General features: G+C 37.5%; 115 protein-coding genes, 3 pseudogenes and 1 riboswitch (1 of these 119 cut by a window edge). Of the genes and pseudogenes, 84 read left to right on the forward strand and 34 right to left on the reverse strand.

Annotated features, from left to right (window positions below; all coding sequences use genetic code 11):
- The 6 genes and pseudogenes from ACIQAA_RS26165 to ACIQAA_RS26190 form a co-directional block, all read left to right on the forward strand.
- A pseudogene (locus ACIQAA_RS26165) lies at positions 1 to 929 on the forward strand (collagen-like triple helix repeat-containing protein); the annotation flags it as partial.
- Positions 930 to 1,508: 579 nt separating this feature from the next.
- The gene (locus ACIQAA_RS26170; RefSeq protein ID WP_402625691.1) at positions 1,509 to 4,712 is read left to right on the forward strand and encodes a glycosyltransferase; all 3,204 of its coding nucleotides are present in this window, start codon (positions 1,509 to 1,511) and stop codon (positions 4,710 to 4,712) included.
- A gap of 94 nt (positions 4,713 to 4,806) precedes the next feature.
- Positions 4,807 to 5,487: a methyltransferase domain-containing protein gene (locus tag ACIQAA_RS26175; protein ID WP_402625692.1), complete on the forward strand. Its 681-nt coding sequence runs from the start codon at positions 4,807 to 4,809 to the stop codon at positions 5,485 to 5,487.
- A gap of 106 nt (positions 5,488 to 5,593) precedes the next feature.
- Positions 5,594 to 6,382, forward strand: coding sequence for a hypothetical protein (locus tag ACIQAA_RS26180; protein ID WP_402625694.1), 789 nt, complete (start codon positions 5,594 to 5,596; stop codon positions 6,380 to 6,382).
- 866 nt (positions 6,383 to 7,248) lie between these two features.
- Positions 7,249 to 7,593, forward strand: coding sequence for a lmo0954 family membrane protein (locus ACIQAA_RS26185; RefSeq protein WP_402625696.1), 345 nt, complete (start codon positions 7,249 to 7,251; stop codon positions 7,591 to 7,593).
- 22 nt (positions 7,594 to 7,615) lie between these two features.
- Positions 7,616 to 8,242 (forward strand): PspA/IM30 family protein, encoded by a 627-nt coding sequence (locus ACIQAA_RS26190; RefSeq protein WP_402625697.1) that lies wholly within the window; start codon positions 7,616 to 7,618, stop codon positions 8,240 to 8,242.
- A gap of 50 nt (positions 8,243 to 8,292) precedes the next feature.
- Here the strand turns inward: ACIQAA_RS26190 and ACIQAA_RS26195 are convergent, their stop codons facing one another.
- Positions 8,293 to 8,838 (reverse strand): NADPH-dependent FMN reductase, encoded by a 546-nt coding sequence (locus ACIQAA_RS26195; protein WP_402625698.1) that lies wholly within the window; start codon positions 8,836 to 8,838, stop codon positions 8,293 to 8,295.
- A 206-nt stretch (positions 8,839 to 9,044) separates the two neighbouring features.
- Here ACIQAA_RS26195 and trpB point away from each other — a divergent pair, with 206 nt between their 5' ends.
- The 4 genes and pseudogenes from trpB to ACIQAA_RS26215 all read left to right on the forward strand — a co-directional run.
- Complete coding sequence (gene trpB / locus ACIQAA_RS26200) at positions 9,045 to 10,214, forward strand: tryptophan synthase subunit beta (RefSeq protein WP_402625700.1); 1,170 nt, start codon at positions 9,045 to 9,047, stop codon at positions 10,212 to 10,214.
- A 145-nt stretch (positions 10,215 to 10,359) separates the two neighbouring features.
- Complete coding sequence (locus tag ACIQAA_RS26205; RefSeq protein WP_402625701.1) at positions 10,360 to 12,042, forward strand: ABC1 kinase family protein; 1,683 nt, start codon at positions 10,360 to 10,362, stop codon at positions 12,040 to 12,042.
- A 135-nt stretch (positions 12,043 to 12,177) separates the two neighbouring features.
- Entirely contained in the window at positions 12,178 to 12,792 is a 615-nt protein-coding gene (locus tag ACIQAA_RS26210) for a YitT family protein (protein WP_402625703.1), read from the forward strand.
- Between the two features lie 159 nt (positions 12,793 to 12,951).
- A pseudogene (locus tag ACIQAA_RS26215) lies at positions 12,952 to 13,107 on the forward strand (SDR family NAD(P)-dependent oxidoreductase); the annotation flags it as partial.
- A gap of 37 nt (positions 13,108 to 13,144) precedes the next feature.
- Here the strand turns inward: ACIQAA_RS26215 and ACIQAA_RS26220 are convergent.
- Positions 13,145 to 13,948 carry an alpha/beta fold hydrolase gene (locus tag ACIQAA_RS26220; protein WP_402625704.1) on the reverse strand — a complete coding sequence of 268 codons (804 nt, stop codon included), beginning with the start codon at positions 13,946 to 13,948 and terminating at the stop codon, positions 13,145 to 13,147.
- Between the two features lie 231 nt (positions 13,949 to 14,179).
- On the opposite strand from ACIQAA_RS26220, the gene ACIQAA_RS26225 reads away from it, so the two are divergent.
- Genes ACIQAA_RS26225 through ACIQAA_RS26240 form a run of 4 tightly spaced genes read left to right on the forward strand, consistent with a single transcriptional unit; the run spans position 14,180 to position 16,924 of the window.
- Positions 14,180 to 14,620, forward strand: coding sequence for a hypothetical protein (locus ACIQAA_RS26225; RefSeq protein ID WP_402625705.1), 441 nt, complete (start codon positions 14,180 to 14,182; stop codon positions 14,618 to 14,620).
- 19 nt (positions 14,621 to 14,639) lie between these two features.
- Positions 14,640 to 15,242, forward strand: a complete 603-nt coding sequence (locus ACIQAA_RS26230; RefSeq protein WP_402625707.1) for a hypothetical protein — start codon at positions 14,640 to 14,642, stop codon at positions 15,240 to 15,242.
- Between the two features lie 19 nt (positions 15,243 to 15,261).
- Entirely contained in the window at positions 15,262 to 15,828 is a 567-nt protein-coding gene (locus ACIQAA_RS26235) for a polyhydroxyalkanoate biosynthesis repressor PhaR (protein ID WP_402625709.1), read from the forward strand.
- Positions 15,829 to 15,850: 22 nt separating this feature from the next.
- Complete coding sequence (locus tag ACIQAA_RS26240) at positions 15,851 to 16,924, forward strand: alpha/beta fold hydrolase (RefSeq protein WP_402625710.1); 1,074 nt, start codon at positions 15,851 to 15,853, stop codon at positions 16,922 to 16,924.
- Positions 16,925 to 16,993: 69 nt separating this feature from the next.
- On the opposite strand, the gene ACIQAA_RS26245 is transcribed toward ACIQAA_RS26240, so the two are convergent.
- The 5 genes from ACIQAA_RS26245 to ACIQAA_RS26265 all read right to left on the reverse strand — a co-directional run bounded on the left by ACIQAA_RS26245 (position 16,994) and on the right by ACIQAA_RS26265 (position 21,527).
- Positions 16,994 to 17,788, reverse strand: coding sequence for an alpha/beta fold hydrolase (locus ACIQAA_RS26245; protein ID WP_402625712.1), 795 nt, complete (start codon positions 17,786 to 17,788; stop codon positions 16,994 to 16,996).
- 185 nt (positions 17,789 to 17,973) lie between these two features.
- The gene (locus ACIQAA_RS26250; RefSeq protein ID WP_402625713.1) at positions 17,974 to 18,525 is read right to left on the reverse strand and encodes a PepSY domain-containing protein; all 552 of its coding nucleotides are present in this window, start codon (positions 18,523 to 18,525) and stop codon (positions 17,974 to 17,976) included.
- A 121-nt stretch (positions 18,526 to 18,646) separates the two neighbouring features.
- On the reverse strand, positions 18,647 to 19,387 hold the full coding sequence (locus ACIQAA_RS26255; protein ID WP_402625715.1) for a PepSY domain-containing protein: 741 nt from the start codon (positions 19,385 to 19,387) through the stop codon (positions 18,647 to 18,649).
- Positions 19,388 to 19,455: 68 nt separating this feature from the next.
- Positions 19,456 to 20,817, reverse strand: a complete 1,362-nt coding sequence (locus ACIQAA_RS26260; protein WP_402625717.1) for a sensor histidine kinase — start codon at positions 20,815 to 20,817, stop codon at positions 19,456 to 19,458.
- The gene (locus ACIQAA_RS26265) at positions 20,814 to 21,527 is read right to left on the reverse strand and encodes a response regulator transcription factor (protein ID WP_402625719.1); all 714 of its coding nucleotides are present in this window, start codon (positions 21,525 to 21,527) and stop codon (positions 20,814 to 20,816) included. The genes ACIQAA_RS26260 and ACIQAA_RS26265 overlap by 4 nt, the downstream gene beginning before the upstream one ends.
- Positions 21,528 to 21,787: 260 nt before the next feature.
- Between ACIQAA_RS26265 and ACIQAA_RS26270 the strand changes: the two genes are divergently transcribed.
- Together ACIQAA_RS26270 and ACIQAA_RS26275 are read left to right on the forward strand one after the other, a co-directional pair.
- On the forward strand, positions 21,788 to 22,702 hold the full coding sequence (locus ACIQAA_RS26270) for an ABC transporter ATP-binding protein (protein WP_402625720.1): 915 nt from the start codon (positions 21,788 to 21,790) through the stop codon (positions 22,700 to 22,702).
- Positions 22,695 to 23,537, forward strand: coding sequence for an ABC transporter permease subunit (locus ACIQAA_RS26275; RefSeq protein WP_402625722.1), 843 nt, complete (start codon positions 22,695 to 22,697; stop codon positions 23,535 to 23,537). The genes ACIQAA_RS26270 and ACIQAA_RS26275 overlap by 8 nt, the downstream gene beginning before the upstream one ends.
- Positions 23,538 to 23,596: 59 nt before the next feature.
- Here the strand turns inward: ACIQAA_RS26275 and ACIQAA_RS26280 are convergent, their stop codons facing one another.
- From ACIQAA_RS26280 to ACIQAA_RS26300, 5 genes are read right to left on the reverse strand one after another with little or no spacing between them, the layout of a single operon-like run.
- Positions 23,597 to 24,283: a response regulator transcription factor gene (locus ACIQAA_RS26280; RefSeq protein ID WP_402625724.1), complete on the reverse strand. Its 687-nt coding sequence runs from the start codon at positions 24,281 to 24,283 to the stop codon at positions 23,597 to 23,599.
- Positions 24,280 to 25,752 carry a sensor histidine kinase gene (locus ACIQAA_RS26285; protein ID WP_402625725.1) on the reverse strand — a complete coding sequence of 491 codons (1,473 nt, stop codon included), beginning with the start codon at positions 25,750 to 25,752 and terminating at the stop codon, positions 24,280 to 24,282. The genes ACIQAA_RS26280 and ACIQAA_RS26285 overlap by 4 nt, the downstream gene beginning before the upstream one ends.
- Before the next feature lie 17 nt (positions 25,753 to 25,769).
- A complete protein-coding gene (locus tag ACIQAA_RS26290) occupies positions 25,770 to 26,507 on the reverse strand; it encodes an ABC transporter permease (RefSeq protein ID WP_402625727.1) in 738 nt (245 codons plus the stop codon).
- Positions 26,504 to 27,208 carry an ABC transporter ATP-binding protein gene (locus tag ACIQAA_RS26295; protein ID WP_402625729.1) on the reverse strand — a complete coding sequence of 235 codons (705 nt, stop codon included), beginning with the start codon at positions 27,206 to 27,208 and terminating at the stop codon, positions 26,504 to 26,506. Before ACIQAA_RS26295 ends, ACIQAA_RS26290 begins: the two co-directional genes overlap by 4 nt.
- Before the next feature lie 36 nt (positions 27,209 to 27,244).
- Positions 27,245 to 28,090 (reverse strand): hypothetical protein, encoded by an 846-nt coding sequence (locus ACIQAA_RS26300; RefSeq protein ID WP_402625731.1) that lies wholly within the window; start codon positions 28,088 to 28,090, stop codon positions 27,245 to 27,247.
- Between the two features lie 188 nt (positions 28,091 to 28,278).
- On the opposite strand from ACIQAA_RS26300, the gene ACIQAA_RS26305 reads away from it, so the two are divergent.
- Positions 28,279 to 28,473, forward strand: coding sequence for an IDEAL domain-containing protein (locus tag ACIQAA_RS26305; RefSeq protein WP_402625732.1), 195 nt, complete (start codon positions 28,279 to 28,281; stop codon positions 28,471 to 28,473).
- Positions 28,474 to 28,618: 145 nt separating this feature from the next.
- On the forward strand, positions 28,619 to 29,203 hold the full coding sequence (gene pabA / locus ACIQAA_RS26310; RefSeq protein ID WP_402625734.1) for an aminodeoxychorismate/anthranilate synthase component II: 585 nt from the start codon (positions 28,619 to 28,621) through the stop codon (positions 29,201 to 29,203).
- Positions 29,204 to 29,256: 53 nt separating this feature from the next.
- Here pabA and ACIQAA_RS26315 read toward each other — a convergent pair whose 3' ends face one another.
- The gene (locus ACIQAA_RS26315) at positions 29,257 to 29,838 is read right to left on the reverse strand and encodes a hypothetical protein (protein WP_402625736.1); all 582 of its coding nucleotides are present in this window, start codon (positions 29,836 to 29,838) and stop codon (positions 29,257 to 29,259) included.
- Positions 29,839 to 30,138: 300 nt separating this feature from the next.
- On the opposite strand from ACIQAA_RS26315, the gene ACIQAA_RS26320 reads away from it, so the two are divergent.
- On the forward strand, positions 30,139 to 30,741 hold the full coding sequence (locus ACIQAA_RS26320; protein WP_402625738.1) for a hypothetical protein: 603 nt from the start codon (positions 30,139 to 30,141) through the stop codon (positions 30,739 to 30,741).
- Positions 30,742 to 30,764: 23 nt separating this feature from the next.
- Here the strand turns inward: ACIQAA_RS26320 and ACIQAA_RS26325 are convergent, their stop codons facing one another.
- Complete coding sequence (locus ACIQAA_RS26325) at positions 30,765 to 31,409, reverse strand: YczE/YyaS/YitT family protein (protein WP_402625740.1); 645 nt, start codon at positions 31,407 to 31,409, stop codon at positions 30,765 to 30,767.
- A 166-nt stretch (positions 31,410 to 31,575) separates the two neighbouring features.
- Between ACIQAA_RS26325 and ACIQAA_RS26330 the strand changes: the two genes are divergently transcribed.
- From ACIQAA_RS26330 to ACIQAA_RS26360, 7 genes and pseudogenes are all read left to right on the forward strand, one after another.
- On the forward strand, positions 31,576 to 32,751 hold the full coding sequence (locus tag ACIQAA_RS26330; protein ID WP_402625742.1) for an LL-diaminopimelate aminotransferase: 1,176 nt from the start codon (positions 31,576 to 31,578) through the stop codon (positions 32,749 to 32,751).
- Positions 32,752 to 33,049: 298 nt separating this feature from the next.
- The gene (locus ACIQAA_RS26335; RefSeq protein WP_402625744.1) at positions 33,050 to 33,499 is read left to right on the forward strand and encodes an SRPBCC family protein; all 450 of its coding nucleotides are present in this window, start codon (positions 33,050 to 33,052) and stop codon (positions 33,497 to 33,499) included.
- Positions 33,500 to 33,637: 138 nt separating this feature from the next.
- Complete coding sequence (gene ppc / locus ACIQAA_RS26340; RefSeq protein WP_402625745.1) at positions 33,638 to 36,400, forward strand: phosphoenolpyruvate carboxylase; 2,763 nt, start codon at positions 33,638 to 33,640, stop codon at positions 36,398 to 36,400.
- Between the two features lie 241 nt (positions 36,401 to 36,641).
- Positions 36,642 to 39,241, forward strand: a pseudogene (gene adhE, locus ACIQAA_RS26345) (bifunctional acetaldehyde-CoA/alcohol dehydrogenase).
- A gap of 327 nt (positions 39,242 to 39,568) precedes the next feature.
- Entirely contained in the window at positions 39,569 to 40,828 is a 1,260-nt protein-coding gene (locus ACIQAA_RS26350; protein ID WP_402625746.1) for an AMP-binding protein, read from the forward strand.
- A gap of 135 nt (positions 40,829 to 40,963) precedes the next feature.
- Entirely contained in the window at positions 40,964 to 41,647 is a 684-nt protein-coding gene (locus ACIQAA_RS26355; RefSeq protein ID WP_402625747.1) for a hypothetical protein, read from the forward strand.
- Positions 41,648 to 41,665: 18 nt separating this feature from the next.
- Positions 41,666 to 42,241: a hypothetical protein gene (locus ACIQAA_RS26360; RefSeq protein ID WP_402625749.1), complete on the forward strand. Its 576-nt coding sequence runs from the start codon at positions 41,666 to 41,668 to the stop codon at positions 42,239 to 42,241.
- 52 nt (positions 42,242 to 42,293) lie between these two features.
- Here ACIQAA_RS26360 and ACIQAA_RS26365 read toward each other — a convergent pair whose 3' ends face one another.
- The gene (locus ACIQAA_RS26365) at positions 42,294 to 43,076 is read right to left on the reverse strand and encodes an alpha/beta fold hydrolase (RefSeq protein ID WP_402625750.1); all 783 of its coding nucleotides are present in this window, start codon (positions 43,074 to 43,076) and stop codon (positions 42,294 to 42,296) included.
- Between the two features lie 150 nt (positions 43,077 to 43,226).
- Here ACIQAA_RS26365 and phaQ point away from each other — a divergent pair, with 150 nt between their 5' ends.
- The 8 genes from phaQ to ACIQAA_RS26405 all read left to right on the forward strand — a co-directional run bounded on the left by phaQ (position 43,227) and on the right by ACIQAA_RS26405 (position 49,366).
- Positions 43,227 to 43,664: a poly-beta-hydroxybutyrate-responsive repressor gene (gene phaQ / locus ACIQAA_RS26370; protein WP_179598122.1), complete on the forward strand. Its 438-nt coding sequence runs from the start codon at positions 43,227 to 43,229 to the stop codon at positions 43,662 to 43,664.
- Positions 43,645 to 44,259, forward strand: coding sequence for a hypothetical protein (locus ACIQAA_RS26375; protein WP_402625752.1), 615 nt, complete (start codon positions 43,645 to 43,647; stop codon positions 44,257 to 44,259). The genes phaQ and ACIQAA_RS26375 overlap by 20 nt, the downstream gene beginning before the upstream one ends.
- Before the next feature lie 585 nt (positions 44,260 to 44,844).
- Positions 44,845 to 46,011, forward strand: a complete 1,167-nt coding sequence (locus tag ACIQAA_RS26380) for a C40 family peptidase (RefSeq protein WP_402625754.1) — start codon at positions 44,845 to 44,847, stop codon at positions 46,009 to 46,011.
- A 144-nt stretch (positions 46,012 to 46,155) separates the two neighbouring features.
- Positions 46,156 to 46,989, forward strand: a complete 834-nt coding sequence (locus tag ACIQAA_RS26385) for an undecaprenyl-diphosphate phosphatase (protein ID WP_402625755.1) — start codon at positions 46,156 to 46,158, stop codon at positions 46,987 to 46,989.
- A gap of 329 nt (positions 46,990 to 47,318) precedes the next feature.
- Positions 47,319 to 48,539, forward strand: coding sequence for an ATP-grasp domain-containing protein (locus ACIQAA_RS26390; protein ID WP_402625757.1), 1,221 nt, complete (start codon positions 47,319 to 47,321; stop codon positions 48,537 to 48,539).
- Positions 48,540 to 48,560: 21 nt separating this feature from the next.
- Positions 48,561 to 48,983, forward strand: a complete 423-nt coding sequence (locus ACIQAA_RS26395) for a CotY/CotZ family spore coat protein (RefSeq protein ID WP_402625759.1) — start codon at positions 48,561 to 48,563, stop codon at positions 48,981 to 48,983.
- Between the two features lie 125 nt (positions 48,984 to 49,108).
- A complete protein-coding gene (locus ACIQAA_RS26400) occupies positions 49,109 to 49,213 on the forward strand; it encodes a YjcZ family sporulation protein (RefSeq protein WP_283864294.1) in 105 nt (34 codons plus the stop codon).
- Positions 49,214 to 49,234: 21 nt separating this feature from the next.
- A complete protein-coding gene (locus tag ACIQAA_RS26405) occupies positions 49,235 to 49,366 on the forward strand; it encodes a YjcZ family sporulation protein (protein WP_221820539.1) in 132 nt (43 codons plus the stop codon).
- A 35-nt stretch (positions 49,367 to 49,401) separates the two neighbouring features.
- Here the strand turns inward: ACIQAA_RS26405 and ACIQAA_RS26410 are convergent, their stop codons facing one another.
- Both ACIQAA_RS26410 and ACIQAA_RS26415 read right to left on the reverse strand, forming a co-directional pair.
- Positions 49,402 to 49,809 (reverse strand): YkvA family protein, encoded by a 408-nt coding sequence (locus ACIQAA_RS26410; protein WP_402625761.1) that lies wholly within the window; start codon positions 49,807 to 49,809, stop codon positions 49,402 to 49,404.
- Positions 49,810 to 49,869: 60 nt separating this feature from the next.
- Positions 49,870 to 51,606, reverse strand: coding sequence for an AAA family ATPase (locus tag ACIQAA_RS26415; RefSeq protein ID WP_402625762.1), 1,737 nt, complete (start codon positions 51,604 to 51,606; stop codon positions 49,870 to 49,872).
- Between the two features lie 184 nt (positions 51,607 to 51,790).
- Here ACIQAA_RS26415 and ACIQAA_RS26420 point away from each other — a divergent pair, with 184 nt between their 5' ends.
- The 6 genes from ACIQAA_RS26420 (at position 51,791) to ACIQAA_RS26445 (ending at position 58,101) form a co-directional block, all read left to right on the forward strand.
- Entirely contained in the window at positions 51,791 to 53,371 is a 1,581-nt protein-coding gene (locus tag ACIQAA_RS26420; protein WP_402625764.1) for a peptide chain release factor 3, read from the forward strand.
- Positions 53,372 to 53,505: 134 nt separating this feature from the next.
- The gene (locus tag ACIQAA_RS26425) at positions 53,506 to 54,495 is read left to right on the forward strand and encodes an SDR family oxidoreductase (protein WP_402625766.1); all 990 of its coding nucleotides are present in this window, start codon (positions 53,506 to 53,508) and stop codon (positions 54,493 to 54,495) included.
- 217 nt (positions 54,496 to 54,712) lie between these two features.
- Positions 54,713 to 55,171 carry a hypothetical protein gene (locus tag ACIQAA_RS26430; RefSeq protein WP_402625767.1) on the forward strand — a complete coding sequence of 153 codons (459 nt, stop codon included), beginning with the start codon at positions 54,713 to 54,715 and terminating at the stop codon, positions 55,169 to 55,171.
- A 126-nt stretch (positions 55,172 to 55,297) separates the two neighbouring features.
- The gene (locus ACIQAA_RS26435; RefSeq protein WP_402625769.1) at positions 55,298 to 56,221 is read left to right on the forward strand and encodes a DUF5667 domain-containing protein; all 924 of its coding nucleotides are present in this window, start codon (positions 55,298 to 55,300) and stop codon (positions 56,219 to 56,221) included.
- A 129-nt stretch (positions 56,222 to 56,350) separates the two neighbouring features.
- Positions 56,351 to 57,097 carry an RNA polymerase sigma factor SigI gene (sigI, locus tag ACIQAA_RS26440; RefSeq protein WP_402625771.1) on the forward strand — a complete coding sequence of 249 codons (747 nt, stop codon included), beginning with the start codon at positions 56,351 to 56,353 and terminating at the stop codon, positions 57,095 to 57,097.
- 14 nt (positions 57,098 to 57,111) lie between these two features.
- Entirely contained in the window at positions 57,112 to 58,101 is a 990-nt protein-coding gene (locus tag ACIQAA_RS26445; RefSeq protein ID WP_402625772.1) for an anti-sigma factor domain-containing protein, read from the forward strand.
- A gap of 44 nt (positions 58,102 to 58,145) precedes the next feature.
- On the opposite strand, the gene ACIQAA_RS26450 is transcribed toward ACIQAA_RS26445, so the two are convergent.
- Together ACIQAA_RS26450 and ACIQAA_RS26455 are read right to left on the reverse strand one after the other, a co-directional pair.
- Positions 58,146 to 58,343 (reverse strand): alpha/beta-type small acid-soluble spore protein, encoded by a 198-nt coding sequence (locus ACIQAA_RS26450; RefSeq protein ID WP_090763659.1) that lies wholly within the window; start codon positions 58,341 to 58,343, stop codon positions 58,146 to 58,148.
- Positions 58,344 to 58,459: 116 nt separating this feature from the next.
- Positions 58,460 to 58,810 (reverse strand): DUF3905 domain-containing protein, encoded by a 351-nt coding sequence (locus ACIQAA_RS26455; protein ID WP_402625773.1) that lies wholly within the window; start codon positions 58,808 to 58,810, stop codon positions 58,460 to 58,462.
- Between the two features lie 129 nt (positions 58,811 to 58,939).
- On the opposite strand from ACIQAA_RS26455, the gene ACIQAA_RS26460 reads away from it, so the two are divergent.
- Both ACIQAA_RS26460 and ACIQAA_RS26465 read left to right on the forward strand, forming a co-directional pair.
- A complete protein-coding gene (locus ACIQAA_RS26460; protein WP_179597547.1) occupies positions 58,940 to 59,101 on the forward strand; it encodes a hypothetical protein in 162 nt (53 codons plus the stop codon).
- Entirely contained in the window at positions 59,101 to 59,235 is a 135-nt protein-coding gene (locus tag ACIQAA_RS26465) for a hypothetical protein (RefSeq protein ID WP_402625774.1), read from the forward strand. Before ACIQAA_RS26460 ends, ACIQAA_RS26465 begins: the two co-directional genes overlap by 1 nt.
- A gap of 25 nt (positions 59,236 to 59,260) precedes the next feature.
- Here ACIQAA_RS26465 and ACIQAA_RS26470 read toward each other — a convergent pair whose 3' ends face one another.
- On the reverse strand, positions 59,261 to 61,003 hold the full coding sequence (locus ACIQAA_RS26470; protein WP_402625776.1) for a B12-binding domain-containing radical SAM protein: 1,743 nt from the start codon (positions 61,001 to 61,003) through the stop codon (positions 59,261 to 59,263).
- A 300-nt stretch (positions 61,004 to 61,303) separates the two neighbouring features.
- Between ACIQAA_RS26470 and ACIQAA_RS26475 the strand changes: the two genes are divergently transcribed.
- The 3 genes from ACIQAA_RS26475 (at position 61,304) to ACIQAA_RS26485 (ending at position 66,255) form a co-directional block, all read left to right on the forward strand.
- Positions 61,304 to 62,317 (forward strand): 2-oxoacid:acceptor oxidoreductase family protein, encoded by a 1,014-nt coding sequence (locus ACIQAA_RS26475; RefSeq protein WP_402625777.1) that lies wholly within the window; start codon positions 61,304 to 61,306, stop codon positions 62,315 to 62,317.
- Positions 62,317 to 64,611, forward strand: coding sequence for a thiamine pyrophosphate-dependent enzyme (locus tag ACIQAA_RS26480; protein ID WP_402625779.1), 2,295 nt, complete (start codon positions 62,317 to 62,319; stop codon positions 64,609 to 64,611). The genes ACIQAA_RS26475 and ACIQAA_RS26480 overlap by 1 nt, the downstream gene beginning before the upstream one ends.
- A gap of 588 nt (positions 64,612 to 65,199) precedes the next feature.
- Positions 65,200 to 66,255, forward strand: a complete 1,056-nt coding sequence (locus tag ACIQAA_RS26485; protein ID WP_402625781.1) for a PAS domain-containing sensor histidine kinase — start codon at positions 65,200 to 65,202, stop codon at positions 66,253 to 66,255.
- A gap of 37 nt (positions 66,256 to 66,292) precedes the next feature.
- On the opposite strand, the gene ACIQAA_RS26490 is transcribed toward ACIQAA_RS26485, so the two are convergent.
- On the reverse strand, positions 66,293 to 67,075 hold the full coding sequence (locus ACIQAA_RS26490) for a carbon-nitrogen family hydrolase (protein ID WP_402625783.1): 783 nt from the start codon (positions 67,073 to 67,075) through the stop codon (positions 66,293 to 66,295).
- A gap of 116 nt (positions 67,076 to 67,191) precedes the next feature.
- Here ACIQAA_RS26490 and ACIQAA_RS26495 point away from each other — a divergent pair, with 116 nt between their 5' ends.
- The 6 genes from ACIQAA_RS26495 (at position 67,192) to ACIQAA_RS26520 (ending at position 72,192) form a co-directional block, all read left to right on the forward strand.
- The gene (locus tag ACIQAA_RS26495) at positions 67,192 to 68,370 is read left to right on the forward strand and encodes a pyridoxal phosphate-dependent aminotransferase (protein ID WP_402625784.1); all 1,179 of its coding nucleotides are present in this window, start codon (positions 67,192 to 67,194) and stop codon (positions 68,368 to 68,370) included.
- 78 nt (positions 68,371 to 68,448) lie between these two features.
- A riboswitch (SAM riboswitch) is annotated at positions 68,449 to 68,557 on the forward strand.
- Between the two features lie 74 nt (positions 68,558 to 68,631).
- Positions 68,632 to 69,834 carry a 2,3-diketo-5-methylthiopentyl-1-phosphate enolase gene (mtnW, locus tag ACIQAA_RS26500; protein WP_402625786.1) on the forward strand — a complete coding sequence of 401 codons (1,203 nt, stop codon included), beginning with the start codon at positions 68,632 to 68,634 and terminating at the stop codon, positions 69,832 to 69,834.
- The gene (locus ACIQAA_RS26505; RefSeq protein WP_402625787.1) at positions 69,835 to 70,506 is read left to right on the forward strand and encodes a 2-hydroxy-3-keto-5-methylthiopentenyl-1-phosphate phosphatase; all 672 of its coding nucleotides are present in this window, start codon (positions 69,835 to 69,837) and stop codon (positions 70,504 to 70,506) included.
- Positions 70,500 to 71,129, forward strand: a complete 630-nt coding sequence (locus tag ACIQAA_RS26510) for a methylthioribulose 1-phosphate dehydratase (RefSeq protein WP_402625789.1) — start codon at positions 70,500 to 70,502, stop codon at positions 71,127 to 71,129. Before ACIQAA_RS26505 ends, ACIQAA_RS26510 begins: the two co-directional genes overlap by 7 nt.
- A 26-nt stretch (positions 71,130 to 71,155) precedes the next feature.
- Entirely contained in the window at positions 71,156 to 71,689 is a 534-nt protein-coding gene (locus tag ACIQAA_RS26515) for a 1,2-dihydroxy-3-keto-5-methylthiopentene dioxygenase (protein WP_402625791.1), read from the forward strand.
- 266 nt (positions 71,690 to 71,955) lie between these two features.
- Positions 71,956 to 72,192 (forward strand): aspartyl-phosphate phosphatase Spo0E family protein, encoded by a 237-nt coding sequence (locus ACIQAA_RS26520; protein WP_402625792.1) that lies wholly within the window; start codon positions 71,956 to 71,958, stop codon positions 72,190 to 72,192.
- 14 nt (positions 72,193 to 72,206) lie between these two features.
- On the opposite strand, the gene ACIQAA_RS26525 is transcribed toward ACIQAA_RS26520, so the two are convergent.
- Entirely contained in the window at positions 72,207 to 72,938 is a 732-nt protein-coding gene (locus tag ACIQAA_RS26525) for a ZIP family metal transporter (protein ID WP_402625794.1), read from the reverse strand.
- A 345-nt stretch (positions 72,939 to 73,283) separates the two neighbouring features.
- Here ACIQAA_RS26525 and ACIQAA_RS26530 point away from each other — a divergent pair, with 345 nt between their 5' ends.
- Genes ACIQAA_RS26530 through ACIQAA_RS26545 form a run of 4 tightly spaced genes read left to right on the forward strand, consistent with a single transcriptional unit; the run spans position 73,284 to position 76,741 of the window.
- The gene (locus tag ACIQAA_RS26530; protein ID WP_402625861.1) at positions 73,284 to 74,111 is read left to right on the forward strand and encodes an electron transfer flavoprotein subunit beta/FixA family protein; all 828 of its coding nucleotides are present in this window, start codon (positions 73,284 to 73,286) and stop codon (positions 74,109 to 74,111) included.
- A gap of 26 nt (positions 74,112 to 74,137) precedes the next feature.
- Entirely contained in the window at positions 74,138 to 75,178 is a 1,041-nt protein-coding gene (locus ACIQAA_RS26535) for an electron transfer flavoprotein subunit alpha/FixB family protein (RefSeq protein ID WP_402625796.1), read from the forward strand.
- Complete coding sequence (locus ACIQAA_RS26540) at positions 75,162 to 76,457, forward strand: FAD-dependent oxidoreductase (RefSeq protein WP_402625798.1); 1,296 nt, start codon at positions 75,162 to 75,164, stop codon at positions 76,455 to 76,457. The genes ACIQAA_RS26535 and ACIQAA_RS26540 overlap by 17 nt, the downstream gene beginning before the upstream one ends.
- Positions 76,457 to 76,741 carry a 4Fe-4S dicluster domain-containing protein gene (locus tag ACIQAA_RS26545; RefSeq protein WP_132085730.1) on the forward strand — a complete coding sequence of 95 codons (285 nt, stop codon included), beginning with the start codon at positions 76,457 to 76,459 and terminating at the stop codon, positions 76,739 to 76,741. Before ACIQAA_RS26540 ends, ACIQAA_RS26545 begins: the two co-directional genes overlap by 1 nt.
- A 139-nt stretch (positions 76,742 to 76,880) precedes the next feature.
- Here ACIQAA_RS26545 and ACIQAA_RS26550 read toward each other — a convergent pair whose 3' ends face one another.
- Positions 76,881 to 77,228 (reverse strand): hypothetical protein, encoded by a 348-nt coding sequence (locus ACIQAA_RS26550; RefSeq protein ID WP_402625801.1) that lies wholly within the window; start codon positions 77,226 to 77,228, stop codon positions 76,881 to 76,883.
- A 332-nt stretch (positions 77,229 to 77,560) separates the two neighbouring features.
- Positions 77,561 to 78,793: an MFS transporter gene (locus ACIQAA_RS26555; RefSeq protein ID WP_402625802.1), complete on the reverse strand. Its 1,233-nt coding sequence runs from the start codon at positions 78,791 to 78,793 to the stop codon at positions 77,561 to 77,563.
- 149 nt (positions 78,794 to 78,942) lie between these two features.
- Here ACIQAA_RS26555 and ACIQAA_RS26560 point away from each other — a divergent pair, with 149 nt between their 5' ends.
- From ACIQAA_RS26560 to ACIQAA_RS26570, 3 genes are all read left to right on the forward strand, one after another.
- Complete coding sequence (locus tag ACIQAA_RS26560; RefSeq protein WP_402625803.1) at positions 78,943 to 79,932, forward strand: phosphotransferase enzyme family protein; 990 nt, start codon at positions 78,943 to 78,945, stop codon at positions 79,930 to 79,932.
- A 117-nt stretch (positions 79,933 to 80,049) separates the two neighbouring features.
- Complete coding sequence (locus ACIQAA_RS26565; RefSeq protein WP_063251524.1) at positions 80,050 to 80,490, forward strand: MarR family winged helix-turn-helix transcriptional regulator; 441 nt, start codon at positions 80,050 to 80,052, stop codon at positions 80,488 to 80,490.
- A 98-nt stretch (positions 80,491 to 80,588) separates the two neighbouring features.
- Positions 80,589 to 82,283, forward strand: a complete 1,695-nt coding sequence (locus ACIQAA_RS26570; RefSeq protein WP_402625805.1) for a M3 family oligoendopeptidase — start codon at positions 80,589 to 80,591, stop codon at positions 82,281 to 82,283.
- 43 nt (positions 82,284 to 82,326) lie between these two features.
- Here the strand turns inward: ACIQAA_RS26570 and ACIQAA_RS26575 are convergent, their stop codons facing one another.
- Positions 82,327 to 84,486 (reverse strand): ATP-dependent Clp protease ATP-binding subunit, encoded by a 2,160-nt coding sequence (locus tag ACIQAA_RS26575; RefSeq protein WP_402625806.1) that lies wholly within the window; start codon positions 84,484 to 84,486, stop codon positions 82,327 to 82,329.
- Positions 84,487 to 84,692: 206 nt separating this feature from the next.
- Here ACIQAA_RS26575 and ACIQAA_RS26580 point away from each other — a divergent pair, with 206 nt between their 5' ends.
- Positions 84,693 to 85,745 (forward strand): YkvI family membrane protein, encoded by a 1,053-nt coding sequence (locus ACIQAA_RS26580; protein ID WP_402625808.1) that lies wholly within the window; start codon positions 84,693 to 84,695, stop codon positions 85,743 to 85,745.
- Positions 85,746 to 85,787: 42 nt separating this feature from the next.
- Here the strand turns inward: ACIQAA_RS26580 and ACIQAA_RS26585 are convergent, their stop codons facing one another.
- On the reverse strand, positions 85,788 to 86,399 hold the full coding sequence (locus ACIQAA_RS26585) for a CPBP family intramembrane glutamic endopeptidase (protein WP_402625810.1): 612 nt from the start codon (positions 86,397 to 86,399) through the stop codon (positions 85,788 to 85,790).
- A 151-nt stretch (positions 86,400 to 86,550) separates the two neighbouring features.
- Here ACIQAA_RS26585 and ACIQAA_RS26590 point away from each other — a divergent pair, with 151 nt between their 5' ends.
- Complete coding sequence (locus ACIQAA_RS26590; protein WP_257029191.1) at positions 86,551 to 86,670, forward strand: DUF6254 family protein; 120 nt, start codon at positions 86,551 to 86,553, stop codon at positions 86,668 to 86,670.
- Between the two features lie 219 nt (positions 86,671 to 86,889).
- Here ACIQAA_RS26590 and ACIQAA_RS26595 read toward each other — a convergent pair whose 3' ends face one another.
- On the reverse strand, positions 86,890 to 87,078 hold the full coding sequence (locus ACIQAA_RS26595; RefSeq protein ID WP_063251529.1) for a YkvS family protein: 189 nt from the start codon (positions 87,076 to 87,078) through the stop codon (positions 86,890 to 86,892).
- 229 nt (positions 87,079 to 87,307) lie between these two features.
- Between ACIQAA_RS26595 and ACIQAA_RS26600 the strand changes: the two genes are divergently transcribed.
- The 9 genes from ACIQAA_RS26600 to ACIQAA_RS26640 all read left to right on the forward strand — a co-directional run bounded on the left by ACIQAA_RS26600 (position 87,308) and on the right by ACIQAA_RS26640 (position 95,769).
- Positions 87,308 to 87,502, forward strand: coding sequence for a hypothetical protein (locus ACIQAA_RS26600; protein WP_307196560.1), 195 nt, complete (start codon positions 87,308 to 87,310; stop codon positions 87,500 to 87,502).
- Positions 87,503 to 87,567: 65 nt separating this feature from the next.
- Complete coding sequence (gene glpK / locus ACIQAA_RS26605) at positions 87,568 to 89,058, forward strand: glycerol kinase GlpK (protein ID WP_402625812.1); 1,491 nt, start codon at positions 87,568 to 87,570, stop codon at positions 89,056 to 89,058.
- A gap of 50 nt (positions 89,059 to 89,108) precedes the next feature.
- Entirely contained in the window at positions 89,109 to 90,755 is a 1,647-nt protein-coding gene (locus tag ACIQAA_RS26610; RefSeq protein ID WP_402625813.1) for a glycerol-3-phosphate dehydrogenase/oxidase, read from the forward strand.
- A gap of 293 nt (positions 90,756 to 91,048) precedes the next feature.
- Positions 91,049 to 91,315, forward strand: a complete 267-nt coding sequence (locus tag ACIQAA_RS26615) for a phosphocarrier protein HPr (protein ID WP_402625815.1) — start codon at positions 91,049 to 91,051, stop codon at positions 91,313 to 91,315.
- On the forward strand, positions 91,315 to 93,027 hold the full coding sequence (gene ptsP / locus ACIQAA_RS26620) for a phosphoenolpyruvate--protein phosphotransferase (protein ID WP_402625817.1): 1,713 nt from the start codon (positions 91,315 to 91,317) through the stop codon (positions 93,025 to 93,027). Before ACIQAA_RS26615 ends, ptsP begins: the two co-directional genes overlap by 1 nt.
- Positions 93,028 to 93,139: 112 nt before the next feature.
- On the forward strand, positions 93,140 to 93,925 hold the full coding sequence (locus tag ACIQAA_RS26625) for an SDR family oxidoreductase (RefSeq protein WP_402625819.1): 786 nt from the start codon (positions 93,140 to 93,142) through the stop codon (positions 93,923 to 93,925).
- Positions 93,926 to 94,013: 88 nt separating this feature from the next.
- Positions 94,014 to 94,487, forward strand: a complete 474-nt coding sequence (locus tag ACIQAA_RS26630) for a hypothetical protein (RefSeq protein WP_402625821.1) — start codon at positions 94,014 to 94,016, stop codon at positions 94,485 to 94,487.
- A gap of 156 nt (positions 94,488 to 94,643) precedes the next feature.
- Positions 94,644 to 95,522, forward strand: a complete 879-nt coding sequence (locus tag ACIQAA_RS26635; RefSeq protein WP_402625822.1) for an NAD(P)-dependent oxidoreductase — start codon at positions 94,644 to 94,646, stop codon at positions 95,520 to 95,522.
- A 67-nt stretch (positions 95,523 to 95,589) separates the two neighbouring features.
- Complete coding sequence (locus tag ACIQAA_RS26640) at positions 95,590 to 95,769, forward strand: hypothetical protein (RefSeq protein ID WP_283864333.1); 180 nt, start codon at positions 95,590 to 95,592, stop codon at positions 95,767 to 95,769.
- A gap of 34 nt (positions 95,770 to 95,803) precedes the next feature.
- Here ACIQAA_RS26640 and ACIQAA_RS26645 read toward each other — a convergent pair whose 3' ends face one another.
- The 4 genes from ACIQAA_RS26645 to ACIQAA_RS26660 all read right to left on the reverse strand — a co-directional run bounded on the left by ACIQAA_RS26645 (position 95,804) and on the right by ACIQAA_RS26660 (position 99,693).
- A complete protein-coding gene (locus ACIQAA_RS26645; protein WP_402625824.1) occupies positions 95,804 to 96,958 on the reverse strand; it encodes an aminotransferase A in 1,155 nt (384 codons plus the stop codon).
- 144 nt (positions 96,959 to 97,102) lie between these two features.
- Positions 97,103 to 97,579 (reverse strand): YkyB family protein, encoded by a 477-nt coding sequence (locus ACIQAA_RS26650; protein WP_402625826.1) that lies wholly within the window; start codon positions 97,577 to 97,579, stop codon positions 97,103 to 97,105.
- A 131-nt stretch (positions 97,580 to 97,710) separates the two neighbouring features.
- Positions 97,711 to 98,586 (reverse strand): metallophosphoesterase, encoded by an 876-nt coding sequence (locus ACIQAA_RS26655; protein ID WP_402625828.1) that lies wholly within the window; start codon positions 98,584 to 98,586, stop codon positions 97,711 to 97,713.
- A gap of 318 nt (positions 98,587 to 98,904) precedes the next feature.
- Complete coding sequence (locus ACIQAA_RS26660) at positions 98,905 to 99,693, reverse strand: C39 family peptidase (protein ID WP_402625830.1); 789 nt, start codon at positions 99,691 to 99,693, stop codon at positions 98,905 to 98,907.
- 157 nt (positions 99,694 to 99,850) lie between these two features.
- Between ACIQAA_RS26660 and ACIQAA_RS26665 the strand changes: the two genes are divergently transcribed.
- From ACIQAA_RS26665 to ACIQAA_RS26725, 13 genes are all read left to right on the forward strand, one after another.
- Positions 99,851 to 101,062, forward strand: a complete 1,212-nt coding sequence (locus ACIQAA_RS26665; protein WP_402625831.1) for an EAL domain-containing protein — start codon at positions 99,851 to 99,853, stop codon at positions 101,060 to 101,062.
- A 67-nt stretch (positions 101,063 to 101,129) separates the two neighbouring features.
- Positions 101,130 to 101,366: a hypothetical protein gene (locus ACIQAA_RS26670; protein WP_402625833.1), complete on the forward strand. Its 237-nt coding sequence runs from the start codon at positions 101,130 to 101,132 to the stop codon at positions 101,364 to 101,366.
- A 187-nt stretch (positions 101,367 to 101,553) separates the two neighbouring features.
- A complete protein-coding gene (locus tag ACIQAA_RS26675; protein WP_402625835.1) occupies positions 101,554 to 102,048 on the forward strand; it encodes a DUF3993 domain-containing protein in 495 nt (164 codons plus the stop codon).
- A gap of 180 nt (positions 102,049 to 102,228) precedes the next feature.
- The gene (locus tag ACIQAA_RS26680) at positions 102,229 to 102,465 is read left to right on the forward strand and encodes a YkuJ family protein (protein ID WP_045515459.1); all 237 of its coding nucleotides are present in this window, start codon (positions 102,229 to 102,231) and stop codon (positions 102,463 to 102,465) included.
- Between the two features lie 148 nt (positions 102,466 to 102,613).
- On the forward strand, positions 102,614 to 103,066 hold the full coding sequence (cbpB, locus tag ACIQAA_RS26685; protein WP_402625837.1) for a cyclic-di-AMP-binding protein CbpB: 453 nt from the start codon (positions 102,614 to 102,616) through the stop codon (positions 103,064 to 103,066).
- A 52-nt stretch (positions 103,067 to 103,118) separates the two neighbouring features.
- Positions 103,119 to 104,627 carry an MDR family MFS transporter gene (locus ACIQAA_RS26690; RefSeq protein WP_402625839.1) on the forward strand — a complete coding sequence of 503 codons (1,509 nt, stop codon included), beginning with the start codon at positions 103,119 to 103,121 and terminating at the stop codon, positions 104,625 to 104,627.
- A gap of 113 nt (positions 104,628 to 104,740) precedes the next feature.
- A complete protein-coding gene (locus ACIQAA_RS26695; RefSeq protein ID WP_402625841.1) occupies positions 104,741 to 105,625 on the forward strand; it encodes a transcriptional regulator CcpC in 885 nt (294 codons plus the stop codon).
- A 72-nt stretch (positions 105,626 to 105,697) separates the two neighbouring features.
- A complete protein-coding gene (dapD, locus tag ACIQAA_RS26700) occupies positions 105,698 to 106,408 on the forward strand; it encodes a 2,3,4,5-tetrahydropyridine-2,6-dicarboxylate N-acetyltransferase (protein WP_307196544.1) in 711 nt (236 codons plus the stop codon).
- A gap of 62 nt (positions 106,409 to 106,470) precedes the next feature.
- The gene (locus ACIQAA_RS26705; RefSeq protein WP_402625843.1) at positions 106,471 to 107,589 is read left to right on the forward strand and encodes an N-acetyldiaminopimelate deacetylase; all 1,119 of its coding nucleotides are present in this window, start codon (positions 106,471 to 106,473) and stop codon (positions 107,587 to 107,589) included.
- 157 nt (positions 107,590 to 107,746) lie between these two features.
- Positions 107,747 to 108,295: a peroxiredoxin gene (locus ACIQAA_RS26710; RefSeq protein WP_179158453.1), complete on the forward strand. Its 549-nt coding sequence runs from the start codon at positions 107,747 to 107,749 to the stop codon at positions 108,293 to 108,295.
- Between the two features lie 65 nt (positions 108,296 to 108,360).
- On the forward strand, positions 108,361 to 108,816 hold the full coding sequence (locus ACIQAA_RS26715) for a TlpA family protein disulfide reductase (protein ID WP_402625844.1): 456 nt from the start codon (positions 108,361 to 108,363) through the stop codon (positions 108,814 to 108,816).
- Positions 108,817 to 108,924: 108 nt separating this feature from the next.
- Positions 108,925 to 109,830 (forward strand): DUF4349 domain-containing protein, encoded by a 906-nt coding sequence (locus ACIQAA_RS26720; RefSeq protein ID WP_402625845.1) that lies wholly within the window; start codon positions 108,925 to 108,927, stop codon positions 109,828 to 109,830.
- Positions 109,831 to 109,901: 71 nt separating this feature from the next.
- On the forward strand, positions 109,902 to 110,561 hold the full coding sequence (locus ACIQAA_RS26725; RefSeq protein ID WP_402625847.1) for a potassium channel family protein: 660 nt from the start codon (positions 109,902 to 109,904) through the stop codon (positions 110,559 to 110,561).
- Positions 110,562 to 110,597: 36 nt separating this feature from the next.
- Here ACIQAA_RS26725 and rnjA read toward each other — a convergent pair whose 3' ends face one another.
- Together rnjA and ACIQAA_RS26735 are read right to left on the reverse strand one after the other, a co-directional pair.
- Positions 110,598 to 112,265 (reverse strand): ribonuclease J1, encoded by a 1,668-nt coding sequence (rnjA, locus tag ACIQAA_RS26730; protein ID WP_402625849.1) that lies wholly within the window; start codon positions 112,263 to 112,265, stop codon positions 110,598 to 110,600.
- 6 nt (positions 112,266 to 112,271) lie between these two features.
- Positions 112,272 to 112,481 carry a DNA-dependent RNA polymerase subunit epsilon gene (locus tag ACIQAA_RS26735; protein ID WP_402625850.1) on the reverse strand — a complete coding sequence of 70 codons (210 nt, stop codon included), beginning with the start codon at positions 112,479 to 112,481 and terminating at the stop codon, positions 112,272 to 112,274.
- Between the two features lie 531 nt (positions 112,482 to 113,012).
- On the opposite strand from ACIQAA_RS26735, the gene ACIQAA_RS26740 reads away from it, so the two are divergent.
- Entirely contained in the window at positions 113,013 to 113,783 is a 771-nt protein-coding gene (locus ACIQAA_RS26740) for a Cof-type HAD-IIB family hydrolase (RefSeq protein WP_402625851.1), read from the forward strand.
- Positions 113,784 to 113,824: 41 nt separating this feature from the next.
- On the opposite strand, the gene def is transcribed toward ACIQAA_RS26740, so the two are convergent.
- Positions 113,825 to 114,379, reverse strand: a complete 555-nt coding sequence (gene def / locus ACIQAA_RS26745) for a peptide deformylase (protein WP_402625853.1) — start codon at positions 114,377 to 114,379, stop codon at positions 113,825 to 113,827.
- Positions 114,380 to 114,835: 456 nt separating this feature from the next.
- Here def and ACIQAA_RS26750 point away from each other — a divergent pair, with 456 nt between their 5' ends.
- Positions 114,836 to 115,343, forward strand: the 5' portion of a protein-coding gene (locus ACIQAA_RS26750) for a YkyA family protein (protein WP_402625855.1). The gene runs 158 nt beyond the window's last position; the window shows 508 of its 666 coding nt (coding positions 1-508); its start codon is at positions 114,836 to 114,838; the stop codon falls past the right edge of the window.

Below are 115,343 nucleotides of genomic sequence, written 5' to 3' on the forward strand. Positions count from 1 at the left end.
CAACGGGCCCAACAGGACCGACAGGCCCAACAGGAGCAACGGGTCCAACAGGACCGACGGGCCCAACAGGACCGACAGGCCCAACAGGAGCAACGGGTCCAACAGGACCAACAGGAGCAACGGGTCCAACAGGACCGACGGGACCAACAGGACCAACGGGGCCAACAGGACCAACAGGACCGACGGGCCCAACAGGAGCAACGGGCCCAACAGGACCAACAGGGCCAACAGGCCCAACAGGACCAACGGGTCCAACAGGACCAACAGGGCCAACAGGCCCAACAGGACCAACAGGAGCTACCGGGCCAACAGGACCAACAGGAGCTACCGGGCCAACAGGCCCAACAGGACCAACAGGCCCAACGGGGCCAACAGGACCGACGGGCCCAACAGGACCGACAGGCCCAACAGGCCCAACAGGAGCAACGGGCCCAACAGGCCCAACAGGCCCAACAGGAGCAACGGGTCCAACAGGACCGACGGGACCTACCGGGCCAACAGGACCAACCGGAGTAACTGGAGCAACAGGAGCAGGTTCACAAGTATTTTTTACAGAGGTTGCAGGTCCAGTTATTCTCGCAACAGATGGTACAGAAACGTCAATTGGTATATTAAATGTACCAACAACTACTGGCCAAAGCATAAAAGTAGACTATGCGATATCGATTGACGTTGTAACAATGGCTAACTCAAATTTCACTTTTCAAATAAGACTTTATCGAAACGGTGTCTTGATGGATACGCGATCAGTTCAAAGAAATATTACTGTAGCAACAACTTCAAGATTTCCAGTTGCATCGACTAATGTTAATATTGCTGCTATAACTGGAACGACACAATATGAAATTAGAATTGCTTTTACAACAGCAAACAATGTAACTTCAGCTAGTGCCGTAAATTTAGATTTAAACGCAATACGTTTTCCTTAATAACCTTAACCTTTTTTCAAAATAGGATGTTCCATTTTCGAAGAATAGATATCCACCGCCTATTTTTGATCGGAATAGAACAACCTAAGTTTACTCTTATTATTCGGGTTTGAAGAGAGGGGCCAATAGGGCCGACGGGACCAACAGGCCAACAAGTTAAATAACACTAGTGGTTCCAATTTTAGGTTATGGTAAATAAAGTTTGCGAATTTCAAAGAAATAGAGAGATCTTTGTTTGACTTATTAGTTTAACCGAGATCAACATAAAATACTATGTAAGCTTCTCTTTAAAACTTCTTAATTAATCATCCCTTTAAATTGTTAATACAATTTTTTGTTTTTACTAAGTTCTCAGACTATATACAAACATGTCCAATTAAATGCTAATTCTTTTTGAAAGCCTGTTTTAAAATCCAGTCTTTTTGACTGGATTTCTTTCTACATATAAGCTTTAAGGTATACTTTTTCCAAAGAATCGTGTTCTTAACTAACAAGTCATCTAGATGAGAAACTTCAATAAAGACGAGAGAATCATATAATTTCAACCACTTGCTTTTATGGTGGAAAGGAGTTTGGTCTATGGAAACGAGTATAATCATTCTAACCCACAATCAATTGGATCTAACAAAACGCTGCCTAAAAAGCATACGACAATATACACCAGAAAAATATGAGCTGATCGTCGTAGATAATGCATCTACAGATGGAACGGTTGAGTATTTAAAAGACCAACCGGATGTGAAAGCGATTTTTAATAAGGAGAATCTTGGTTTTCCGAAAGGATGCAACCATGGGGTAGAAGCCTCGCTTGGTGACAACATTCTCTTTTTGAATAACGATACGGTCGTAACGGAAAATTGGTTAGGGAATATGCTTCGGGTACTCTACAGCGCTGAAAAAGTAGGGATGGTGGGGCCGATTAGCAATTATTGCGGATATCCGCAGCAAATTAACGTCCCCTATCAGGATGTTAGCGAACTAGATGATTTCGCCAAGGAATATTGTCTGAAGAACAAAGGACTTTCGATGCCTTATCCTCGTTTGACAGGATTTTGTTTATTAGTGAAAAAACGTGTGCTGGACAAAATTGGGTTATTCGACGAACGGTTTGGTTTAGGGAATTTTGAAGATGATGATTTATGTCTCCGTGCCAGAATGCAAGGTTTTGAGCTTATGATTGCTATGGATTCCTATGTACATCATGAAGGTCATGCCACGTTTAACCAGAATACTGAGCTAAACTTGGATCAATTACTGAATAAAAATCGGGAGAAAGCTCGAGAAAAGTGGGGAAAAGACATTTACTCGCTACTCTTTCAACAAGAACATCCTATTACAATTAGCTTATGTATGATTGTTAAAAATGAAGAAGATACAATTGCCTGTTGCCTGGACTCTGTAAAGGATATCGTTGATGAAATCATAATTGTTGACACGGGATCTACCGATCGTACGAAAGAAATTGTCAGAACTTATACAGACTTTATTTTTGACTTTGAATGGATTGATGATTTTTCAGCAGCGCGTAATTTTTCGTTCAGTAAAGCGACCAAAGACTATATTCTTTGGTTAGATGCCGATGATGTAATTTTAGAAGAAGATCAGAACAAGCTTCTAAATTTAAAAAGTACCCTTAATCCGTCTGTGGATTCGATAACGATGCTATACCATTTGGGCTTAGATGAGTCGGATAACCCCGTTCTAAGCTATAGGCGCAATAGGCTTGTAAAAAGGATCAAAAACTTTCAGTGGCACGGGGCGGTTCATGAGTACCTTGAGGTCGGCGGTTATATTATAAACAGCGATGTTATTGTTACACATAAAGGCATTCATCATGATTCAACACGAAATTTACGAATTTACGAGGACCGCTTGGCCAAAGGCGAAAAGTTTACTCCGCGAGATTTATATTATTATGCGAACGAACTTCTGGATCATGAACAATACGAAAAGGCTATTGAATACTACTTGAAATTTTTGAATTCCAACAAGGGATGGGTAGAAGATAATATTTCTGCCTGTGGGAAATTAGCGGATATATATTATCAACTGGGGGACGATGCCAAAGAAAGAGAATATGCATTTAAGTCGTTTGAATATGGTGTTCCTCGAGCAGAATTTTGCTGTAGGATTGGCTATCAATTTATAGGGAAGAATGATTACCATTCAGCCATCTTTTGGTACAAAATAGCCACTGAATTAGAAAAACCGAAAGATAACTGGGGATTTTTTAACGAAGCTTGCTGGACATGGCTGCCACAGATCCAGCTTAGTATTTGTTACTTCCATTTAAACGAATATGAGAAAGCATATTTTCACAATGAAATAGCTCGAAGCTATAGTCCTAATGATGAAAACGTATTGCATAACAAACAGTTTTTCGAGAATTTATTAAAAAAAAAACATGAAGATATACCCATTAATATTGAAAATGAAAAGAATGGTAAGAAAATGTGTTTTATTTCGTGTATAACAGACCCGGTAAAATATCGGGAATCATTATCTTATATCCGGTCTTTAACTGTTCCAGAAGGATATGAAATCGAATTTAGGTCGCTGGAAAATGCTGAAGGTATCGCTTCAGGATATCAGCAGATGATGAACGCCAGCGATGCGAAATATAAAGTATATCTTCATCAAGATGTTTTTATCATTAACAAAAATTTTCTGGTTGACATCCTCTCAATGTTTTCAAAATATCCTTTACTAGGAATGATCGGTGTAGTCGGTGCAAAAACCATTCCTAAAAGCTGTATATGGAGGGACAGCGTAGAAAAGTATGGAAAAGTATACGAGAGTAAAACGGGTCAAATGGAGCTTCTATCTTTATGTGATATAAAATCAGATTACGAGAGTGTTCTTACGATTGACGGACTAATCATGGTTACACAATATGATCTTCCGTGGAGAGAAGATATTTTAAAAGGATGGCATTTTTACGATCTTTCCCAATCCCTTGAATATCTTAAAGCAGGGTATGAGGTCGGAGTCCCTAAACAAGTAAGGCCATGGTGCCTTCATGACTGTGGAGTTAGAAACATGCATTATGGATATGAAGAATCTAGAAAAAGATTCTATAACCAATACAGCAAATGGTTAAACACTGAATTAGAGAGTAAATGGATTTTTCATACACCTGAATTTGAATTTGAAAAAAATCATCAGTATATTGCTCAGGAATCTGCTTGGGTTGGTCATCGACGTTTTGCCTATGATTTGGTAAGGTTTATGAAGCCTACAACTATTGTAGAATTAGGAACTCATTGGGGAGTTTCCTATTTTAGTTTTCTTCAAGCTGTAAAAGATGAAGGAATGAACACGATGTGTTATGCGGTAGATACGTGGGAAGGAGACCCGCATGCGGGCTTTTACGACAATTCGGTATACCAAATCGTTTCCGAAATTACTGATCAATATTATCCCGCGAATTCTTCCTTAACCCGATGTAAGTTTGATGAAGCACTGAGTAGGTTTGATGATGATTCGATCGACTTACTTCATATTGATGGCTATCACACCTATGAGGCTGTTTCTCATGATTTTAAAACTTGGCTGCCAAAATTAGCCGAACGAGGTGTAATCCTGTTCCATGATATTGCTGTTCAGCGTGATGACTTTGGGGTCCATCTATTTTGGGAACAACTGAAAAATCAATATCCATTTATTGAATTCAAGCATTCATACGGTTTAGGGGTATTGTTTCCAAAAGGATATCACCAAGACTTTCTCCACGTATTTTCAATAAAAAATGTTCTGCAAGATACTTATAAACACTCTTTTTAGGATCAGAGTATCAAACTATTACATGACTGTCTTAATGCCTCTATATTTAATGAATTTGTGTATTTTCTTAGGTACTTGTAGAAGGAGGATTAATATGGAGCCGTACCCAAATGATTACTATCTTTATCAACATGAAGGAGCCGAAGGATCGGCGAAAGAAATTGTTCCTTATATTTTAGAGTTGATCAAGCCGAATTCTGTCGTAGATGTAGGTTGTGGAAGTGGGAGCTGGTTGTCCATTTTCCATAAATACGGGGTAAAAGACATTCTAGGCATAGATGCAGAAGTAGATAAAAATATATTGAAAATACCTAAAGAAAAATTTATGGCATGTGACCTTAAAAGCCCTATTGATGTAAATAGACAATTTGATCTGGTCGTATCCCTAGAAGTTGCCGAACATCTACCGATTGAATCTGGAAGAAATTTTATTGATTTTCTAACAAGGCTGGGGCCAGTTATTCTATTTTCTGCTGCAATACCTTACCAGGGAGGATATGGTCATTTAAATGAACAGTGGCCTGAATTTTGGGCAAGGTACTTTCTAAAAAACGGATATGAAGTGATCGATTGTATTAGGAAAAAAATATGGAATAAAAATAATGTTGAGTGGTGGTATGCTCAAAATCTATTACTATTTGTAAAAAAAGAGTATATCGAAACTCTCCCTGAACTTAAAAAAGAGTATACAAACACCCATATTTCCCAGCTATCCCTCGTTCATCCAAGACAATATTTAGCACTCCATAAAACCAGAAACCAAAACAATGAATAACATATTAATTAGTTTCTGCCAACACTTCTATTCCTTATTTTCAAATGGGATATGATCTACCTGATTTAGCCTCTATGAGGAGTAATTGTGTTAGGAGGAAACTGCATTGATATATTTCGCCATATTGGCTCATGAAAACGAAAATGTACTGAAAGCACAAATTGAAAACTTTCGTCACTATAACCCGGAATGTCGTGTTGTGGTTTATAATGGCGGAACGAATAGGTATTTCGGTAAAAGCTTAAATGTAGAAATATGTCCGTTTAGCCGTCCTCTAGTTTATGGTAACCTTGTCCCCTTTCTGCTCGATGTCATGAAATGGCTGGAAGAAACGAACGTGGAATACGACTATTTAGTAAACTTTGATCATGATGTATTATTTATTAAACATGGCTTTAAATCATTCCTTGACAAGATGCTAAACGGATATGATTGTATGGGCCCACATTTTTTAATCCAGAATACGCCTTATGACTATCCTGATTTTGGTCCAGGATTATCAATGTGGCGGGAATGGCATAAATGGCAGCCGTTTTTCATGACAGATTATTTTGCGCGTTTTTTTAATCCGGGGCAAATTTACAGGAAAGAAATTGTGAAGCAAATGATTACTGGAATCAACATGTTGGAACTAGAGAAATTATGGACATCTTCTAATGTTTTCGCATTGGAGGAGATGTTCTTTCCCACTTTAGCTATGATTCGTGGAGCCAAAATTCGGGATTATCCATGGGACTTTAAGGAAAGTCTAGAATTTGTTCGTCATCTTGGAAACATAACAGAAGAACAAATAAGGAAAGCAAAAGAAACACCTTTTTATTATTGGATTCATCCTATTAAAGGGAAAAAACTTAACGAAATAAGTCAGTGGCTTTTAGATATCGACTCCATATAGGTGTTCTACAGGTTACGTTTCTACATTAATGGAGACGCTTATTCCTCATTCAAAATAATGGCTATGATTTAATTCCTGGTTTCTAGTAGGAATATTCTCTGTTTGTCACAAATGGAAGAAGAGGAGGTTTGTATAAACCTCCTCAATTACTTATTTAACCCCATTAATGAAACAAGAAAATCTGGTCACAACTTGGTCACAAGATAGATGTTTTTATATTTAATTAGATAAAATTAAATGATATTTGATTTGTTAAAAAGTGCATTAAAAATCAAGACTTTACGGCATTATATAAAACTGAATGGAATCAAAAAAGATATCTTCCCTCTAACTTCAAAACTGCTTGAGACCTGCGTGCCAGTTATGGGGGTTCCGTTCCCATGTAGTCGTCAAGGAGAAATGTTTAATATTTAATATATATTTAATATAATAGTAAGAAGGGATATCAAGTTTAACAGCATAATAGTTAAAAAACTTTTTTGTCCCAAGTGATTTGGTCGGTGTCACTTGGTGGCACACTGGTGGCAAAACCAATCATATTGCCACCAATTACATCTGTTTAAATCAAATATATGAAAAATAAAAACCTATTAAATCAACATTTTTAAACTAAATCTGTTATAATCCGATTCACTTTACAACCTTGACAGGGTTGAGGTCGGGGGTTCGAACCCCTCACAGGTCATCATAGAAAAATCCTAACATCTAAAATGATGTTAGGATTTTTCTGTTTCAAGGGTCAGTCTCCATAGGGGCTGACCCTTTGTACGTCTCTAGCCCTATTTGAAAATCAAGCTCAGGCTCAATTATGTGAACCCAATAAAAAAGGTAAGATGATAACAAGAAAACAAAAGGAGGAAAACAAAATGAAAAAATTTGGTTTAGTTTTAGCGGGTGGAATGGCAGCCATCATCTTACTTTCTACACTTGGTCCGATGGTGGGGTTAATAATAAGTCTCGCGATTTTATATTTCATCTACAAACAATTCTTAAAAGCAGAATCAACAGGATGGAAAATTGCACTTGGCATTCTCGGGGTTATTTTCCTAATGGCTTCTATCTCTAATGCACCTGCCATTATCGGACTTGTAGCCGCTTACGTTCTATATCTTGTCTATAAGAAATGGAATTCCAGCAAACACAGTGTTATCAAAGAAGAATCAGATCCATTTGTAAATTTTGAAAAGCAATGGAATGAACTTAAAAATTAATAATCAAAGGAGAGTAATTAAAATGACAAATCTTTTTACAAGAATTAAAGATACTGTTATCGCAGACTTAAACGAGGCACTAGAGCAAAAAGAGAAACAAAATCCGATTGTGTTACTGAATCAATACCTTCGTCAGTGCGAACAGGAAACCGAAAAAGCTGCAAAGTTTTTGGAGCGTCAAACTGTACTAAAGGATGAATTTACAAAAGAGTTGTACAATGCCGAGCAGTTAGCTGAAAAAAGGAAATATCAAGCTGAAATAGCGTCAAAAGCCGGAGAAACGGAGCTTTATCAATTTGCTTTAGAAGAGCAGGAATTATATGTTAATCGTGCAGATAGAATAAGAGCTTCGCTCGAGCATGTAAAAGGACAGCTGGAAGAACTAGAAAGAAAGCATGGAGAAATGAAAAATAAATTAAAAGATATGCAGCTTCGCAGAATGGAGCTGATGGGACGTGAAAACGTAACAAGAGCAAACCATCGAATGGATCAAGTATTAGAATCTAACACAGATAAATCATTCTCACGTTTTCAAGAAATCGAGAATTATATCAATCGTCTCGAGAATCAAGTGAATCGTTCCTATAATCAAACCACAATTGACACCCGTATTGAACAGTTAGAAAAAGAAATGAATCTATCAAATTAGATTAGCGATAATGCAAAACGCATGGATAAAAGGATCCATGCGTTTTGCATCTAAAGGCTTTGTTTATTAATCCAATTTATGTAGTTATCCATCACAGTATCAATAAACTGGACGGTTGGCTCATGAACCAGTTTTCCAGATTCGTCGAGCTTTTCATGAACGGCGCCAATGAATACTTCATTTCCCGGTAGTGTTAGTGCAGAAATGCCAGGAGAATTTAAAATCTGTCGTAAGTGCATTTGGGCACGAGCTGTTCCTAATACACCAGGAGAACAGCCGACAATCATCACAGGTTTATTCACCATGACTTTATCGACACGGGAAAACCAATCAATTGCATTTTTTAAAAAGGCAGGAATAGAGTGGTTGTACTCAGGTGTGACAAAAAGAACACCGTCACTTTCGGCGACCTTTCTCTTAATCTCCGTTACTACTACCGGCGGTGTTAGCTCATCATCTTGATTATACATTGGAAGTTTTTCGATTGGTAAAATCTCGATCTCTGCTTTCGTTTGATATCGATTTTGAATAAATAAGGCTAATTTTTTGTTAAATGATTCCTTCCGATTACTACCCACAAGTGCAACGATTTTCACGAATATCTCTCCTTTCATGTCAGAATTAATCGTATCACTTTGCTGAGGATATTTCATTTTTTTAGTACTGAAGGATCTTAGGGGTGGAATAAATTACATTCCTCTTTTTCATTAACTGTTATTTGAATATTCAATTATATTAATTTATAATGGGTTAAAACTAATATTCTTTAGATAATAATAGTTTAAAAGGAGACGAGCCGAGTATGGAAAAGGTAAGCGTAGAAACTAAGGGTTATTTTGGTGAGTTTGGAGGAAGCTTTGTCCCTGATGAGCTTCAATTAGTACTTAATGAGATGGAAGCACAGTTCTTAAAGTATAAAGATGACCCAGATTTTATAGAGGAGTTAAACTATTACCTTAAAGAATATGTCGGACGGGAAAACCCGCTGACATATGCAGAAAATTTAACGAAACAGATGGGTGGAGCAAAAATCTATCTAAAACGAGAAGATTTAAACCATACAGGTGCCCACAAAATAAATAATGCAATCGGTCAAATATTATTAGCGAAACGAATGGGTGCGAAACGAATTATTGCTGAAACAGGTGCAGGTCAGCATGGTGTTGCAACCGCTGCTGCATGTGCAATGTTTGGTATGGAATGTATCATTTACATGGGAAAGCTCGATACCGAGCGTCAGGCATTAAATGTCTTTAGGATGGAACTTTTAGGTGCAAAGGTGATCCCTGTCGAGAAAGGGCAGGGACGATTAAAGGACGCGGTCGATGAAGCCTTAGCAGACCTAGTTCAAAACTATCAAAATACCTTTTATTTATTAGGATCAGCAGTAGGTCCTCATCCATACCCGTCCATGGTTAAATACTTCCAAGCCATTATCAGTGAAGAATCAAAGCGCCAAATTATAGAAAAAGAAGGCAGGCTTCCAACCGCAGTTATTGCCTGTGCTGGCGGCGGAAGTAATGCAATTGGTGCGTTTGCACACTATATCGATGAAAAATATGTACGTTTAATTGGTGTGGAGCCAGAAGAAGCGCCGACCTTAACAAAAGGCACTCCAGCCATCATCCACGGCTTTAAATGTTTGACGCTTTTAGATGAAAATGGCAATCCTCAACCTACCTTTTCGATTGCCGCAGGATTGGATTATCCAGGTGTTGGACCAGAGCATAGCCACTTGAAAACAAGTGGAAGAGCTGAATACGTTACCGTATCTGGGCAAGAAGCATTAGAAGCATTTCTGCTGATAAGTAAAACGGAGGGGATCATTCCTGCATTAGAGAGCTCTCACGCCGTTGCCTATGCTATAAAATTAGCAAAAGAACTATCCAAAGATGATGTCCTGGTCGTAAATCTATCTGGTCGTGGTGACAAAGATGTAGAGCAGGTATTTAATATGTTAAAAAAGGAATAATAGTGACTAGACGTGTCGGATAACGATGCGTCTTTTTGTTATGTAAGCGAACATTGGCAGAATGACCTTGTAAATCGAAAGAAAAAATGAGAATCTTGATTCGAGGATAAATGTTATTAAAATACTCCCAACAGGAGTGGAGCAGATGATTAAGAAAAAAATTCGTCATATTCAACGCTATCGTGATATTGTATACACTTTTACCAAGTATGGATTTGGTTTTGTTATGAAAGAATTAGGACTCCTAGATCTGTTAGCCGTACCTAAGAAAGTATTTGTCGAAGGTAATAAAACACTTAATACCAGAACAACAGGTGAAAGAATTAGAATGTTTCTTGAGGAACTCGGTCCAACTTTTGTGAAAATCGGCCAAATTGCCAGCACGAGACCGGATATCATTCCTGCTGAGATCCTTCACGAGCTGGTCAAGCTTCAGGACCGTGTTTCTCTTTTTTCATATGATGAAGTAAAAAGAATACTGGAAGAAGAATTGGCCGATTCTCTCGAAAATTCATTTGCAGAGTTTAGCGAAATCCCTTTAGCTGCTGCCTCCATAGGACAAGTTCATTCTGCTGTTTTGCTTACTGGAGAACGTGTAGCTGTTAAGATTCAGCGCCCTAATATTATGAGTGTCATTGAAACGGATTTAGAAATTCTGCAGGATCTCACAAGATTAGCAGAAAGTAGAATTGATTGGGTTGAAAGATACCAAATTCGGACGATTGTAGAAGAATTATCAAGATCACTTCGTGAAGAATTAGATTACGAAAATGAAGGCAGAAACGCCGAAAAGATTGCTAAACAATTCCATAATGATCCAAAAGTTCACATACCAAAGGTATATTGGGAATATACGACCAAAAAAATATTGACGATGGAATTTATCGATGGAGTTAAATTAAATGAAATTGAAAAGCTGAACCTAGAAGGATATGATACAAAGCTTTTAGGTGAAAAGGTAGTCAATGCCATTTTTCATCAAATTCTTATCGATGGTTTATTCCATGGCGATCCCCATCCAGGTAATATCGTTGCACTGCCGGATCAGGTTATTGCCTTTATGGATTTTGGTATGGTGGGGCGGATTACTCCTGAAATGAGGGCGCATATTGCTTCCTTTGTTATTGCATTAATGCGAAAAAACACTACAGAAGTAGTGAAGGCGATAACAAGTATGGGACTTGTACCTCATGATGTGGATGTAAAACAATTACATGCCGATGTAGATAAGCTTCGTGAAAAGTACCTAGATGTTCCTTTTAGTCAAATGAGTGTTGGAACTGCTGTGAATGAACTTTTTTCTGTGGCCTACCGCCATAAGATTTTGATCCCAACCGATTTAACGATATTAGGAAAAACGCTGCTCACATTGGAGGGTACAGTCGAAAAGCTAAACCATGAAATTAGTATTTTAGCGGTCGCAGAACCATTTGGAAGACAACTGCTCATGGATCGCTTTAAACCGAAAAATGTGGCTGAGTTTGCATGGTCAAACTTTACGGAATACGGAGATATCCTTCAAGAATTCCCGAAAACGATTAAAGATTTTACATCGGTTATGAAAAAAGGGAAAATGCAGATTGAAATAACAACACCGGAAATAGAACCAGTCCTTAAAAAACTTAATAAGATAAGCAACAGACTTTCCTTTAGCATTGTGCTGCTATCCTTTAGCATTATTTTGGCAGGAATTATCATTGGTGCTTCATTATCCGGACAAACATCTATCCTGCTGCAAAGACTGCCAGTTATGGAGATCGGCTTTGCTATTGCCACGGCAATGTTCCTCTTACTTTTATATTCTATTTTTAAATCAGGAAGATTTTGAAATAGACTGACGCTGTTCACCAAATAATAATAATGAAAAGATTGTCTCTGCCTGACCTATTGGTCGGGCATGTTTCATGTTATTGGGAATATAATGAGCTATATCCTCCCATTAAATAAACAAAAGGGGCAGAACATGTATAAGGAGAGAGTTAAATATTTTGGATTAAACAAAAGAAGAGACTATATATCTATGCCAAAAAGATTGCTATTCATATTTTGTGGTGCTTTGCTAACAGCTATAGCGTTACAGCTATTATTGATGAAGAATAATGTAATTGACGGCGGGATCGTTGGAGTCAGCATCATTCTCTCTCATATGACTAGCATTGAAGTTGGTTTCTTTCTTTTATTATTAAATACTCCTTTTTTCTTTATAGGCTATTCTTATCTTGGAGAAAGATTTGTGCTATTAAGTCTATTTGCGATATTGATGCTATCATTCTTTACCCATCTTCTTGAACCATATCCTTCAATAACACAAAATCCCTTGATCGTAATTTTTTTTGGAGGAGGTTTATTAGGTTTAGGTATAGGGACTGTTATTCGCTTTGGAGGATCTTTAGATGGTACTGAAGTCTTAGCGATTTTATTTAGCGGACGGTCCTCCTTCTCAATTGGCCAAATTGTGATGTTCTTTAATTTCTTTATTTTCAGCACCTCCATTTTTATATTTGGCTTAAAGGAGGCGTTGGTTTCTTTAGCAACTTTCTTCATAGCCTATAAAACTATTGATTATTCAATAAAATAATTAACAGATGTTTTTTAGAATCCATATAGGCGGGGTTCTTTTTTGTTTTGGCGTTTTTTTGATTCTTAACATTTTTGTGAATACTAATAAATATCTATATTTTAATAAAATGAAATATATTAAGATTCTAATAGGATATAAATGGATAGGGGGATTTGGATGGATACTAGAGATTTATTTAGTTTACAAAGGAAAACAGCCATCGTAACCGGCGGGGAAAGAGGACTTGGTGAACAAATTGCAGAGGCCTATGCGGATGCAGGTGCAAATGTAGTAGTATGCTCAAGAAAAGTGCAAGCGTTCAATAATATAAAAAATGCCCATTCAAATTGATTGGGCATTCAGGATTCATTTATTGGTTAGATAGGAACTCAAGAACTGTTTTATTAACTAAATCATTTGCTTCTGTTATATAAATATGACCTGCACCCTTGATCGTTAAGAATTCTGCATTTGGAACTTTTTCAGCAAGTGTTACACCATTTTCATAAGGTACTAATCTATCTTCATCTCCATGAATAACTAATACAGGTGCTTTTATTTGATGTATTTCATTGTACGTATCATGTGATAAGCATGCTTGAAGCTGCAGCATATAGGCGTATGGGAGGACTGGAATTTCAATGCGTCTCTGAATGTCTTCTGCAATCAAGTCACGACGATTTTCGATAAAAGATTGACTATACAGGATTGGAGCAGTTGCCCAGGCCATTTCCTCGGGTGTTGCAGTAGAAGATGCTCTAGACAACATTAACATCGATACTTCAGCACTAGGCTGCACATGTTTTTCCCCGCCTGATGTTGTACACCCTAGGATGAGAGACCTTATCCGCTCTGGATATTTTAATGCAAGTCTTTGGGCAATCATTCCACCCATAGAAATGCCATAGATATGTGCACTTTCTACTCCTGTTGCATCTAATACTGCTTTAGCATCGTCAGCCATTAGTTCGATCGAATAGGGGGAATTGGGTTTCCCGCTTAGACCAACACCACGATTATCAAAAACTATGACTTTATATTGTTTACTTAGGGCAGGGATTGTCCGAAACCAAGACTTAGAAGATAGTGATAACCCCATGATTAATAACAGGGGTTCCCCCTCTCCATGAATTTCATAATATAAATCAATTCCATTAGCCGTAGTTATAGGCATCTTTAACAACTCCTTTTTTACTAGATATTGTCATTTATATGAAACCTGATTTTACTAAAGAACAAATGAATACAGAAAAAGCTGTATTATTGAGCGCTTCTATAACAAAATGATGTAATTTGTCGAACGATGAAGGTTTACAAATGAACCATTTATCTTAATAATTTGAATTATAGTAATATTCATGTTAGATTAAGGCAAATACTAATCGGTTAGATTAAGAGGGCTTTTATGGAATCGAGACAACCAGACCCTGTGAGTTTTTACAAAAACTTGGAAAAAGAGTGGAACAAACAAATCCATTTATCTGCCAATTGCCTAACCTTTACACATTCTTTTGGAAAAGCAGTCGAAAATCACTTAGACCATGTAGTGATTCAACAAAAGGTAATGAACAACTGGTTAACTGTATTTGATATACCTAAGAAAGATGATATAGCCCAACTCGCCGAAAGAAAAGTAGATTGTGAGGAAAAGCTGGACAATCTTGAAGAAGCTCTGTATTTGCTAAATATTGGCTTAAAAAGCAATCATTCACAGTTAAAAAAACTTAATACATCTTTGCGTGGAATGCTTTGTTTTATTGAGTATGAAGTGAAGGATTTAAAGGCAGTCAAAATAAAGTCGTTAAAGAATGAGCTCGAAGAATTGAAGAGATTATTCGACGACTAACCAAATGGAGGAGAAAACAATGGGTAATAGTAATGAATCAACAGTCGAAAAACAAGAAATGAAGGAAAATCAGCTCTCAAGTTTTGAATTAATATGGAGAGCTGCTTATGAGGAAGTAGACGAATGGGCAGGGCGTTTAAACCATCGGGATGAAATATTCTTAAATGCTACTAAGAAATTTGTTGAGAGTATTAAAAGAAATCAGGAAAATAGCCAAGCCATTACAGATCAATTTAAAAGCGAGCTTCTTGAATGGGAGAAATATGCTCGTGAAGAATTACTCATGACCACGACTACGATACAACAATTTTTCCCTCTAAAGTCTTATGAAGAGATCAACCACGTAGTGGATGACATTCAAAATAAAACGACATCTTTATTAACCACACCAATCCGTGCTCTGACTACTGGACAAGCACTTGACAAGTACCTAGACAGTGTTGAACAATATCTTTCTTTTAGAAAGGGAAGCAGAGAGAAGTATATTGAAGGTGTAAAGAGTACAACGAATATTTTATATGAAAATCAAAAAATATTCGTGAACCTGTTTGAAAAACAAGTAAAGTCTGCACTTTTACCATTTCAACAATATATGAAGAATGCTTCGGAGTCAAAATCATAACTATTTTGAGGTGAACCAGATGTCGACTAAAAGTCAGAATGACCCATATGATTCATTTAAAAAGTATAGTGAAATTTGGGAAAAACAAATAAATGATTTTCTTTTTCTTTTGTCCAATAACAATGAATTTGTCAAAATGTCTGGTGCAGGGACTGGTGCACACTCCCGTTACCTTGAAGTTTTTAAAAAGAACCAAGAGGCACTTGCAGGTGTGCTCAATATTCCAACTAAAAATGACTTGGCGAATGTGGCTTCTTTAACCATTCAAACAGAGGGGAAAATTGAATCCCTTGAAGAACAAATCTGGGATTTACAGGATTCGGTGAAATCACAAAGTAAGGAAATCGAAAGTGTTGTAGAGGTATCCAAGGAAATTATTAAACTAACGAAACAACTAAAAACAGAGTTAGTTAAAACGAAAAAGGAACTTGCAGATTCAAAGAATTTACAAAATGAACTGCAAGAGATTAAGTTTGAGCTGAATAGATTAAATAATTTTAAAGAGGATATAGAGATACTTAAAAGTCAGATTAAAAATGACCAGCCTATAGAACCGGTCTTAACAGGTGCTGGGTCCACAAAATAACGAGTAAAGGGGGGGGGGAGAAGTGGCAGTTGATATACCTTTTAAGGATTTATTTCCACCGTTAGAAATAGATCCTGAAAAAGAAATGAAACGCTGGAAGCATCTTTTTCAAGTGCTAAATGAGCCAGAACCGAAAATTGGCCATACTCCTAGGACAGAGGTTTGGAGAAAAAATAAATCGGTATTATGGCATTACCCAGCAAAACAAAAAAAATATGGAATTCCATTATTTTTCGTCTATTCCTTATTTAATAAACCATATATTCTTGATATTGCTCCGAAGGCAAGTGTAATTGAGAGGCTTACAAACCGTGGGTATGATGTGTATTTATTAGATTGGGGTACTCCTGGATATGAAGATAAAAACATCGGTCTGGATACATACATCGAAAAGTATTTAAGAACCGCAGTCCAGCGCGCAATTCGCCATTCTGGAGCGGAAGAGATAACAGTTGTGGGTTATTGCTTAGGCGGGACTATTGCATCTATCTATGCTTCCATTACAGAAGAACCGATTAAAAACTTGATTGTTGCAACTGTGCCTATAGATTTTACTGAATTTGCCGGGCCAGATAAATGGATAGAGGGTTTTAGGAACGGTGATATAAATGTCGACCGCCTAATTGATGTTTATGGAAATGTTCCGTCAGCCTATGTGGAAGCAATGTTTCGTGCAGTATCGGCTCCGATTTATTTTAGTCACTATACGACGCTGTTAAATCGAGCCCATGATGCAAGATATGTGGATAAATGGCGCCGAATGAATAAATGGACAACTGATCAGGTCCCATTTGCAGGCGAGGCATTTAGACAATTAGCGAATGATCTTTTTAAAGGGAACAAGCTTGTTAAAGGCGAATTGATGATTGGCAATAAACATGTAGATTTAAAAAATATTAAATCGAATTTGTTTGTTATTTCCTCATCAAACGATAATTTAGTGCCAGAACCACAAAGCCTGCCAATTATGGATTTGGTTTCTAGTGAGGACAAAACCTACAAGCTCGTTGATGCAGGTCATGTTTCTTTAGCATTAACCGGATTGTTCGCTGAGGTTGTGGATGAATGGGCTTCCACTCGTTCAAATCCACTCTAATTTGTTGTAATAAAGAAGAGTACAAGATTATATAATGGTTAAGGGAAGGAAGGGAAGAGGTTCCTTCCCTTAACATGCTTTTTTATGTTTGTTTAAAAAGTTTCGCAGTACCTCGTTAAATGCTTCTTTAGCCTCGAGCTTAGCTATATGACCTGTATTTCTAAAAATGACAAATTCCGAATGTCTAATCTGTTTATGCATGAGAAATTGTATCCAAGGAGGGGTTACCGAGTCGTACTGACCGCCAATAATTAAAGTTGGAACTTTTATCTTTGGGAGCAGGCATACATTATTAACCTCAAGGCATGCTTTCGCCGATAAAAGATAATAGTCACGATTAGGGTGATAGAATTTATAGAAATTCTCAAAGTTTTCCTCAGTCCAGGAATAAAGGCAGACGCGCGCAGCAATATTTTTTTGCTCCTCAAGGGAAAATGATTCGGATCTTAACTTGCGAAGTTTTAAAAAGAGCTGTCCGAATTGTTTTGGTGCATAATGAAAAGTACTTACGAGCGTAAGGGACCGGCACATTTCTGGTGCTTGACGATAGATTTCTTGTGCAACCATTCCGCCCATTGATAATCCACAAATGTGGGCACTTTCAATCCCAAGACCTTTTAACAAATTGATAATATCCAAGGCAAAGTTTTTGATTGAAATTTTCTCATCTGTAATATACTCTCCATGTCCACGTAAATCTGGAATAATCAGGTCATACTGTTGTGCAAATTCAAACTGATTGGACCAGCCTTCCTTGATTTCTCCAAGACCATGAATAAAAACCAGAGGCTCTCCAGCACCCATCCGTAAATAGGGGATTCCGAAAAAATTTTTAAAAAATTTTTTAGATAACAGCTTACCCAAATAAACTACCTCCTATGGTTGATAATAGTATTCTTTTTAGCCATAATTCGGATAGTGTAAACAGGTATAATGATGCAATTAACATATTATATATACATTTTTTATTTATTATTACTAATAGGTGTAAATTACATATATATGGACGAAAAAGAACAATCGTTTTAACGATTGTCCTCTACTGATTTTTATCCATCAATCCCGCTGTCATCAGTGCCTCTGCCCTTGTCATCATCGACGTCGTCATCATTGTCATCATCATCGTATCGATCATCTCTGCTGTCATCATCAAACTTTACTCTTGTGACTTTTCCTGTTTCAGCATCTACTCGAACGTCAGCTTCACCTTGATCTGACTGAATCTCAAATTTATATTCTAGTCTGCCATGTTCCATTTCCTGTTCAACCTCGGTAACCGTTCCGTTTACCTCACTCACAGCTATTTTTGCTGCTTCTTCAACGGATAAAGCAGAAGTGTTCGATTGAGAAGCCGTTGAGTTGCTACTGTCATCATCACTTTCTATCTTATAAAATGTTTGACCGTGCTCTGTTTCTAGCTCCATTTCCTGACCTGCTTTTATTTCAGGCAAGCTTTGTGTGTCTAGATTGATTACGGACCATTTGTCATCTAGATGAATGGAATCCTCTGGACGCGTATCATTCTTTGAAGCACCAACCGCAATAGCTCCACCCAAAACGAGTAACGATGACACTACACCTATTAAAACCTTATTTTTCATTATTATTTCCTCCTTTTTTTTACTACCTTTCTACAATTTCAGTATATCCACCGAAAATGAGAGTAAAAGGATAGAAACATTAGAAATTCATGAGAAAAGCTTGTTTATGGAAATATTTTAACTAATCATCATCGTCTTTTTGATCGCTTCTATGGTCATCCCAAGATACTGACGTTACGTCTCCTGTGATGGCATGAATCTGCACAGTTGCTTCACGGTCATCATTTGTTTCGATTTTAACAAGATAAAAGGTTTGGTCTCCCTCTGTATCCAGCCAAATATCATCCACCTCACCCTGAACCTGAGAAACGGCTATATTAACAGCCTCATTTTCTGTTAACCGCTTAGGAGGTTGATTGACTGCAGATGACGTAGTGGAGAGAATAGCACCTGAAGCGGCGTCGACAATAATGGTTGTTTGTTTGTCGGCTTCATTCACAACTGCTTTATAAGAGGGTTGTTGATTCATATCTACTTTCTCAAAAGATACAATCTCTCCATTTACTGCATTGAGTACAATTTGTTTTAGTTCCTCTTCCGGCAGTTCTGATTTAGGAGGAGGATCAGGTGTTGGTGCTGTTGAATCAGTACTTTCATCAAAGGATATTATTTTTCCACTTTTTGCATCTAGCTTGATGACGTATAGTTTATTCTGTTTTTGAAGTTCTATTTGGTATTGCTGATTGGCTAGTTTTAATAATGTCACCTCTCCTTGATAACGATCTTGAACAAGTTTCTGAGCTTCCTGTTCCGTTAACATGTCAGCAGAGGGAGAAAGTTTTCCAAATTGCTGCCAGCTTACAAAAACAATAACCATAATGATTGAGCACATGGATACCCAAAACCAAGATAATTTTTTCACTTTTCTTTCACCACCTTAGTACCATTTATTTTCTTACATGAAAATGAGAAAGTGATGAGAAAATGCTATCATTTTTCAATTTTTTTACTCAGAATTGTGACGGTAGTTCCTGCACCAAGTACACTATCTAGATGTATTGTAACACCGATTGCATCGGCAATTTCCTTTGCAAGTGACAACCCAAGGCCAGAACCGCCCTGTTTTCTGGTTCTTGCTTTATCCACCCGATAGAACCTGTCAAAAACTTTTGGGAGGTCGCTTTCATGAATACCAATTCCATAATCAATTATCTTAATGTAAACTTCATCGTGATCATGGCCTAATGCTACCGAAATGGTTTCATCGCTATATTTCCTCGCATTGTCTAAAAAAATAAACAGCACCTGTTTGAGCTTTTTTTCATCGGTTTCAATGAAGAGGGGAGTATCATTTTCCTGGATAAATTCAATATCACGATTATATGCATTTTTAAATGCTTTCACTGTTTGCGTTATTAACTGGCTAATGTTTAACTTGTTAAGCTCAATATTCCATTGTTCATGGTGTCTTGCTAACATTAACAGCTGTTCTGTCATTTCCTTCATACGGATTGCCTCGGAGTGGATGGCTTCGATTGATTCAGAGAATAGCTTCGGTTCCTTTAAACCTCTTCTTTTTAATAGACTTGCGTAACTTTCTATTATCGTTAAAGGGGTTTTAAGTTCATGCGACGCATTGGACACAAATTGTTTCTGTTTTTCAAAGTTGACTTCTAATAAATCAATCATATGGTTAAAGGTTTGGCCCATTTGAAAGAGTTCGTCCTTCGAGCTGCCCTCAAGCTTAAGGCGCTTAAAAGCTCCGCTTTGCCTTATATCTGTCATCGTTCTTATCATAGAGGTTACGGGCTTTGTAATCAGGTTGCTTAGAATCCGGCTAGAAATTAATACAGGAATCAACGCAAGTAGAGTTACCATGATTAACACAAGGCGAAGGGTGGATAAATTATTCGTTGCAGTTTCCATACTCTTAGTTATCTGCAGATTGGCAATGCTTCCGTCTTGCAAAATGATCGGCATAGATTCAAAGCTAAATAGCCGGTCCTGGTATTCTATTTTTTTACTAACTTCATTACTATAAAATACTGATTTCCTCTTACTTAAGTTATGTGCGCCAGGGCTGGTATACGGAGAGGAATCATTTTGGTCCTTCGTAACAATTTGAATCATCCCGTTTATAGGCACGTAAGACCGTAAAAGAGTATCTTCAGAGATCGTTCCTAATGATTTTCCAATATTCTCAGATATATTTTTCATCTCATCATGCGCAGTATTAAGTTCGCTGTTGAGGATTAATTTGCTGAATGAATAATAAACAGTAATATTTATGATGAGGAGCAATAACGCAAATAAAAAAGCAGTATAAAGGTTAATTTTATTTCTCAGTTTCATTTGGAATCCTTCATCACATAACCAACGCCGCGAACCGTATGAATTAACGAGGGCAGATGTGGGAGGTCAATTTTTTTTCTAACATAACGAATATAAACGTCAACAACATTTGTATCTCCGAAAAAGTCATACCCCCATACAGCCTCTAAAATTTGGTCCCTGCTCAACACCTGTCGTTTATTCACCAATAGATAGACTAGTAAGTCATATTCTCTTGGCGTCAAATCAATGGACTCCCCGTCACCTCGAATAACTTCTCTAGATTTTTGATTTATCGATAAATCAGCAAATCGCAGCAGGTCATCGTTTTCATTCAGAGGTTGTTCTTCTTCAGTGCGTTTGATTCTTAAGGCAGCACGTATTCTTGCTAACAGCTCTTCTATTTGAAAGGGCTTTGTTATATAATCATTGGCACCCAAGTCAAGTCCGGATACTTTGTCTTCAACAGAGCTTTTTGCTGTTAATAGGATGACCGGGGTATGAAGATCATTCTTTCTAATTCTCCGAAGAAGTTCAATCCCGCTTAATCCTGGCAGCATGACATCCAATAATATTAAATCCCAACTGCCAGTCCGATAGGCTTCAAGTGCTTCAATCCCGTCGATTACTTTCGTTACTTTGTATCCCTCATATTCCAGTTCAAGCTCCAATACTCTTGCAATCTTTTCTTCATCCTCAACTACCAGAATACTCCCTTTTTTTGTTGACATTTGTATTCTCCTCATTTCCTATTTCTACATTCTATTCTGCACCATAAATACAAAAACCTTTCGAACATATGGTCATCCTTATTAAAATTCTTGTTAAAGCTAATTGTTGATTTTGTACCCTGTTGATTGGGGGAAATCAACAGGCATATTTTCACAGCTATTAAAAAGAGATTATCAAAAAAATATTAAATTTTAATGAACGATTCCCCATCTTAAATCGTTATAAAGGAGGATGAAGGATTTTTGGGGGGGGGAGAAAATTGACAAATATTATTGAGGTTGAAAAAGTCAGCAAGCAGTATAATCAGCGTAAAATATTAAAGGATGTTTCTTTTACAATAAGGGAAGGAAGTATCAATGGACTGCTTGGACCAAACGGAGCAGGGAAAACCACGATTATTCGTTTATTAAATGGAGTAATAGAAGCCAATACTGGAATGATGAAGGTAATGAATTTTGATCCAAAGTTACAAGGCGATGAAATTAGGAAAAGGGTTGGAATTGTTACAGAAAGTGCAAATCTTTATCATGATATGACGGCCTGGGATAATCTTGTCTTCTTTTCAAAAATATATGGTCATTCTGATACAAAGCGAATTATACATTTACTAGAGCAGTTCGATATGCTCGAATTTAAGGACCAATTAGTTGGGAGCTTTTCTACAGGAATGAAGAAAAGAATCGCACTGGCAAAAGCTTTGCTGCATAAGCCAAACCTTTTATTTCTAGATGAACCAACGAATGGGCTGGACCCTGAAGGAATCAATGAGGTGATTAATTATTTACGTAAAGTGAATCAAGAAGAGGGGGTAACAATCTTAATTTGCTCTCATGTTTTACATCAGCTCGAATCCATCTGTGATTCCTATTTGTTTTTAATAGATGGCAGAATTGTAGAAAACGGAACGATGACCGAATTAGAGGACAAATACTTAAAAGAAATTAAGTTATTAGTAGAAACAGGTCTTAAGCCTCTTAATAGCCAAACTTACAAGGGGTACAGGTACAGTAGAAGAGGGGCAAATCAATTGGAATTTTTGCTGGCCGTAAAAGATCAGATTACTCCTTTATTAGCAGACATTCTTAGTGAATCATGGGTTCATAATTGTGAGATAACCAACAGAAGTCTCGAGGCGATTTATTTTACTATTAGGGGGGGAAGAGGGATTGAATAAACAGACGATTTTAACCATTGCACGAAAAGATATGAAAGCTGTTTTTTCATCCAAAAAGGTTTGGGTACCGATGATCATCTTGGCATTAATCCTGTGTATTGTCGTTCCATCTGGTATGGCCTACTTCGGAATTCACTTTGATTTAGTGGGGACCTCTTCGAAAGATATTGAAAAACCGATTGAGGCATTTATTGAAAATTTTCCTAATGAGGAAATGAGAAATACTCTTATCGCCTTGCCGACTCTTGGATACAAATTTGTTTATTTTTTCTTAACCTTTATGATGATTCCCTTTTTCTTGATGGTAGCCATAATTAACTCAATGGTTACTTCATCAAATAGTTTTGTAGGGGAGAAGGAAAGAAATACGTTAGAAACATTATTGTTTGCCCCTATTTCGATTAAAGACTTGTTTCTTGGTAAAGTGTTAGCATCCTTAATTCCAACCTTAGGTATTTCGTTTGCTGGCTTTATCGTTAGTTCTATTATTGTTAATATAATCACCTATCCACATTTTAAAGTAATCTTATATTTTAACTCTACCTGGATGATCTTGATGTTTTGGGTAATCCCAATATTAGTCCTATTTAATATTATCTTAAATGTCTTAATCTCAGCCAAGGTCAAATCATTCCAAGAAGCCCAGCAATTCGGTGGAATACTCGTGCTGCCAATCGTTGGAATCATCATTAGCCAAGCTAGTGGAATGTTCTTCTTAAGCCCAGCAGCTTTATTCCTAATAGGAGCTGTTTTACTGATAGGCAACCTATTCCTAATAAAACTAGTCACTAAATTCAACAACCGGAACACACTATTCCAAAGCCAAATTCACTAACACCAAAGACAGTGTCCACCTGGGGTGGACACTGTCTTTTTGTGGTGCCTGTCACCGAGTTAATGAAAACGATAGCCTGATCCCCATACGGTTTCTATGTATTCAGGGTTGGAGGGGTCGTGTTCAATTTTTTCTCTTATTTTGCGGATGTGGACGGTGACGGTTGAGACGTCTCCATTGCTGTCGTAGCCCCATATTCTTTCGAATAGATGGTCTTTGCTGAAGACTTGGTCGGGGTTTAACGCTAAAAAGGTGAGAACATCAAATTCTTTTGTGGTTAAGGTAATTTCTTTGTTATTTACAAAGACACGCCTTGATGATCGATCAATGAATAAACCACGGATGTATATTCCTTGTGATTCAGTAGTTTGTTTCATTGATAATCTCTCATATCTGGAAAGATGTGCTTTCACTCTCGCAACCATTTCATTCGGACTGAACGGCTTAACTAAATAATCATCGGCACCTAGTCCAAGACCTCTAATCTTATCGATTTCTTCTTTTTTTGCCGTCACCATAATGATGGGAATATCCTTGATACTTCTTATTTTTTTACAGATTTCAAAACCGTCAATGTTTGGCAGCATGATATCAAGCAGTATTAAATCATAATCCTGTGTTATTGCCTTCTGAAGACCAATATCTCCTGTATGGACCATTTCTGTATGAAAGCCGTTGATTTCTAAATAATCCTGTTCTAACTCCGCGATGCTTTTTTCATCTTCTATGATTAATATTTTTTTCATGATAGTGTCTCCCCGGGGCAGGTATCGTGCGGTAAACAAATGGTAATTTTTGTTCCTACATTTAAAGTACTCTCCAATTTTATCACACCGTTATGTTCTTCAATAATCATTTTGGCGATGGAAAGTCCTAATCCGCTGCCGCCGGTTAATTTATTTCTGGATTGCTCGGCCCGATAAAACTGATTAAAGATAAAGGGAATGGACTCTTCTGGAATACCTGGTCCATTATCTGCAATCGAAATCTCTACGTTTTCGTCAGTAGACTGCATGGATATGATTAATTCCTTTTTAGCCTTATCCATGTACTTCAAGCTATTGTTAATAATATTTGCTAGAACTCGTTTAAACTTTTCTCGATCCGCTAAAACATGATAATGACCTTGAGGGGCAAATTGGAAATGCAAATCTACATTCTGTTTTCTAAGATCGAAGCTCAATTCCTCGAAATAATCCGTTAAATAATCTTTTATATCTATTCGTTCAAATTCAAAGGGGATTTTGCCTAAATCCAGCTTCGAGAATAAGAATAATTCATCAATTAAATGATCCATATCCACAGCCTTTGTATAGATGGTTTGGATATATCGAGCTCTCTTTTCAGGTGTGTCTGCTACGCCATCACGGATACCTTCAATATAGCCTTTAATCGAGGTAATCGGTGTTTTTAAATCATGAGAAATATGGGCAATTAATTCCTTGCGGTTATCCTCATATTGTTTTTGAATCTCGTGTGACTCCTTTAATTGGATCCTCATTTCTTCAAATGCTTGTGTTAATTGGCCAATCTCATCATTTCTCACAGCTGTAATCGAATGCTCGAGGTCTCCAGTTTTTATAAAATGAGCGGCCTTTTTTAATTGATTAATTGGTTTGATAATACTTTTTGATACAAAATAGGTTAATAGCCCATTAGTAACAATTAAAATTAATAAACATAAACCGAATAAAATAGGGAAAAAGGTTCGAACAAACTGGTTCCATGGGCTTGCGTCTCTCATTAAAAATAATGAAACTTCACTGCCATCTTGTAAGTAGAAATCATGCTGCTTCATGGCAAAAGTCTGCTTACCAATTTCTTCTAAGCTGCGAAAGCTTCTTTCTGTTCCAAATTCCGGCAGTTCCTCTGTACGGACTGTTTCAAGATCTTCTGTCATGTAGAATATTTCGTCGTTTTTACGGATCAATAATCCGGAGTCGATTTTACTAAGCTCATTGTTCAGCGACTCCAAATACTCCTTACTCATCAATTCAACAGAACTTACAGCAGACTTTTCTTTTAGTTCGAGGAAAAATAATGTATCCTCTTGTTTTGTTTTGTGGTAATTGTGGCTTTCAGGTAAGAAATTAGCCATTTCACGGATATCGCCGAGAAAAACAATCATTAAAAGAAAAGAGGTAATGATAAACAACATAATTGGTACTGTGATCATCGCTATATATGAAAGTATAAGCCGAAGTTTAATAGACATTGAAAAACACCCTTCAGTTAGGCTTCTTTTCTATTAAACATATAATAGCCTATTGAAAAAAACAATGCGAAAGAAGAGCACAAATAGGTGACAGTTTGTATCATCCACCGAAACGACACATCACTAAGCCACTGCATATACCAATCCAAATAGGCAGATGGCAGTAAATATAAGGAATTAGGCAGAACATATGGAATAAACATCATGATTACGTATAGGACAATCATGCCAGAAATAGCGAGTACACTAGAATGAACGAAGAGTGCCAACATAACAGCAAAAGCGGTTAGAACGATAATTGGAAACCAGGACACGATAAAGGCGCCTAAACTGGAAGGAATAGCAGCCATGTCGAAGTTTTTATCAAAAACAGAGCTGCTAATGATGACAGCCAGCCATTCCAATAAAAGAATAAATAAGATAAAAACACTAATTGCGATTACTTTGGATAAGAAAAGCTCCATTCGACTGATTGGTCTTACTTGAAATAAGGTTCCACGTTCACCTTCACCTGTAAATAAATCTGTGGCTGCGATAAAGATAAATAAAGGTAATAAAATGGTTACGAATAAATCTAATAAGGTAAAATTAATATTTTCAGTTGGTAAATCCATCCAATCTGTCAAAAATAAATTATTCAATAGCAGCTTAGTCAGCATAGGAATAAGGACAGCAGCGAGCAGAAAAAGCTTGGTAACCTTTTTTGTCAGCAGCTTTTGCATTTCATTGAAAGTATTTGCTTGGATTGTGTTCATCTTCCTGCCACCTCAACCTTCCTGACATAAACGTCCTCTAATGGCTCGGAACCGGCTTCATATAATGAAGCTGTTCCGTCGATGAGAAAACAAAAACGATTACATAATTTTTCTAGTTCTGATATATGGTGACTGGAAATCACAAAAGTTACACCGGAATCACTGGATATCTCCTGGATTGTTTTTCTTAACAAAAGCAAACCATCAATATCTAAGCCGTTCGTTGGTTCATCCAAAACGATCAAGCGCGGTTTGGAAATAAGTGCGGAGGCAATCCCAAAACGCTGCTTCATGCCCATAGAAAAGGAGGATATTTTCTCGTCTTTATAAGGAGTTAAACCAGTCTGACGCAATACCATTTCAATATCCGCATCTGTAATTCCAGAATACAAACGAGAAATCATTTTTAGATTTTTATAGGGTGACATTTTTTCATAAGCAACAGCAGGTCCAATTAAGGCACCCACAGGACCTATGGCTTCCTTGTAATTACTTTGAAGGTCAACGCCAAATAACTCAACTTTTCCTCTATCTGGAGAAGCTAGACCGGTCAGGCATTTTAATAAGGTTGTTTTACCGGCACCATTCGGACCGAGGATCCCTACTATTTCCCCTTGGTTTATGGTTAAATCAATATTCTCTATTCCTCTGCCATTTGAGTATTGCTTAGTCATTTCAGTAATAACCACTGCTTTTTTCAAAATTGTCACCCTCTATACATTACTAATATTGGATTACTATCTGCCGTGCTTGAATTCAACTACTTTATCAGCAGGTATCTCAACAGGGGTTACTGTAGTCTGATTGTAGTCAGTTGCATTTAAGTTAATATTAAGAACTAATTCATGGCTGGTACCTTGTTTATCTTTTCCAGTTACGATTACTTTGACAGTCTGTTGCTCAATGTAATTTTCCTTATTCACTTGTGCAGTAAGTTTGACTTGCTTAACGGTAATTTCGTGATCCAATTCAGGGAGCTTTGCCTTAATGTGAAAGTCTGAGCTTTCAGTTTCGTTATTGTCTTGAATCATGACAGCATGTTTAATCATTAACGTACTCAAAGCATTTGCAGAAAGAGGAATTTCTTTTCCAGTTAAATCTAGCTGAATCACGTGATCGCCGTCTTTCTTTTCTGTGACTGTAATTTGCTGTTGCAGATTCTTTGTCATGACATCGATGAGATTCTCTACATCATCCTTTAATTCAGCTGTATTGCTGTGATGTGGATTATTGGAGGTATCCATTTTGTAGATGGTGTCAAGTCCATCCTTCATCACATACCAATTCCCGTCCTGCTTGTACAAGTTCATATTGCTAACTTCTGATTCATTGGCTAAACGAGTAGAGACGAAGTTTAATTGATTGACTGAATCAGATTTAAAAATCGACTGGGATGTTAATATAGACTTTTTGTTGTCCTCAATGTTAAGGTTAAAATCCAACGTCGCGCTATCAGCAGTATGAGTTTTCTTTAAGGCTTCCTTGTAAAGGTCGTAACCAGATGTATTTGCTGAAATCGAATAAACACTGCCCAACATAAGCGTTCCACTTATCCCGATAACCGCCAAAAGCTTCTTATTCATATACATTTCCTCCAATCATTATTTTGTTACAAGTTCAGTGTAATCGGGAGTTATAAAAGCAATCTAAATAAACTATTAAATTTTTCTTAAATGTCAGGAAAAAATTTCTTTTGATAATAACGAATAAAATATTTGAATTTTTAGATAATTAACAGTATAATTAAAAAAAGCTCAAGGAGTTGATTTCCATGGAAAAGAGATTATTAAATTCACCACAACAAACTGATGAGAACAACGATTCTGTAATTGCTGAGATGTTTTTAAACCACGCCTTGATTGAATTTAGAAGAAAAGTGCTCCGTAAGGAAATCGACCTCTCGCTACAAGAAAGAAATAAAGAAGCCTTCCTCAAGTTATCCGAGGAATTAAAGAAAATTTCATAGCAAAAGTTTCCTAACAGACTTAATTCATATTGGAAGCCCTTTTCATATTAGAAAGGGCTTCTTTTGTTTTGGATATTCATGTATGATGAAAAAGCTGATACTAAAAAGAAAAATGAATGGTTTGAAGGGAAATAGGTGAGCAGCAATGATTTTCATGGTCGATAATTATGATTCTTTTACCTTTAACTTAGTTCAATACCTAGGGGAGCTGGGGGAGGACTTAGTAGTACAGCGGAACGACCAAACAACAATAGATGATATTAGAACGTTGGACCCCGAGTTTTTAATGATTTCCCCAGGTCCAGGTAATCCTAGTGAGGCTGGAATAAGCCTAGAGGTTATAAAGACATTTTCTGGTGTTATTCCCATTTTAGGAGTTTGTCTTGGGCACCAATCTATTGCTCAAGCATACAAAGGTGATGTTGTTTCTGCTGCGCAATTAATGCATGGAAAAACATCTGATATATACCATGATGGAAAATCGATATTTAAAGGACTGCCGAACCCATTTCCGGCAACGAGGTATCACTCATTGATAGTCAAAAGGGACACGCTTCCAACCTGTTTTGAGATATCTGCGTGGACGGAGAATGGAGAAATTATGGGAATACGTCATAAAGAACTTCCACTCGAAGGTGTTCAGTTTCACCCAGAATCGATTTTAACCTCATGTGGAAAAGAAATACTAAAAAACTTTGTTCATTACTATAGAAAAGTTGAAGCCATTTAAGTACAAAAGGCATATCTAAAAAAAACAGGTGCCATTTTCGTATGGCACCGAGATTATTTCTTTTTTTCCCCTTTTTTATTGTTCATTAAATAAAATGTTAACGGCTGATCTGAACCGGTCATTAGATTATAAACATAGGTAGAAGTAATTTTATATCCTTCGTCAATTTTTTCTGCAAGATAGTTAGTCCGTTCAAAAAGGATGGAGCGAATATGATTTAACTGCCGAAAGATTTTCTCTGTCAATGCTTCTTGTTGGTCTAACCGAGTTAATACCCCTGTTTGAAACTCTTCTTGTTTACTGATTTTTTCGGATAGTTGTTTTTGCAGTTCCTCTTGTGTTTTCAACAAATGGATAATTAATTCTTCATATTCAGTATGCTTTTGATTACTAGTGCTAATTTCATTTAATTGATTTGATATTTTATCCAAATTACTTGCTTGTACGACCTCTTGGTTTAGATACTGGTGTTTAATCTCATTGATGGCGTTTAGTAGTGAAACATTTGCTTGCTGCTGCTCGTCTATAACTTCTGAAAGAAAATCTCTCCTCACCAGCTTTTGGTTTGGTTCAGATATCTTCTTCTTATTCTTATAAACTTTAGGATGTTTGCCATTATTAATATATAATCCCATTTATTACACCCCTTATATCATGAATGTATTATTTTATGCTTGAATTGTTAAAAATGGGTAAATTTTATAAAAAAAACAGGAAAAATGTGTTTCTATGAGGAATTTAATTTAGTAAATTATAATATAAGACCATAAAGGGAATCCCGTTGCCAGGGTAAGTCTTAAGTCTTAGTTTAAAATCATGCTCGAGATTGTGTGAGCCTGAAGATAGACACGTTAAAATAAAATAAAAGTTCGAATTCATTAAGGGATATAAGGAGAGAAATCCCTTCCTATAGAAAAATGAAGGGGGAATATAGGATGAGGAAGATTTACGTACTTCTTACTGATACTGGGACGGTTTTAACGAAAATTATTAAACTATATACAAAGAAGCCTCATAATCATGCTTCCATCGCATTAGATGACCAATTATGGGATGTCTATAGTTTTGGAAGAAAAAGACCTCGCAATCCTTTCCTTGCTGGTTTTGTCAGAGAAAATATCCGTGGCGGCATATTTCGCAATGCTGATTGTGCTATTTATTGTTGTACGATATCTGAAAAACAGTATGATACAATTTGTCAAAAAATTAAAGAAATTGAAAAAAATAAGGGAGATTATCGCTATAATCTTTTAGGTCTATTCGCTGTCATGTTTAATTTGGAGCTGGATCGAAAAAATGCATTTTTTTGTTCCCATTTCGTTGCCGCACTTCTTGAGGAATCAGGAGTGAAAATCAATAAACAAAAGCCGCTTTCACTTGTTACTCCTGATGACATAAAAGAATCTAATTCTTTAGAATTAGTCTATGAAGGGAAATTATCATCCTATTTTGAAGAGGCAAATGAACATGTGATAAACGAATTATCTCATCAAAAATATTATCACGATTTCAGTACGGATAGAATAGAAGTTATCTAGTTAAAATTAGAGAAGACGTGTCTTTATAAAGACACGTCTTCTCTAATTTGTTTATTCTTATTTTTAAATAATTCAATTAAGCTATTAAAAAAGCGCATGGACGTTTGGAATACTGGACTTTGGATAAATGTATAGAGGAAGGTGGCAATAAATACAGGTCCTCCTAAGATAAAACCAATGATTAAGACAAAACTTTCCACTAGGATACGTGCTTGACTTACTGATAATTTCGTTTTATTTGAAATGAATAGCATAAAACCATCTCGTGGCCCAGCACCTAGACCGGCCGCAACATACATCCCCCCGCCAATGCCGGAAATGACAATAGCAAAGGTTAATATAAGATAATCGACCCATGAATTTGTCGGTTCGGGTAAAAAATCTAACCATAGGAAAAAGTCCATAATCGGTCCAATTAAAAGGGCATTTAGGAAAGTTCCAATTTTAATATACTTTCTTGCTGTAAAGAAAGAGATGATAACCAGTAATAACCCGCAGATTACTCCCCAAGTCCCAATAGTAAGTCCAAAATGTTGATATAAAGCCACATTTAAAACTTCCCAGGGATGTAAGCCAACATGTTTAACTTTTACGGCTATTGCATTTCCTAAGCCAAAGAAGGTCAATCCCAATAAAAATATTACATACTGAATCACTTTCACCTGCACGTTACCTCCAAATTATAAACTGTCAATTATCCTACATCTTAAAAGAAGTCGATTGGATAATCAATCCTTTTTAGAATATTGGAGTAGAAAGAATTTTATAAATAGATTAAATTTGTTAAAATGAATCAATAAAATGGGTTAAGTACATAATTGAGGGGATAAATCTATGAATCTTGTTGCTTCTAAAAAAGTTAAAAAATTAACAGCAAGTATATTTCAAGAGGTAGCTGATCTAAAACGGCAAGCACTAAACAGGGGGCTTGATGTTATTGATTTAAGTGTGGGAAGCCCTGATTTACCGCCTCCTGCATTCGTAATGGAAGAACTTGTGAAATATGCCAGTGACACAGCAAATTACGGATACACTTTAAAGGGAATACCAGAATTTCATGAGGCTGTTTCTTACTTTTATCAGCAGCGTTACGCTGTAGACATTGATCCAGGAAAAGAAGTGCTTCAATTAATGGGGTCACAGGATGGCCTTGCGCATTTAGCAACAGCGATTATTAACCCAGGGGATTATGTATTAGTGCCGGACCCAGGTTATCCTATTTACGAAGCGAGTGTTACCATTGCGGGCGGTGTCCTGTATCCTATGCCATTATTAGCAGAAAATAACTTTTTACCTATTCTAGATGATATTCCGCTTCATATCTTGGAAAATACAAAAATGATGATCCTTAGTTATCCTGGTAATCCTGTAACAGCGCTGGCTGATAGGTGCTTTTTTGAAAAGGTAATTGATTTTGCGAAACGTCACAATATTTTAGTCGTTCATGATTTCGCTTACTCAGAATTAATTTATGACAACCATCCGCAAATAAGTTTCATGTCGGTTCCAGGTGCTAAGGAGGTTGGGATTGAATTTAATTCTTTATCAAAGACCTTTAATTTAGCAGGCTGCCGGATTGGATACGCTGTCGGCAATGAGCAGGCAGTAAATATCCTGGGAACCTTTAAATCACAAATTGATTATGGGGTATTTTATCCTATTCAAAAAGCAGCTGTTGCTGCACTTACATCGGATTACACATTACTAAAAGAGCAGGTGAAAGAGTACGAGTTTCGCAGAGATACCCTTATGGCTGGTCTAGAAAAAAGCGGCTGGCAGCTGGCTAAGTCACCCGCAACGATGTTTCTTTGGGCCAAAATCCCAGACGGATGGAAATCAAGACAATTCGCCTTTGAATTAATCAATCGCGCTGGCGTAGCGGTGATCCCCGGTGACGCATTCGGGCAACAAGGCGAAGGCTACGTTCGAATTGCATTAGTACAGCCCCCAGAGAGACTCTCAGAAGCAGCAGCAAGGATACATGAATTCCTAGTCCAATTGGCACGCTAAAACATTAGCAATTTCATTCTTCTATAAAGACACTATAAATCATATAAATTATAAAAAGACCTTCAGCATTGAAGGTCTTTTCATTTGGGTGTGTTAAAGGAAATTGTTGATTTTGTAACCCTGTTGATTTGTGCGGAAGGCGCGAGACTCCTGCGGGAGGACGGGGCAGGGGAGACCCCGCAGTCGCTTAAGCGACGAGGAGGCTCCCCGGACCGCCCGCGGAAAGCGAAGCGCCTGGAGCACAAATCAACAGGCCATATTACACAGCCATACATTCAAAATGAAAGAGGGATACCAAATGCCTAGCGAAAAACAACAAATAGAATTAGAAATCCCGATAAATGTGATTTGGGACTTCATCAGGGATGCAAATAATTGGGCACCACTTGTACCTGGTTATATAGCGCATGAGCAAATTAATGACAATATAATAACATGGGAGTTTAAAAGTGACCTTGGCATAATGAAAAAAAAGGTAAGTTTAGTTATTGATATTAAAGAGTGGAACGAACCAACCAGGGTAAGCTTTGAATTAAGGCGAGCCAATGAAAAATATATTGGTGAAGGTTATTTTGAAGCACATGCAGTTAATCAGAAAAAGACATTGTTAACCGGATTTCTCGAAATAAATGCTAGTGGGGCATTAGGTTCATTGGCAAATTCACTCTTTAAAAATGCGATTCCAAAATCAACAGAAGAAGTGGCAGCAGCCATCTCAACTAAACTGGAAGAATTTAACCAAAAGTAGATAAAATCTGCAATCCGATAAAAAATTCGGGTTGTTTTTTTTTAAATAATTAAAAAATTTTTTAACATGAGAGCAAAGTTATGTTATATTAATAAATAAAAAATTTAGTAAATTTACTAGTACAGGGAGGGTGAAAGCATGAGTACAGAATTAAAGGTGAATGACAGCAGTCTTCCACTTCGCCGCGATGTAAAATTACTAGGTCAAATCCTTGGTGAGATCCTAGTCAGCCATGGCGGGACTGAACTATTCGATAAAGTGGAAAAAATTCGTCTGATGTGTAAAACACTTAGAACTCATTTTGATAACGAAATTTATTCCGAATTAAAGGAAGAAATTGCAAATCTCAACAGCCCAATGAGAAAGCAGGTTATTAGGGCATTTTCAATGTATTTCCATTTGATAAATATCGCCGAACAAAATCACCGTATTCGCAGGAGAAGACAATATCAACTAGAAGATGATTCAATCGTTCAGCCAGATTCTATCGAAAGTGCAATTCTCTCTTTAAAGGAGAACAATCTTAATGAAGATATGATTCAAGAGGTATTAAACAAGTTATCTCTTGAGCTAGTCATTACCGCACATCCAACAGAGGCAGCGAAGCGTTCAATCCTAGAAATACAACAACGTATTGCTGTAATCTTGAAGAAGCTCGACTATCCTTTATTAACAAAAAGAGAGCGAAGAAAGCTCGAAGAGAGTCTGTTTAATGAAGTGACGATTCTATGGCAGACAGATGAGCTTCGCCATAATAAGCCGAGTGTGTTGGACGAGGTACGGAACGGGCTGTATTATTTTGATCAGACTTTATTTGAAGTCCTTCCAGAAATTCATCGTGAAGTAGAAATTTGCTTAGAAAAGAACTATTCCGCTGCAAAATGGGATGTTCCTAATTTCCTTAGGTTCGGATCATGGATAGGCGGAGACCGTGATGGAAACCCGAACGTAACTCCGGAGGTTACGTGGGAGACGTTACATAAGCAGCGGAAGCTTGTCTTAAAGAAATACAAAAATGTCTTAGTAGATCTTATGAAACGTTATAGTCATTCCACAACCCGGGTAGAGGTCAGTCAAGAATTAGTCCAATCCTTAGAGGCAGAAGAGGACAAGTTTCTGACAGATGATAAGAAATGGCCAGTTAAAGGGGAAGTATACCGCCGTAAATTTGCTATTATTATCGAACGATTGAAACAAGTGGGTAAATCAGATTTAGGTTATCATTCTTCTGAAGAATTATTAGAAGATTTATATGTAGTGAAAAGAAGTTTAAAAAACCATCATCCAGCAGCCCATGAGTTAAAAACCATCCAAAAGTTAATCCGTCAAGTCCAACTCTTTGGTTTCCATTTAGCAACACTTGATATTCGTAATCATAGTGGTGAACACGAGGCAGCTATTACAGAGATTTTACGAAAAGTCCAAATTACGGATAATTATGCTCAGCTTTCAGAGGATGAAAAAGTAAAAATATTAGAAAATATCTTAATGGACCCGCGCCCGCTACTATTATTAAACGAAGATTATACACCGGAAACACAGCAAATGATTCAGGTATTTCAGATGATTAGAAATGCCCATAAAGTATTTGGAAAACGGTCCATTTCTGTTTATCTTGTAAGTATGACAAAGTCAGCAAGTGACTTACTTGAAGTACTGGTTATGGCGAAAGAGGCTGGAATTTATAGACTCCATGCAGATGGAACGGTTGAAAGCCAATTAAATGTTGCCCCGTTGCTAGAAACGATTGATGATTTAACAGCTGGTCCTAAAATTATGGAAACATTGTTCCAAATGCCTGTATATCGCAATCACTTAAAAGTAATGAATGACCAGCAGGAAATTATGCTTGGGTATTCGGACGGCAGTAAAGACGGCGGTACGTTAACAGCAAATTGGAAGCTATATAAAGCACAGCTTGAAATTCACGAGATGGCAAGCAAGTATCACATTGGATTAAAGTTTTTCCATGGACGCGGCGGTTCTCTAGGACGCGGAGGCGGTCCATTAAACAAAAGTCTACTTTCGCAACCAGCAGAAACGATTGGAGATGGAGTGAAAATAACTGAGCAGGGTGAAGTCCTTTCTTCACGCTATTTGCTTGAAGACATCGCTTATCGAAGCTTAGAACAGGCAACTTCTACACTTATGCTGGCAACAGCCCGTGTATCAAAAGAGGCAGAGCCTGGAGATTTGAGGGATGAAATATGGGAATCAGTCATTGAAGAGATTTCCAGCGTTGCCCTTAAGAAATATCAATCACTTGTTTTTGGAGATTCAGACTTTTTAACCTATTTTAATGAAGCAACCCCATTGAGAGAACTTGGTGACTTAAACATCGGTTCAAGACCAATGAGCAGAAAAAATCGCGGCCGATTTGAGGATTTAAGAGCTATTCCATGGGTTTTTGCTTGGACACAAAGCAGGCAGCTCCTTCCAGCTTGGTATGCAGCAGGAACTGGATTAGAAAGTTATGCTCAAAAAAGTGAACAAAATTTACAACAATTACAGCAAATGTATGAAAATTGGCCATTTTTCCGATCCACCATTGATAATCTTCAAATGGCATTGATGAAAGCAGATATCACAACTGCAAAAGAATATTTATCACTAGTTGAAGATCAGAAAATTGCTGAGCGAATTTTCTCGAATATCCTTGAAGAATATGAAAGAACGAAAGCAATTCTACTCAAAATTACTGGGGATAATGAATTACTGGATCATACCCCAAACATTAAAGACTCAGTCTATCGTCGAAATCCTTATGTGGATCCACTAAACTTTTTACAGGTAGAATTAATTAAGGAATTAAGAAACCAAGACGAACCATCAGAAGAATTATTAACTGAGGTACTACTAACTATTAGTGGAATCTCAGCTGGTTTACGTAATACTGGCTGATTTGAAAAAACGCTCCTCTCCCTTATAGGTGAGGAGCGTTTTTTCATTCTATGGTGTGAAACTAGTTTTGAACATTCTGTGAAATTTTAAAAAATGAATGAATATTCATTCGTTTTTTAGCGCAATTCGACAAATCCTGCATTATTCAACATGATATATTTTAGCCAGAAAAGATTAAAGGAATAGATAGTTCAAATGAGAAAATATGCGTGCTTGAAAAGATTTATTTGGAGGGATAGTTATGGCAGTCGAAGAAAAAGTTGTGCAAGATAAACAAAATGTAGTGGCAATGATCGATATTTTGGCTAAAAATGCGGCTAAGGCGTTAGCTGAATTTCGCTGCTACAATCAGGAAATGGTGGACGAAATTGTTAAGCAAATGGCCTATATAGCACTGGGACATCATAAAGACTTGGCAAAGCTTGCAGTAGAAGAAACGAGAAGAGGAGTTTATGAAGACAAAGTTTTCAAAAATATGTTTGCGACCGAGTTTATCTACAACAACATACGCGATCTAAAAACGGTGGGAGTTATTAGTGAAAACGTGCATGAAGGCATGGTTGAGATGGCCGAGCCAGTTGGAGTCATAGCTGGGGTTATACCTATTACGAATCCAACATCCACTGTCATTTTTAAGTCATTAATTTCTCTCAAAACAAGAAATCCAATTATCTTTGCCTTTCCTAAATATGCTCAAAGGTGCTGTGTCGAAACGGCAAAACTACTTAGGGAAGCAGCCGTAAAAGCTGGGGCACCTGAGAATTGTATACAATGGATTGATATTCCCTCACATGAAGCATTTCAACTATTAATGAAGCATCCGAAGGTTGCGCTTATTCTAGCTACTGGCGGACCAAATTTAGTAAAAGCCGCTTATAGCTCAGGTAAACCAGCACTAGGTGTTGGGGCCGGCAATGTTCCTTGTTATATTGAAAAGACTGCAAATATTAAACATGCCGTAAACGACATCATTCTATCTAAAACATTCGACAACGGAATGATTTGTGCTTCTGAACAGACACTTATCATCGATCATGAGGTCTATGAGGAAGTAAAGAGAGAAATGATCGAAAATCATTGTTATTTCTTAAATAATGAAGAAAAACAATTGATTGAAAAGGCCGTGATAGACGAAAAAAGTGCTTCCTTAAATCCAATGATTGTCGGATTGCCTGCCCATATGATTGCAAAGATGGCAGGTGTTAATGTCCCTGTAAATACGAAAATATTAATTGCTGAATTAAAAGGAGTTGGACCGAAATTCCCGCTATCCTGTGAAAAATTGAGCCCTATATTAGCCTGTTATAAAGTAAATAGTTTTGCAGCAGGGCTGATGATTGCCGAAGAAACTCTTGAGTACGGGGGACTTGGACACTCTGCTGCCATTCATTCTGCTGACCAAAATGTGATTGATACCTTTTCCCTTCGGATGAAAGCTGGCAGAATTATGGTTAATACACCATCGACTCATGGTGCGATTGGTGATATCTATAACACATCTTTACCGTCCTTAACGATTGGGTGCGGAACATATGGAGGGAACTCTGTGTCTCAAAATGTAGGAGCAGCAAATTTAATTAACATTAAGAAGGTTGCAAAAAGGAGAAACATGACACAATGGTTTAAAGTTCCATCACAAGTATTTTTTGAAAGGAACTCGGTCCAGGTGCTTTCAGCTATTCCTGGGATCTCAAAAGTGTTTATTGTAACAAGTGAAAGTCAAATGAAAAATCGCTCCATTGACAAAGTGCTTTATCAATTAGAAAAACATCCTAGTAATATTCAATATGAAGTTTTATATAATATTGAACCTGAGCCAGATATTGAAAGTGTCAAGCGGGGTGCAGAAAGGATGCAGAAATTCCAGCCTGATTCTCTAATTGCACTTGGTGGCGGCTCCGTAATGGATGCAGCAAAAGCAATGTGGCTTTTCTATGAACATCCAGAAGCAGATTTTAATAGCTTAAAGCAAAAATTCTTTGATCCTAGCAAAAGAGTGGTTAAATTCCCTGCTCTCCGTGGCAAAGCAATCTTTATCGCCATTCCAACCACATCAGGAACAGGATCTGAAGTACTTCCTTTTCAGTGATCTCTGATAAAAAGTCAAATATTAAATATCCGCTGGCTGACTTTCAATTAACTCCAGATTTGGCGATTGTCGATCCTCAGTTTGTCATGACGGTACCTAAGCATGTAACAGCAGATACTGGAATGGATGTTTTAACACATGCTATAGAAGCTTATGTTTCAGTATTAGCCAATGATTTTACCGATGGATTAGCATTGAAAGCAATCCAATTAGTATTTGAATATTTACCAAGGGCTTACCGAGACGGTAATGATGAACTTGCCAGGGAAAAAATGCACAATGCCTCAACGATTGCAGGGATGGCTTTTGCTAATTCATTTTTAGGAATTAATCATAGCCTGGCACATGCACTAGGTGCTGAATTCAATATTGCTCATGGCCGTGCCAATGCCATTTTATTACCTCACGTCATTCGTTATAATGCAACAAAGCCGAATAAATTCATGACATACCCTAAATATGAACACTTTATTGCTGATCAGCGCTATGCAGAGATTACAAGAATGCTGGGACTGGCTGCAGACACAACTGAAGCTGGTGTTGAGAGTTTAATACAAGCAATTACGGGCTTAATGAAGGAATTGGAATTGCCAATGAGCATTGAAGAAACAGGGATAAGTCAGAATGAATTCGAAAGAAAAATAAATATCCTTGCGGAACATGCCTTTGACGATCAAGATACGATTGCAAATCCAAAGCAGCCGCTTGTAACAGAGCTGGCGAATATCTATCGACAGGCGTTTAAAGGTTAGGTGAGCAGCAGATTCGAAAATTGTGTGAACAAGAATGATAATTTCGACAAAAACCCTCAATTTTCTTAATGTATCTTACCTCTATCAAGAATTAGACACTGTGAATATTAGTAATAATTAGGAAAATGCGGAATATTGTCGATTTGGCAACGTTTACAATAAATTTTTTTAAACCAATAATTTAAGTGGATGAAAACTTGATAGGAAAAGGGGAGGAGATTGTATGGTTTATTCGCAAAAGCCATGGTTAAAGTTTTATGATCCAAGAATTAGTAAGGATGTTTCAGTAGACTACGATTCTTTATACGATCTTTTGAAGCTGGCTATATGGTAGTTTTCGAAGCATTCTATCAAAAGGTAAAAGAAGTTCAACCAAGAACTTCATTGAAAAAAATCATCGTCGTAGGATTTGGGGGAAGCAGAATTAATCTTGCAGATGGTGATATATATTTTGATGATTTTCTTACTCATGATAACGTAATCCCTGAAATCCCAATTAACATCGAAGAAGATGTGGCTATTTTACAATATGCCGGTGGAACCACAGGTGTTTCCAAAGGCGTCATGCTCACCCATCAGAACCTGCTGGCGAATATTATTCAAGTTTGTGATTTTACTTATAATGCAGTTGATGAGAAACCAGAAAATTTTAAGATAATCAGCGTCCTCCCTATGTTTCATGTCTATGGATTATCATGCAATGCACTTTCAGCCATCCGAATAGGGTGTAATCAATTAATTCTTCCTCGTTTCGATGTGAATGAATTACTTGAGTTGATCAATCGGGAAAAGCCATTCCAGCTGACTGCAGTTCCTACCATGATATTCGCTTTAAACAGTCACCCGCTATTAGAAGATAGCTCAATTAAAGATATTTACTACCTTAGCAGCGGTGGGGCTCCACTGCCAGTGGAACAGGTGGAAACTTTTGAAAAACGCGTAGGTATTAGACTTGCAGATGGATACGGACTTTCAGAAACAGCCCCGTCTGCAATTTCCACACCGCCATTTCTTCCGCGTAAACTCGATAGTGTGGGCATTCCTATACCAGGGACAGAAGCAAGAATTGTAAAGGAGATAGAAGATGGATATATAAATGTTCCGGTTGGTGAAGCAGGTGAATTAATTCTTCGCGGGCCTCAGGTTATGAAGGGCTACTGGAAGCGTCCTAGTGAAACACAAATGGTCATAAGAGATGGATGGCTCTTTACGGGCGATATCGCCAAAATGGATGAGGATGGTTACTTCTACATCTTAGACCGGAAAAAAGATATGATTATTGCAAGCGGATACAATGTTTACCCTCGCGAAATTGAGGAAATTATCTATCAGCATGAAGCTGTTGAAGAGGCTATCGTCGTGGGAATGCCAGATTCCTATAGAGGTGAAACAGTAAAAGCTTTTGTAAAATTAAAAGTTGGTGCTGCTGTTACACCTGAACAATTAATAGACTATTCAAGGCAATTCCTAGCTCCATATAAAGTCCCGAAAGAGATAGAGATTCTAACCGAACTTCCTAAATCATCTGTCGGGAAGTTACTAAGGAGAATGCTGCGACAAGAAGAAAATCAAAAGATTCATTCATAAGAATTCCACTTCTATAAAACTTCCTAGAACACATCGAGAATCCTCATAAGAAAACTTACAATAAAAAATAAATTACCAGATTACAAGTTTTTAAGACCTATAAGGCAAGAATAATTAAAAAAAGGAATGAGTAAAATGGCTGAGAAAAATGAAGAATCACCAAAAACAACGAAAAGAAGGCGTAATACAGTGGAAAATACCACGGATGAAAATGAGATTAAAGAAGTGGAAATACCTAATACTAAAGAATCAATGGAACCAGAACAGTTTTCAAGCTTGGACAGTCTTTGGAAGCATGCTTTTAGTGAGTTAGACCAATGGGCAAAGCACGCAGATTTTCGTGATGATGTGTTTTTAAAAGAAGCCAGGTGTTTTACTGAAGGTATTAAACGAAATCAAGAGAATATTAAATCTGTCAGAGAACAGTTCAATAAAGAATTTGCAAATTGGGAGAGAACTGCAAGAGAGGAATTTTTAATGTCCACCACAGTCCTTCAGCATATCTTTCCAAAAAGATCGTATGAAGACATTAATCAGCAAATAGACCAAATTCAAAATAGAACGGCTTCCATTTTAAGTGCACCATTACAAAAGATTTTAAGTTATCCAATGACGGATCAATATTTTGACATGATTGAACAATATATTGCTGTTCGGAAGAATGCAAGGAAGCAATATATTAAAACATTAAAACAAGCAGCAAGCCTAATCTATGAGAGTCAAAAAGGGTTTGTTGGTCTTCTAACCGGTCAATTTAAATCATTCATGTTTCCTTTAAATAAGTATATGGAAAAAACCGAGGAAGTCACAAAATCATAACTTTGAGGATGATGAAGAATGTCAAAAGGAAAAATGTATGATCCATACCAGGGCTTTAAACAAATTAATGAGATGTGGGCTGGTATAATGAATATTCCAACCAAAAAGGATATCGCGAATGTTGCTAATCTATCGATTCAAGCAGAGAGAAAGATCGATATTTTAGAGGAACAGATGTTGAAATTACAGGATAATCTTGGTGCATTAAATAAAGAAAGCCTGGAACTATTTCAAGAAATGGTTAAGTTGGTTAAACAATTACAGGTTGATTTCCAAAAAACTGTCCATGAAGTAACGGAATTGAAAAGAATGAAGGATGATTTCCAGGAATTACGGAAAGACCTTGTCGATATTAAAATTATTCAAGTTAACTTTCGTGATGTAAGAGAAGAACTTGAGGAAATAAAAGAATCACAGACGAAAATGATGAATATGAATAATCTTGAAGAGCAGAAAACCGATTTACAGGAGGTTAAACTTGGGCTAGGTCAATTAGCAGAAATTAAAAATGAAATAGCTTCCTTAAAGGGGCTTGTGGTTAAAGATAGCCTAAGAGGAAAGACAAAAGAAAAGGAATTAGTTACAACAGTTTAAGTAAAAACATGTTAGATGCGGGAAGGACCCCCATCCTTCCCGCTTAAATAAATTAAGAAGCAGCCTTATGCCGGTTTAAGAACTTTCTTAGCAGGAGATTAAATCGGTTTGCTGCTTCTAATTTTGCTAAATGCCCCGAGTTTCTCATAATGATAAATTCTGAATGTGGTATCAGCTTGTGCATACAGTACTGAATCCATACTGGTAAAACAGAATCATACTGACATCCTATGATAAGCGTTGGAACTTTTATTGTTGGTAATAGAGTAATATTATTAACTTGGAAACATGCTTTTAAAGATTTTAAAAAGATGTGGCGCTTCGGTTGGAAATAGCGCTTGAAATGATTCATATTTTCTTCTGACCAAGAATATAGGCTCATATGAGCAGCTGTTTCTTTTAAAGCGGTATCTGTTGCTGCGACCCCAAGTCTCACTTTCTTAAATTTGAATAACGGCTTTCTGAGTGTTTTAGGGAAAAAGTGGAATGTACTAATCAACATGAGAGAACGAACTAGGTGGGGGGCTTGACGATAAATTTCTTGGGCAACTGCTCCGCCCATTGATAAGCCTAAAATGTGTGCGTTTTCAATTTTTAACTCGTTTAATAAAGCGATAACGTCTGCTGCGAAATTTGGAATAGATATCCCTTCCGTTTTGGTACATTCACCATGACCGCGTAAATCAGGAATTATTAATTCGTACTGATCAGCTAATTCAAATTGTAACTGCCATCCGTCCTTAACTTCACCTAAACCATGGATAAGAACTAAGTGTTCGCCATTGCCAAAATGTAAATAAGGCATCCCCAGCATACTAACTTTTGATTGTTTCAATTCGACACCACCTTTAATATTTTAATTACTTTAATTCCCAAGTTACGAAAATTGTAAACGTGATGTTACAGCATATAATAACATGTATTAGCAACGTTGACAAAATATTACTCATAGGTGTAAAATACATATAGGTGAGGTGATATAGAAGTGGTAAATCAAGACAATCAGTCTGTCAATCCTTCAAAAAACTTTGTTCTGCCATTTATTCTATTGCTTCTTAGCAGAATGTCTCTTCACGGATATGAGCTAAGCCAGAAATTACAAGGATTTGGTTTTAAAACGATTGACCAGGGTAATCTTTACAGACTGTTAAGACAGCTCGAAAAGGAAGAACTAGTATCATCAGAGTGGGATACAAATGGCAGTGGTCCTGCCAAAAGAAGATATTCCATAACCAAAGCTGGTATTACATACTTAAAAGGCTATGCCAATCAACTAGAATCGTACCAATCGATGCTGGACCAATTCTTCAAAATGTATTCAAGTTTTCTTGAGCTCTATATTCCTTCATTTCAAAAGAGGGATCCGATAGAGAAAGTAAACAGTAAAAAGAGGAGGAAGGACGATGGCACAGAAAAAGAGTGAAAATGTTCAAGCAGTTGAAGAAAAGATGATTCCAGCAGCAGAAGAACCTAAAGATGAGGGTTTATTTGTAGATACACTCTGGAATCAGTATGAGCAATCACTTGAGCGTGCAAGACAACTGCGGGAAAGCCGTGAAGACGCATATTTGAATGCACTAAGAGAAGTCATCAAGTTTAACAAACAATATAGAAATTCAATAGCTAATCTTTTCGAACAAACTAAAAAAACAAACAAAGAAGTTGTTTCTGGTTTCATGCAGCAAATGAATGCACGCAAGGAACAACTTATGAAGGACGAAGAAATAATTGAAGCGGAAATGATGAATGAAAGGGAGGAGCTTAAGGAGCAGCTTAAAGAGGTGTCTCATCAATTAGAAAACCTTGCTCTTACTCCAATCAAATCTGTTTTCCAGATTATTGACCAGTTAGAGGATAATTTTGAAAAGAGCACAGAAGCCAACATCGCTTATGGCCGCGAACGCCGTAATGCTTGGCAGCAAGTTACAAACGAGTATGTTAAAATGGCTAGAAATACACACAATGAAATTGTAAATCGTGGAAAAAATAGCGTCAAAGAACTTCTAAAAGCAAGGTAAAGGAATACACCAAAATAAATTAGCAGGCCAATACATCCGATTGGCCTGCTTTTTCATGTTAATCAGTGAACATTTAATATAGTAGCTGTGTTAAAAGGAACTAATTGACTTGGGCACTCTGTTGATTTGCGCGGAAGGCACGAAGACTCCTCGAAAATGCTATCGCATTTTCTTCGTGCGTGGGCGGATTCAAGGAAGTAATTCAATGTCCTGCGGGAGGACGGGGCAGGGGAGACCCCACAGGCGCCTTGGCGCCGAGGAGGCTCCCCGTACCGCCCGCGGAAAGCGAAGTGCCTCGTGACAGGCAGAGACCGCCTGTCACTGCGGTGATTATTCAAAGAAGCTTTCCTTAGTGGAGCGCAAATCAACAGACAAATTTAACACGGCAAATTCTTGAAACATAAATTTAATATTACTATTATTAATTTGACACCATTTCATGCTATACTTCTACTTGCAATAGAATAGGATAAAAGTGGGTACAATGGATTATTTTTGCTAAGTTAATTAACTGCTAAGTTGCTAATTACATAGAAAAAACCAAATACTATTGCTATTTGCGATGAAGGAAGCAGGGGAATAAATTTGAAAAAGAAGATTATGGCATTATGTACAATAATCACGTTCGGAAGTCCAGCTGTATTACTTCAAGTAGAAGCAGAAGAAAATAATAACCAGCAAATTATTGATGAGCAGCGCACGAAAATCCAATTAGAAATTTTAAAAGGAAATGTTGAGCTTAGCCAAGTAAAAGAAGAAATTGAAAAAATTAATGAACAAATCAAGCGAGTAGAGCAAGCGATAAATGATAATAATCAAATCATTCTCGAAACCGAGAAAAAAATAAGTGATTCACAAGTAGAGATTCAAAAACTGGAAGCAGAGATTGTAACGCTAAATGAAAAATTAAGTAAGCGTAATGAGATATTAAAAATGCGCGCACTTACATTTCAAGAAACTGGAGGTAAGGTAAACTATCTTGATGTTTTACTTGGCTCCTCAAGTTTTAAGGACTTTGTAGATCGGGTCGGTGCGGTAGCCTCATTTGTCGAGGCAGATCAAAATATTATTAACCAACATGAAGCTGATAAAGAGGAGATTAAAAAGAAGCAAGCCCAAGTAAAAGATAAATTAGCAGAGCTTCAGAGTATGAAAGTGGAATTAGAAGGAATGCAATCACAAATTTTAGAACAAAAGCAGCACAATGAATGGTTAAGAGCAGAGGCAAAGAAAAAAGAGCAAGTTACACTCTCAGAACAGGCAGGATTAATGCAGCAGGATTCTGCACTTACAGCTATGTATGATTTAACTGATCTTGATCCAAATCAAATTCTGAACGATTCAATGCTGCTAACGAATGAAACCGTTAAAAATCTTATTTCTGAAGGATTAAAGTATGTAGGGAATTCGGTTTATGTATTTGGCGGCGGTCGAAATGAATATGATATAGCAAATGGAAGATTTGATTGTTCAGCTTTTGTCAGTTGGGCGTATGCACAGGCAGATATAAAAATTGGCGCTAGTACCGAAGTTTTGAAAAACACTGGTACACCTGTCAATGTAGAGGAAATGCTTCCAGGAGACCTTGTGTTTTTTGATACTTATAAAAAAGACGGACATGTCGGCATTTACCTCGGTGCTGGAAAATTCTTAGGTTCACAAAGTTCAACAGGTGTGGCAATAGCTGATATGACAAGTGGTTATTGGTTAGAGAAATTCAATGGGCGTGTCAATCGCATTATTTCACAATAGGGAAGCGAGGCTGGCATAAGCCTCGCTATTATAATGTAATAAAAAACATTTGCTAAAGGTATTGGGAATTGAGTACAATTAAAAGGTTATTCCATATCCTTGTATCTAAAACAGTAGAAGATTAAGTTAGGAGTAGTTAAGTTAATGGAGTTATTATTGATTATTAAAGCAATTATTTTAGGTTTAGTAGAGGGTCTAACTGAATTTGCACCAGTATCTTCAACCGGGCATATGATTATCGTGGATGATATGTGGCTTCAATCAGAAGAATTTTTAGGGAAATATGGAGCGAATACTTTTAAAGTCGTGATCCAGCTGGGTTCGATTTTAGCGGTTGTGGTAACATTTAAAGACAGGATAATTGACCTTTTAGGAATGGGTCGAATAAAGAGTAAGCTATCCGGACAAAGTGGCAATCGTTTAAAATTATCTCAAGTAATTGTTGGATTAATTCCAGCTGGAATCTTTGGGGTACTACTTGAAGACTATATAGATGAGTATTTATTTTCGACTGAGACTGTTTTGATAGGTCTAGTGATTGGTGCTATTTTCATGATAATTGCAGATCGATTTGGCCCAAAAACACCAAAAATCCAAACAGTTGACCAGATTACGTATAAACAAGCACTAATGATTGGTCTCATTCAATGTTTATCATTGTGGCCAGGTTTCTCCCGTTCTGGTTCCACTATTTCAGGTGGGGTACTATTAGGATTGAGCCATAGAGCTGCTGCTGATTTCACCTTTATTATGGCTGTTCCCATTATGGCAGGTGCCAGTTTACTTTCCTTACTAAAAAATTGGCAGTATATGGAGTTGGAGGCTCTTCCATTTTTTATAGCAGGATTTATTAGTGCCTTTGTCTTTGCTTTAATCTCGATCCGCTTTTTCTTAAAATTAATCGATAAAATTAAACTCGTTCCCTTTGCTATATATAGAATCCTGTTAGCGTTAATCATTTTTCTTGTTTACTTTTAATAAACCGACAGTCTATTAGGGTCTATCTGTTCCCAATAAACCAACAACGACAAGTTGTTGGTTTTTTTTGATGGATAAAAGCGGTCTGTTTTCTGAACATAAGTAATGTTGTGGGCCATATCCTTAATGTTATAAGGATATGGTTTTTCAATTTCTAAACACTTGTCCATTATTTTTTTTTGGAGGCATCTGTCACAATTTAAATTTATTGGTCAAATAACTGTTCGTACATAATGAACATGCCTATACCAATTACCGGAAAAAGAATATTTTATTGTAACAGGAAATCTATCACAAAAAGGTGATGACATTTTTGGCGGGTGCAAGGGATGAAATCAATTGTTTTCTTAGGTACAAATAAAACAGGATCGAGCTACGAAGGAATTAAAGCAGCAAAAAGACTAGGTTACGAGACAATTCTTTTTACGAATCGCACCATTTTTGTTGAAAATAGGGAACATTATCACGAAATAGATGATGTACACCTATTAAATATGTCAGATACAGATGCCATACTTTCAGCGATAAGTGATTTTATTGAAGAGGGGAAAAAGGTTGTTTGTTTTATTAGCTTTCTAGATGAATATGTGTATTTGGCGGCATTACTTACAAATACTCTTTGCGATATTCCTCTTACAACTGATCCGCTGCAAGTTATGACCGACAAAATTTTAACCAGAAGGTATTTAGCCGGGAAAAATTATAATCCTTTTTTTAAGGTTCTAAGCTCAACTGAAACGATCGATGATCAAATAATTGAGTTAAAAGACCAATTTCCTCTAATTATCAAATCACCTCAATCCAATGGTTCAAAAGATGTATTACTGGTTGAAAATGTCTGGGAATGTAAAAAGGGTGTGAAACAACTTCATCGTAAAAACTCTGAATCCCCTATACTGGTAGAGGAATATTTGGAGGGACCACAATATTTGATTGAAGCCGTTGTCTTTAATTCCATCATCACAGTTGCAGCGATTGTAGAGCAGGAAGTAACAAAGGGTGAACGTTTTATTATCACTGGATATTCTGTCTGTCCTGAGTTGTACTTAGAACAACTGCCGGGGCTAAAAGAAACTGTTTTTTCAATTATAGAGGATTTTCAGTTAAGAAATGGTACTTGCCATTTAGAAATGAAATTAACAAATAAAGGCTGGAAGCTGATTGAGATTAATCCAAGGATGGCTGGGGGAGCAATGAACCGGATGATTGAAGAAGCGTTTGGTTATAACCTTGCTGAACAGACCATAAGATTGTTCACGGGATTAGAACCAGAATTAAGGAAAAAACACAATAAAGCTATTTACACCCATTATTTAATCGTTGGAACAGTTGGGAAGTTACTTAAAGTATCGGGTTGTGATTCTGCAAAAGAACAAACTGGTGTTTTAGAGGTGTACACGAAAGCTGAATGTGGTCAACTTGTTACACCGCCTCGCTCCATGGGTCAACGCTATGGATATGTATTAGCTGCAGCGGATTCAAAAGATCGAGCAAGAGAATGTGCCCTGAATGGCGCAAAGCAAATTCAGTTTTATGTACAGCCAGTCTAGAATTTGAAAGGAGGTTTGGTTATGGGGGAAGAACATAAAGATATATGTATATGCCAGGACCTGCAGGACCTATTAGAAGAACAAAAAAAGTTATCCTTTGATGAATTTCGTTTTCTAAGTGAGGATTTTGGATATGACACTATTCCATTTATCCTTTCAACAGGAAAGTGTCAATTTGAGGCTTTTGGTTGGACAAATAATGGGGATTTCTTCACTACAAATGTATTTCGATTAGAAGCAATAGATGTTAGGAGATGCTGCGCAACCATATCACTACTGGAGCCTGTAGATATAGATGGCTATCCAGTAGATTTATGCGATAATGTTTTTTCATTAAGAACAACCTCGAATTGTTTAGTTGTAGACCTCACCTGTTTTAAATCACTACAGCCACTATCACCTAGGTTAGTGGATAGACTCCTTCCTATAGTGGATCCTAAATGATTGATATGCCCAATTAGATTGGGCTTATTCTTTTTTTTGAAAAGTGGGTTATTTGGATATGTGTCTATCGCACATTTTTATAGATATGAATAGGATATATGGAATTAAAAAAGGAGGTAATGTAAATGTCTGGTTCACATGGCGGGTACGGCGCAGGCTTTGCTCTTCTAGTTGTATTGTTCATTTTGTTAATTATTATCGGGGCTTCTTGGGGCCGAGGTTACTATTAAATTAAAGAGGGGGTTATAAATATGCCATATGGATATGGTTACGGCGGCGGCTTTGGTTATGGCGGCTGTGGTACAGGATTTGGCGGCGGATTTGCTTTAATCGTCGTTTTATTTATCCTATTGATTATTGTTGGAGCAGCTTGTTTTAGATAATAAGAAAAGCGAAAGCGCTTAGGAAACCCTCTTGACTAGTCAAGAGGGTTTCCTTTTGTTGAATGTTTCCACTTTTTGAATTCATTGATTTCAACTGATAATTTTTTAAGTGTTAAGCCTATCACCGCAGCATCATCAACAATCCCTAATCCCACGAGAAAATCAGGGACTGCGTCTAAAGGAGAAACGAAATATAGGATAGCCCCAATGATAGTTAAGATCGTAGCGGGAGCAACGTTCCGATATTCACCTTTGGAATATGCCTGGACTAAATCAAAAAATAATTGCAGCTTTTCCCAGGCATCTCCTAAAGTACCTTTGTTATTTCTTGCCTTGAGGATTGCCTTCTTCAATAAGCCTTCAGTCTTTTTGGGATTATCGATATACCCCTTAGCACCTTCACGCTGTTTCTTTGCTTCAAAATATATTTGAGGGTCAACCATTTACAAACACTTCCTTAAGTGAATATATAAAGTTAGTGTGCCTCAAAACATTCATTTCAATTATGCAGAAACATCATCACTTTTTACAGAAGTCTTTCCCCAGACAATTTTCTCTACCTCATTGCCTTCAAGTGTTTCTTTCTTTAATAAGCTATCGACTAATTGCTGATACTGATATTGATGACTTTTAATAAGATTCTCTGCTTTTTCTATACCTTTTTCAAACAGTTCTTGCATTTTTTCTTCTTTGTCCTGTTTGTTAAAGGTAAGGGTAAAACCTCCCTGAAGCATACCCGTATCAACCATTTGTTCGATAATTTGCTTTGCTTGCTGCACATCACCACTGACGCCGATGCTATGTTCGCCAAGCAGCATTCTTTCGGCAACACCACCGGCTAACACCATGGCGACCCGGTCTAGTAAATCACTTGTGGTTGATAAATGAAGCTCTTTTGGGATAGGTGCCACATATCCCAGTGCCTCACCACGTGGGATAATGGTCGCTTTCCTTACAGAACCTGGCTTGGTTAATGAAGCTACAATTGCGTGCCCTGCTTCATGAATGGCCACACGTCGCTTTGTATCCATATCCTGTAAAGAACGAGAGGTACTTCCTAATATTGTCCGGTCAAGAGCATAATCAAGGTCATCTTTTGTTAATACTTCCTGCCCATTACGTACTGCCAGTCTGCTTGCCGTTTCAAATAATGATTGCAGCTCTGCTCCTGAAAAGCCGGAGGTACTTTCAGCTAAATCATCTAAAGAGGCTAGAACCTCATCACTTAGTGCTTTCCCTTTAGTATGAATATCAATAATTTCTCGTCTTCCTTTTGTATCTGGAAGTGGAACATGGAAAGAGAAGTCAATTCTGCCTGGCCTTAAGAACGCCTCATCTAGCATATCTTTTCTGTTCGTTGCGGCAATAAACAATATTCCATCATTTGAATGCCCCCCATCGAGTTGTACAAGGAGTTCGGTTAATGTTTTTTCTGCTTCTTCACCGCCGTGGGCTTTTCTTCTGCCGGCCAAGGCGTCAACTTCATCAATAAAGATTACTGCCGGACCTTGTTTTCTTGCAGTCTGAAATAAAGAGCGGACCCTGCTGGCGCCGACTCCTACGAATAACTCATTAAAAGCCGACCCGCTGGCAGAAAAGAAAGCTGCATTTAATTCACGGGCTATCGCCTGAGCTAATAATGTTTTTCCTGTACCAGGCGGTCCATATAATAGGATTCCTTTAGGCGGCTTAATCCCCATTTTAATGGCTCTTTCCGGTTCCTTCAGTGTTGAAAGTGTCTGAAGAATTTCTTCCTTCATTTCTTCACCAATCCCGCCAATATCATCTAAACTAATGGATGGAAGAGGTCGTGCCTGAGAAACACTATTCTTCATTGAATTCGAAAGACCAAACCCGCCTTTTGTTTTTTGAAGTACCAAAGCAGTTCCAACAAGGGCAAGTATTATAGCAGCCATGATCCACTTTCCAAAACGGCTGCTATTAGAAAAGGAGTAATTAATATTATATTTCTCAACGAGTTTATCGACCATTTGACTATTAGGCGGAACATGTGATTCGTATTTGAGACCGTCAACTTCCAGCAGGATACGGCCGTCAGAGTGCTCGGTTAGTGCTACTGGTTTCCCATTTTGCTCTAGAATCGTTTCTTCAACTGAAGAGAAAGGAATTTGAACTTTTTCATTGGATGTTTGGATGATCCAAGCAATCCCTACAAGTAATAATAGTAACGCTGCAATGAGCGGAATAATCTTTGAAACTAGTTTTTTACTTTTATTCAATTTAGTCATCTCCTTAAACAGAGTCTTATTCCATTATAAAAGGAAAATGACAAAAGGCGATGCGGGAATGACTGGAAATAGATTTCCAATCGGATTGTATTAAAGGATTGCAAATTTGACCGCGAGACTATAAGATTAAGGGTACGAGAAAAATTTTTGGATTGTCAAAAGAGAGGAATTAGAAATGGGTAACAATTTTAAAGAAGAAGTATTATCACGCAGAACTTTTGCGATTATTTCTCACCCGGATGCCGGGAAAACAACATTAACAGAAAAATTATTATTATTCGGCGGAGCGATTCGTGACGCTGGTACGGTAAAAGCTAAAAAAACAGGTAAGTTTGCGACGAGTGACTGGATGGAAATTGAAAAACAACGGGGAATCTCTGTTACGTCCAGCGTTATGCAATTTGATTATAATGATTTTCGTGTCAATATTTTGGACACTCCCGGACATCAGGACTTCAGTGAAGATACGTATCGGACTTTAATGGCTGTTGATAGTGCCGTTATGATAATCGATTCTGCTAAAGGGATTGAGGAACAAACATTAAAACTATTCAAAGTATGCCGAATGCGCGGAATTCCAATTTTTACTTTTATTAATAAGCTAGATCGTCAAGGGAAAGCACCATTAGAGCTTCTTGCGGAATTAGAAGAGGTTCTTGGAATTGAGTCATATCCCATGAACTGGCCAATTGGGATGGGTAAAGAGTTTCTTGGGATCTACGACCGTTATTACAATCGAATCGAACAATTTAGAGTAAATGAGGAAGACCGTTTCATACCATTAAATAGTGATGGAGAAATAGAAGGAGAACATCCATTAAAGGCTTCTGGACTTTATGACCAAACGCTTGAAGAAATCATGCTGTTAAATGAGGCTGGTAATGATTTCTCTGCTGAAAAAGTTGCGGATGGAAAAATTACACCGGTTTTCTTTGGCTCTGCGTTGACAACTTTTGGGGTTCAAACCTTCTTAGAGACATACCTGCAATTTGCTCCGGCTCCGATGGCTCGAAATTCATCGATAGGCGAAATTAATCCGCTTGCTGAACAGTTTTCAGGATTTGTCTTTAAAATTCAGGCAAACATGAACCCAGCCCATCGTGACCGGATTGCTTTCGTTCGTATTTGTTCAGGGAAATTTGAACGAGGAATGACCGTAAATATTCCGCGCTTAGGTAAACAGATTAAGCTTTCTCAATCCACTTCTTTTATGGCTGAGGAGAGAAATACAGTTGATGAGGCTGTCAGCGGGGACATTATTGGTCTTTACGATACTGGTACTTACCAAATCGGTGATACCATTACCGCAGGTAAAGACAATTTCCAATTTGAAAGACTGCCGCAATTTACACCGGAGCTTTTTGTTAGGGTTTCCGCAAAGAACGTAATGAAACAAAAATCATTTTATAAAGGAATTCAGCAGCTTGTTCAAGAGGGTGCAATCCAGCTCTATAAAACTGTAAAAACAGATGATTATTTATTGGGTGCTGTTGGGCAATTACAATTCGAGGTTTTTGAACATCGAATGAAAAATGAATACAATGCTGAGGTATTGATGGAACGGATGGGTTCTAAAATTGGCAGATGGATAGAAGGGGATGTTGTGGATGAGAATCTCTCGAGTTCTAGAAGTCTGCTTGTAAAAGATCGCTTTGATCATTATGTATTCTTATTTGAAAATGATTTTGCACTTCGATGGTTCCAAGAAAAAAATCCAGACGTGAAGCTTTATAACCCTATGGATCAGCACGAGTAAAAAGACGGGATTATTCCTGTCTTTTTTTAATAAACAAAAATACAGAAAATTCAGATTAATATCTTGACTATTATTTTCGCAACAACATACAATTAGTACAAATGTCTACCTAACATTTTTTAGGAGGTATTACGTTGGGATATAATTATTTTTTTACAGGTTTTCCGGGTTTTATCTGCAACCAATTAATTCGGGAAGTTTTGAAAAAGAATGAAGGGAAAGGAACAATTTACGTATTAGTTCTTCAAGGCATGATGGATAAAGCAAGGAAGGAACGACATGCTATTATTACAGAACTAGGTCTAAAGGATGATGTATTTATCCTTATAGAGGGAGACATCACCCAGCCATCACTCTTGATCTCTGAAGATAACATTGAAATTCTAAACAATAGGGTAACCCATGTTTTTCATCTTGCAGCTATCTATGATTTGGCGGTACCAAGGGATATTGCTTTTAAAATTAATGTGAATGGCACAAATAATGTGAATACGTGGGTTAAGGGGCTGACTCAATTAAAACGTTACGTCTACTTTAGTACGGCATATGTTGTGGGAAAACGAGAGGGAACCCTTTACGAGACTGAGCTTATTCGCCCTGAAAGTTTTAAAAATCATTATGAAGAAACAAAATATGAGGCTGAAGTTTTGGTTGAAAAACTAAAAGAAGAAGTCCCGATTACGATTATTCGTCCTGGGATTGTTAAAGGTCATTCACAAACAGGAGAAACGATAAAATTTGATGGCCCATACTTTATGATGAATTTTTTGGAGAGATTAAAATTCCTCCTACTGCTCCCAAGACTAGGAAAAGGAGAAGCGTATGTTAATTTGGTCCCAATTGACTATATTATTCAAGCCACAGCATATCTCAGCTTTTTAGAAGGCAATGCCGGTAAGACCTATCATTTAACCGACCCTCGTCCCTACCGTGCTTCGGAAATATATACCTTTATGATGGAGGAATTGCTGCACAAGAAACCAATGGGCACCCTCCCATTATCTGTTGGCAAATGGTTTCTTTCCATAAAGCCGATGAGAAAGTATCTGGGGGTTGAAAAAGAAGCACTGGAATATTTTACGTGGATGGTCATTTTGATTGTACACAGGCCGTCAATGACTTAAAGGGGTCAGCAATTATGTGCCCTGATTTTAGGGATGGCGTCAAGGCAATGACTGCATTTTACTTAAAACAAAAGGATAATCCGAACTATCGGATACCCATTTTATGAATTTTACACAAAGAAACTATTCAAAAATATTTCTTATAAACCTCGTTTATTCGGACGTTTACTGGTAAAACTAAATTGGAAGTAACTTACAGTAGAAGCGAGATAGAGAAATGAAAAAAATGAGTAAATTAGAAGCGGTATTATGGAGTATAGCCTTTCCAGGATTCAGCCAGCTATTAAGTGGTCAGTACATCAAAGGTATTTTCTTTGTGATTCTAGAATTTATAATTAACGTGAACAGTCATTTTAATAGTGCGATTATGTTAAGTTTTTTAGGTGAAATAAAAAAAGCTGAATCCATAATTAATTATCAGTGGCTAATGTTTTACCCATGTGTTTATATGTTTGCGATGTGGGATGGTTATCGTTCAGCAATGCCAGCTGAGGAAAAGTACTCTTACTTACCTTTTGTATTTTCCGCTTATTTTGTCACAGTAGGATTAATGATTTCACCTAAGGTTACGATTTTTAATGTTCATCCAGGTCCTGTTTTTTTACCTATGTCATTTGTCATACCTGGGTTACTCATTGGTTTTTTGCTAAAATGGTTATTAAAATCACTAAATTAGCTGCAAATCAGAGACTGATTTGCAGCTTTTTTGTTGAGAATTTTTTTGTTGCCCCCATAAAGGAGTACGAATTCTACGTACATCTTTAGTGACAAAACGGCGGTTAAAAACAATGAGGTGTAAGAATTGGAGAATCAGACAAATCGAAAGTCATTAACCAAAATCACAAAAGGTGCTCTAGCAATGATTCTTGCAAGTGCAGTGGTATTTCCTGTAAATGTTTTCGCTGATGAAACAACCAGCGAGACAGCAATAATAGATCTTCAAGCGGAATCTAGCTCTGAAGGTGATAAAGGAGAAACACCTTCACTATTACCAGGGGACTTCTTCTATTTTTCGAAGATATTAATAGAAAAAATCCGCCTTGCTCTTACTATTGATGATGTAAAGGAAGCAAAATTAATTGCAGAATATGCAGCGGAGCGGCTTTCAGAGGCTGAAGCGTTGTTTGTTGATGGAAATGAAGAAGCAGCGTTAGAAACGATGAAAAAAGCAATCGATAATATTGATATAGCAGAAGACCATGTCACCAATGCTGAAGAGGATGATTCAGGGGAAACAGTTGAAGATGAAACTGAATTAGAACAAGCAAAGGAAGCTGTCTCACAAAATATCATCTCCCTCACTGCAGCAATGGAAAACGTGAAAAATCCCGCTGCAAAAGCTGCATTGCAAAAGAATATTGAAAAAAGCTATGCCATGCTTGCTAAGAAAATGAAAAAACGGGAAAAGAAACAACAATTAAAGACAAATGAGTATAGTCCTGAAGAATCAGCAGCTGCTCCTGGTATTGTTCCTAATACGGAAACCAATACTCCTGAAGAAGAAACAGGAGAACTAACGCCTGAAGTTACCTTGCCGGTAACATCACAACCTTCAATGGAGGACATTCAACAAACAACAGTACAAGAAAAAAAATCAGCAAAACAGGAAATACAACACCAATTGAAAGAAGAAAAGGCTGTAGGAAAAGAGAAAAAAGCAGAAATGAAGCAAGCTTTAAAGGAAATGAAACAAGAGAGTAAAGGAAATAACGGTAAAGGAAATTAATAGAACAATAGAAACAATAAACAGGAAAACATAGCCTTTCTTGGGGCTATTTTTTTTAGTATGCTAATACCCTCATAAAATCCAATGTGTCAGCCGTATGGTATAATTGGTTCATAGAGAGGTGAGGCAATGCTAGGTTTATTGTTTTTAACCAAAAATAAAAAGCGTACTTTAGAAGAGTCGGTACGATTAATTCAACAAGGTGACCACTCTTTACTTAATGAAATTATAGATGCTTATAAACCATTTATTGCAAAAAACGTGTCTTCCGTATGTAAACGATATATTTATGAAACCGACGATGAATTTAGTATTGGTCTTATTGCATTTAATGAAGCAATTGAAAAATATTCACCTGAGAGGGGAAGTTCCCTGCTTAGTTTTGCCGAAGTGATCATTAAACGAAGGGTAATTGATTATATTCGTAAGCAAACGAAAAACCAACATGTCAGCATTGACCTAACTTATTCTTCCATAGAGGAAGAGTCTGCAGGCATGGTAATTGTAAACGAGCTATCACTCGAGGAATATAAGAAAAAGTCTGACGAGGAAATCAGGAAAGAAGAAATCATTCAATTTCAAATACTATTAACATCATTTGATTTAAGCTTTAGCGATTTAGTTGAAAATTCACCGAAGCATGCCGATGCAAGGGAGAATGCCATCAAAGTAGCAAAGCTATTAGTTGAAAATAGGGAATTAAGGGATTCTTTGTATGAAAAAAAGCGTCTTCCCATAAAGCAGTTAGAAAAAAAGGTGAATGTCAGCAGGAAAACGATTGAACGAAACCGGAAATATATTATCGCGATTGCACTTATATTATCTAGTGACTATGTTTATTTAAACGATTATTTAAAGGGGGTGCTAGAGACATGAGAAAGGGAGTTGTAATGCAAGTTAATGATCCTTATGTGACATTATTAACTTCTGACGGAGAGTTCTTGCGTGCCCGAAAAATGGATAGAGTTTATTCTATAGGTGAAGAAATAGATTTTTTTCCTATTACTGATTATCTACAAAGCAAACAAACAAAATCATTAAAAAACTTTTTTACTTTAAAAACAGTTTGGATGACGATGGCTGTTCTGATTATAAGTGCAGGGTCTATTTTTCCAGTTTATCAAAATAATAAAGCGTATGCTTATATGTCTATTGATGCTGGCACTAGTATTGAAATGGGATTAAATAAGGATATGCAGGTAGTTGAATTAAAGGGATTTAATAAGGAAGCAAAAAAAATTATCTCCCAGCTGGACGATTGGGAGAAAATGGATGTGTCTGAGTTAACTTCCATGATATTAACACAGTTAAAAGAAGATGGTCATATAACCCAAGCTGAGCCAGTTTTAATTTCAACGGTTAAAACAGATGAGTTGAAAGAGAATGGCACAGAGAAACTTGAGGAAAATATCGAGGAAATCAAAGAAAAAGTTGATATAGAAGTAAATATGTATACAAGTACTGAGGAAGAAGTAGAAAAGGCCCAAGACTCAGGTGTTCCAGTCGGGGTCTATCATAAAAATAAAAATAAAAATAACTCTGTAGAGAAAAAGCAAACAAAAGAAAAGGTAAAGCAAACAGACATTACACCATCTGAGTCTTCTTCAACTACAGTACTGCCTCCTGGACAGCAAAAGAAACTAGAACAGGCTGACAATAATCCGAATAAGAACCAACAGGTGTACCAAAACCAAGATATCCAAAATAGTAATCCAATACCAACCGAGCAAGGAAATGGGAAGCAGACTCCACCTGGATTAAACAAATATGACAATGGTAATCAAAATCAAGCGAATCATCAAGAGAAAAATAAACAAGAAAAACCGAAAACCAATAATCAAAATAAAGCAAACAAACAAGAGAAAAATGGCAAAAAATAAGTCCGGCGAAAATGCCGGACTTTTTCCATGTTTATTTAGTTGAATTATTGTTGTTGACCTGCCATTTGAGCTTGCGCTTGTTTAACTAATCTTTTCGTGATTTCTCCGCCAACAGAACCATTTGCGCGGGACACAGTATCAGAACCTAAATTAACCCCAAACTCTTGGGCAATTTCATATTTAACTTGATCAAGGTATTGCTCTATTCCTGGAACTAATAATTTATTGCTGCTGTTAGCCATTTTTGTCATCTCCTTAATATCTCTACAGAGATTTATTTCTCTGTAGTTGTATTATGATTCAAATCAAAATTTAAATAAGTGGTAATGTTTTGCGGAAATGGAACGTTATGAACAAATTAATCAGTGCCTTTGCTGACATCGATTGTTGGGTGCATGAAGGGATAAGCTTTGGGTTTCTTTTTACTTTCGAGAAGCTCCCGATTTTCTGTGGTATTCCATCCGATATCGTTTGTCGGGTGAACCCATTCATCCCCTGCCATAATTTCTGGATCGGTATCTTCCGTCCAATTTTCCAACGGTGAATTTGGAGAGGAATAGTGGCTGTCGCCAATTACTACACCATGCTCATTAACAAATGGAGGCTGCATTTTTATTCCAGTATCCTCAAAACTAGGGGCATTTATTTGATGTGGCATAGTCTCGTTAATCGTTAAATTTTCATCTGTTTCTTTGTTTTCTTTGGTCATTTTCTTCACTCCTATTTTTCTTTATTTTTCGCTGGATGGACAAATTTATTTATGAAAAATAAGGAAGTGTTTGAATTTCTCCTTTTGTTAAAACTAATGGTGTAACACAAAAATGGGAGGATGAAAAAAATGGCTAAACGAAAAGCAGAACATGATGCTGTAAATAAGTATTCAAAAACTCCTCATAAGAATGTTCAGGAAAGTGAATTTTCCGCAGAATACGCTGGTACAGAGGATGCAATTAGGGTGCAAAACCGTAATTCCAAACTTGGAAAAAAAGGAAGAAGCTAATGAAAGAAAAAAAAAGTGTGCAAAACACACGTGAGGAGTTCAGCATTGAATTTGGGGACGTAAATGGAATAAAGCTATATGAAGTACTTCAGGCGAGAGATAGCAATAAAAAGCCTTCCAAGAAAGAAAAGTAAGCCGGCTGAATCAGCCGGCTATTTTTTAATCTTTAAATGGAAATATAATCGTTCCTTTATTTGACGGGTCAAAATATGCCAATAAATTTGAAGGCATTTTTACAATGCTGCCTGATGACAAGTAAACGGACAGATCAAAAGACAGGTCTTCTATCATGGTATGCTTATATAATTCTTTCTCATCAAGTGCCAGATTTAAATAAGTTTGTCCCAAAAGCGATGGATTTTCGATTATTTGCTTATATATTTCTGTTCTGGTCTGTTTATTTGAGCTTTGTTCCCACCAAGGCTTGCGAGGTTTGTACTTATGATTAATTAAATAATCATATTTCATCAGACCAGCAATGATGTCAATGTCGCTTACGGATTTCGATTCTAGAAAAGAGAATAATCTTCGGAATAAATCTTCTAATTGATGACCGATTCTAGACCAGCCCTGCTCATCCCAATAGGTCCCAAACTCCTGGAAAAAGTCAAAAGGTGAAGGAAATACATTTGATACCAAATACTCAATCGTATGATTCATTCGATGGTCATTCCAATATTTTTCCAATACATCCTCCACCTGTTTAATTCTGAGAATATCATCAAATGGCAGGACATTATTGCCCAAAATTTCATAAGGCGATTGATCCATATAAATATAATTATGGTCAGCAGCGCGAAGTCTAAGTCCAGTCCCTCTTAACATTTTTAAAAACCCTAACTGCAGTTCTTCTGGGCGAAGTTCAAAAACATCATTAAACGTTTTCCGGAACGAAGAATAATCTTCCTCGGGTAGCCCAGCGATTAAATCCAAATGCTGGTCAATTTTTCCGCCATCTTTCACCATCGTGACCGTTCGCGTCAGTTTTTCAAAATTTTGTTTCCTCATCACAAGCTCATTCGTATAATCATTGGTTGATTGTACACCGATTTCAAAACGAAACAGCCCTTTTGGTGCTTCATTATTCAAAAATTCGATAACCTCAGGTCTCATAATGTCGGCAGTAATTTCAAATTGAAAAACTGTTCCGGGAAGATGTTCGTCTATTAGAAATCGGAACATTTCCATTGCATAGCTTCTGCTTATGTTAAAAGTACGGTCCACAAACTTAATGGTCTTTGCCCCGTTCGACATTAAATAACGAATATCATCCTTAATTTTTTCTCTGTCAAAATACCGCACCCCGACTTCAATGGAGGAAAGACAAAACTGACAGCTAAATGGACAGCCTCTGCTTGTTTCAATATAAGTGACACGCTTTCCTAAATGAGCCACGTCTTCAGGAAATCGATACGGAGATGGGAGTTCCTTCAGATCCAGTTTATTCATTTGAGGCGTGATTTTTATTTCTCCATCTTTCCGGTAGGCAATTCCGGGAACATTTTTATACTCGCCTTCTCCATTCATTTCAGTAAGTAATTGTTTAAATGAATGTTCTCCTTCTCCAATGACAATAAAGTCAACATTTGAAAGTTTTTCCATCCATTCTGCAGTATCGTAAGTAACTTCAGGACCTCCTAAAACAATTTGGATAGAAGGGTCAATCTTTTTCAGCATATTAACCACTTTAATCGTTTCTTCAATGTTCCAAATGTAACAGCTAAAGCCGATGATTGTTGGTTTTTGCTGATAAAGGTCTGATACGATGTTCATGGCAGGATCTTTTATTGTATATTCCTTCAGCTGGATATTGAATTCCGGAGCTGCAAAGGCCTTTAAGTAACGAATTGCTAAATTTGTATGTATATATTTAGCATTTAATGTACTGCAAATAACGTTCATTATAAAACTCCTTTGAAAAAATTAAACAATAGTATATTATACCCCATTTTTGAAAAAAACGATAACCCAAGTAGTGTAATAAGCTGTTATACCACAGGGGATTTCCTGTTATATAATTATTTTCATGATTTAATCCATATAAATTAACGTTTTTTTAAGTTATTAAAAAGTGTTATAGAATTTTTTTGGAGATGTTTGATTTTTGTCACAGCGTGAAAAAAATATATGTCCTACAATGAATGAGGGGAATTTATATTATATGTATTTTCAGTTTTTTTCAACAAGAAGGGGAGGTACATTATGTCTATATTACCGAAGAAAAATGAGCTCGGATTCTTTGAGATTCGCCTCGAATCAATTGGGGGTCTTGGAGCAAACCTAGCAGGAAAAATGCTGGCTGAAGCAGGAGTTTTAGGTCTTGGTTTGAATGGGTCTAACTTTTCATCATATGGTTCTGAAAAGAAAGGGTCACCTGTTAAAAGCTTTATTCGTTATTGTGAACCGGGAGTTGAAATAAGAGATCACAGCCCCATTGAACAGCCGCATATTGTTGCCGTTTTTCATGAAGCACTATATAGAACAATTGATGTAGTTAGTGGTTTGAATGCGGATGGTATCGCTCTTGTAAACACTGCAAGAGAGTTTGATGAAGTTAGAGGGGATTTAAGATTAGAATACGGAACACTTGCTATAGTCGACGCCCTTACGATTGCGGTTGAGGAAAAAACGAAAGTCAACACCGCGATGCTGGGTGCTTTGTATCGTATTTGTGATTTTCTAGACCCAGATTCAATGAGAAACGTCATTCTGAAAACCTTTGAAAAGAAATACCCTCACCTAGTTGAACCTAATATTCGTACATTCGACCGTGGTTATAATGAAGTTCAATTTAAAATATATGAAGTTTCGGAGAACGCAGAGGGAAAAAGTTTTACACGTCCACTGCCACAATTGGGATATTTGACACAAGAAATCGGCGGAATCATGACCGCGCAGGCTAATAGTATCTTAAAAGATTTAAGCGGGTCACGACAAGGATTTCTTCCAGAGTTTCAAAAGGAAAAATGTATCCATTGTGCTGCTTGTGATAATGTCTGTCCAGACTATTGCTTTGTTTGGGAAGCCGGTGAGGATAAAAAGGGCAGGAAGCAAATGTTCCTCGAAGGGATTGATTATCAATATTGTAAGGGCTGTCTAAAATGCGTAGAAGCTTGTCCAACTGACGCACTAGGAGATCTTCGTGAAATGATTGGATATGCAGAAATTAACCGCGTAAAACAGAACTTTCCGTATATAGCAGGGGGGATTTCGTAATGGCAATGCTGGAGGATAAAATCACTAGTTTAGCTGTGGTTGAGCAGCTTTCAACCTTTGAGTCAGGTAATGAAATGGCTGCAATGGCAGCTGCACAAATTAATTACCATATTATGGGTTATTTTCCGATTACACCTTCGACTGAAGTAGCGCAATTTTTAGACCAAATGAAATCACGAGGGGAACATGATATTAAGTTAATCCCAGCGGATGGCGAGCACGGTTCAGCGGGTATTTGCTACGGTGCAGCTGCTACTGGTGCCAGGGTATTTAATGCTACTAGTGCGAATGGGCTGCTATATATGATTGAACAGCTTCCTGTACAAGCGGGAACTCGTTTTCCGATGGTAATGAACCTGGTAACACGTGCAGTCAGCGGACCTTTAGATATAAGAGGAGATCATTCTGACCTTTACTTTGCATTAAATACAGGATGGGTAATCTTAACAGCTAGAACTCCACAGGCTGTCTATGACATGAATATTATGGCACTAAAAATTGCAGAACACTCTAAAGTACGCTTGCCAGTTATCGTAGCCTACGATGGGTTCTTTACTTCGCATCAGAAGCGTCGAGTACAATACTTTAAAGATAGAAAAGTGGTACAACAATTTGTAGGGGAGTGTCCAACAGATTATCAGTTTGCTAGAGATCCGAAAAAGCCAGTTACGATTGGTGCGCATATGAATGGTGATGATCTAATCAACAACCATTTCCAACAATCTGAAGCTTTATATGCTGCCGGCGAGGTATTTAGAGAGGTTGCGGCAGAATATGCCCGCATTTCTGGCCGTGAATACCCAGTATTAGATTTATACAAAATGGAAGATGCAGAAGTTGCATTATTCTTATTAAACTCTGCTGCTGAATCAGCAAAAGATGTTGTGGACCAATTACGTGCACAAGGAATTAAGGCGGGTGTGATCAGTCCAAATATCATTCGTCCTTTCCCGGCAAAAGAAATCCGTAAAGCGCTTAAAAATGTAAAAGCATTATTAGTAGGTGAGCGGGCAGATTCATATGGTGCAAATGGACCGAATTTAACTCATGAAGTAAAATCCACCCTTCAAGAAGACAGAAATAACCAAACTATTGTTCTTAGCCGTGTTTTTGGTCTTGGGGGTAAGGATTTCTACGCAAGTGATGCTGAGAAATTCTTCGAGATGGCGATTGAAGCGATGGAAAAAGGGTTTGCTGAAAAGCCTTTTGATTATTATGGGCATGTAGCGGGCAATCCTGAAAAAATTCTTAAGCCCGTTATTACACCACAGCATGGTGATGTATATATATCTGGCTTAATAGAAGTAAAAATGGATGAAGAAAGCAATAAACTTAAAGTGAAAATACCTCCGCTTCGTGCGCTGACAACTAAACCGAAGCGAATTGCCTCAGGACACGGAGCATGTCCAGGCTGTGGTATTTTTGCTGGACTAGAACTATTCTTTAAAGGGATAGAAGGGGATATCGTCACATTATTCCAAACAGGATGTGCCTATGTAACAACCACTTCTTACCCGCACAGTTCTCATAAACAAACAATGATCCATAACTTATTCCAAAATGGGGCCGCTACGCTTTCGGGAACACTAGAAGCTTTTCTAGAATTAAAACGTCGTGGTGAAATTGAGGTTTCTGATGATGCGACGTTTGTAATGATCACGGGAGACGGCGGTATGGACATCGGAATGGGTTCTGCAATAGGGACAGCCCTTCGTGGACATAAGCTTATTATGCTAGAGTATGATAATGAAGGCTATATGAATACAGGCTCGCAAATGTCTTATTCTACACCTATTGGTCATATGACAAGTACTTCTGGTGTTGGTAAGGTACAGAAGGGAAAAGGATTCCATCATAAGGATACCCCGCAAATTATGGCGGCGACCAATATTCCTTACGTATTTACAGGTGCTGAAGCGTTCCCGCAAGACTTAATTAAAAAGGGTGCGAAGGCACAATGGTACGCACAAAATGTAGGAACGGTTTATGGAAAAATCCTTATTACTTGTCCGCTAAACTGGAAATCGGAAGACCGCTATGGGGCGACGATATTAGAGCAAGCCGTAAATTCTTGCTTCTTCCCACTGTATGAGGTCGAACAGGGTGTTACAAGCATTACGTACAACCCGGAAGATAAAAACAAACGATTAGCTATTTCTGAATGGCTTAAATATATGGGCAAAACAAAACATCTGTTAAAAGAAGAAAACAAATCTATTTTAGAAGAATTTGAGGCAGAAGTAGAAAAAAGATGGCAGCGTCTTAAAGCAAAGCACGACAATCCATTCCTTTAAAATTAGGCTGTGTTAAAGATATTTGTTGATTTGCACCCTGTTGATTGGAACGGAAGGCACGAAGACTCCTCGAAAATGCTATCGCATTTTCTTCGTGCGTGGGCGGATTCGAGGATGTAAAATCAATGTCCTGTGGGAGTACGGGGCTGGGGAGACCCCACAGGCGCTTCAGCGCCGAGGAGAAGGAAAAGCGGAAGCGCCTTGTCCAGCCCCGACAAGCGCTGGAGGGCCTGGCGTTGAAGTCGCTCTTTGACTTCATCGGTAGGACCGAAGCGACTCGAGGGGCTAGGCGCTGTAGCTAGACAGGCTCCCCGGCACGCCCGCGGAAAGCGAAGTGCCTCGTGACAGGCAAAGACGGCCTGTCACTGCGGTGATTATTCGAAGAAGCTTTCCTTAGTGGAGTGGAAATCAACAGGCCATATTAAACACAGCCAAAAAAAAGGTAAAGCGGAAAATAACGCTTTACCTTTTTTCATTAAATTTTCCTGTTAATATTTTTTTGTCAAGTAAAAAGGATTTTATATTATAATGTAGAATATAGGATAAATAATATTACCTTATATTGGGTTTCATAAGGCTGGTGTTTTAATGGAAATGGAATTGCGTAAAAGCGAACAAAAATTCCGAAGAATATTTGAAGATTCCATGGACGGACTGATTTTATGGAATAACATGTATCAAATTGTCGATACCAATTGCTCTGCAATGAGAATATTTGGACTTACAAAAGAAAAACTGGTAGGACGATCCGTACTTGATTTATTTAGTCATTTAAATGAAAAAAGACAGGAAATCATTAATCATATTGAGCAGGTAACGAATAATGGCAGACAATGTTCATCGATGGTGATCGAAGGAAATGACGGGATTGTTAAACATTTTGACTATTCCACAAAGCGAGGAATTATCGATGGATTGAATCTCACTGTTATTATAGATGTGACAGAAAAAACTGAGATGCAGGAACAGTTGAGGAAATCAGACCGGCTAAACGTTATTGGCGAGCTTGCAGCAGGAATTGCCCATGAAATAAGAAATCCAATGACCGCTTTGAAAGGGTTTATTCAATTACTTGAGCCAACAATTAAGTCTCAACACGCTATGTATTATGATGTCATTACCTCTGAGTTAGCAAGAATTGATTCTATTATTAATGAGTTCTTAATCCTGGCAAAACCTCAGGAAATTCGATTTCAAGAGAAAGACATTTGTCAAATAATGAGGGAAATAGTAGATTTATTAAGTGCTCAAGCTGTGCTGTACAATGTTCAATTCCATACTCATTATGAAGAACAATTGCCATCCGTCTATTGTGAACCCAACCAATTAAAAAAAGTCTTTATTAATCTTATAAAAAACGCAATTGAAGTCATGCCGGGCGGTGGAGCAATTACCATTGCGATAAAGTCCATTAAGGACCAATTTATCCAGATTTCAATTCGTGATGAAGGAACGGGGATTCCTAAGGATAAAATAAAAAAACTTGGAAAACCGTTTTATACTACTAAAGAAAAAGGTACTGGGCTTGGATTGATGGTCAGTTATCGAATTATCGAGGAACATAAAGGGAGTATTGAAGTTGAAAGTGAAGAAGGAATAGGAACTTTATTTAAGATTAGGATACCATTAAAACATGAAAATTAGGAAAACCACTGCCGATAATTGGAAGTGGTTTTTTTGGCTAGTATAAATCTGGTCTTCTATCTTCAAAAATGGGGATTTGTTTTCGAATATCCTTTACGAGGTCCAACTCAATTACTACAGACAATATTTCCTCATTTGCTCCAGCTTCAGCGATTACTTCTCCCCATGGGTCAATAATCATGGAATGACCAGCGAATTCATTATTTGGATCAGATCCGGAGCGGTTGCAGGCAATGACGAAACATTGATTTTCAATGGCTCTTGCAATTAACAATGATCTCCAGTGCGATAAACGGGGAGCTGGCCATTCTGCAACAACAAATAATGCTTCAGCTCCTTTTGCGGTATGTGCACGAATCCATTCTGGGAAACGAATATCATAGCAAATGACTCCGCCGAAAGACCGATTATCCAATTCAAATAACCCTTTCTCTTGACCTGCCTCGAGGTAAAGATGCTCATCCATCAATTTAAAAAGATGCAGTTTACTATATGATTGGACAAGCTTTCCTTCATTATTGACGATTAGGAGGGTATTTTTAACTCCTTGACCTCCTCGATTTGCCACCGAACCTCCGACAAAGTGAACTTGATATTTTTTTGCAGCTTTCGTTAAAAAATCAATCGTTTTTTCTGCATTCCTGTCTGCAATGGTGTCAAGGCGTGTCAAATCATACCCTGTTGTCCATAACTCCGGTAACACAATAATATCAGGATTTTCTTTCATTGCATTTCCGATAAGTTTTTCTGCGTGTTGATAGTTTTTATTTGGATCTCCAAAGGCAATATCCATTTGCAAACAAGTTATTTTAAATTTCACCCAACTTCACCTCATTTTGAAATTTCGGAATTTTTTCTTTACAAGCTGTCTTAAAAGTTATATCATTTGTGACTAGAATTCAACAACAAAATGTATAAATTAAAGCAGGTGATATGATGAAACAATTTCCAACATCGGAAATTTTAAACAATCTTCCGAAACAGTTTTTTGCTTCTTTAGTAAAAAAGGTAGGGAAATACATTGAAGCAGGCTATGATGTAATTAATTTAGGACAGGGTAATCCCGATCAGGCTACCCCCAACCATATCGTAAAAAAAATGCAGGAAGCAGCCGCAAATCCTGCAAACCATAGGTATTCTCCATTTCAGGGACATGGTTATTTAAAGCAGGCGGCTGCAGATTTTTACAAAAGAGAATATGATGTAACCATTGATCCGGATAAGGAAGTAGCCATTTTGTTTGGAGGTAAGGCAGGATTAGTGGAAATTCCACAATGCCTATTAAATCCAGGTGATACAATGCTTGTTCCTGATCCAGGTTATCCTGATTACTTATCTGGGGTAGCGCTAGCAAAGGCAGAAATGGTAACGATGCCATTACGGGAAAGTAATAATTTTCTGCCAGACTTTAATGAGTTACCTTCTGAGGCGATTGAAAGAGCAAAATTAATGTTCCTTAATTATCCGAACAATCCAACAGGGGCTGCAGCCACAAAGGAATTTTTTGAGGAGACGGTTAAACTTGCAAGCCTTAATGATATTTGTGTGGTTCACGATTTTGCCTATGGGGCAATAGGCTTTGATGGAGATAAGCCAGTCAGTTTTTTACAGATTGATGGAGCAAAAGAAGTTGGCATTGAAATCTATACTCTTTCGAAAACCTACAACATGGCAGGGTGGCGTGTTGGATTCGCAGTAGGCAATAGCAGTGTTATTTCAGCCATTGAGCTTTTACAAGACCATCTATATTGCAGCATATTTGGCGGTATTCAGGAAGCAGCTGCGGAAGCATTAACCGGTCCGCAGGATTGTGTTCGAGAATTGAATAATCTCTATGAGCGCAGGAGAAATGTTTTGATAGAGGGACTTCGTTCTCTTGGCTGGAATGTGACAGCGCCAAAGGGATCCTTTTTTGCTTGGCTAAAGGTACCTGAAGGGCTTACTTCTACTGAATTTGCTGATATCCTTCTGAAGCAGGCACATATTGCCGTTGCTCCTGGGATTGCATTTGGTGAATTAGGTGAAGGCTATGTCCGGGTTGGTTTGCTCACAAGTGAGGAACGTTTAGGAGAAGCGGTTAGAAGAATTAGTAAGTTAGAAATATTTAAAAAATAGCATTGACAAAAAATATAATTCTTGGGATAATGCAAAATATAGTTTATCAACATGATAATAGTAACTAATACGATCGTTTTCTTATCAAGAGCAGGCGGAGGGAAAAGCCCTATGAAGCCCGGCAACCGACTTAACACTTATGTTAGGCACGGTGCTAAATCTTGCAGCACAAGCTGAAAGATGAGAAGATGTTAGTTTGCGATGCTAACCTCTTCTTTTTGGAAGAGGTTTTTTATGTTTCTCTAGAAAGGAAGAGTGAAATTGACTGAATTAATAGCTACATACCTAGTTCACGGTGAAAAAAATCTTGAAAAAAAAGCTGAGGAAATTGCTTTAGGTTTGACTGTCGGTTCATGGACGAACTTACCTGAACTAGAACAGAGTCAATTACGCAAGCACAAAGGCAGGGTAGTTTCGACTGAAGGTTTACAAGAGGATCAGTCGACTATCCGTATTGCATATCCAACCATCAATTTTTCTAATGATATTCCTGCCATTCTGACCACCGTTTTTGGAAAACTTTCATTAGATGGAAAAATAAAATTAATTGATTTACAGTTTGAGGATGAATTAAAAAGCAAATTCCCTGGACCTAGATTTGGTATTGAAGGATTAAGAGAAAAGCTCGGGGTTTTTAACCGTCCGCTATTAATGAGCATCTTTAAAGGAGTTTTGGGGAAGGATATAAATTTTCTAACAGAGCAGTTAAAGCAACAGGCTCTTGGCGGTGTTGATTTCGTAAAGGATGACGAAATTCTTTTTGAAAATGAGCTGACTCCATTTGAAAAAAGAATAACAGAAGGCAAAAAAGTGTTACAGGAAGCATTTGAACATACCGGACATCGTACCTTGTATGCGGTAAATCTAACAGGCAGAACATCGCAGTTGAAGGACAAAGCTAGGAAAGCAAAAGAGCTTGGTGCAGACTTGTTACTTTTTAATGTTTTTGCTTATGGATTAGACGTTTTACAAGAGCTGCGTGAGGATGATCAAATTTCCTTACCATTAATGGCTCATCCTGCTGTAAGCGGGGCTTTAACATCATCATCCCATTATGGTCTCTCGCATTCCTTGTTATTAGGTAAGCTTCTTAGACTTGCAGGTGCTGATTTGTCATTATTTCCATCACCATATGGAACAGTGGCATTAGAGAAATCCTCTGCCATTTCAATCGCAGAGGAATTAGTTAAAACAGATACTATAAAGCGGTCGTTTCCTGTCCCATCGGCAGGCATACATCCTGGGTTAGTGCCGCTGTTGATTCGGGATTTCGGAATTGAATCTGTCATTAACGCTGGAGGCGGCGTTCATGGGCATCCAAATGGTGCGCGCGGCGGCGGACTTGCATTCCGACAAGCAATTGAAGTGAATCTTCAAGGGAAGACCTTAGCAGAAGGAAGAGAGCAATATCCGGAGCTAAAGAGTGCATTACAGTTATGGGGAAATGCAGAGGTGTCAGAATAAATGAAGCCTGTCATCTACTGTGATTTTGATGGGACGATTACCGAGAGTGATAACATCATTGCAATCATGAAAAAATTTGCACCACCTAATTGGGAGCAAATTAAAGATCAGATTTTATCACAAAAGATCTCTATTAGTGAGGGTGTAGGCAAATTATTTTGGGAATTACCTAGCAGCCAAAAAGATGAAATTACAAAATTTGCAATTGAAAACGCCAAGATACGCAAAGGGTTTTCTGAATTTGTCCAGTTTGCTAGAACAGAAAATATTCCTTTTTATATTGTCAGCGGCGGGATAGATTTCTTTGTTTATCCGATTCTTGAAAAATACGGCCCGTTTGAAGGGATTTATTGTAACCACAGCGATTTTTCAGGAGAAAACATAAGAATACTTTGGCCATATACCTGTGATTCTTTATGTGAAAATGAATGCGGATGCTGCAAACCTAGTATTATACGAAAGTTAAACCAAGATGAAGATATCTTTACAATCGTAATCGGTGACTCCGTAACCGATCTTGAGGCAGCGAAACAAGCTGATTTTGTACTGGCAAGAGATTTGTTAGAGGAAAAATGTGCTGAATGGGGTTTAAACCATAAAGGTTTTATTACTTTTTTTGACTGTATAGATGAAATTAAAAATCAGATTGAGGTGAAGAGGACATCATGTTAGAGGAAAAATGGCAGGAGTTAGCAGATATAAAGGATGAACTAGCTGAGCGCGATTGGTTTATGGGAACAAGCGGCAACCTTGCTATTAAGGTAAGTGATAATCCTCTGCAATTTCTGGTGACGGCGAGTGGTAAGGATAAACGCAAACGTACAGAAGAGGACTTTTTGTTAGTAGACGAATTTGGGCATGCAGTAGAAGAAACTCACTTAAAGCCTTCAGCAGAAACATTGCTTCACGTCGAAATCTATCGAAAAACCAATGCAGGCTGCAGTCTCCATGTTCACACCATAGATAATAACGTGATTTCAGAGGTTTATGGCAACCAGGGTGAGGTAACGTTTAAGGGGCAGGAGCTGATTAAGGCTTTCAACAAGTGGGAAGAGGACGCAGTGCTGACGATTCCAATTATCAAAAACTATGCTCATATTCCTACCCTCGCACATGCATTTTCAGAGCATATTAAAGAAGATTCGGGTGCTGTATTAATCCGTAATCACGGAATCACTGTATGGGGCAGAAATGCATTTGAGGCAAAAAAAATCCTCGAGGCCTCTGAGTTTTTATTTAAATATCAATTACGATTACTAGAACATAAGCCATACCAATTGTTTAAAGTTGTATAAATAAATGTGGAGAGGAAGATTTGATAATGGCATATATTACATTTCCAAATAAAGAAGACAAAATTCAAATCCAAGAAGAAGTAGCAAGCTTCCTAGCATCACAAGAGGTAATCTATGAAAATTGGGATATTACAAAACTTCCTGATACACTTGTTGAAAAGTATCTTTTAACTGATGAAGAAAAGAATGAAATTCTAAATGTTTTTTCAACAGAAATCTCAGACATTTCTGCTAGAAGAGGATACAAAGCGCAGGATATCATTTCTTTATCTGATAATACTCCAAATCTAGATACCTTGCTAACAAACTTTAAAAACGAGCATCACCATACGGATGATGAAGTTCGTTTTATCGTAAGCGGTCATGGAGTGTTTGTAATCCAAGGAAAAGACGGCGAATTTTTCGAAGTTCATCTTAATCCAGGAGATTTAATTTCAGTTCCAGAAAACACAAGACATTATTTTACACTTGAAGAAGATCGAAAAGTAGTTGCTATTCGTATTTTCGTTACTACAGAGGGCTGGGTGCCAATTTATGAGAAAGAAGAAATTCATCAATAATTTATAAAAACTGGCTGCTTAACAGCCAGTTTTTTTTGTGTTTTTTAGTAAAAAATTTTACTAAAACATTACCAAAAATAGCGTGAAAATTGTCGCAAAAGCAAAAAAAAACATGTGAATTTTGTCGAAAAATGCAATAAAATGCTTGTTTTGTCTACTTTTGCGAAAGTATTTACTTTTGACTAAATTCTTGTCATAATTCATCAAGTAATCAATTTTTTAGTATTTTACTGTAAAAGAGTAAGGAGTAGGTGGAGAAATTGTACATGGATAGTTATAACCCTTCTGAGATACTTGACGCAATAAAAGATAAACGTGCAATGATGATAAATTGTGCAAATAAAAAAGGATTCACAAGTGAAGAAACGATAAAATACAGCCAAGAATTAGATGTCCTAATAAATGAGTATCAGAGAGCAGCCCAGCAATTTTCACGGCCAAACGAAGAAGTGAAATTTGCATTTAATCAAATGGTTATGATATGGCCAAAAGCATTTGTATAAGATTTGCATGCGCTTTAAAAAATGTCTATTAAAAAAACCATTACTAAGAGACCAGCAATAAATGCATAAGTTGAAACTCGCTCATTGCCATCTCCGTGGCTTTCTGGGATTAACTCTTTATAAATAATAAACAACATCGCTCCAGCCGCAAAAGAAAGACCATAGGGGACAAGCCCTTGTACAAATGAGGTTAAATAGAACCCAATAAAAGAGGTGACAATTTCAATTGCACCCGTTAGAGTTGCCAGTAAAAAGGCCTTGAATTTGCTTATTTTTTGATTGATTAAAAACAGTGCAACAAGAAGGCCTTCTGGTGCATTCTGAAATCCAATCGCCAAAGCGATCAAATTCCCCGTATCCTCTGTTTGCGAAGCAAAGCTGACACCGACCGATAAACCTTCTGGAATATTGTGCAGTGTAATCGCTGCGATGATTAACAATGCCTTTTCATCAAATTGAATTCCATACTGATTATGTTCAAGGTCAATATGCGGAATTTTTTTTTCGAGAGTTGTTAATGCTAAAACCCCAAAGAATACTCCGATTGAAAGTGAAACAAAACCACCCAGCTTCATAGCTTCAGGAATAAGCCCGATTGTTGAGGCCGCCATCATAATCCCAGCGCTAAAAGCCAAGAGCATATCCATCCAGCGGTGTGTAAGGGATTGATTTATAAAAAGAATGATTAGAGCACCTGCACCCGTTGATAAAGCAGAAAGAACACTTCCTACAAACATTTCCATCATGCCAGCCTCAAACCTCTCATCTATTAAAAATAGTGTTAAATGAAATTAACTACATATTTAGACAGAAATTGTGATTTTTATCATTGTTTATATCTGAATATTTCTTATAGTTAAATTAGTGCTATTTTTATTCCTATTCATTCACATCATGAAAATCTGCTATTCTTATACTCCTAGATTTTACCTCAATCCTTAAATTTATCAATTTTGAAAAAAGAATTCTATCATTGTTTGGTACTATGCTTGTGTTGCGATACATATATCGTAATATGGCATTTTTTATAACCAAGGAAGGCAAACGCTTTGAAAACAAACATAGCAAAAATGGGGGAGGGAAAGTACTACATGCACATTGTCGTATGTGTAAAACAAGTACCAGATACAAAAATCATTAAAATTAATCCCAAAACAAACACACTTGACCGACGAAGCGCACCAGCGATTTTGAATCCTTATGATGCTCATGCTGTACAAGAAGCTGTAAGTATTCGTGAAAAGACCGGCGGTACGATTTCAGTTTTGTCGATGGGACCGCCGCAAGCGACAGCTGTAATTAAAAAAAGTATTGAGATAGGTGCTGACCGTGGATATTTGATTACGGATCGTGCCTTTGCAGGGGCTGATACACTTGCAACCAGCTATGCCTTATTTAAAGCATTAGAAAAAATCAACAAGGAATTTCCTGTTGATATGATTATTTGCGGCAAGCATGCCATTGATGGAGACACTGGTCAGGTAGGACCTGGTATTGCCAGAAGGTTGGATATCCCACCGGTAACCAATGTAATTGAGGTTTCTGAAGTCAATTTAGAAGAAAAAACAGTCTTAATCAAAAGAAAATTATCCAGCGGCTATGAACTAATTCAGGCAGAAATGCCGTGTCTACTGACCGTTGAAAAAGAAATTAACCAGATTGAATACTCACCAATGCCAAATATGATTAAAGCTGCTAGATATGAACCAATAATTTGGGCCGTTAGTGACCTGGAAAATGTTGACCGTGTTCAGCTCGGTCTAAAAGGTTCGCCAACGATCGTTGGAAAAATGTTTACCCCTCCACGTCCTGAAGGCGGGAAAAAAATTGAAGGCTCCCCAGATGAGCAAGTTAAACAACTCATGGATATCTTGCTAGAGCAGAAAGACGTATTAACATTACAGTCATCTAAACAATAAAGATTATGATGCAGGGAGGGGTTTACATGAATTTTGATGATTACCGTGGCGTTTGGGTATTCATTGAACAAAATGGCGGTAAAATTGAAGGAGTTTCACTCGAACTGCTTGGAGCAGGCAGAAAGCTTGCTGATAAATTACAAGTCCCATTGGCCGGATTTTTACTTGGGAGCGGCATAAAAGCATTAGCTAACCAAGTAATCGCCTATGGTGCAGATGAAGTATATCTTGTTGACCATCCGGTTTTGAAAGATTATCGAACAGAATCCTACATGAGGGGTGTTATGCAGCTTGTTCCAAAATACAAGCCCGAAATTATACTTTACGGAGCAACACCAAATGGAAAAGATTTAGCGAGTGCTGTAGCAACTGATTTAGTTACAGGTTTGACTGCGGATACAACCATGCTCGATGTTGACGTAGATAACCGTTTGCTTGAAGCGAGTCGTCCAGCATTTGGCGGTAATATTATGGCAACTATTCTCTGTAAAAAGCACCGGCCGCAAATGGCAACTGTAAGACCTAAGGTAATGAAGGCTCTAGAGCCAGATACAGGAAGAACGGGTAAAATTATTGAAGAAAGCATTACGCTAAGAGAAGAAGATATGCGTACAAAAGTATTGCAAATTGTGAATGACGTAACAAAAAAGGCAAATTTGGCTGACGCACATGTTATTGTCTGTGGTGGAAAAGGAATGGGGGATGTACAAAACTTCCAAATTCTTTATGAACTAGCTGATACGATTGGAGCAACGGTTGGCGGTACAAGGGATGTGGTGGAAGCAGGATGGTTACCGCATGAGCTGCAAATTGGTCAGACGGGTGAAACCGTAACACCAAAAATATATTTTGCCATTGCTCTATCCGGAGCTATCCAGCATGTAGTAGGTATGAAAAATTCAGATTTAATCATCGCAATTAATAAAGATCCAAATGCACCGATATTTGATGTAGCCACATACGGAATTGTAGGAGATGCATTGGAAATCGTCCCAAAATTAATACAGCAATTTAAACAGCTGCGAAACGAAAAAGGCGGTGAAATGAGCTATGCCAGAAAAATTTGATGTCATTGTTGTTGGGGCAGGACCAGCAGGAACTTCTTGTGCACTTGTATGTGCTCAAAAAGGCTTAAACGTATTGCTTATCGAAAGAGGAGAGTATCCAGGCAGCAAAAACGTAATGGGCGGTGTGTTGTATCGGAAGCAAATGGAAGAGTTAATTCCAGAGTTTTGGAAAGAAGCTCCACTTGAAAGACCTGTTATCGAGCAGCGTTTTTGGATGATGGATAAGGAGTCAGTGGTTCAATTTGGTTACAAAGGCCTCGAATGGGGAGTAGAGCCTTATAATAACTTTACAGTTTTGCGGGCGCAATTTGACCAGTGGTTTGCAAAAAAGGCAGTTGAAGCAGGGGCATTGTTAATCAATGAAACCGTTGTAACAGAATGTATTGTTGAAAACGGTAAGGTTATTGGTGTACGTACTGACCGTCCTAATGGAGAGGTCTATGCTGATGTTGTTGTACTGGCAGATGGGGTCAATTCTCTGCTTTCAAAGCAGTTAGGCTTCCATAAAGAATTCCGTCCTGATGAAGTGGCTTTAACCGTAATGGAAGTTATTAATTTACCAAAAGAAAAAATTAATGATCGATTTAACTTAGAAGATAATCAAGGCTGTACGATTGAAATTTTTGGTGATTCAACTAAAGGGAATCTTGGAACAGCATTTTTATATACGAATAAGGATAGTTTGAATATCGGGGTAGGTACCACTCTATCAAGTATGATCAAATCAAAAATGAAGCCATATGATCTTTTAGACTATCTAAAATCACATCCAATGGTTAAGCCAATGCTGGCGGGAGGAGAATCAGCAGAGTATCTTGCACACCTTATTCCAGAGGGAGGCTACCGTTCAGTACCAAAGGTAGCAGGAAACGGTGTAGTGGTAGTTGGTGACGCTGCACAGCTTGTTAACGCTATCCATCGTGAAGGTTCGAACATGGCGATGCACTCTGGCTTACTGGCTGCAGAAACCGTAATTGAGGCCAAGTACCGTGGAGACTTCTCTGAGTCTAGTTTAAATCTTTATCGTCAGAAGCTTTATGATAGTTTCATAATCAAAGATTTAGAGAAATATAAAGATGCTACACATACATTTGAAAACAACCCACAATATTTTAAAGAATATGTTCCGATGATGAACAAGGCTATGAGCAAATTCTTCACAGTTGATGGAACACCAAAACGTGATAAGCAGAAAGAAATTATGAAGAGTGTAACGGCTGAAAAAGGAACGTTTAAGGTGATACAAGATATTTATCGTGCCTGGAAGGCGGTGAAATAATGTCAACTAAGAATATCGAAGAAAAACAGTACCTTCTTCGTTTTAAAGCTGATACAAAATCCCATCTAACTGTTATGGACAATGATATCTGTATGACAAAATGCCCGGATAAGATTTGCACCATTTTCTGCCCCGCGGAAGTGTACAAATGGGAAGGATTACGGATGCAGGTTGGTTATGAAGGCTGCCACGAATGCGGAAGCTGCAGGATCGGCTGTCCGCATCAAAATATTAAATGGGAATATCCAAAAGGCGGACACGGAATTGTCTTCCGTCTAGCATAATATACACAATTAGAGGTGTTGCTTGCGTTTGCGAGCAGCATCTTTTTTATTAGTATACAGCTTGATATCACTATTTGTGGGTTCTTTCACAAGTGAGGCTAAAAAGAAGGTGAAGCAAAAGGGGAGTAATTTTTGTGGGTTAACTTATTTTCTCTTGTAGGCTTAAGGTGGAGAGTTGATCTAGTTTACTTGACGTAACCAACGAGCAGGCAAGCTCATGCGCACTATCCATAGATTCCATAATTGGAGAACAATAAAAAGGTTTCTTCCAATTAAAGTCACCTTCAGCATTTGACGGATAGATACTTACTTTCCAATGAAAATATATGTTTGGCTGTGGGAGCTGCTCTCCTTCAACTGCAATAAGCCAATGGGTCGAGGCTGAATCACAGTTATAAGCTTCATATTCCTTTAGTGCCAGTAAGTCATTGTAACCAATGGATATCAATGCCTTTTGATAAAAGTCATGGTAATTAGGTGTTTTCATAATTATAGGCCTCCCTTTTATGTTCTAACTATATTATATGATAGTTTTTTAGTTTTTTTGAGTACAAATGTTAAAATTTTTTGAAAACTCATAACGCTTCCATTTTTGAATTGTTAATTTCTTTGTATTTATGTGATTCGTGCCACAACAAAATAGATCGGCACTACATCTGGACCGATTGCTGTGATGGAATATGAGCATGATCAAGCGAAAGCAAAAATTCATCAATTTCTTGAGAATGCTAATAGCTTTCAAGCAGATGATGAAAAAGAAGAACTAGACCAAAAAATTCAGGAATAAAATAGGATGGGCTGAGCCCATCCTTTTCGCATCTATTGATTCCATTCTTGTACTGTTTGATCACTGGGCAGGAGGAACGCTATTAAGCCAAGCAATGGTAAGAATCCAATGGAGGAGACCATGGATGACAAACTAAATAAGTCTGCTATGTATCCAAGTCCAACGGATCCGATAGCCCCCATACCGAAAGCGAGTCCAACCGTTAATCCCGACATCGTCCCGATTTTTCCTGGAACAAGTTCTTGTGCGTATACGACAGTAACCGAAAAGCTTGTCATTAAAATAAAACCTGTAATAGTTAGAAAGAGAAACGCCAAGACCGAAGGTACAAAAGGAATAAGGATGGCAAATGGAACCGTAGACAACATAGAAATTGCAATTACTTTTTTCTTACCAAACCGATCTGCAAGTGGTCCGCCAAAAAAAGTACCAAATGCACCGGCAATTAAAAAGGCAAATAGGAAAAGCTGTGATTCCTTAATCGTCAGGGAGTATTCTTCAATGGCAAAGAAAGCGTAGAAATTAGTCATCCCCGATATATACCAAGACCTTGCAAATATCAGTAAAAGAATTAAAAGTAGTGACTGTTTAACCCTTTTTGATAGACCAGTATTTTTACCTGCCGGTAAATTTTTCTTTTTTATTAAAGGCAGGTTTGCAGCTAATCTCTGTTTATACCAATTAGCGATGTAGATTAATAAAAATACTGCCAATGCTGCAACAAGCGAAAACCATGAAGCACCTTTCTGTCCTAGTGGAACAAGGATAAGCGCTGTAATAAGCGGAGCCAATGCCTGCCCGGTATTACCGCCAACTTGATAGATCGATTGTGCAAGCCCTCTTCTTCTGCCTGCAGCCATATAGGCTACCCTGGAGCCTTCTGGATGAAAAACTGCAGACCCGAAGCCAATGAAAATTACCGACAAAACAATTAAACCAAATGAAGGTGCAAAAGCTAATCCAAGAACACCGCATAGAGTTAAGGTAAGTCCTATTGGTAAAGCGAAAGGCATTGGTTTTTTATCAGTCACGACACCAACCACTGGCTGCAATACGGACGATACCATATTTAAGGAAAAGGCAATGATACCAAGCTGGGTAAAGGATAACCCCATTGATTTTTCTAGAATTGGAAACATCGCAGGAACAACAGCTTGTATGGCATCATTGAGCAGGTGGCAAAGCCCGATAATAAAAAGGATATTATACATCGTCGTGTCTGAGGCTTTTGATGTGTTTGCAGACACTATAGCTGGTTGACTCATTATCCACACCTCTTTTATGAATTATCAATCTTCTCAATAATCCTATCATACATAAATTCTATAAAAATGAGAAATGGAATGTTTCTAAGTTCGGAATATTTAAATATAATGAATGTGAAAGCCATTTATGAAAGAAAAAGGGGATTGTGATGGAGAAATCAGTTGAAATCTTGTTTACGGAAGATATTCTTAAGTGCTTTTTGGAGTCCTTCCATTTGCAAACGGAGGTAAAAAAACTAGGGGATTTTGAGAATTATGTTTTTGAAGCATATCGTGGGAACAACCCTGTTATTCTGAGAATCACACATAGTTCGCACCGAAGTAAGGATGAAATTCTAGCTGAACTTGATTGGATGAATTATTTACATCAGCAAAAGGTAAATTGCCCAGAAGCATTCACATCATCAAACAATCAATTAATTGAAGACTTGCCAGCTAGTGATGGTTCGTTTTTTTATGCTAGCCTGTTTTCCAAAGTGCCTGGCAGCCGTGTGAAAATTAAATCACCGGAATTTAACGATCAATTATTTCATGCGTGGGGAAAAGCCATAGGCCAGATGCACGCTGTCTCGAAGGTATACCAGCCAAGCAAAGAGATAAAGCTTCGCCCTTCTTGGGAGGATGAGGAATTGCTTGATATTGAAACCTATGTGCCAAATGAGAAAGAGCTTATTAAGAATACTAAACTGTTAATTAAGGAATTGAAATCGCTTCCAAGAACCAAGAATAATTTTGGACTTATTCACAGCGATATCCATTCAGGTAACTTTTTTTATGATGGTGAATGTGTTCATGTTTTTGATTTTGACGATTGTAGTTATCATTGGTTTGCTTCTGATATTGCAATTCCGCTTTATTATTCCGTTTTATATGGATACCATAATGTTAGTGAAATGGAGCGGGAGCAGTTTGCAATCAATTTCCTATCCCATTTTATAAAGGGGTATGAGGAGCACCACTCATTACCAGAGGCCTGGAAAGAACAGCTTCCGTTATTTTTCATGTTAAGAGATATAACTCTGTACTCTGTTTTACATAAAAAAATCTCGCCAGAAGAAAGAGATGAAGAAATAAATCAAATGTTAGAGGGATTGAAATCAAGAATCATTAAGAAAGAACCTATTGTAAAACTAGGTTAAATTGACATAAAACCAAAAGTTTTTTATAATAATCTTGAAGTCGAGATAATAAGAAAAGCGGAAGCGCCTTGCGCTGGTGACATCCAGCTCGAGATTTTATTAAAAGGATGATTCTTTATGGAAAACGATTCTGTATCTCAATCATTAAAGCTGTATATTGTTCTATCCAGAGCTTATAAAGCGATTAATGAGCATGTTAATAAAGTTATACAAGCTAGTGGACTAAATCCAACGGAATTTGCCGTATTAGAGCTTTTATATCATAAAGGTGATCAGCCTATGCAGCAAATTGGCGGGAAGATATTACTTGCCAGCGGAAGCATCACCTATGTTGTAGATAAGTTAGAACAAAAAGGATTCTTAGTAAGAATCGCTTGTCCTAACGATCGAAGAGTAACCTTTGCACAAATTACAGATAAAGGGAAAGAGTTTATTCAAGAAATTTTTCCTGAACACGCCCAGCAGATTCATTCACTAATGTCTAGCTTGACAGATTCCGAAAAACAGGAAGCGATTGAATTGTTGAAAAAACTAGGTTTGCCAGCTGGAAAATTTTAATACGGCATTTGCCGTATTTTTTTTTGCTTGAAGGAATATTAATGGATAGTGTCGAAATTCAATAGTTGCAAAAAGTTTGATATAAAGGGGATGTATCAATGAGATTTGAAGAGTATACATATACCCGTCCAAACCTTGACGAAGTAAAAGCAAGATTTGAGGCGGCAATCGGAAAGTTTACGAAGTCTTCTTCTCTAGAAGAGCAAAGTGTAGCCATGAACGATGTGAATGAAATTAGAAATGATATTGGGACCATGTTTAATCTTTGTTATATTCGTCATTCTGTGGACACCAATGACGAGTTTTATAAAGCAGAACAGGATTATATGGATGAAGTTCAGCCTGAAATAGAAGGGCTTGTTACGAAATATTATCAGGCTCTTGTAACCTCTAAATTTCGGAATGAATTAGAAGCAAAATATGGTAAGCAATTATTTGCACTTGCTGAAGGGCAATTAAAGACATTTAAACCAGAAATTGTTCCTTTACTTCAAAAGGAAAACCGTTTATCAACAGAGTATACAAAACTAATTGCGTCAGCAAAAATTAATTTTGAGGGGGAAGAAAGAACTCTTGCTCAATTAGAGCCTTTCACCCAATCAACAGACAGAGAAACGAGAAAGCTGGCATCTGAAGCAAAGTTCGGTTTTTTAGCGGAACATGAAAGCGAGCTTGATCGTATCTATGATGACCTTGTTAAGGTAAGGACTGAAATTGCCCATGCATTAGGTTATAAAAACTTTGTTGAACTAGGCTATTATCGAATGATGAGAACAGATTATAATTCTGAAATGGTGGCAAACTTTCGTCAGCAGGTGAAGGACTTTATTGTTCCGATTGCAACAAAATTAAAGGCAAGGCAGCAGGAACGTATTGGGGTTGAACAGTTAAAATACTTCGACGAGAGCTTTAACTATAAAACAGGGAATGCCGCGCCTAAAGGCAGTCCTGAATGGATTATAGAAAATGGACAAAAGATGTATGAAGAATTATCTAAAGAAACAGGTGAGTTCTTCAAATTCATGCAAGATAATAACCTTATGGATCTTGTGGCCAAAAAAGGTAAAGCAGGCGGCGGGTATTGTACATTTATCGAAAACTATAAGGCACCGTTTATCTTTTCAAATTTCAATGGAACCTCTGGGGATATTGATGTATTAACACATGAAGCCGGCCATGCCTTCCAGGTTTATTCAAGCAGGAATTTTGAAATCCCTGAATATTATTGGCCAACTTATGAGGCTTGTGAGATTCATTCCATGAGTATGGAATTTTTCACTTGGCCGTGGATGGACCTTTTCTTTAAGGAAGATACCGATAAATATAAATTTTCCCACTTAAGTGATGCGTTATTATTTCTTCCATACGGAGTTTCCGTAGATGAATTCCAACACTGGGTGTATGAAAATTGGCAGGCATCTCCTCAAGAACGTAAACAGCAATGGCGTGAAATTGAGAAAAAGTATTTGCCGCATAAAGATTATGATGGAAATGCTTATTTAGAGAATGGTGGTTTCTGGCAGCGGCAGGGACATATTTTTAACTCACCTTTCTATTATATCGATTACACTTTGGCTCAGATTTGTGCCTTCCAATTCTGGAAACGTTCGAGAGAAAATCAAGAAGAGGCTTGGGCAGACTATGTAAATCTATGTAAGCTTGGAGGAAGCATGTCATTTACAAAGCTGGTAAAAGAAGCTAATCTGATTTCTCCATTTGAGGATGGCTGCGTAGAATCGGTAGTTGGCGAAATTGAAAACTGGTTAAATTCTGTTGAAGATCAAACATTATAATATCGAAATTTCAAAAGCGAAGCCGATGGCTTCGCTTTTGAAATTAAAGAACGTTTACACTTTCTGCGGATGTTACCTTCAATTGTTCACCTTCTAAAATGGCAGATAAATTATTTGCCTCAGGCTGGTCTAAAATATAGTCGGCAATTTTATCTTCAATTTGTTCTTGAATTACTCTTCGAAGCGGGCGGGCACCAAATGCAGGATGGCAGCCCAGCTCCGCAAGCTTTTCTTTCGCTTCAGGTGTAATCGTAAATTCAATATTTTGCTCTTTTAATGTTTCTTGTAAATCATTTACCATTAAATCAACAATTTGCATGATATGTTCTTTTTCAAGTGAGTTAAATTCGATAATACTATCAAAACGGTTTAAAAACTCTGGCTTGAAAAAGCTGCCTAAAGAATCTAGGATAGAAGCTTCTTCAATTGCATTATTTGTTCCAAAGCCAACATGAATGGTTTTGTGTCCCACTCCAGCATTGCTTGTCATGATGATAACTGAATCCTTAAAGCTTACTGTTCTTCCTTGACTGTCTGTAAGACGGCCATCTTCGAGAATCTGTAAAAACATATGCTGCACATCTGGATGCGCTTTTTCAATCTCATCTAATAAAATGATGCTGTATGGATTTCTTCTTACTTTTTCAGTCAGTTGTCCTGCTTCATCATGACCCACATAGCCTGGAGGAGAACCTATTAATTTGGAAATACTGTGTTTTTCCATATATTCACTCATATCGAGACGAATCATCGCTTCAGATGAACCAAATAATTCTTCAGCCAATGTTTTGGTAAGCTCTGTTTTACCAACGCCTGTTGGACCGACAAAAAGGAAAGAACCAATCGGACGATTCTTAGATTTTAGGCCGGCACGGCTTCTTCTAATCGCTTTAGAAACCTTTTCTACAGCTTTCTTCTGGCCAATGACTTTTGTATTTAAGTTTTCCTCAAGGTGCTTCAGTTTTTGCTGCTCATCCTCTTGTAATTTACCAACAGGAATACCGGTCTTTTGTTCAATAATTTCTTGAATATGTGAAATCTCTACAACCGGTCTGCTGATTTCTGAAGTTTCATTTAACGATCTCTCAAGTAAAGCTTCTTCATCACGAAGTGAGGCAGCTAATTCATAGTTTTCATTTTTGAGAGCTGCATCTTTTTGAACAGCTATTTCTTGTAAACGTTTCTCAATCTGACCCTTGCTTTGGCCACCTGAAGTAAGATTTATTTTAGATCCTGCTTCATCAAGTAAATCAATCGCCTTATCAGGTAAGAAACGATCCTGGATATAACGGTGTGATAATTGAACACATGCTTTTATCACAGCGTCAGAATAGGTTACTTCATGGTAATCCTCGTATTTATTCTTAATCCCTTTTAGGATTTCAATTGCCGCCTCCGGTGTAGGTTCAGCCACTTGAACTGGCTGGAATCGACGTTCTAGTGCCGAATCTTTTTCTATTTGACGGTTTTCTTTTAAAGTTGTTGCACCGACAAGTTGAAGTTCGCCGCGTGCAAGAGCTGGTTTTAATATGTTGCCAGCATCCATAGACCCTTCAGCAGAACCCGCTCCTACTAGGAGATGGATTTCGTCAATGAAAAGAATGATATTTTTACGCTCCTGTAATTCTGCTATCAATTGCTTCATTCTTTCTTCAAACTGCCCGCGAATACCAGTGTTCGCGACCAAAGAAGCAACATCTAGTAAATAAACTTCTTTATTTTTTAATTTAGCTGGTACCTGTTCATCGACTATTTTCATTGCCAGCCCTTCGGCGATAGCGGTTTTCCCAACACCTGGTTCACCAATTAACACTGGATTGTTTTTATTCCGACGATTCAATATTTCGATAACCCTTTTCACTTCTTCGTCACGGCCAATCACGGGATCAATGAGACCAGCTTTGGCCATATGTGTTAAATTACGGCCAAATTGATCAATAAAGCCTCCCTTGCCATTCTGACCTTGTTGTGGAGAAGGTTTCTGGCCATTTATATGTTTATTTTCAGTGCCCTTCATATTGAAGAATAAATCATCAAATGAAAAACCAGGGAAGGAGTTCATTATTGGACTCATACCTGAATGAATAGCATTTTTATTGTTTGTATAACATTCATGGCACAGCTTCATATTGCTGTGTTGTCCATTTATGTTTAAATTTAGTTGAACATTGGCTTGGTTTTCTTTACATAATTGACACAGCATAATATAAAACCTCCTATAAAATTAAATCTAATATTAATTTGACTTTGACTATATTTGATCTTATGCGATTAGTATACTTTGACCTTTTTTGACTTTCAAGAGTTTTGCCTATGGTAATTTTTTCTACAAACAAAATTCGCTTGTTTTAAAAAAGCTCGTCTTTGTTTGTCCTCTTGCTCATATATTGTATTTGAGGGGGAGATGAGGTGAAAAAGAATTGGTCAGCAGCATTTCAAATCGCCGCAGTTTATGTAGGTACAGTCGTTGGGGCGGGATTTGCTACAGGAAGAGAAATCGTTGAGTTTTTCTCAAGGTTTGGCTTCATTGGCTTTCTAGGTATTTTATTGAGCGGCTACCTCCTTATCGTGCTAGGATCAAAGTTAATGAGAATTGCTGCTCGAATTAACGCAGTTTCGTATCAAGAATTTAATGTACACTTGTTTGGGAAATGGGCAGGCAGGGGTATTAATATAATCATGCTTTTTATGCTTCTTGGTGTAAGTGCAGTCATGCTTGCTGGCGCAGGAGCAGTGTTTGAAGAGCAATTAGGCCTTTCGAAGAATTTAGGGGTTTATATAACGATATTTTTATCCTTTATTGTCATGCTGGTCGGCACAAAGGGGTTATTTGCAGTCAATTCGTTTGTTGTACCCATTATGGTGTGTTTCAGTCTTATGTTAATGTCACTTTCTATTAAACAGTCCGATTTTGTAAATCACTTATTATTTGTACCACAAACGGAGGATAGCTGGAAAAGTATATTAGCGCCCTTTTCTTATACAGCGTTAAACCTAGCTTTAGCACAAGCTGTGCTCGTTCCAATTGCAAATGAAATTAAAGATGATTGGACCATAAAGTGGGGAGGTATTTTAGGTGGGGCAGCTTTAACTCTCATCTTAATATCCAGCCACTTTACCTTGATTATGCTGCCAAATGTAGAGCTCTATGAAATACCAATGGCGATCATTATGAAGCAAATAGCCCCTTTTTTTTATTGGATATTTGTCCTTGTTATATATGGTGAAATCTTCACATCCGTCATTGGAAATGTTTTTGGGCTGGACCGTCAGTTAAAGCAGTTTGTTCAAGTTCCTACTTTTATTACAATTACAGCTATTTTCATCATTTCTTATATGATCAGTCTGATTGACTATAGCAAGCTGTTGTCAAATCTTTATCCATTGTTTGGCTATATTAGCCTAATCTTTTTTATCCTTTTATGGAGGAAGCCTTTAAACGATCAAGAAAATAAATTATAAAAATAGGAAAAGCATTGTCCATAATATAGACAGGTGCTTTTCCTATTTTAATGGCAAAATAATAAAAATCATGATGTCAAAGACGATATGCGAAACAATCACTAAAGGCATACTTTTCTTCCATAAATATAGTGCACCCCACATAAGACCAGAAAGGAATGCAGCAAGCATTAGGATTATAGTTCCCGAATAAATATGAACAGAAGCATAAAGCAAAGCAGCAATTAAAATACTCTTGAATGGACCAAAATAGCGGAGCAGTCTTTTTTGAACGAATCCGCGCCAAAAGAGTTCTTCCCCAGGTGCGGCCACTAAAATTAGTGCAAGGTACTGCCAAAATAACGCAGGAGCAAACCAGCGGTATAGTTTTTTAATACTATTTTCAAAAGGCAAATTCAGCAGGTCAAAGGCTTGTACTCCCAGCCAAAATAATAAATAGAGAATTAATCCTGATATTGTACCAAGGGAGATATATTTGAAAAATGACGCTTCATCTTCTACAGCTTCTTGAAACATCGCATAAGTGATTAATATAAGAAGTGAACCAGTAAATATGTACCAGAATATGGCTCGGTCATAAAAGGTGAAATACATAAGAGCATGAGCAATAATGAACCCAGTGAAAAGCCGAAGATCAAAAAAGCTATTCTTCATTTATCTATTACCTCCTTTCTAACAATAAAATTTATTTTAACAAAAAAATTTTATGAAAGGAAATGATTACATCACACTTTTGGAAGAATCCAATAAATAAGAAAAAAGAAATTGCAAAAAATATGAAGGTGAACAGAAAGGAGGAAGAACAATGACGAAATCCCAAAGCCAGCAAGAGCGACAATGGACCGTTCGTAAACAAGACCAAAACCCGCACGGAAAAGTAAAATCCAAAGATGAGCTATTAAAAGAAGCTGGAAGAGATAAATAAAATGTTGATTTGGCAACCTGTTGATTGGAGTGGAAGGCACGAAGACTCCTGCGGGAGTACGGGGCAGGGGAGACCCCGCAGGCGCTTCAGCGACGAGGAGGCTCCCCGGACCGCCCGCGGAAAGCGAAGTGTCTGGAACGGAAATCAACAGACCAAATTTAACACGGCCAAACAAATAAATAGGCAGCCCCTGGCTGCCTAATCTACAAAGCTATTAATTTAATAAGCGCTTTCTTTTACTATCTTATAATTTTTATGGTTTACAACAGTCCGCTGATCCAATTCTAAGTCACGATAATTATCCATAAGTGTTAGGTCGACTATTACAGAGTTTTCATTGACCTTTTCTACAATACCTTTTAATCCGCCGCGGAATTCAATGACATTTCCTACTTCTGCTTTTTTCAATTAGTCTCTCTCCTTTACCTGACAATCTATATATATTCATTTAAGTAACAGTTTGCACTACTTTGTATGATTCGTAAAGGATTTTTTTTGACAATTTTGTTAATTATTTATAAAAAATATGAAAAATGCAATCGTTTACATTTATAGAGGAAATTTTTATAGAATATCGTACAAAAATTGACTACGATAATGGTCTCTACTATAAAATGGGAGTAAAGGTGGTGCGTTTATGAACGAACAATTTGTGCAAGAAGTCTTGGAAAAATTAAAAAAAGGTGAGCTATCCGAGTTCTATGTTAAGAAAGAAGATTTTATGGATTTTCGTCAAGTTCTTGTGAAAAGGGATGACTTTAAACATTTTCGGGGCATAGGTCAACGAGGTGGAGATGTCTTATATCAATACCTGGAAGAGCCTAGAAGCTAATGGAGAATAATTTAATCTAGTATTGTAAATAGAAAATAAACCATATAGTGAATAGGGGGATTTTTTTGGAGACGTTTATTCTCTCTATAGACCAAGGGACAACAAGTTCGCGGGCTATTTTATTCAATAAGCAGGGGGAAATTGTTTTTATTGCACAAAAAGAGTTTACCCAGCATTTTCCTAAACCCGGCTGGGTGGAGCAAAATGCAAATGAAATTTGGGGCTCCGTATTATCTGTTATTGCTAAAGTATTGTCTGAAGCTGGAATAAAACCAGAGCAGATTGCTGGAATAGGTATCACGAATCAACGAGAAACTACGGTGATTTGGGATAAGGAGACAGGTGAGCCTATCTATCATGCGATCGTTTGGCAATCAAGGCAAACGAGTGAAATTTGTGAGGAATTGAAAGCACAGGGCTATGATGATCTCTTTCGCTCAAAAACAGGTCTTTTAATAGACGCCTATTTTTCAGGAACAAAAGTTAAATGGATTTTGGATCATGTCGATGGTGCACGTGAAAAAGCAGTACAGGGTAAGCTTTTATTTGGAACCATTGATACCTGGATTGTATGGAAACTTTCAGGAGGACGTGCACATGTAACGGATTACTCCAATGCCTCCAGAACATTAATGTTTAATATTTATGATCTCCAATGGGATGATGAATTATTGGAGATATTGGACGTCCCTAAATCTATGCTGCCTGAAGTTATGCCCTCATCTGCTATTTATGCAAAAACGGTTGATTATCATTTTTTTGGAAGGGAAACGCCCATCGCAGGGATAGCTGGTGATCAGCAGGCTGCACTTTTCGGGCAAGCGTGTTTTGAAAAGGGAATGGCTAAGAATACCTACGGTACAGGGTGTTTTATGTTGATGAATACCGGTGATAAAGCCGTTCAGTCTGAAAATGGCTTATTGACAACTATTATCTGGGGACTTAACGGAAAGGTTGAGTATGGCCTTGAAGGAAGTATTTTTGTTGCGGGTTCTGCTATTCAGTGGCTCCGTGACGGATTGAGGATGTTTAAAGATGCTAAAGATAGTGAGTCCTATGCAGGAAAAGTGAGTTCTACAGAGGGTGTATATGTTGTTCCTGCATTTGTAGGCTTAGGGACACCTTATTGGGATAGTGATGTGAGAGGTGCTGTTTTTGGCTTAACAAGAGGAACGACAAAGGAACATTTTGTCCGGGCTACACTCGAATCTTTAGCCTATCAAACCAAAGACGTACTATCTGCGATGGAAGCCGATTCTTTAATAACGCTAAAAACCCTTCGTGTAGACGGTGGTGCTGTAAAAAATAATTTTTTAATGGAATTCCAAAGTGATATTTTAAATGTACCAGTAGAAAGACCGAAAGTTAGTGAAACCACTGCACTTGGAGCAGCATATCTAGCTGGACTGGCGGTAGGTTACTGGGAAAGCCAGGAGGAAATTTCAAAACTATGGGCAACTGAGCAGAAATTTGTTCCGAAAATGTCTGATGAGAAGAGAAGCAGCCTTTATAATGGATGGAAAAAGGCAGTGGATGCTGCGATGGTCTTTAAATAGATTTGAAAAATTTTTTCAATTATCGTCTTTTTCTATTTAGGAGGAAAAATATGAAGTTTTCTAACATAAATAGGAATGAAAGGATTGAAAGCCTGAAAAAGATGGAATTTGACGTTTTAGTGATTGGCGGTGGTATTACTGGAGCGGGGATTGCATTGGATGCCACAACGAGAGGAATGACAACAGCACTGGTTGAAATGCAGGATTTTGCTTCTGGTACATCAAGCCGTTCAACAAAATTAATTCATGGCGGGCTTCGTTATTTAAAACAATTCGAAGTAAAAATGGTCGCTGAAGTAGGGAAAGAACGGGAAATTGTTTTTGAAAACGGTCCTCATGTAACAAAACCTGAATGGATGTTACTTCCAATCTATCAGGGAGGTACCTTTGGCAGGTTTAGTACTTCCATAGGCTTAAGAGTTTATGATTTTCTCGCAGGTGTCAAAAGAACAGAGAGAAGGGTCATGCTTTCGAAAGAACAGACTTTAGTCAAAGAACCATTATTAAAGAAGGAAGGATTAATTGGTGGTGGATACTATGTCGAGTACCGTACTGACGATGCACGTTTGACGATTGAAGTTATAAAGAAGGCAAATGAAAATGGCGCTCTGCCAATTAACTATACAAAGGTCACTCGGTTTATTTATGAAAATAACACCATAAACGGAGTAGTGGTCAAAGACGAAATAACAGGAACTGAATACGAAATTCGCGCGAAAAAAATTGTTAATGCAGCCGGTCCTTGGGTGGAAGAAGTGCGTGAACTCGATCATTCTAAGAATGGAAAATCGCTGCAACTCACAAAAGGTGTCCATCTTGTCATAGATCAAGGACGATTTCCATTAAAGCAGTCTATTTATTTTGATACCACCGATGGCAGGATGGTTTTTGCAATACCTCGTGAAGGTAAGACGTATATCGGCACAACAGATACATTTTTTAATGGAGATAAACTACAGCCTTTCATAACTAAAAATGACCGTGATTACTTAATCAATGCTATAAATTATATGTTTCCTGAAACGAATATACAAGAAGATGACATTGAGTCTAGCTGGGCGGGGCTGCGGCCGCTTATTTTTGAGGAAGGCAAGAAAGCTTCGGAAATTTCAAGGAAAGATGAAATTTGGGAGTCACAATCTGGGCTGATAACAATAGCAGGAGGAAAATTAACAGGTTATCGAAAAATGGCCGAGGCCGTTGTTAATATGTTAGCGGTAAGTTTGTCCAAACAAGAAAATACCAGTTACACAGCATGTATAACGAAAAAATTGCCTGTTTCCGGTGGTGATGTAGGGGGATCAGCAAATTTTCCTGATTTTATCTCACAAAAAGTGTCAATGGGCGTAGAATCTGGTCTCACTTCAATAGAGTCTAAACAGTTAGCTTCCATATATGGATCAAATATTGAAGAGGTCTTTCATTTATTCCTAGCAAATAGGACAGAGGCGATAAAATATGGCATCCCGGACGTGCTTATTGCAAAGCTTGTTTATGCACTGCATTGTGAAATGGCTGCCACACCAATTGATTTTTTTATGCGCAGGACTGGAGATGTCTTATTCAATATTCATTCTGTCAATATGTATAAAAAACCGGTTATTGAGTATATGGCAGATAAATTAGAATGGAATGAAACTGATAAAGTAAAATATACGAAAGAAATAGAAACTGTTTTGAAGATTGCTTCTGTATGAGCTGCCTATTAGGTAAGCTTTTTTTATGGCTAATTTGTGAACTTTTTCAAAAAAACGATTTGTCGATTTTTTAATGCGCTTACAAAAAGTAATATAGGTTGTCTGTAAGGTTTGAACATGGTATTCTAGCAAATGTATGAAATTCTAATAATAAAATGAGGCTCGCAGCTTACATACTTCATTTCTTTTTGGAGAAAATATAACAATTAGCTCAGTTGTCTTATCTGACTATAAGCTGTTAGAAGGAATAAGCCAGCATCATTTTACATTAATGAGAAGGAGTTTGATTTAACATGGCAGAAAAACAATTTAAAGTAACAGCTGATACAGGGATTCACGCTAGACCGGCAACATTACTGGTACAAACAGCAAGCAAATTTGATTCAGAAATCAATTTAGAATATAAGGGTAAAAAAGTTAACTTAAAATCGATTATGGGCGTTATGTCTCTAGGAATTGGACAAGGTGCAGATATTTCTATCAGTGCTGAGGGAAGTGACAGTGAAGAAGCTTTAAGAAGCCTTGAAGAATTATTGAAAAAAGAAGGACTGGCTGAGTAATGGCATTTTTACAGGGAATTGCTGCTTCTAATGGCATTGCCATTGCAAAAGCGTATCGGCTAGTAGAACCAAATTTATCATTTGATAAAAAGACAATTGAAGATACTGCATCAGAGGTTTCTCGGTTTCAGGCTGCAATAGAGAAATCTAAAGCAGAACTTGAGGCGATTCGTGATCGCGCCCAGATTGAACTTGGTGCTGATAAAGCAGCTATCTTTGAAGCACATTTACTTGTTCTCACGGATCCAGAATTAAATGGACCGATTGAAGATAAGATTAAGTCAGAAAAAGTAAATGCTGAAGCCGCATTAAAAGAAACGGCTGACATGTTTGTTATGATGTTTGAACAAATGGACAATGAGTATATGAAGGAACGTGCCGCGGATATCCGGGATGTTACGAAGCGTGTTCTATCACATTTACTAGGCGTACAGTTGGTAAATCCAAGCATGATTGCGGAAGAAGTAATCATTGTTGCTGAGGATTTAACTCCATCCGATACTGCTCAACTAAACAGACAGTATGTACTAGGATTTACTACTGATATCGGCGGACGCACTTCGCACTCTGCCATTATGGCTCGTTCTATGGAAATTCCGGCCGTAGTAGGTACAAAAACAGCTACAGAAGAAATCAACAATGGTGACTTAGTGATTGTTGATGGTCTGAAAGGTGAAGTACATATCAACCCGACTCCAGAACTTGTGGCAGAATACCGCAATATCCATGAGCAGTTTGAAGCTCAAAAGACTGAATGGGCTAAGCTTGTTAATGAAAAAACGGTATCTGCGGACGGTCATCATGTTGAATTAGCGGCTAATATTGGTACCCCTAATGACTTAAAGGGTGTCCTTGCTAACGGCGGGGAAGGTGTAGGTCTATACCGAACTGAATTCCTTTACATGGGCAGAGACCAGCTTCCTACGGAAGAAGAACAATTTGACGCTTATAAAGCGGTTTTAGAAGGTATGAATGGGAAGCCAGTTGTTGTTCGAACATTGGACATCGGCGGCGATAAAGAGCTTCCATATCTTCAGCTGCCAAAAGAGCTTAATCCATTTTTGGGATTCCGAGCTATTCGTTTGTGCTTAGAGGAACAGGATATTTTCCGTACCCAGCTTAGAGCGCTTCTTCGCGCTAGCAGCTATGGAAACTTAAAAATCATGTTCCCAATGATTGCAACTTTGGATGAATTCCGTGAAGCAAAAGCGATTCTTGAAGATGAAAAACAAAAGCTTATTGCCGCTGGCCAAACGGTATCAGACAGAATTGAGCTCGGAATCATGGTTGAAATTCCATCGACTGCTGTTTTAGCGGATCAATTTGCTAAAGAGGTTGACTTCTTTAGTATTGGAACAAATGATTTAATCCAATATACAATGGCAGCGGACCGGATGAATCAGCGCGTATCTTACCTATACCAACCATATAGCCCATCGATTTTACGATTGGTTAAGATGGTAATCGATGCAGCACACACAGAGGGTAAATGGGCAGGAATGTGCGGTGAAATGGCTGGAGACGAAACAGCGATACCACTCCTTCTTGGTCTTGGCTTAGACGAATTTTCAATGAGTGCAACGTCTATCTTAAAAGCACGTTCTCTAATTAAAAAGTTGACTAAATCCGAAATGGAAAGCCTTGCTAATCAAGTCTTAAATATGCAGACGACCGCTCAAGTAATTGAAGCAGTTAACGCAGCTACCAAATAGAAACGATTTTAAAGAGACAGAATGATTCTGTCTCTTTTTTTGTACATGTTTTAGGAATTAGAGGAAATTTTTAGTATAATGGTGATAGACAGGTTCAAGGAGGATGGATCGGATGGATTTAAATTTGAGCGGGAAATCAGCGCTTGTTATGGCGTCTAGTCAAGGCTTAGGCTTTGCTATCGCAGAACGGCTAGTCAGAGAAGGTACCAATGTAATGATCTCTGGCCGAGATGAGGAAAAACTTATAAAGAAGGCTGCTGAATTAGAATCAATTGGCCTCGGTAAAGTTGCTTTTCAAAAAACAGATATAACGGAAACTGGAGATATTAAAAGACTGGTTTCTAAAACGATTGAGGCATTTGGAAGTCTTCATTTACTAATCAATAATGCTGGTGGTCCACCGGCTGGGACTTTCGAGGATTTAACCGATGATGATTGGCTTAACGCATTTGAACTAAATTTGTTATCCTATATTCGCGTTATCCGTGAAGCATTACCATACTTAAAGGAGCAAGGTGGTAAGATTCTTAATATCGCCTCCTCTTCGATAAAGGAACCTATACCAGGTTTAATACTCTCCAACACCTTTCGAACAGGGATCGTAGGGCTCTCTAAAACATTAGCTTCAGAATTAGCTTCACATAATATTTTAATTAATACGATAGCACCTGGACGAATTGCTACCGACCGTGTGAGACACTTAGACCAATTTACTGCAGATAAACGGGGAGTGGACGTTGAAAGTGTTGAGATGTCGATGAAAGCACAAATTCCTCTAAGAAGATATGGAACACCTGAGGAATTTGCCAATGTAGCAGTATTTCTCCTTTCTGATGCCAATACCTATATGACCGGAAGTTCTTTTTTAGTTGATGGCGGTATGATTAAATCCATTTAACTCTCCGGGGCCTTCTACTAATCAAACTCGTTTAACGTTTATTACCAGTAATAATTGGCTAAGGTAAAAACATAAAGGAGTGTTTATCATGCGGAGAAGTAAAAAGATGGTTATTGTGTTAGTAAGTATGATCCTGTTGGGAACATTACTAACTGGATGTGGACTTCCTCTATCAAAGGAACTAATTGTCAATCGTTACGCGGATGCATTATTAACAAAGAATAACGAACTTCAATTTCGGTTTAGAATTAATAATGAAATATTAGATAGACATGAATTATATAAGGTGAAAGTTACTATTCATGATGATCGCTTGGCTTCAGCAATTGGGAAACGTGAAATCATATACGGTGAAGAACAGGTTCTCAATGGTGAATATTTAGAGGTAAAGGGTAAAAGTGAAAAATATATTTTCATGGATCCGCTTCCGTTAAAAGATGACTTGCACATCCATGAGCTTCAAGCGATGATAGAAAAAAATCAGGCAGTATCAATAGAGATATATAACAATCAAGAAGTTTTTGGAAAGGTCTATTTAACAAATTTTTCGTCTGAGCTGTGAAATGCGTGTTTATCACTTTTTTATCTAGGAGAGACTAAAAAGGTGCATAAATTTGGAGATTGAGCACGATAACCGGAAAGTACTTAGTTCCGGTTTTTTTGCGTTATTAATTATATAATTAGAAGTGAAAAATTGATAATCGGAGGATTGATAAATTTGTTTACTTCAGAAAATACTGTAATTGGCTTTATAGGGACAGGAGTAATGGGGAAAAGCATGGCTGGACATCTGATGCGTGCGGGCTATCCATTAATTGTTTATTCAAGGACAAAGGAAAAAGCGGGAGATTTATTAGAACAAGGTGCTGCTTGGGCGGAAACTCCACGAGATGTGGCTCTAAAGGCGAATGTAATCATTACGATGGTTGGCTATCCCTCCGATGTTGAAGAGATTTATTTGGGGGAAAATGGATTAGTTAATCATGCGAAAGCAGGCAGTTATCTCATCGATATGACAACCTCTGCTCCATCACTTGCAGTAAAAATATTTCAAGCAGCAAAGGGACTAGGCATACATACGATTGATGCACCTGTTTCTGGAGGGGATGTAGGTGCAAAGGAAGCGAAGCTGTCGATAATGGCTGGCGGAGAGGAAGAGCATGTGGAAGCAATAAGACCATTGCTTAATCTGTTCGGCACCAATATCGTTTATCAGGGGAAAGCTGGAGCAGGGCAGCACACCAAAATGTGCAATCAAATTGCGATTGCTTCTAATATGATAGGGGTTTGTGAAGCGATCGTATACGCTGAAAAAGCAGGATTAAACCCAGATTCCGTTTTAAAAAGTATTACGACTGGCGCTGCAGGAAGCTGGTCATTAAGTAATCTTGCGCCAAGAATGCTTGAAGGTAATTTTGAACCAGGGTTTTACATAAAACATTTTATTAAGGATATGAAAATTGCCTTGGATGAAGCTGAGCACATGGACATGGATGTACCAGGGTTAACTTTGGCCAAGAAACTTTATGACCGACTTGCTGAAATGGGCGAGCAAAATAGCGGTACGCAGGCTCTTTATAAATATTGGAAGTCCTAACAGGCTTGTATAAATAGCTCCTGTTTTCAGAAACTATGATAGAAGCTGAAATAGGAGGAAACTTTTTATGGCAAAAAGAACAAAAAAGAATGACCCACAGCAAAAGAATAAAAAGGGATTTGATTCTGCTGTTTTAAATGAAGAATTCGCTCATGAGATGGGCTCAGCAGCAACAAATAAAATTCATAAAGATAAAGCTAAAAAAGAAAAAGCACCTAAAAATAATGGTAAATACAAAGGTCAATAATAAAACTACCCTCACTGCAGCAGTGAGGGTAATTTTATTTTTTCGTATTTAAAAATATCTCTATCCGGTTCAATCCAGTTTCTAACGTTTCTAGTGAACAGGCAAATGATAATCGAAAATAACCTTCCCCGTATTCAGAGAATGCACTTCCAGGAACTACGGCCACTTTTGCTTGATGAACCATCTCTAGAGCAAAGTCAAAACTGTTTAATTGAATGAAGTCAGGGATCTTTACAAAGAAGTAAAAGGCCCCATCAGGCTTGACGACTTGAAGCCCCATTGCAGTTAAACGATTATAAACATAGTCGCGTCTTATGATATATTCCTTTTTCATTGGAATGGCATCATCCATTCCAGTTGTTAAAGCGGCTAAAGCGGCTTTTTGTGCAATTGAAGTCGCACAGGAAACATTATATTGGTGCACCTTTAATATGTGCTTCGTAATGTCTTTAGGTGCATATATGAACCCTATTCTCCACCCGGTCATTGAATGAGATTTTGATAAGCCATTTATTACAATCGTTTTCTCTTTTAAAAACGAAGCAATGGAGACATGTGGCTGGTCATAAGTCAACTCACTGTATATTTCGTCTGCAAGTACGAATATTTCTCTCTCTTTCAAGTAATCAGCTATTTCTTTTAACTCGGTCTCTGTGAGACTGACTCCTGTTGGATTAGATGGATAAGGAATGACAATACAGCGTGTCTTATCGGTTATATAAGGTTTAATCATTTCTAAGGTAAATCGGAATTGATTATCCCTGATATCAACATGAACAGGTACTGCCCCGCACATCCGAATTATGGGTTCATATCCAGGATATATGGGTCCAGGCAAAATTACTTCGGTACCTTCCGCTAATATTGTTCTAAATGTGATATCAATGGCTTCACTTGCTCCTACAGTAACAATTACTTCCGAATCTGGCTCATAAGCCAGCCTGTATTTCTTTGCATAAAAATCGCAGGCGGCAGTTCGTAATTCGCTGATACCCGCATTATGGGTATAGGAGGTGAAATTCTCCTCAATCGCTTGGATGCCCGCCTGCTTGACATGTGCTGGCGTCTTAAAATCTGGCTGACCAATTGTTAACGAAATAACATCATCTATGTGGGATACCATATTATAAAATTTTCTGATTCCTGAAACCTCAATTTCTTGCACTTTGGTATTAATTAAATGCTCCACCCGTGTTCACCCTTCCACTGCTTCATCAATATCTCTGATTATAAACAGATTTATAGAAATATTCTACCATAATGGGCAGGGAGAGCTTAAAGAAGCATATTTCCAAAATAAAATACGTAAAAAAGACGGATGAGTCCGGCTTTTTTACGTATATCTTTCCCCTAACTTTTTAAAAATTGGTTTTTGATAGGGGCCGTTTTTATGTCGGTTTGAAGGTGGCTGCTCGATTTCTTTAATTCCAGTATATGTCTGTAAAATCGATTTTGCCTGGCTCAGTGAAAGTGAGGTTTTTGGATTTCTAACACTTCCATCTAATTTACCCAAATGAGGCAGTTCAGCAAAATCAGACTTTGTAGGAGGAATATGAAAAGTATAGAGACCACATTCAACGAGGACGTCGGATTGTTGTTTACTATTACGTGGATTTTGCGAAAAATGAAGACCTATTTTTTGGGCTTTTCCTTCTTCAATTAACTTTTTTAAAGATTCATGTTTTAATTTGTATAAAAATTTGGGGTTTGGAGCTGTTTTCGCATGGCGATTAACAATAAAGAGAGCTTGTGAGAGGTTATCGATCGTTAGCTTTGCTTTTGTATGGGGGTGTTTTCTATCATCAGTCAAAATAGGTACTCCTTTTATCTTTTATATTGTCTATCTTTATTATTATTAATTGTAAAATAGAAATACAAGAAAGTAAAAACATTATTGTAAAAAATAAAAAAATCCTTATCCAAACAATGGCAAGGATTCTTCTAATCTGTTCCAGAGATGAGTGTAAATACAGTTAATTCAGGTTTCGCCATGAATCGAAAGGGAAGACGAGTGGTACCAATTCCTCGATTTACATATAACGATAAGGGATTGTCCCCGCCAATCAAATATAGACCCTCAGGGTAATTCTGTGCAAACGGCGGGATTACTAGTGCACCAGCAAAAGGTATTTTTACCTGCCCCCCATGACTATGCCCGCTTAATTGCCAATGTATCCCATAATTTAAAGCTTCATCAGCAACATCGGGAGCATGTGATAAAAGAATTTTAAATGAATCCTGAGGTACCTGTCTCATGGCTGTTTCCAAATCAGGTCTACCAAGCATGCGGTCGTCAATACCTAGGAGAGAAATAGAGCTGCCGTCTGTTTGTTTAATTAACAGAGATTCGTTTAGCAAGACAGTAAAGTTGGATAATTCCATTAAGTTCCGATAGATTTCTGAACCATAACCCCCATGATCATGGTTTCCGTAAATACAATATTTACCGATAGTGGCATTTAATTGCTGCAAGATTGGAGCGACTTTGTTAATTTCATCATATTTATTCGGTTCGTCCAATAAATCTCCTGTAAAAAAAATTAAGTCAGGCTCCAGTTGATTAATTCTTTCTGCCAATTTTTTAAATTGGTTTACATTATAATGGAACCCTAAATGTGTATCACTAAATTGGACAATTTTCATGCCGTTAAAACTAGTGGGGATTAAGGAATGTTTGATTTCGAGTTTATTAATTTCTAAAAGTGAGGGTTCAATTCGATTGGCATAAAAGTAACCGCCTGAACCAAGACCGAGAACTGTGAGGAATGTACCAAAGGTACGTTTCAAGAAAGTTCTCCTTTTCATTTTTTTTGCCATATTTTTCAACCAGCCTATCTCCGATTTTATATCTAGTAATTAAAAGAGAGTCATTCGTATTTTCGTTAAATTTGGACCATTTTGCAAGTAAAATGATAAGGGATTTCTTAAATAAAAAAGGTATATATTAGTTCATATTCTAAAATGGATAAAAAATACATAAAAAGCAGCCATTTTTGGCTGCTCTTATGATCCTTTGTCTAGCTCCAGCGCCTAGGGGCTCGGGGTCATAAGCCAAGCCGTCAAAAAGGTTAAAGAGCAACCTTTCTGCCGGCTCGTCTTATGCCTGTCGCCCCTGTACAAGGCGCTTCTGCTTTTCTACTTATAGCTTATAGCCCTGCTCTGCAGCGCTTTCCAGGATTCAATAAATTGATTTTTTTCTACCCTTACTTGTTTTTTGCCGGAAAGTGGATCATTCAAATATACATAGTTTGCATCATAACCTACAAGAACTACGGCATGCAGATCAAGAGGTGTTTTTATTACTTGCTGCCCATGATTCCATGACTCCCAGCGATCAGGTAACCGATAATCTCCTGTTGTCCAAACTACTACGGGATATCCAGCAGAAACATGCTCGAGAACTCGTTCAAATGGCTGATTGGTTAAATTTATCGCTCTCCCTGGCAGCTTTTGGTTCACGAGTGCTTCCATGGGTTTATCAAAGACGGCATAACCGGCCTGCCTTCCGGTCATATCTCCAACAAAACCATCCGCAGGGTTGCCCCAATTCAATATATCGCCGTTTCCCGCCTTTCTAATAGGGTCGGGATCTTTTTGAATGGAACGATACAAATCCATTTTGTCCGTTTTAACACCTGCATGATTTAACACCATGGCAAGGCTTGTCACTTCACACCCATATCTGAGTTCTGGATTTTGTTTTATTAATACAACATCCAGCATGATTGAATCCTTCTTGGCTGGTTGATTGGTAACTTCTGTTTGATCAGCGGCTGGGTTTCCCGTTTTCCTGATAGAAGGGCTCGGTACCTGTTCATATATTTCCGTGTATCTTTGTTTCTCTGATTGTTGTGAAACGGTATCATCGGTATTGTTGCATCCAAAAAGTGGAAGAATTGAGACCATTAAAAAAAGTTTTTTCAAAAGGTTTCCTCCAATCATATGGACTTGGTTTTATCATTTGTTGTTTCAGATTTGCTATGATGGTATCCTGTTGGAAAAGAACAAGATATGCAAGTTGAGCGTATTGTATATTAGGGTATGGTATAATGAGGAAAATCTTTTTCTGGAGGGTACTTGAATGGATGCATTGGATATCCTAACGGATCTTGAAAATGTCATTCCTTATTTTCAACCAATTTTTAGTGCCGATGAGCAGCGTGTTATAGCATATGAGGTTTTGGGCCGGTATCAATCTGAAGGTAACATCATGAGTTTAGGTCAATTTTTTCTTGATGACCAAATTCCAGATGAATACAAATATGAAGTTGATCTACTGATAGTCCAGAAAGCATTAGACCTTGCAATCGGGCTAGAAGATGATGTCAGTATCTATTTGAATCGTGATGCCGATCTGCTTATGTATCGACATGGAGAGCCTTTTCTACAGGAACTGCTGGCTTTTGAAAAAAGAGGATTGAATTTAAAGAGAATAGTCCTTGAAATTTCTGAAGGCAATTATAAGGGTGATTTTGCTCAGCTGGATCATTTATTACAATACTATCGTACGTATGGCATTAAGGTTGCAATTGCCAGTATTGATAGTGATACCAATTACTTTGAGCGGATTGGCCAATTAAATCCAGAAATCATTAAAATAAATCTACAGCCTTTAAAATCAAACGCAACCGCATCAAGCTTTACCGATGTCCTATTTTCTCTGTCATTATTAGCAAGGAAAATTGGGGCCACATTACTATTTGAAAATATAGAAATGAGTTATCAGCTTCAATTCGCATGGAAAAATGGCGGGAGATATTACCAAGGTTTTTATCTTCATCCACCTGCACCGGAGTTTATTGACCGGGATTTACTAAAAGAGCGATTAAAAGGGAAATTTCATGAATTTATTGCCTATGAGAAGAGAAAGCTTGAGGCCATTTATTCAGCCGCTGCATATTTCCAAAATAAAGTACAAGACATCTTAGTAAAGAATAAAAAAGCTAATTATGAGGATTTATTTACGTCACTCGCGAAGGAAATGGATGGGATTGCATTCCGGATGTATGTATGTGATGAAGATGGTTTTCAAAAATCTTCTAATATCTTTAAAGGAGAAAACGGCTGGTTTACACAAAAAGAATATATCCTAAAAAATTGGAGCTGGCGCCCATATTTTTTAGAAAATATTATCAAAATGAGAAATGAAGGAAAAGGAATACTTTCGGATTTATATAGTGATATCGAGTCCGGGGAAACAATACGAACCTTTTCAATTCCTATAAATGGAAACAACTATTTATTTATTGATATTACCTATCAGTATTTGTTTGACCATGACCAGTTGTTATAACTCAACTGCATAGAATGATTCATACAGTGGAACTTTAATAGTAACTTGATTAAAGGAGAAATCGCTCATGAATCTATTTGTTAATGCACTATCCATCGTTATTGTAGGTGTTCTTGCGGTTTCGCTTGTGTATACATTGGTTGTTGCCAGAAAACAAAAGGCTGCTGAAGGAGACATCGATACGAATATCCCTAAGCCAGTACAAAAACATATTTACCTTAGCAATCCGATATTTTTATCATATGGTATATTTTTTGCCTTGGTTCTTTTTATCATCCTTTTTTGTGCAATTACCTTTTTATGATAGGGCCTCCTTTGAGGGCCTATTTTTTGTAAAGATTTTTCGAGGAGTTATCTAGAAATAATCGAAAAATTTGCGGTTAAATGTCTTTTGCTGCTGTATTTTTGCGATTTTTTTATGCGTTTGGATGGAATATTTGTTGTTAAAATGAATAATAACATAAGTTTCTGAAAGAACAGGGGGAAAGGAAATGAAGAAAACGTTACTAATACTTCTCATAGTACTATTATTAATACCTTTGTCTCCAAACGCCAAAGATAGTCTAAGCAATAAAAATGATGTTTTTAGCTTCTTACGGGAAGCTTTTCAGGCTCAAATCTCTCTTAGTGATCAAACCAGAACGAAACAAGAAATCAGTGATGTATTAAGCCCTTATTTTTCAGATAAATATCAAAAAATGTTTTGGAACGAGAATATTTTCGAAGAAGAGGGTAAATTCGTTACATATGGCTCAGATTTTGCATTTTATTACATTCCATTTTTCGAATATTCAAAAGAAACAAAAGTAGTCATCTCCTCAGAAAGTATTTATGTTCTCCAATTTTTTCCTTCAACAACCGAAGGCCCGGTAAGTTATGCAGACCATTACGAGGGCATTTTGTTAAAGAAACTGGATGGCGGCTGGAAAGTGGATGAATATTTATATGATAATATCCCTAAATCGATTATGGATAAAGCCTATTGAAAAAAAGTTCCCATTTTTTTCATTTTTACTTGGACAAATGCTCTCTGTTATTTTATTCTTTTAATATTGGCATATTTGCTATTGAGATTATTACTGGAAATAATCCATAAGGATAGAAATAGGCTAAAAGAGAAACATAACAGTAGAAAGTTTGCTTGTGTTTGAAAGGAGACGGAGCATATGTCACAGCTTCAAGGGATATTAACCCGGTTAAAAAACCTTCAGGAACAGTCTAATGGAGGTGAACCGGCACAACGCTATTTCGAAGTGAATGGCGAAAGAAAGTGTCAGGTAACATTTCATCCCAAAACAGAAACATTTGAGTTGGAAATATATAATGAAAAGGAAAAGCCAAAGCGTTATCAATTTGATAATGTTGACATGATTACAATTGAAATTTTTGATTTAATCCAGTAGGAACCGGTATCGGTTCCTATCTTTTTCTGTTTTTTTATAAAGGCTACTTTCGTTTTAAGAAAAGAGCTTTATAATAAAAAAACCCAGTTCTCCAAAAACTATGGTAGAATATACATGTGGTATAACAAACATTGAGGAGTTTTCGGCGATGATAAGTCTTCACAGTGGAGAATTTTTAGAGATAGATATTCGAAAATTAATGATTCCATCTGAGCGTGTTGCTCATGTACAGGTTGGAAATAATCTAGAACATGCCTTATTAGTGTTAACTAAGAGTGGATATACAGCAATACCTGTACTAGATCCCAATTATAAATTACATGGTCTAATTAGTACCCCAATAATAATGGATTCCATTCTCGGACTTGAAAGGATAGAATTTGAACAACTTGAAAAAAAAAGAGTGGAAGAGGTTATGAATGTATCTGTTCCACGTGTTAAGGTTTCTGCTTCCATTAGAACCTGTCTAAGGCTTTTAGTAAATCATCCTTTCCTTTGCGTAGACACGGAGGATGGTTATTTCGAAGGCATATTGCCGAGAAGTACTGTGTTAACACAGTTAAATTTAGCTGTTAATAAAATGAATAAAAGTGATAAATAAGGCTCCCAAAAGGGGGCTGTATTATTTTCCCTGAGAAAGTAGTGGTGTGAAAATGAGTGCTCCGATTTCCCAGCCTAAAAGAGGAAAGACAAATAGACCACTTGTTCTAGCAGCAGTGATGCTTGCCATGTTCATGGGAGCAATAGAGGCAACGATTGTTTCAACAGCCATGCCGGCAATTGTGGCTGAATTAGGCGGCTTTACTCTCTACAGTTGGGTTTTTTCAGCTTATCTATTAATGAATGCGGTAACAGTGCTCATTTATGGCAAATTATCAGATTTATTCGGCAGAAAACCTATTCTCTTTATCGGAATCATTATTTTCCTAATTGGATCCATTCTTTGCGGATTTGCCACGTCGATGGAATCCCTTATCCTTTTCCGGTTAATCCAAGGGTTTGGGGCAGGTGCTGTTACGCCTATCGCCACCACTATTGTTGGCGATATCTATTCAGCTGAAGAAAGAGCCCAAGTCCAGGGTTACCTAGCAAGTGTATGGGGAATTTCTGCTGTTACGGGACCAGCTGTGGGTGGATTGCTGGTTCAGTATGTAAGCTGGAATTATGTATTTTGGATTAACATTCCACTGGGGATTCTTTCTTTGATTGGTATTGGAGTCTTTTTGCATGAAAACGTTGAGAAGAAAAAACACAAAATTGATTACATAGGTGCGTTTTTATTAACTATTTCTATCTCATCATTAATGTTTTTACTGGTTGAGGGCGGCGGACGGTGGTCCTGGGACTCCTGGCAAATCATGAGTTTGGCGGTCCTATTTATCATTACCATTAGTATCTTTGTTTTTCATGAAGGCCGCGCTAAAGAACCTGTAATGCCGTTTAATATCTGGAAAGAACGCTCTATTTTTGTTGCTAATGTAACAAGTTTAACGACAGGAATCATGTTAATCGGGATTTCGAGTTTTCTCCCTACATTTGTTCAGGGGGTAATGGAACAATCACCGATTGTTGCAGGTTTTACATTAACAGCCATGTCTATTGGCTGGCCGATCGCGTCTACATTTTCTGGAAAGATGTTAATTACTTTCGGATACCGTAAAACCTCTCTTATAGGCGGTGCAGCCTTAATCATTGGCAGTGTGGTATTTGTAACCATGACTTCATCCTCAGGACCACTCTGGGCGGCTGCAGGTTCCTTTATTGTTGGGGTTGGTATGGGTTTAACGTCAACTGCTTTTATCGTCTCTATACAGAGCACCGTAAGCTGGCAGCAAAGAGGTGCTGCAACCGCTGCTAATATGTTCATGAGGAATCTAGGAAACACAATTGGTGCCGCGTTACTTGGAGGAATTCTTAATAATCGGCTTGCAAACTACCTAAGTGTAAATGCTGACAGGACAGAGGGAAAACTAACTGTGGATTCGGCAAACCTTTTATTAAAGGAAAATGAACGAGTAAATTTACATGTATCAGTGAAAGAACTGCTTCAGGAAGGGCTGACTCAATCCTTACATTGGGTATATTATGTAGTTCTTACCTTTGCCATTATAAGTTTAATCCTGATATCTTTCATTCCCAAACAAAACCGTGGCTCTGTATAAAATATGCAGGGCTTTTTTTCTGATTAAAAAAATACCTTAGTAATGAAAAGTTTTAATTTTCTCTATATAATAAAGGAATGCGGATATTTAATAAAGTATAAAGGTGGATGGCTTTGTCCTCAATATCTGAATTTCACTTGTTATCTGTTTTAGCTCAAGAGATGAATATGCGTAAAGCTTCGGAGAGACTTTTCGTATCACAGCCAGCATTATCACAACGGCTGCAAACTATAGAGAAAGAGTGGGGAACGAAACTATTTATCCGCTCACAAAAAGGACTTGCCCTTACTCCAGCAGGTGAACATGTCATTTATTTTGTAAACGAGGTTCTTGTTAAAGAAGAAAAGGTTCGGGAAACGATACACTCCCTTCAATCGGGAGTATCAGGAACATTGAAAATTGCAGTAGCTTCAATCGTTGGTCAAAATTGGCTGCCGCCGGTTTTAAAAAAATATAGTGATACCTATCCGCAGGCAAAAATTTCACTTATAACTGGGTGGAGCAGTGAAATACTGAGAAGTTTATATGATGATCAAGTACATATTGGTATCATTCGAGGAATGCCAGATTGGAAAGGGGTAAAAATTAAACTATTCAGCGATCCGCTCTTTTTAGTTGATCGAGATATTACCAGACCTGAACAGTTACTAGAAACAGACAGACCTTTCATCCAATTTAAAAGCGATTCTAATTATTATCAAGAAATACAAGATTGGTGGATGCGCCAATTCAAAACCTCTCCGAAAAGAACAATTGTCGTTGATCAAATCGAGACATGTAAGCAATTAACCTTTAATGGTTTAGGGTATTCAATCTTACCGGGCATAACCTTGAATAATAGTGAAAAAGAAATTTATAAAATTCCGCTATTAGATGAAAATGGTGATTCTCTTCAACGGGATACATGGCTGCTTGCGTATGAGTCTTCCTTTAAACTCAAACAAGTGCAAGCGTTCGTGGATCTCATTAAAGAACATAGCAGTCAAAGCAGCGAATGATTATGTTCAATTTTCTTGTTTTCAATACTTTTGTTTGGTAAAGTAAATCTAATTAAATTTGGAGGTAGTATTATGAAAATGATGGATGCAAATGAAATTATTTCTTTTATTCAAAACAGTAAAAAATCAACACCAGTAAAGGTTTATGTAAAAGGTGATTTAGAAGGTATCGATTTTGGAAGCAATTCTAAAACTTTTATTAATGGTAATACGGGTGTAGTATTTGGTGAATGGTCTGACATTAACCCAGCTTTAGAATCAAACCAAGCAAAAATTGAAGACTATGTAGTTGAAAATGACCGCCGAAATTCAGCGATCCCATTATTAAATACTAAAAATATTAATGCTCGAATTGAACCAGGAGTGACGATTCGTGACCAGGTAGAAATTGGAGATAATGCTGTTATCATGATGGGTGCCGTTATTAATATTGGTGCAGTTATTGGCGAAAAAACCATGATTGACATGGGTGTTGTTCTAGGTGGAAGAGCTACGGTTGGAAAGAACTGTCATATTGGTGCTGGTACCGTTTTAGCTGGTGTTATTGAACCGCCATCCGCACAGCCTGTTATAATCGAAGATGATGTGCTAATCGGTGCAAATGCAGTGGTATTAGAAGGAGTTAGAGTTGGACAAGGATCAGTGGTTGCTGCTGGTGCAGTGGTGACGAAGGATGTTCCTCCGTATACTGTCGTAGCTGGTACCCCTGCAAGAAAAATTAAGGATATTGATGAGAAAACAAAATCCAAAACAGAAATTATGCAAGAACTTCGCCAGCTATAAACTTAAGACAGTGTAAAGCGTGGATAATCTCCACGCTTTCTTTCTAGTAAAGGAGTAATAGAATGAACCCTTTTATAAAAATTCGACGTGATCTGCATTTAATTCCTGAATTAGGCTTTCAAGAATATAAAACTCAAGCTTATTTATTATCGTATATAGAAAATTTATCACAAGAGAGGATATCCATTAAAAAATGGAAAACTGGACTTTTCGTAAAAGTTCATGGTTTACATCCAAAAAAAACCATTGGTTACCGTGCCGATATTGATGGTTTGCCAATCGTTGAAGAAACGGGGTTAGAGTTTTCTTCCACCCATACGGAACAAATGCATGCCTGCGGCCACGATTTTCATATGAGTATTGCTCTTGGTGTGTTAACACATTTTGTCAATAATCCCATTGAAGATAACATTTTATTTATTTTTCAACCTGCAGAAGAGGGACCAGGCGGTGCAGAACCGATGCTGAAATCCGACATTATGCAGGAATGGAAACCAGATATTATTTTTGCCTTACATATTGCACCAGAATATCCTGTAGGATCTATTGCCCTAAAAGAAGGGTTACTATTTGCTAATACATCAGAGTTATTTATCGACCTAAAAGGAAAGGGAGGGCATGCCGCATATCCACATTTAACAAATGATATGGTAATCGCTGCCTGCTCGCTTGTTGGTCAGTTGCAAACAATCATCTCCCGGAATGTTAATCCATTAGATAGTGCAGTCATTACCATCGGTAAAATCACTAGTGGAACGGTTCAAAATATTATTGCAGAAAAGGCTAGACTCGAAGGAACGATTCGTACACTTTCAGATGAATCCATGGATAGGGTTAAGAAACGGATCGACGCGGTGGTAAAAGGGATAGAGACCAGCTTTGAATGTGAAGCTGTCATTGATTACGGTGCAATGTATCACCAGGTATACAATGATGAGAATATAACGAGAGAATTTATTCAATATATGAGGTCACAAACCACTATTGATGTTATTGAATGCGAAGAGGCAATGACAGGTGAAGACTTTGGATACATGTTGAAGGAAATTCCGGGACTAATGTTTTGGCTCGGAGTGGATTCGCCGTATGGACTGCACCATGCCAAATTAAATCCAAAGGAAGAGGCCATAGAGGTTGCAATCAATATTCTCACTAGCTATATGACGTATAAAGGAAATTGATATAAACACTCTTCTAAAATGCGTTTTATTTTATTCTAATGTATAAAAATGTTAAACTGAAAATTAGAAAAGATTGTTAGATATCGTCGTTTATTCTGTTTGTAAATAGGGTAAACCATTTAAGGGACTATTTATTAACTATTTGGAGGGATTAGACATGCCAGAACGTATGGTAGCAAAGCAAGCACCTAGATTTGAAATGGATGCCGTATTACCAAACAAAGAATTTGGAAAAGTAAGCCTTGAAGAAAACATGAAAAACGATAAATGGACTGTGTTGTTCTTCTATCCAATGGATTTTACTTTTGTATGTCCAACGGAAATTACTGCAGTTTCTGATCGTTATGAAGAATTTGATGATTTAGATGCAGTTGTTATTGGTGCTTCTACTGATACAATACATACACACCTTGCTTGGATTAATACAGACCGCAAAAACAATGGCCTTGGTGAACTGAACTATCCATTAGCTGCAGACACTAACCACGTTGTTGCACGCGACTATGGCGTTTTAATTGAAGAAGAAGGAATTGCACTTCGCGGCTTATTTATCATCAGCCCTGAAGGTGAATTAATGTATTCTGTTGTTAACCACAACAATATCGGCCGTGATGTCGATGAAACATTACGTGTTCTTCAAGCATTACAAACTGGAGGTCTTTGCCCAGCTAACTGGAAACCAGGACAAGCTACTCTTAATGCTTAATTCTTGCATCTAAAAGATAGACCTAACCCTTCTGAGTTAGGTCTTTTTTAAAAAGGGGATATGTCATGAAACTACGTGAGCCAATGCCAGAATTAACTGGTGCCGTTGAATGGTTAAATGGAGAAGTTACAAGAGAGGATTTAGTGGGCGATAAACCTACACTTTTTCATTTCTGGTCAGTCAGCTGTTACTTATGTAAAGAGGCTATGCCGCAGGTTAATCAATTCCGTGATCAATATAAAGATAAATTAAATGTAGTTGCAGTCCATATGCCTAGATCTGAAGAGGACTTAGACTTAGAGCAAATCAAGCAAGTGGCAGCAGAGCATGGAATCAATCAGCCTATTTTTGTTGACAGTGAACATAAACTAACAGAAGCATTCGAAAATCAATATGTCCCTGCCTATTACGTATTTGACCGTGAAGGCAAACTCCGCCACTTCCAAGCAGGCGGAAGCGGCATGAAAATGCTCGAAAAGCGGGTCAACCGTGTACTAGATGAATTAGAAAAAACAGAATAAACAATGAAGGGCTGTTCGTTATCCAACGAGCAGTCTTTTTTAATTTTTTGTAACCATCCCAATTATTTAACGTCGGTATTAATAAATAGACAAATGGGGGTTATCGAAATGAAAAAGGTGACCGGATTAATGGTTTTCCTTTCTTTGATTCTGTTTCTATCGGCTTGCAGTTCAAGCAGTAAAAGTGAAGAATCAAAGATGAGCAGTGACAGCAGTGCAGGTATAGATTCAGGAGAGCCCGCTAAGGAAGAAAAGTCACAAGTATCATTTGATAATAATGCAAAACTAGAGAAAGCTGCTCCGGCCGAATTAGAAGTACCTGACCAAATGGTTATTTACCAAGCAAATTTACAGCTTCGTGTGAAGAAATTTGAAGAAACCCTGCAAAACATAGAAGAACAAGTAATAAAGTATGGCGGCTATATTTCTGAGTCCAATGTATCGAAGGACGGTGAAGAACAGGTAAGCGGGCAAATTACTGTTCGTATCCCCCAAAAGAATTTCCAGGCTTTTTTGCATGATGCAGAGGGGCAGTCAGCGGAGGTTCTGCAAAGAAATATTACTGGTACAGATGTTACCGAAGAGTATGTCGACCTTGACTCAAGACTAAAGTCAAAAAGAGTAGTGGAAGAACGGTTAACATCCTTTATGCAATCTGCACAAAAGACAGAAGATCTGTTGAAAATTTCAGCAGACCTCGCTGCGGTACAAGAGGAAATTGAAACGATTCAAGGCAGAATAAAATTTTTAGAAAATCAGACTTCGCTATCTACCGTTCATCTTTCACTTTTTGAAAATAAAGTGATTGTACCTAATCTTGAAGATGAAGATCTTAATACCTGGGATAAAACAAAGAAACAATTTATGAAAAGTACAAACATGCTGTTAGCAGCCATATCAGGGGTATTTGTTTTTATAGTTGGTAATATGCCTATATTAGTAATCCTGGCGGTGGCAGCTGTTTTCATTTACCTATATATAAAGAAGCAGCGGAAAAGGAATGGTAACGGATAAATAAGTATATCTAACTAATTTGGATATGCTAAAATGAAAATGATTAATTGATTTTGCTGGGGGAGTTTTTAGTGAGAAAAAATTTTGCAGTTATTGGACTTGGCCGTTTCGGCGGCAGCATATGTCGTACTCTTTCAGATGAAGGTTTTGAAGTACTGGCAATAGATAAAAATGAAGAAAGAGTTAATGCCTATGCCATGATAGCTTCTCATGCTGCTGTGGGAGATACAACGGATGAGGCAGTCCTAAAAAGTCTAGGTATTCGAAATTTCGATCACGTGATCGTAGCGATTGGTGATGATATTCAATCTAGTATCTTAACCACTTTGATCTTAAAAGAGCTAGGGGTAAATCATATTACCGTTAAAGCGCAAAATGATTATCATGAGAAAGTGCTTGTGAAGATAGGCGCTGATAAGGTTGTCCATCCTGAACGAGATATGGGAAGAAGAATAGCTCATAATATGGCTTCTAGCAGTGTGTTGGATTATCTAGAGTTATCGGATGAACATAGTATCGTTGAAATCGTGGCAAACAATAAGATAAGCGGACACACAATCATTGATTTAGACATTCGTAAGAAATATGGATTAAATATTGTCGCCATTAAAAGAGGCATGGATATCATCGTGTCTCCAAAGGCAAATGAAGATATCCAAGCAAACGATGTATTAATTGTTATTGGTACAGATGAAGATATTGATCGTTTTGAACGTAAGGTAATGCAATAAGAAAAGCGGAAGCGCCTTAAGGTGCTTCCGCTTTTCTTATACTTCCATAATGATTGGTAAAATCATTGGTCTGCGTTTTGTTTTTTCGTAAAGGAACGGTGCTAATGTATCAGTAATTTCATTTTTAATTTCTGACCATTGACTTGTTTTTCGTTCCATCACCTTATTTAAATGCTTTGTAATCAGGTTTTGAGCATCGTTAATTAAATCACCTGATTCTCTCATATAGACAAACCCTCTAGAAATTAAATCAGGACCTGAAGCAATTTTGAAGTCCTTCATATTAATGCTCACTACGACAACGACTAATCCTTCTTCAGAAAGGATCCGTCTATCACGTAGAACAATATTTCCGATGTCACCAATACCGCTGCCATCAATATAAACGGAGCCTGAAGGAATTTTCCCTGCTACTTGCGCACTGTTTTCAGAAAGAGCTAAAACTTCACCATTGTCCATAATGAAACAATTCTCTTCTTCTACACCACAGTCAACAGCTAGTTTCGCATGCATTCTTTGCATTCTATATTCTCCGTGGATAGGCATAAAGAACTTTGGTTTAATCAAACGGAGCATTAGTTTTTGTTCTTCTTGTCCGCCATGACCTGAGGTATGGATATTACTAAGCTTTCCGTGTATAACTTCAGCACCTGCTCGGAATAACATGTTAATCGTTCTATTTACACTAATTGTGTTTCCAGGTATCGGTGAAGATGAGAATACAACAGTATCTCCTGGGATAATTTGAATCTGTCTATGCGTACCATTTGCAATCCTCGATAAGGCAGCCATAGCTTCGCCTTGGCTTCCAGTACATAAAATGGTTACCTTGTCTGCAGGAAGGCGGTTGATTTGATTTGCTTCGATAAACGTTTCTTTTGGTGCATTTATATAGCCAAGCTCTTGACCAATCGTAATCGCCGATTCCATACTGCGGCCAAAAACTGCAACTTTTCTGCCGTTAGCAACTGCGGCCTCAACTACTTGCTGCAATCTGTAAATATTTGATGCAAAAGTAGCGAATATAATCCGTCCTGACACCTTTCGAAAAATGTCATCAATACTTTCGCCAACGAGACGTTCAGACATCGTAAATTCTGGAATTTCACTATTTGTACTATCTGATAATAAACATAGTACGCCTTCTTTTCCGATTTCAGCCATTTTGGTTAAATTAGCAGGTTCACCGACTGGTGTGAAGTCAAATTTGAAGTCGCCAGTATGGACGACTTGTCCTGGCGGAGTTTTTACAACGATCCCGTAGGAATCTGGGATACTATGTGTTGTTCGGAAAAAAGAAACAGATGTCTTGCGGAACTTGATCACATCATCTTCTTGAATTGCATTTAACTTTGCCGTTCTTAAAAGCCCATGTTCTTCAAGTTTATTTTTAATCAGTCCTAAGGCAAGCTTGCCGCCATAAATGGGAATATTTACTTCTCTTAACAAATAAGGAATACCGCCAATATGATCCTCGTGTCCGTGGGTAATAAATAATCCTTTAATCTTATCTTCGTTTTTTACTAAGTAGGTATAATCGGGAATAACATAATCAATCCCTAATAACTCATCCTCTGGGAACTTGATCCCTGCATCAATCAGGATTATTTCATCCTGAAATTGTACTGCATATGTGTTTTTTCCGATTTCGCCCAAACCACCCAAAGCAAAAACAGCGGTTTGGTCATTTTTTACAAATTTCATAAATTATCAAATCTCCAATACAATATAATCTTCATTTTGTTTTTCATATTCTAAAAATGCTCCGCTTACTTCCTGTACAAATTCAACATTATATCCACGGTCTGCAATTTTTTTACGAACATCCCTAACAGATTCTCCTTCTACATAAAGAACCTTTGTTTTCTCTCTGACTGGAACTTCCTTGATGTTTTCTTGAAAGTAAACTTTAAATACCATAATAAATCGCTCCTTAATCGATCATGACTTTTTCTATTATATAAAATAATTACATTTTTTTCATTTAAATTCACTTTTCACCTAAAAAGTAAACGCTTGGACCTATTAGAAAAAATATGTAAATAATACACTGATAATCAATTTACAATAAGGAAGGAGCCCTTCGCAAGTTTGAAGGGCTCGAAAAAAGTTGTAGTTAGGCAATTGATTTTTTTCGCAGTAAATCGTTCCACTGTTTTAAGAGCTTCTTTCTTAGCTTCTTTAACATAGTGGATCATCTCCTTACTTCCTATTTTAAACGATCCTTGTCCAATGTAAAGCAAGCCATGGCAGATAATTGCAAGTTTTTTTTTATTTAATCATTTTTATACTAATATTATATGGTATAAACAGGATTTCTTTCATGGATAAACATGGAAGAATTATGAAAGTTTAATAAATTGACAATTATTCTTGTTATGGTTAGTGTTTATGAGAAGAAAATGATAGAAGAGCATTTTTGTTATTAAAGTAAAGAGGAGTTAGAATTATATGAAAAAAATTGTTTTTTTTGATATAGATGGGACATTGCTCGACCATGAAAAAAAACTTCCAAGCAGTACGAAAAAAGCGATTCAAACTTTGAAGGAGAATGGTGTGTTCGTAGCGATTGCGACCGGAAGAGCACCTTTCATGTTTACAAGTTTGAAAAAAGAACTAGATATTGATTCCTACGTTAGTTTTAATGGGCAGTATGTTGTGTTTGAAAATGAAGCGATTTATAAGAATCCGCTAAACCAATCTGAGTTGGGAAGATTTCTGCAGGATACAACTGCCAATGACCATCCTTTGATCTTTATGAACGAATTGACCATGAAGAGTACTACACATTACCATCCTTATATAGAAACTAGTATGGACAGCTTGTTATTTCCACATCCGGAAGAGGACAAAAATTTCTATGTTGACAAAGAGATTTATCAATCCTTACTATTCTGTGAAGAAGGTGAGGAGAAGTTCTATTTTGAAAATTTCCCTGAATTTGATTTTATAAGATGGCATCCATATTCAGTTGATGTCTTGCCAAAAGGCGGTTCTAAAGCTGAAGGGATAAAACAAATGATAGGAAGGTTAGGGTTTGATCTAAAGGATGTTTATGCATTCGGCGACGGCTTAAACGATTTAGAAATGCTTAAAGCTGTTGGAACCGGTGTTGCAATGGGGAATGGCGTTCCCGAGGCTAAGGCACTTGCGAACTTTGTGACCACGGATGTTTCGAAAGATGGAATATGGAATGGATTGAAGGAATTAAAACTCATATAAATAGAGAAATGCGCAAGGGCCTAGGAGCACTTGCGCATTTTTTATCTTTCGATAGCAATGGCACCTTCAATTGGTTTGAAGGGATCTTGTTTATTGATATGATCATAAAACATAATTCCATTTAAATGATCAATTTCATGTTGAAAGCAAATCGCTGGAAGCCCCTTTAAACGGAGTTTAACCTCTTCGCCTTCAAGGGTAATTCCTTTTACGGTAATTCGAGCAAATCTTTCTACGTAGCCTGGAATCTCCTCGTCTACAGAAAGACAGCCTTCTCCTGAAACCAAATAAGCTTTTTCGACGGAATGACTGACAATTTTGGGATTATACAATCCGTAGCTGTATAAGTTACCTTTGTCATCGTGAAGATGAACAGCAATCATCCGCTTTGAAACATTGATCTGCGGCGCAGCTAAACCAATTCCGGGTCTTAATCCATATTGCGAAGCAATTTCAGGGTTTTGGCTATTTTTCACATATTCTAAAAGACTTTCAAGTATTTTTTTCTCTTCGTCCGAAGGCGGCATTAATACTTCAGCCGCTACTTTTCTTAACGTAGGGTGGCTGTCTCGAATAATATCATCCATCATCAACATGATTCCATTCACTCCTGTATAAAAACTAAGCTGTGTTAATGCTATATGTTTGCATCCTGTTGATTTGCGTAGAAGGCACGAAGACTCCTCGAAAATGCTAACGCATTTTCTTCGTGCGTGGGCAGATTCAAGGATGTAAATCAATGTCCTGCGGGAGGACGGGACAGGGGAAGACCCCACAGGCGCTTAAGCGCCGAGGAGGCTCCCCGAACCGCCCGCGGAAAGCGAAGTGCCTCGTGACAGGCAGAGACCGCCTGTCACTGCGGTGATTATTCAAAGAAGCTTTCCTTAGTGGAGCGCAAATCAACAGACCAATTTATCACAGCCAATAACTTAAGATATTGATATTCATTAGTCTATCAAACATTTCGCGAAAAGTTAATTGTTACAGGAGATATTGTCAAACATAAGAAGTACAGATATAGTAAGAATTGTAATCATTAAGGGGGTTGCGAAGTGTCTATAGTTAGAATGAATCGTATTATTTTTTCTATTTTCGCAATTAGTTTCTTATTAACTGGCTGTGTCAGCAAAGAAGAGACAAATGAAAGAATGTATCAAGCCTTAGAAAAAGTAGTAGAAGCAGAAAAAGCATTTGAGGAGCAGCAAGAGCCGCTTGTAAAGTTAGAAAAGCAAGAAAAGGAAATTTATAATCAGATAATGGCTCTTGGTATGAAGCAGCATGATGAGATTGTTAAGCTTTCTGACAAAGCACTTTCCATTATTGATAAGAGAAGAGAGCTTCTACAAAAGGAAATTGACAGTATCAACGCTTCAAAAACAGAATTTAAGCAGGCAGAAGAAATAAAGAATGAAATAGATGATAATGAGCAAAAGAAAAAAGCGTCCGAGCTATTTAAAATAATGAGCAATAGATATAAAGTACATAATCAGCTTGCAAAGGAATATACAAGTGCGTTAGATAGTGATAAAGAATTGTATCTGATGTTAAAAAATGAGAGTG

This window comes from Neobacillus sp. NPDC093182 (assembly GCF_044754045.1).

Bases quoted from the DNA above. Each gene is read 5' to 3' on its own strand.
- ACIQAA_RS26460 (WP_179597547.1), top strand. From the start codon at position 58,940: ATGGCTAAACGAAAAGCAGAACATGATGCTGTAAATAAGTATTCAAAA.
- ACIQAA_RS26265 (WP_402625719.1), bottom strand. From the start codon at position 21,527: ATGTCAACAAAAAAAGGGAGTATTCTGGTAGTTGAGGATGAAGAAAAG.
- ACIQAA_RS26715 (WP_402625844.1), top strand. From the start codon at position 108,361: ATGAAACTACGTGAGCCAATGCCAGAATTAACTGGTGCCGTTGAATGG.
- ACIQAA_RS26170 (WP_402625691.1), top strand. From the start codon at position 1,509: ATGGAAACGAGTATAATCATTCTAACCCACAATCAATTGGATCTAACA.
- ACIQAA_RS26175 (WP_402625692.1), top strand. From the start codon at position 4,807: ATGGAGCCGTACCCAAATGATTACTATCTTTATCAACATGAAGGAGCC.
- ACIQAA_RS26385 (WP_402625755.1), top strand. From the start codon at position 46,156: ATGGAGTTATTATTGATTATTAAAGCAATTATTTTAGGTTTAGTAGAG.
- ACIQAA_RS26320 (WP_402625738.1), top strand. From the start codon at position 30,139: ATGAGGAAGATTTACGTACTTCTTACTGATACTGGGACGGTTTTAACG.
- ACIQAA_RS26655 (WP_402625828.1), bottom strand. From the start codon at position 98,586: ATGGCAAAAAAAATGAAAAGGAGAACTTTCTTGAAACGTACCTTTGGT.
- ACIQAA_RS26530 (WP_402625861.1), top strand. From the start codon at position 73,284: ATGCACATTGTCGTATGTGTAAAACAAGTACCAGATACAAAAATCATT.
- ACIQAA_RS26465 (WP_402625774.1), top strand. From the start codon at position 59,101: ATGAAAGAAAAAAAAAGTGTGCAAAACACACGTGAGGAGTTCAGCATT.
- ACIQAA_RS26565 (WP_063251524.1), top strand. From the start codon at position 80,050: ATGGAAAACGATTCTGTATCTCAATCATTAAAGCTGTATATTGTTCTA.
- ACIQAA_RS26375 (WP_402625752.1), top strand. From the start codon at position 43,645: ATGGCACAGAAAAAGAGTGAAAATGTTCAAGCAGTTGAAGAAAAGATG.
- ACIQAA_RS26550 (WP_402625801.1), bottom strand. From the start codon at position 77,228: ATGAAAACACCTAATTACCATGACTTTTATCAAAAGGCATTGATATCC.
- ACIQAA_RS26430 (WP_402625767.1), top strand. From the start codon at position 54,713: ATGAAAAAAATGAGTAAATTAGAAGCGGTATTATGGAGTATAGCCTTT.
- ACIQAA_RS26525 (WP_402625794.1), bottom strand. From the start codon at position 72,938: ATGATGGAAATGTTTGTAGGAAGTGTTCTTTCTGCTTTATCAACGGGT.
- ACIQAA_RS26615 (WP_402625815.1), top strand. From the start codon at position 91,049: ATGGCAGAAAAACAATTTAAAGTAACAGCTGATACAGGGATTCACGCT.
- ACIQAA_RS26290 (WP_402625727.1), bottom strand. From the start codon at position 26,507: ATGAACACAATCCAAGCAAATACTTTCAATGAAATGCAAAAGCTGCTG.
- ACIQAA_RS26690 (WP_402625839.1), top strand. From the start codon at position 103,119: ATGAGTGCTCCGATTTCCCAGCCTAAAAGAGGAAAGACAAATAGACCA.
- ACIQAA_RS26515 (WP_402625791.1), top strand. From the start codon at position 71,156: ATGGCATATATTACATTTCCAAATAAAGAAGACAAAATTCAAATCCAA.
- ACIQAA_RS26205 (WP_402625701.1), top strand. From the start codon at position 10,360: ATGATTAAGAAAAAAATTCGTCATATTCAACGCTATCGTGATATTGTA.
- def (WP_402625853.1), bottom strand. From the start codon at position 114,379: ATGTTGATGATGGATGATATTATTCGAGACAGCCACCCTACGTTAAGA.
- ACIQAA_RS26680 (WP_045515459.1), top strand. From the start codon at position 102,229: ATGTCACAGCTTCAAGGGATATTAACCCGGTTAAAAAACCTTCAGGAA.
- ACIQAA_RS26210 (WP_402625703.1), top strand. From the start codon at position 12,178: ATGTATAAGGAGAGAGTTAAATATTTTGGATTAAACAAAAGAAGAGAC.
- ACIQAA_RS26260 (WP_402625717.1), bottom strand. From the start codon at position 20,817: ATGAAACTGAGAAATAAAATTAACCTTTATACTGCTTTTTTATTTGCG.
- ACIQAA_RS26360 (WP_402625749.1), top strand. From the start codon at position 41,666: ATGTCAAAAGGAAAAATGTATGATCCATACCAGGGCTTTAAACAAATT.
- pabA (WP_402625734.1), top strand. From the start codon at position 28,619: ATGATTTTCATGGTCGATAATTATGATTCTTTTACCTTTAACTTAGTT.
- ACIQAA_RS26355 (WP_402625747.1), top strand. From the start codon at position 40,964: ATGGCTGAGAAAAATGAAGAATCACCAAAAACAACGAAAAGAAGGCGT.
- ACIQAA_RS26335 (WP_402625744.1), top strand. From the start codon at position 33,050: ATGCCTAGCGAAAAACAACAAATAGAATTAGAAATCCCGATAAATGTG.
- ACIQAA_RS26280 (WP_402625724.1), bottom strand. From the start codon at position 24,283: ATGAAAAAAATATTAATCATAGAAGATGAAAAAAGCATCGCGGAGTTA.
- ACIQAA_RS26610 (WP_402625813.1), top strand. From the start codon at position 89,109: ATGAAGTTTTCTAACATAAATAGGAATGAAAGGATTGAAAGCCTGAAA.
- ACIQAA_RS26640 (WP_283864333.1), top strand. From the start codon at position 95,590: ATGGCAAAAAGAACAAAAAAGAATGACCCACAGCAAAAGAATAAAAAG.
- rnjA (WP_402625849.1), bottom strand. From the start codon at position 112,265: ATGAAATTTGTAAAAAATGACCAAACCGCTGTTTTTGCTTTGGGTGGT.
- ACIQAA_RS26400 (WP_283864294.1), top strand. From the start codon at position 49,109: ATGTCTGGTTCACATGGCGGGTACGGCGCAGGCTTTGCTCTTCTAGTT.
- ACIQAA_RS26740 (WP_402625851.1), top strand. From the start codon at position 113,013: ATGAAAAAAATTGTTTTTTTTGATATAGATGGGACATTGCTCGACCAT.
- ACIQAA_RS26570 (WP_402625805.1), top strand. From the start codon at position 80,589: ATGAGATTTGAAGAGTATACATATACCCGTCCAAACCTTGACGAAGTA.
- ACIQAA_RS26590 (WP_257029191.1), top strand. From the start codon at position 86,551: ATGACGAAATCCCAAAGCCAGCAAGAGCGACAATGGACCGTTCGTAAA.
- ACIQAA_RS26665 (WP_402625831.1), top strand. From the start codon at position 99,851: ATGGATGCATTGGATATCCTAACGGATCTTGAAAATGTCATTCCTTAT.
- ACIQAA_RS26350 (WP_402625746.1), top strand. From the start codon at position 39,569: ATGGTAGTTTTCGAAGCATTCTATCAAAAGGTAAAAGAAGTTCAACCA.
- ACIQAA_RS26230 (WP_402625707.1), top strand. From the start codon at position 14,640: ATGGGTAATAGTAATGAATCAACAGTCGAAAAACAAGAAATGAAGGAA.
- ptsP (WP_402625817.1), top strand. From the start codon at position 91,315: ATGGCATTTTTACAGGGAATTGCTGCTTCTAATGGCATTGCCATTGCA.
- ACIQAA_RS26470 (WP_402625776.1), bottom strand. From the start codon at position 61,003: ATGAACGTTATTTGCAGTACATTAAATGCTAAATATATACATACAAAT.
- ACIQAA_RS26575 (WP_402625806.1), bottom strand. From the start codon at position 84,486: ATGCTGTGTCAATTATGTAAAGAAAACCAAGCCAATGTTCAACTAAAT.
- ACIQAA_RS26225 (WP_402625705.1), top strand. From the start codon at position 14,180: ATGGAATCGAGACAACCAGACCCTGTGAGTTTTTACAAAAACTTGGAA.
- ACIQAA_RS26545 (WP_132085730.1), top strand. From the start codon at position 76,457: ATGTCAACTAAGAATATCGAAGAAAAACAGTACCTTCTTCGTTTTAAA.
- ACIQAA_RS26395 (WP_402625759.1), top strand. From the start codon at position 48,561: ATGGGGGAAGAACATAAAGATATATGTATATGCCAGGACCTGCAGGAC.
- ACIQAA_RS26190 (WP_402625697.1), top strand. From the start codon at position 7,616: ATGACAAATCTTTTTACAAGAATTAAAGATACTGTTATCGCAGACTTA.
- ACIQAA_RS26625 (WP_402625819.1), top strand. From the start codon at position 93,140: ATGGATTTAAATTTGAGCGGGAAATCAGCGCTTGTTATGGCGTCTAGT.
- ACIQAA_RS26475 (WP_402625777.1), top strand. From the start codon at position 61,304: ATGTCTATATTACCGAAGAAAAATGAGCTCGGATTCTTTGAGATTCGC.
- ACIQAA_RS26710 (WP_179158453.1), top strand. From the start codon at position 107,747: ATGCCAGAACGTATGGTAGCAAAGCAAGCACCTAGATTTGAAATGGAT.
- ACIQAA_RS26250 (WP_402625713.1), bottom strand. From the start codon at position 18,525: ATGAAAAATAAGGTTTTAATAGGTGTAGTGTCATCGTTACTCGTTTTG.
- ACIQAA_RS26630 (WP_402625821.1), top strand. From the start codon at position 94,014: ATGCGGAGAAGTAAAAAGATGGTTATTGTGTTAGTAAGTATGATCCTG.
- ACIQAA_RS26285 (WP_402625725.1), bottom strand. From the start codon at position 25,752: ATGTCTATTAAACTTCGGCTTATACTTTCATATATAGCGATGATCACA.
- ACIQAA_RS26705 (WP_402625843.1), top strand. From the start codon at position 106,471: ATGAACCCTTTTATAAAAATTCGACGTGATCTGCATTTAATTCCTGAA.
- ACIQAA_RS26520 (WP_402625792.1), top strand. From the start codon at position 71,956: ATGGATAGTTATAACCCTTCTGAGATACTTGACGCAATAAAAGATAAA.
- ACIQAA_RS26450 (WP_090763659.1), bottom strand. From the start codon at position 58,343: ATGGCTAACAGCAGCAATAAATTATTAGTTCCAGGAATAGAGCAATAC.
- cbpB (WP_402625837.1), top strand. From the start codon at position 102,614: ATGATAAGTCTTCACAGTGGAGAATTTTTAGAGATAGATATTCGAAAA.
- ACIQAA_RS26405 (WP_221820539.1), top strand. From the start codon at position 49,235: ATGCCATATGGATATGGTTACGGCGGCGGCTTTGGTTATGGCGGCTGT.
- sigI (WP_402625771.1), top strand. From the start codon at position 56,351: ATGCTAGGTTTATTGTTTTTAACCAAAAATAAAAAGCGTACTTTAGAA.
- ACIQAA_RS26670 (WP_402625833.1), top strand. From the start codon at position 101,130: ATGAATCTATTTGTTAATGCACTATCCATCGTTATTGTAGGTGTTCTT.
- ACIQAA_RS26300 (WP_402625731.1), bottom strand. From the start codon at position 28,090: ATGAATAAGAAGCTTTTGGCGGTTATCGGGATAAGTGGAACGCTTATG.
- ACIQAA_RS26455 (WP_402625773.1), bottom strand. From the start codon at position 58,810: ATGACCAAAGAAAACAAAGAAACAGATGAAAATTTAACGATTAACGAG.
- ACIQAA_RS26480 (WP_402625779.1), top strand. From the start codon at position 62,317: ATGGCAATGCTGGAGGATAAAATCACTAGTTTAGCTGTGGTTGAGCAG.
- ACIQAA_RS26735 (WP_402625850.1), bottom strand. From the start codon at position 112,481: ATGGTATTTAAAGTTTACTTTCAAGAAAACATCAAGGAAGTTCCAGTC.
- ACIQAA_RS26495 (WP_402625784.1), top strand. From the start codon at position 67,192: ATGAAACAATTTCCAACATCGGAAATTTTAAACAATCTTCCGAAACAG.
- ACIQAA_RS26315 (WP_402625736.1), bottom strand. From the start codon at position 29,838: ATGGGATTATATATTAATAATGGCAAACATCCTAAAGTTTATAAGAAT.
- ACIQAA_RS26485 (WP_402625781.1), top strand. From the start codon at position 65,200: ATGGAAATGGAATTGCGTAAAAGCGAACAAAAATTCCGAAGAATATTT.
- dapD (WP_307196544.1), top strand. From the start codon at position 105,698: ATGAAAATGATGGATGCAAATGAAATTATTTCTTTTATTCAAAACAGT.
- ACIQAA_RS26535 (WP_402625796.1), top strand. From the start codon at position 74,138: ATGAATTTTGATGATTACCGTGGCGTTTGGGTATTCATTGAACAAAAT.
- ACIQAA_RS26410 (WP_402625761.1), bottom strand. From the start codon at position 49,809: ATGGTTGACCCTCAAATATATTTTGAAGCAAAGAAACAGCGTGAAGGT.
- ACIQAA_RS26505 (WP_402625787.1), top strand. From the start codon at position 69,835: ATGAAGCCTGTCATCTACTGTGATTTTGATGGGACGATTACCGAGAGT.
- ACIQAA_RS26220 (WP_402625704.1), bottom strand. From the start codon at position 13,948: ATGCCTATAACTACGGCTAATGGAATTGATTTATATTATGAAATTCAT.
- ACIQAA_RS26305 (WP_402625732.1), top strand. From the start codon at position 28,279: ATGGAAAAGAGATTATTAAATTCACCACAACAAACTGATGAGAACAAC.
- ACIQAA_RS26555 (WP_402625802.1), bottom strand. From the start codon at position 78,793: ATGAGTCAACCAGCTATAGTGTCTGCAAACACATCAAAAGCCTCAGAC.
- ppc (WP_402625745.1), top strand. From the start codon at position 33,638: ATGAGTACAGAATTAAAGGTGAATGACAGCAGTCTTCCACTTCGCCGC.
- ACIQAA_RS26420 (WP_402625764.1), top strand. From the start codon at position 51,791: ATGGGTAACAATTTTAAAGAAGAAGTATTATCACGCAGAACTTTTGCG.
- ACIQAA_RS26560 (WP_402625803.1), top strand. From the start codon at position 78,943: ATGGAGAAATCAGTTGAAATCTTGTTTACGGAAGATATTCTTAAGTGC.
- ACIQAA_RS26445 (WP_402625772.1), top strand. From the start codon at position 57,112: ATGCAAGTTAATGATCCTTATGTGACATTATTAACTTCTGACGGAGAG.
- ACIQAA_RS26540 (WP_402625798.1), top strand. From the start codon at position 75,162: ATGCCAGAAAAATTTGATGTCATTGTTGTTGGGGCAGGACCAGCAGGA.
- ACIQAA_RS26585 (WP_402625810.1), bottom strand. From the start codon at position 86,399: ATGAAGAATAGCTTTTTTGATCTTCGGCTTTTCACTGGGTTCATTATT.
- ACIQAA_RS26330 (WP_402625742.1), top strand. From the start codon at position 31,576: ATGAATCTTGTTGCTTCTAAAAAAGTTAAAAAATTAACAGCAAGTATA.
- ACIQAA_RS26675 (WP_402625835.1), top strand. From the start codon at position 101,554: ATGAAGAAAACGTTACTAATACTTCTCATAGTACTATTATTAATACCT.
- trpB (WP_402625700.1), top strand. From the start codon at position 9,045: ATGGAAAAGGTAAGCGTAGAAACTAAGGGTTATTTTGGTGAGTTTGGA.
- ACIQAA_RS26185 (WP_402625696.1), top strand. From the start codon at position 7,249: ATGAAAAAATTTGGTTTAGTTTTAGCGGGTGGAATGGCAGCCATCATC.
- ACIQAA_RS26600 (WP_307196560.1), top strand. From the start codon at position 87,308: ATGAACGAACAATTTGTGCAAGAAGTCTTGGAAAAATTAAAAAAAGGT.
- ACIQAA_RS26390 (WP_402625757.1), top strand. From the start codon at position 47,319: ATGAAATCAATTGTTTTCTTAGGTACAAATAAAACAGGATCGAGCTAC.
- ACIQAA_RS26720 (WP_402625845.1), top strand. From the start codon at position 108,925: ATGAAAAAGGTGACCGGATTAATGGTTTTCCTTTCTTTGATTCTGTTT.
- ACIQAA_RS26510 (WP_402625789.1), top strand. From the start codon at position 70,500: ATGTTAGAGGAAAAATGGCAGGAGTTAGCAGATATAAAGGATGAACTA.
- ACIQAA_RS26235 (WP_402625709.1), top strand. From the start codon at position 15,262: ATGTCGACTAAAAGTCAGAATGACCCATATGATTCATTTAAAAAGTAT.